Origin of the sequence: Haloarcula sp. R1-2, from assembly GCF_011627385.1 — an archaeon.
Taxonomy (GTDB): Archaea; Halobacteriota; Halobacteria; order Halobacteriales; family Haloarculaceae; genus Haloarcula; species Haloarcula marismortui.
On the sequence record NZ_JAANTG010000002.1, the window covers coordinates 441,979 to 553,639 of the forward strand.

Annotated in this window: 107 protein-coding genes, 8 tRNA genes and 2 pseudogenes (2 of these 117 running past the window's edge); 60 read left to right on the plus strand and 57 right to left on the minus strand. The window is 62.7% G+C overall.

Annotated elements, in window-relative coordinates:
• The 8 genes from G9C82_RS10385 to G9C82_RS10420 form a co-directional block, all read right to left on the minus strand.
• Positions 1-35, minus strand: partial view of a DMT family transporter gene (locus G9C82_RS10385; RefSeq protein ID WP_007189423.1) — the beginning only. 847 nt of this gene lie to the left of the window's left edge; 35 of the gene's 882 nt are visible here — the first part of the coding sequence; its start codon is at positions 33-35; its stop codon lies beyond the left edge, outside the window.
• A 40-nt stretch (positions 36-75) separates the two neighbouring features.
• Complete coding sequence (locus tag G9C82_RS10390; RefSeq protein ID WP_127014050.1) at positions 76-2,388, minus strand: CARDB domain-containing protein; 2,313 nt, start codon at positions 2,386-2,388, stop codon at positions 76-78.
• Positions 2,389-2,636: 248 nt separating this feature from the next.
• A complete protein-coding gene (yciH, locus tag G9C82_RS10395; RefSeq protein ID WP_004516073.1) occupies positions 2,637-2,930 on the minus strand; it encodes a stress response translation initiation inhibitor YciH in 294 nt (97 codons plus the stop codon).
• A gap of 44 nt (positions 2,931-2,974) precedes the next feature.
• Complete coding sequence (locus tag G9C82_RS10400) at positions 2,975-5,209, minus strand: DUF3488 and DUF4129 domain-containing transglutaminase family protein (protein ID WP_127014051.1); 2,235 nt, start codon at positions 5,207-5,209, stop codon at positions 2,975-2,977.
• Positions 5,206-6,180, minus strand: a complete 975-nt coding sequence (locus tag G9C82_RS10405; protein ID WP_127014052.1) for a DUF58 domain-containing protein — start codon at positions 6,178-6,180, stop codon at positions 5,206-5,208. The genes G9C82_RS10400 and G9C82_RS10405 overlap by 4 nt, the downstream gene beginning before the upstream one ends.
• On the minus strand, positions 6,177-7,136 hold the full coding sequence (locus tag G9C82_RS10410; RefSeq protein ID WP_004959140.1) for a MoxR family ATPase: 960 nt from the start codon (positions 7,134-7,136) through the stop codon (positions 6,177-6,179). Before G9C82_RS10410 ends, G9C82_RS10405 begins: the two co-directional genes overlap by 4 nt.
• A 193-nt stretch (positions 7,137-7,329) precedes the next feature.
• A complete protein-coding gene (locus G9C82_RS10415; protein ID WP_127014053.1) occupies positions 7,330-7,599 on the minus strand; it encodes a hypothetical protein in 270 nt (89 codons plus the stop codon).
• 83 nt (positions 7,600-7,682) lie between these two features.
• Positions 7,683-8,366 (minus strand): class I SAM-dependent methyltransferase, encoded by a 684-nt coding sequence (locus G9C82_RS10420; RefSeq protein WP_004959132.1) that lies wholly within the window; start codon positions 8,364-8,366, stop codon positions 7,683-7,685.
• Positions 8,367-8,528: 162 nt separating this feature from the next.
• On the opposite strand from G9C82_RS10420, the gene G9C82_RS10425 reads away from it, so the two are divergent.
• From G9C82_RS10425 to G9C82_RS10440, 4 genes and pseudogenes are all read left to right on the plus strand, one after another.
• A complete protein-coding gene (locus G9C82_RS10425) occupies positions 8,529-8,681 on the plus strand; it encodes a hypothetical protein (RefSeq protein WP_164734750.1) in 153 nt (50 codons plus the stop codon).
• A gap of 70 nt (positions 8,682-8,751) precedes the next feature.
• Positions 8,752-9,993 carry an RNA-guided endonuclease TnpB family protein gene (locus G9C82_RS10430; RefSeq protein ID WP_127014432.1) on the plus strand — a complete coding sequence of 414 codons (1,242 nt, stop codon included), beginning with the start codon at positions 8,752-8,754 and terminating at the stop codon, positions 9,991-9,993.
• 11 nt (positions 9,994-10,004) lie between these two features.
• Positions 10,005-11,231, plus strand: a pseudogene (locus G9C82_RS10435) (tryptophanase); the annotation flags it as partial.
• Positions 11,232-11,329: 98 nt separating this feature from the next.
• A complete protein-coding gene (locus G9C82_RS10440) occupies positions 11,330-11,548 on the plus strand; it encodes a hypothetical protein (RefSeq protein ID WP_004959128.1) in 219 nt (72 codons plus the stop codon).
• On the opposite strand, the gene G9C82_RS10445 is transcribed toward G9C82_RS10440, so the two are convergent.
• The 7 genes from G9C82_RS10445 to G9C82_RS10475 form a co-directional block, all read right to left on the minus strand.
• Complete coding sequence (locus tag G9C82_RS10445) at positions 11,505-12,482, minus strand: 5,10-methylenetetrahydromethanopterin reductase (RefSeq protein ID WP_127014054.1); 978 nt, start codon at positions 12,480-12,482, stop codon at positions 11,505-11,507. The two genes, G9C82_RS10440 and G9C82_RS10445, sit on opposite strands and share 44 nt — an antisense overlap.
• A complete protein-coding gene (locus G9C82_RS10450; protein ID WP_127014055.1) occupies positions 12,469-13,242 on the minus strand; it encodes a coenzyme F420-0:L-glutamate ligase in 774 nt (257 codons plus the stop codon). Before G9C82_RS10450 ends, G9C82_RS10445 begins: the two co-directional genes overlap by 14 nt.
• A 110-nt stretch (positions 13,243-13,352) precedes the next feature.
• Positions 13,353-13,841: a metallophosphoesterase family protein gene (locus tag G9C82_RS10455; protein ID WP_127014056.1), complete on the minus strand. Its 489-nt coding sequence runs from the start codon at positions 13,839-13,841 to the stop codon at positions 13,353-13,355.
• A gap of 68 nt (positions 13,842-13,909) precedes the next feature.
• Positions 13,910-14,206, minus strand: a complete 297-nt coding sequence (locus tag G9C82_RS10460) for a winged helix-turn-helix transcriptional regulator (RefSeq protein WP_004959120.1) — start codon at positions 14,204-14,206, stop codon at positions 13,910-13,912.
• Between the two features lie 121 nt (positions 14,207-14,327).
• Complete coding sequence (locus tag G9C82_RS10465) at positions 14,328-14,981, minus strand: hypothetical protein (protein WP_004959117.1); 654 nt, start codon at positions 14,979-14,981, stop codon at positions 14,328-14,330.
• A gap of 479 nt (positions 14,982-15,460) precedes the next feature.
• Positions 15,461-15,533, minus strand: a tRNA-Asp gene (locus tag G9C82_RS10470).
• A gap of 51 nt (positions 15,534-15,584) precedes the next feature.
• Positions 15,585-15,657, minus strand: a tRNA-Asp gene (locus G9C82_RS10475).
• Positions 15,658-15,933: 276 nt separating this feature from the next.
• Between G9C82_RS10475 and G9C82_RS10480 the strand changes: the two genes are divergently transcribed.
• Genes G9C82_RS10480 through G9C82_RS10505 form a run of 6 tightly spaced genes read left to right on the plus strand, consistent with a single transcriptional unit; the run spans position 15,934 to position 24,075 of the window.
• Positions 15,934-16,161, plus strand: a complete 228-nt coding sequence (locus G9C82_RS10480; RefSeq protein ID WP_004959115.1) for a DNA-directed RNA polymerase subunit H — start codon at positions 15,934-15,936, stop codon at positions 16,159-16,161.
• Entirely contained in the window at positions 16,161-17,726 is a 1,566-nt protein-coding gene (locus G9C82_RS10485; RefSeq protein WP_004959113.1) for a DNA-directed RNA polymerase subunit B'', read from the plus strand. The genes G9C82_RS10480 and G9C82_RS10485 overlap by 1 nt, the downstream gene beginning before the upstream one ends.
• A gap of 1 nt (position 17,727) precedes the next feature.
• On the plus strand, positions 17,728-19,554 hold the full coding sequence (gene rpoB / locus G9C82_RS10490) for a DNA-directed RNA polymerase subunit B (protein ID WP_121302309.1): 1,827 nt from the start codon (positions 17,728-17,730) through the stop codon (positions 19,552-19,554).
• Positions 19,551-22,460 carry a DNA-directed RNA polymerase subunit A' gene (locus G9C82_RS10495; RefSeq protein ID WP_004959109.1) on the plus strand — a complete coding sequence of 970 codons (2,910 nt, stop codon included), beginning with the start codon at positions 19,551-19,553 and terminating at the stop codon, positions 22,458-22,460. Before rpoB ends, G9C82_RS10495 begins: the two co-directional genes overlap by 4 nt.
• A 2-nt stretch (positions 22,461-22,462) precedes the next feature.
• The gene (gene rpoA2, locus G9C82_RS10500; RefSeq protein ID WP_005537132.1) at positions 22,463-23,650 is read left to right on the plus strand and encodes a DNA-directed RNA polymerase subunit A''; all 1,188 of its coding nucleotides are present in this window, start codon (positions 22,463-22,465) and stop codon (positions 23,648-23,650) included.
• Entirely contained in the window at positions 23,650-24,075 is a 426-nt protein-coding gene (locus G9C82_RS10505; protein WP_004959102.1) for a NusA-like transcription termination signal-binding factor, read from the plus strand. Before rpoA2 ends, G9C82_RS10505 begins: the two co-directional genes overlap by 1 nt.
• A gap of 57 nt (positions 24,076-24,132) precedes the next feature.
• Here the strand turns inward: G9C82_RS10505 and G9C82_RS10510 are convergent, their stop codons facing one another.
• Entirely contained in the window at positions 24,133-26,520 is a 2,388-nt protein-coding gene (locus G9C82_RS10510) for a methyl-accepting chemotaxis protein (RefSeq protein WP_127014057.1), read from the minus strand.
• Between the two features lie 471 nt (positions 26,521-26,991).
• On the opposite strand from G9C82_RS10510, the gene G9C82_RS10515 reads away from it, so the two are divergent.
• From G9C82_RS10515 to G9C82_RS10540, 6 genes are all read left to right on the plus strand, one after another.
• Complete coding sequence (locus tag G9C82_RS10515; RefSeq protein WP_004515440.1) at positions 26,992-27,420, plus strand: 30S ribosomal protein S12; 429 nt, start codon at positions 26,992-26,994, stop codon at positions 27,418-27,420.
• A 2-nt stretch (positions 27,421-27,422) separates the two neighbouring features.
• The gene (locus tag G9C82_RS10520) at positions 27,423-28,043 is read left to right on the plus strand and encodes a 30S ribosomal protein S7 (protein WP_004959098.1); all 621 of its coding nucleotides are present in this window, start codon (positions 27,423-27,425) and stop codon (positions 28,041-28,043) included.
• 49 nt (positions 28,044-28,092) lie between these two features.
• Positions 28,093-29,475 (plus strand): PQQ-dependent sugar dehydrogenase, encoded by a 1,383-nt coding sequence (locus G9C82_RS10525; RefSeq protein WP_127014058.1) that lies wholly within the window; start codon positions 28,093-28,095, stop codon positions 29,473-29,475.
• Positions 29,476-29,549: 74 nt separating this feature from the next.
• On the plus strand, positions 29,550-30,131 hold the full coding sequence (locus tag G9C82_RS10530) for a biotin transporter BioY (RefSeq protein ID WP_004959095.1): 582 nt from the start codon (positions 29,550-29,552) through the stop codon (positions 30,129-30,131).
• On the plus strand, positions 30,128-30,832 hold the full coding sequence (locus tag G9C82_RS10535; RefSeq protein ID WP_007189411.1) for an energy-coupling factor ABC transporter ATP-binding protein: 705 nt from the start codon (positions 30,128-30,130) through the stop codon (positions 30,830-30,832). Before G9C82_RS10530 ends, G9C82_RS10535 begins: the two co-directional genes overlap by 4 nt.
• Positions 30,826-31,536: an energy-coupling factor transporter transmembrane protein EcfT gene (locus tag G9C82_RS10540; RefSeq protein WP_011224219.1), complete on the plus strand. Its 711-nt coding sequence runs from the start codon at positions 30,826-30,828 to the stop codon at positions 31,534-31,536. The genes G9C82_RS10535 and G9C82_RS10540 overlap by 7 nt, the downstream gene beginning before the upstream one ends.
• 15 nt (positions 31,537-31,551) lie before the next feature.
• Here G9C82_RS10540 and G9C82_RS21025 read toward each other — a convergent pair.
• From G9C82_RS21025 to G9C82_RS10555, 3 genes and pseudogenes are all read right to left on the minus strand, one after another.
• A pseudogene (locus G9C82_RS21025) lies at positions 31,552-34,700 on the minus strand (PAS domain S-box protein).
• 153 nt (positions 34,701-34,853) lie between these two features.
• Entirely contained in the window at positions 34,854-35,648 is a 795-nt protein-coding gene (locus tag G9C82_RS10550) for a DUF5781 family protein (protein WP_004959085.1), read from the minus strand.
• Positions 35,649-35,714: 66 nt separating this feature from the next.
• Entirely contained in the window at positions 35,715-36,908 is a 1,194-nt protein-coding gene (locus tag G9C82_RS10555; RefSeq protein WP_127014059.1) for a PLP-dependent aspartate aminotransferase family protein, read from the minus strand.
• 203 nt (positions 36,909-37,111) lie between these two features.
• Between G9C82_RS10555 and G9C82_RS10560 the strand changes: the two genes are divergently transcribed.
• Positions 37,112-39,298 (plus strand): elongation factor EF-2, encoded by a 2,187-nt coding sequence (locus tag G9C82_RS10560; RefSeq protein WP_004959082.1) that lies wholly within the window; start codon positions 37,112-37,114, stop codon positions 39,296-39,298.
• A gap of 196 nt (positions 39,299-39,494) precedes the next feature.
• Here G9C82_RS10560 and G9C82_RS10565 read toward each other — a convergent pair whose 3' ends face one another.
• A complete protein-coding gene (locus tag G9C82_RS10565; protein ID WP_127014433.1) occupies positions 39,495-40,547 on the minus strand; it encodes a peptidase in 1,053 nt (350 codons plus the stop codon).
• A gap of 151 nt (positions 40,548-40,698) precedes the next feature.
• Between G9C82_RS10565 and G9C82_RS10570 the strand changes: the two genes are divergently transcribed.
• From G9C82_RS10570 to G9C82_RS10600, 7 genes are all read left to right on the plus strand, one after another.
• Positions 40,699-40,920, plus strand: coding sequence for a hypothetical protein (locus G9C82_RS10570; RefSeq protein WP_049939005.1), 222 nt, complete (start codon positions 40,699-40,701; stop codon positions 40,918-40,920).
• A 79-nt stretch (positions 40,921-40,999) separates the two neighbouring features.
• Positions 41,000-41,533: an amino acid-binding protein gene (locus G9C82_RS10575; RefSeq protein ID WP_004959075.1), complete on the plus strand. Its 534-nt coding sequence runs from the start codon at positions 41,000-41,002 to the stop codon at positions 41,531-41,533.
• Entirely contained in the window at positions 41,530-42,474 is a 945-nt protein-coding gene (locus tag G9C82_RS10580) for a homoserine dehydrogenase (protein ID WP_011224214.1), read from the plus strand. Before G9C82_RS10575 ends, G9C82_RS10580 begins: the two co-directional genes overlap by 4 nt.
• A 113-nt stretch (positions 42,475-42,587) precedes the next feature.
• Positions 42,588-42,977: a DUF4870 domain-containing protein gene (locus tag G9C82_RS10585; RefSeq protein ID WP_121302316.1), complete on the plus strand. Its 390-nt coding sequence runs from the start codon at positions 42,588-42,590 to the stop codon at positions 42,975-42,977.
• A gap of 256 nt (positions 42,978-43,233) precedes the next feature.
• Positions 43,234-44,499 carry a translation elongation factor EF-1 subunit alpha gene (tuf, locus tag G9C82_RS10590; RefSeq protein ID WP_007189404.1) on the plus strand — a complete coding sequence of 422 codons (1,266 nt, stop codon included), beginning with the start codon at positions 43,234-43,236 and terminating at the stop codon, positions 44,497-44,499.
• A 3-nt stretch (positions 44,500-44,502) separates the two neighbouring features.
• Positions 44,503-44,814 (plus strand): 30S ribosomal protein S10, encoded by a 312-nt coding sequence (gene rpsJ, locus G9C82_RS10595; protein ID WP_004590697.1) that lies wholly within the window; start codon positions 44,503-44,505, stop codon positions 44,812-44,814.
• Positions 44,815-44,952: 138 nt separating this feature from the next.
• Positions 44,953-45,024 (plus strand) — tRNA-Ala (locus G9C82_RS10600).
• A gap of 288 nt (positions 45,025-45,312) precedes the next feature.
• Here the strand turns inward: G9C82_RS10600 and G9C82_RS10605 are convergent.
• The 4 genes from G9C82_RS10605 to engB form a co-directional block, all read right to left on the minus strand.
• Positions 45,313-46,641, minus strand: a complete 1,329-nt coding sequence (locus tag G9C82_RS10605) for a cohesin domain-containing protein (protein ID WP_127014060.1) — start codon at positions 46,639-46,641, stop codon at positions 45,313-45,315.
• Entirely contained in the window at positions 46,638-48,485 is a 1,848-nt protein-coding gene (locus G9C82_RS10610; protein WP_127014061.1) for a DNRLRE domain-containing protein, read from the minus strand. Before G9C82_RS10610 ends, G9C82_RS10605 begins: the two co-directional genes overlap by 4 nt.
• Positions 48,486-48,818: 333 nt before the next feature.
• The gene (locus G9C82_RS10615; RefSeq protein ID WP_127014062.1) at positions 48,819-49,955 is read right to left on the minus strand and encodes a hypothetical protein; all 1,137 of its coding nucleotides are present in this window, start codon (positions 49,953-49,955) and stop codon (positions 48,819-48,821) included.
• A gap of 249 nt (positions 49,956-50,204) precedes the next feature.
• On the minus strand, positions 50,205-50,822 hold the full coding sequence (gene engB, locus G9C82_RS10620; protein WP_004959060.1) for a GTP-binding protein EngB: 618 nt from the start codon (positions 50,820-50,822) through the stop codon (positions 50,205-50,207).
• A gap of 147 nt (positions 50,823-50,969) precedes the next feature.
• On the opposite strand from engB, the gene G9C82_RS10625 reads away from it, so the two are divergent.
• Both G9C82_RS10625 and G9C82_RS10630 read left to right on the plus strand, forming a co-directional pair.
• The gene (locus G9C82_RS10625; protein ID WP_004959057.1) at positions 50,970-52,250 is read left to right on the plus strand and encodes a TIGR00341 family protein; all 1,281 of its coding nucleotides are present in this window, start codon (positions 50,970-50,972) and stop codon (positions 52,248-52,250) included.
• 61 nt (positions 52,251-52,311) lie between these two features.
• The gene (locus G9C82_RS10630) at positions 52,312-53,022 is read left to right on the plus strand and encodes an SIMPL domain-containing protein (RefSeq protein ID WP_007189400.1); all 711 of its coding nucleotides are present in this window, start codon (positions 52,312-52,314) and stop codon (positions 53,020-53,022) included.
• 178 nt (positions 53,023-53,200) lie between these two features.
• On the opposite strand, the gene G9C82_RS10635 is transcribed toward G9C82_RS10630, so the two are convergent.
• Positions 53,201-54,196: a GTPase gene (locus tag G9C82_RS10635; protein WP_127014063.1), complete on the minus strand. Its 996-nt coding sequence runs from the start codon at positions 54,194-54,196 to the stop codon at positions 53,201-53,203.
• A 94-nt stretch (positions 54,197-54,290) separates the two neighbouring features.
• On the opposite strand from G9C82_RS10635, the gene G9C82_RS10640 reads away from it, so the two are divergent.
• Entirely contained in the window at positions 54,291-54,608 is a 318-nt protein-coding gene (locus tag G9C82_RS10640; RefSeq protein WP_004959051.1) for an ASCH domain-containing protein, read from the plus strand.
• A gap of 20 nt (positions 54,609-54,628) precedes the next feature.
• Here G9C82_RS10640 and G9C82_RS10645 read toward each other — a convergent pair whose 3' ends face one another.
• From G9C82_RS10645 to pdxT, 3 genes are all read right to left on the minus strand, one after another.
• Entirely contained in the window at positions 54,629-56,566 is a 1,938-nt protein-coding gene (locus tag G9C82_RS10645) for a response regulator (RefSeq protein WP_127014064.1), read from the minus strand.
• Between the two features lie 63 nt (positions 56,567-56,629).
• Positions 56,630-56,926 carry a phosphoribosyl-ATP diphosphatase gene (hisE, locus tag G9C82_RS10650; protein ID WP_127014065.1) on the minus strand — a complete coding sequence of 99 codons (297 nt, stop codon included), beginning with the start codon at positions 56,924-56,926 and terminating at the stop codon, positions 56,630-56,632.
• 36 nt (positions 56,927-56,962) lie between these two features.
• Entirely contained in the window at positions 56,963-57,556 is a 594-nt protein-coding gene (gene pdxT / locus G9C82_RS10655; protein ID WP_127014066.1) for a pyridoxal 5'-phosphate synthase glutaminase subunit PdxT, read from the minus strand.
• Between the two features lie 165 nt (positions 57,557-57,721).
• Between pdxT and G9C82_RS10660 the strand changes: the two genes are divergently transcribed.
• On the plus strand, positions 57,722-58,756 hold the full coding sequence (locus G9C82_RS10660) for a PrsW family intramembrane metalloprotease (protein WP_127014067.1): 1,035 nt from the start codon (positions 57,722-57,724) through the stop codon (positions 58,754-58,756).
• Here the strand turns inward: G9C82_RS10660 and G9C82_RS10665 are convergent.
• A complete protein-coding gene (locus G9C82_RS10665) occupies positions 58,753-59,331 on the minus strand; it encodes a riboflavin synthase (protein WP_007189397.1) in 579 nt (192 codons plus the stop codon). The two genes, G9C82_RS10660 and G9C82_RS10665, sit on opposite strands and share 4 nt — an antisense overlap.
• Before the next feature lie 128 nt (positions 59,332-59,459).
• On the opposite strand from G9C82_RS10665, the gene G9C82_RS10670 reads away from it, so the two are divergent.
• Positions 59,460-59,606, plus strand: a complete 147-nt coding sequence (locus tag G9C82_RS10670) for a hypothetical protein (protein WP_004959040.1) — start codon at positions 59,460-59,462, stop codon at positions 59,604-59,606.
• Here G9C82_RS10670 and G9C82_RS10675 read toward each other — a convergent pair.
• Positions 59,603-60,805, minus strand: coding sequence for a phosphoglycerate kinase (locus G9C82_RS10675; RefSeq protein WP_127014068.1), 1,203 nt, complete (start codon positions 60,803-60,805; stop codon positions 59,603-59,605). The genes G9C82_RS10670 and G9C82_RS10675 overlap by 4 nt on opposite strands.
• A gap of 341 nt (positions 60,806-61,146) precedes the next feature.
• Positions 61,147-62,151: a type I glyceraldehyde-3-phosphate dehydrogenase gene (gene gap, locus G9C82_RS10680; RefSeq protein WP_127014069.1), complete on the minus strand. Its 1,005-nt coding sequence runs from the start codon at positions 62,149-62,151 to the stop codon at positions 61,147-61,149.
• Positions 62,152-62,352: 201 nt separating this feature from the next.
• On the opposite strand from gap, the gene G9C82_RS10685 reads away from it, so the two are divergent.
• Positions 62,353-62,739, plus strand: coding sequence for an Hsp20/alpha crystallin family protein (locus G9C82_RS10685; RefSeq protein WP_127014070.1), 387 nt, complete (start codon positions 62,353-62,355; stop codon positions 62,737-62,739).
• A 51-nt stretch (positions 62,740-62,790) separates the two neighbouring features.
• On the opposite strand, the gene G9C82_RS10690 is transcribed toward G9C82_RS10685, so the two are convergent.
• Positions 62,791-63,654 carry a RimK family alpha-L-glutamate ligase gene (locus G9C82_RS10690; RefSeq protein ID WP_127014071.1) on the minus strand — a complete coding sequence of 288 codons (864 nt, stop codon included), beginning with the start codon at positions 63,652-63,654 and terminating at the stop codon, positions 62,791-62,793.
• A gap of 176 nt (positions 63,655-63,830) precedes the next feature.
• Between G9C82_RS10690 and G9C82_RS10695 the strand changes: the two genes are divergently transcribed.
• Positions 63,831-64,262 (plus strand): universal stress protein, encoded by a 432-nt coding sequence (locus G9C82_RS10695; protein WP_127014072.1) that lies wholly within the window; start codon positions 63,831-63,833, stop codon positions 64,260-64,262.
• Between the two features lie 57 nt (positions 64,263-64,319).
• Here G9C82_RS10695 and G9C82_RS10700 read toward each other — a convergent pair whose 3' ends face one another.
• The gene (locus G9C82_RS10700; protein WP_004959030.1) at positions 64,320-64,517 is read right to left on the minus strand and encodes a hypothetical protein; all 198 of its coding nucleotides are present in this window, start codon (positions 64,515-64,517) and stop codon (positions 64,320-64,322) included.
• A gap of 237 nt (positions 64,518-64,754) precedes the next feature.
• On the minus strand, positions 64,755-65,288 hold the full coding sequence (locus G9C82_RS10705) for a 50S ribosomal protein L16 (RefSeq protein ID WP_007189393.1): 534 nt from the start codon (positions 65,286-65,288) through the stop codon (positions 64,755-64,757).
• Positions 65,289-65,505: 217 nt separating this feature from the next.
• Between G9C82_RS10705 and G9C82_RS10710 the strand changes: the two genes are divergently transcribed.
• Together G9C82_RS10710 and G9C82_RS10715 are read left to right on the plus strand one after the other, a co-directional pair.
• The gene (locus tag G9C82_RS10710; RefSeq protein WP_127014073.1) at positions 65,506-66,504 is read left to right on the plus strand and encodes a glutathione S-transferase family protein; all 999 of its coding nucleotides are present in this window, start codon (positions 65,506-65,508) and stop codon (positions 66,502-66,504) included.
• A gap of 108 nt (positions 66,505-66,612) precedes the next feature.
• Positions 66,613-67,086, plus strand: coding sequence for a type IV pilin (locus tag G9C82_RS10715; protein WP_127014434.1), 474 nt, complete (start codon positions 66,613-66,615; stop codon positions 67,084-67,086).
• Positions 67,087-67,117: 31 nt separating this feature from the next.
• On the opposite strand, the gene G9C82_RS10720 is transcribed toward G9C82_RS10715, so the two are convergent.
• Positions 67,118-68,170 carry a TrmB family transcriptional regulator gene (locus G9C82_RS10720; protein WP_004959024.1) on the minus strand — a complete coding sequence of 351 codons (1,053 nt, stop codon included), beginning with the start codon at positions 68,168-68,170 and terminating at the stop codon, positions 67,118-67,120.
• A gap of 173 nt (positions 68,171-68,343) precedes the next feature.
• Here G9C82_RS10720 and G9C82_RS10725 point away from each other — a divergent pair, with 173 nt between their 5' ends.
• Complete coding sequence (locus G9C82_RS10725) at positions 68,344-70,362, plus strand: glycoside hydrolase family 15 protein (protein ID WP_127014074.1); 2,019 nt, start codon at positions 68,344-68,346, stop codon at positions 70,360-70,362.
• Positions 70,363-70,465: 103 nt separating this feature from the next.
• Here the strand turns inward: G9C82_RS10725 and G9C82_RS10730 are convergent, their stop codons facing one another.
• Positions 70,466-71,632, minus strand: a complete 1,167-nt coding sequence (locus G9C82_RS10730) for an ABC transporter ATP-binding protein (RefSeq protein WP_127014075.1) — start codon at positions 71,630-71,632, stop codon at positions 70,466-70,468.
• A gap of 92 nt (positions 71,633-71,724) precedes the next feature.
• Positions 71,725-73,812, minus strand: coding sequence for an alpha-amylase family glycosyl hydrolase (locus G9C82_RS10735; protein ID WP_127014076.1), 2,088 nt, complete (start codon positions 73,810-73,812; stop codon positions 71,725-71,727).
• A 211-nt stretch (positions 73,813-74,023) separates the two neighbouring features.
• Between G9C82_RS10735 and G9C82_RS10740 the strand changes: the two genes are divergently transcribed.
• From G9C82_RS10740 to G9C82_RS10750, 3 genes are read left to right on the plus strand one after another with little or no spacing between them, the layout of a single operon-like run.
• Entirely contained in the window at positions 74,024-75,304 is a 1,281-nt protein-coding gene (locus tag G9C82_RS10740) for an extracellular solute-binding protein (protein ID WP_174789923.1), read from the plus strand.
• 9 nt (positions 75,305-75,313) lie between these two features.
• Positions 75,314-76,276 (plus strand): carbohydrate ABC transporter permease, encoded by a 963-nt coding sequence (locus tag G9C82_RS10745; RefSeq protein WP_011224170.1) that lies wholly within the window; start codon positions 75,314-75,316, stop codon positions 76,274-76,276.
• Positions 76,276-77,355, plus strand: a complete 1,080-nt coding sequence (locus G9C82_RS10750; RefSeq protein ID WP_127014078.1) for a sugar ABC transporter permease — start codon at positions 76,276-76,278, stop codon at positions 77,353-77,355. Before G9C82_RS10745 ends, G9C82_RS10750 begins: the two co-directional genes overlap by 1 nt.
• On the opposite strand, the gene G9C82_RS10755 is transcribed toward G9C82_RS10750, so the two are convergent.
• Both G9C82_RS10755 and G9C82_RS10760 read right to left on the minus strand, forming a co-directional pair.
• Complete coding sequence (locus G9C82_RS10755; protein WP_127014079.1) at positions 77,352-77,945, minus strand: DUF4864 domain-containing protein; 594 nt, start codon at positions 77,943-77,945, stop codon at positions 77,352-77,354. The genes G9C82_RS10750 and G9C82_RS10755 overlap by 4 nt on opposite strands.
• A gap of 79 nt (positions 77,946-78,024) precedes the next feature.
• Complete coding sequence (locus tag G9C82_RS10760) at positions 78,025-78,732, minus strand: nucleotidyltransferase family protein (protein ID WP_127014080.1); 708 nt, start codon at positions 78,730-78,732, stop codon at positions 78,025-78,027.
• A 74-nt stretch (positions 78,733-78,806) separates the two neighbouring features.
• Here G9C82_RS10760 and G9C82_RS10765 point away from each other — a divergent pair, with 74 nt between their 5' ends.
• From G9C82_RS10765 to G9C82_RS10775, 3 genes are all read left to right on the plus strand, one after another.
• The gene (locus G9C82_RS10765) at positions 78,807-78,965 is read left to right on the plus strand and encodes a hypothetical protein (protein WP_164734754.1); all 159 of its coding nucleotides are present in this window, start codon (positions 78,807-78,809) and stop codon (positions 78,963-78,965) included.
• A gap of 41 nt (positions 78,966-79,006) precedes the next feature.
• On the plus strand, positions 79,007-79,192 hold the full coding sequence (locus tag G9C82_RS10770; RefSeq protein ID WP_004959004.1) for a hypothetical protein: 186 nt from the start codon (positions 79,007-79,009) through the stop codon (positions 79,190-79,192).
• 107 nt (positions 79,193-79,299) lie between these two features.
• Positions 79,300-80,040: a DUF429 domain-containing protein gene (locus tag G9C82_RS10775; RefSeq protein ID WP_004959001.1), complete on the plus strand. Its 741-nt coding sequence runs from the start codon at positions 79,300-79,302 to the stop codon at positions 80,038-80,040.
• A 127-nt stretch (positions 80,041-80,167) separates the two neighbouring features.
• Here the strand turns inward: G9C82_RS10775 and G9C82_RS10780 are convergent, their stop codons facing one another.
• Together G9C82_RS10780 and G9C82_RS10785 are read right to left on the minus strand one after the other, a co-directional pair.
• Entirely contained in the window at positions 80,168-80,362 is a 195-nt protein-coding gene (locus tag G9C82_RS10780) for a cold-shock protein (RefSeq protein ID WP_004515391.1), read from the minus strand.
• A gap of 2 nt (positions 80,363-80,364) precedes the next feature.
• Positions 80,365-80,559, minus strand: coding sequence for a cold-shock protein (locus tag G9C82_RS10785; RefSeq protein WP_004515390.1), 195 nt, complete (start codon positions 80,557-80,559; stop codon positions 80,365-80,367).
• Positions 80,560-80,782: 223 nt separating this feature from the next.
• On the opposite strand from G9C82_RS10785, the gene G9C82_RS10790 reads away from it, so the two are divergent.
• Together G9C82_RS10790 and G9C82_RS10795 are read left to right on the plus strand one after the other, a co-directional pair.
• The gene (locus G9C82_RS10790) at positions 80,783-81,979 is read left to right on the plus strand and encodes an ATP-binding protein (protein ID WP_241244097.1); all 1,197 of its coding nucleotides are present in this window, start codon (positions 80,783-80,785) and stop codon (positions 81,977-81,979) included.
• A gap of 52 nt (positions 81,980-82,031) precedes the next feature.
• Positions 82,032-82,556, plus strand: coding sequence for a hypothetical protein (locus G9C82_RS10795; protein ID WP_007189380.1), 525 nt, complete (start codon positions 82,032-82,034; stop codon positions 82,554-82,556).
• Here the strand turns inward: G9C82_RS10795 and G9C82_RS10800 are convergent.
• On the minus strand, positions 82,548-85,613 hold the full coding sequence (locus G9C82_RS10800) for an FAD-binding and (Fe-S)-binding domain-containing protein (protein ID WP_127014082.1): 3,066 nt from the start codon (positions 85,611-85,613) through the stop codon (positions 82,548-82,550). The two genes, G9C82_RS10795 and G9C82_RS10800, sit on opposite strands and share 9 nt — an antisense overlap.
• A gap of 220 nt (positions 85,614-85,833) precedes the next feature.
• Between G9C82_RS10800 and G9C82_RS10805 the strand changes: the two genes are divergently transcribed.
• The gene (locus G9C82_RS10805; RefSeq protein ID WP_127014083.1) at positions 85,834-86,334 is read left to right on the plus strand and encodes an Hsp20/alpha crystallin family protein; all 501 of its coding nucleotides are present in this window, start codon (positions 85,834-85,836) and stop codon (positions 86,332-86,334) included.
• Between the two features lie 286 nt (positions 86,335-86,620).
• Here G9C82_RS10805 and G9C82_RS10810 read toward each other — a convergent pair whose 3' ends face one another.
• The 4 genes from G9C82_RS10810 to G9C82_RS10825 all read right to left on the minus strand — a co-directional run bounded on the left by G9C82_RS10810 (position 86,621) and on the right by G9C82_RS10825 (position 88,433).
• Positions 86,621-86,866 carry a hypothetical protein gene (locus G9C82_RS10810; protein WP_127014084.1) on the minus strand — a complete coding sequence of 82 codons (246 nt, stop codon included), beginning with the start codon at positions 86,864-86,866 and terminating at the stop codon, positions 86,621-86,623.
• A 104-nt stretch (positions 86,867-86,970) separates the two neighbouring features.
• A complete protein-coding gene (locus G9C82_RS10815) occupies positions 86,971-87,540 on the minus strand; it encodes a hypothetical protein (protein WP_127014085.1) in 570 nt (189 codons plus the stop codon).
• 133 nt (positions 87,541-87,673) lie between these two features.
• Positions 87,674-87,747: transfer RNA gene (locus G9C82_RS10820), tRNA-Phe, on the minus strand.
• Between the two features lie 612 nt (positions 87,748-88,359).
• A tRNA-Val gene (locus G9C82_RS10825) sits at positions 88,360-88,433 on the minus strand.
• Positions 88,434-88,530: 97 nt separating this feature from the next.
• Here G9C82_RS10825 and G9C82_RS10830 point away from each other — a divergent pair.
• Together G9C82_RS10830 and G9C82_RS10835 are read left to right on the plus strand one after the other, a co-directional pair.
• Positions 88,531-89,118 carry a DUF192 domain-containing protein gene (locus G9C82_RS10830; protein ID WP_127014086.1) on the plus strand — a complete coding sequence of 196 codons (588 nt, stop codon included), beginning with the start codon at positions 88,531-88,533 and terminating at the stop codon, positions 89,116-89,118.
• A 39-nt stretch (positions 89,119-89,157) separates the two neighbouring features.
• Positions 89,158-91,080 carry an ABC transporter ATP-binding protein gene (locus tag G9C82_RS10835; protein ID WP_127014087.1) on the plus strand — a complete coding sequence of 641 codons (1,923 nt, stop codon included), beginning with the start codon at positions 89,158-89,160 and terminating at the stop codon, positions 91,078-91,080.
• A 237-nt stretch (positions 91,081-91,317) separates the two neighbouring features.
• On the opposite strand, the gene G9C82_RS10840 is transcribed toward G9C82_RS10835, so the two are convergent.
• A complete protein-coding gene (locus G9C82_RS10840) occupies positions 91,318-91,716 on the minus strand; it encodes a hypothetical protein (protein ID WP_127014435.1) in 399 nt (132 codons plus the stop codon).
• A 177-nt stretch (positions 91,717-91,893) separates the two neighbouring features.
• Between G9C82_RS10840 and G9C82_RS10845 the strand changes: the two genes are divergently transcribed.
• Positions 91,894-92,337, plus strand: a complete 444-nt coding sequence (locus tag G9C82_RS10845; protein ID WP_127014088.1) for a hypothetical protein — start codon at positions 91,894-91,896, stop codon at positions 92,335-92,337.
• Positions 92,338-92,342: 5 nt separating this feature from the next.
• On the opposite strand, the gene G9C82_RS10850 is transcribed toward G9C82_RS10845, so the two are convergent.
• Genes G9C82_RS10850 through coxB form a run of 3 tightly spaced genes read right to left on the minus strand, consistent with a single transcriptional unit; the run spans position 92,343 to position 95,990 of the window.
• Positions 92,343-92,609 carry a cytochrome C oxidase subunit IV family protein gene (locus tag G9C82_RS10850; RefSeq protein ID WP_007189372.1) on the minus strand — a complete coding sequence of 89 codons (267 nt, stop codon included), beginning with the start codon at positions 92,607-92,609 and terminating at the stop codon, positions 92,343-92,345.
• A gap of 4 nt (positions 92,610-92,613) precedes the next feature.
• Positions 92,614-95,178, minus strand: coding sequence for a cbb3-type cytochrome c oxidase subunit I (locus G9C82_RS10855; RefSeq protein WP_127014089.1), 2,565 nt, complete (start codon positions 95,176-95,178; stop codon positions 92,614-92,616).
• Positions 95,175-95,990: a cytochrome c oxidase subunit II gene (gene coxB / locus G9C82_RS10860; RefSeq protein WP_127014090.1), complete on the minus strand. Its 816-nt coding sequence runs from the start codon at positions 95,988-95,990 to the stop codon at positions 95,175-95,177. Before coxB ends, G9C82_RS10855 begins: the two co-directional genes overlap by 4 nt.
• Before the next feature lie 117 nt (positions 95,991-96,107).
• Here coxB and G9C82_RS10865 point away from each other — a divergent pair, with 117 nt between their 5' ends.
• On the plus strand, positions 96,108-96,632 hold the full coding sequence (locus G9C82_RS10865; protein WP_004958973.1) for a DUF6789 family protein: 525 nt from the start codon (positions 96,108-96,110) through the stop codon (positions 96,630-96,632).
• A gap of 187 nt (positions 96,633-96,819) precedes the next feature.
• Here G9C82_RS10865 and G9C82_RS10870 read toward each other — a convergent pair whose 3' ends face one another.
• The 3 genes from G9C82_RS10870 to G9C82_RS10880 form a co-directional block, all read right to left on the minus strand.
• Complete coding sequence (locus G9C82_RS10870; RefSeq protein WP_127014091.1) at positions 96,820-97,266, minus strand: DUF5790 family protein; 447 nt, start codon at positions 97,264-97,266, stop codon at positions 96,820-96,822.
• Positions 97,267-97,371: 105 nt separating this feature from the next.
• Entirely contained in the window at positions 97,372-98,469 is a 1,098-nt protein-coding gene (locus tag G9C82_RS10875; RefSeq protein ID WP_127014092.1) for a hypothetical protein, read from the minus strand.
• 74 nt (positions 98,470-98,543) lie between these two features.
• Positions 98,544-98,891: a dihydroneopterin aldolase family protein gene (locus G9C82_RS10880; RefSeq protein ID WP_127014093.1), complete on the minus strand. Its 348-nt coding sequence runs from the start codon at positions 98,889-98,891 to the stop codon at positions 98,544-98,546.
• A 74-nt stretch (positions 98,892-98,965) separates the two neighbouring features.
• Here G9C82_RS10880 and azf point away from each other — a divergent pair, with 74 nt between their 5' ends.
• Positions 98,966-99,739: an NAD-dependent glucose-6-phosphate dehydrogenase Azf gene (gene azf / locus G9C82_RS10885; protein ID WP_004958965.1), complete on the plus strand. Its 774-nt coding sequence runs from the start codon at positions 98,966-98,968 to the stop codon at positions 99,737-99,739.
• 24 nt (positions 99,740-99,763) lie between these two features.
• On the opposite strand, the gene G9C82_RS10890 is transcribed toward azf, so the two are convergent.
• Positions 99,764-100,381 carry a DUF309 domain-containing protein gene (locus G9C82_RS10890; RefSeq protein ID WP_127014094.1) on the minus strand — a complete coding sequence of 206 codons (618 nt, stop codon included), beginning with the start codon at positions 100,379-100,381 and terminating at the stop codon, positions 99,764-99,766.
• Between the two features lie 343 nt (positions 100,382-100,724).
• A tRNA-Arg gene (locus G9C82_RS10895) sits at positions 100,725-100,797 on the minus strand.
• Between the two features lie 257 nt (positions 100,798-101,054).
• Between G9C82_RS10895 and G9C82_RS10900 the strand changes: the two genes are divergently transcribed.
• From G9C82_RS10900 to G9C82_RS10910, 3 genes are all read left to right on the plus strand, one after another.
• A complete protein-coding gene (locus G9C82_RS10900) occupies positions 101,055-101,402 on the plus strand; it encodes a hypothetical protein (RefSeq protein WP_007189366.1) in 348 nt (115 codons plus the stop codon).
• A 487-nt stretch (positions 101,403-101,889) separates the two neighbouring features.
• Entirely contained in the window at positions 101,890-102,282 is a 393-nt protein-coding gene (locus G9C82_RS10905; RefSeq protein WP_127014095.1) for a hypothetical protein, read from the plus strand.
• A gap of 1,152 nt (positions 102,283-103,434) precedes the next feature.
• Positions 103,435-103,596 (plus strand): hypothetical protein, encoded by a 162-nt coding sequence (locus G9C82_RS10910; RefSeq protein ID WP_164734755.1) that lies wholly within the window; start codon positions 103,435-103,437, stop codon positions 103,594-103,596.
• A gap of 6 nt (positions 103,597-103,602) precedes the next feature.
• Here G9C82_RS10910 and G9C82_RS10915 read toward each other — a convergent pair whose 3' ends face one another.
• Positions 103,603-104,910: a site-specific integrase gene (locus tag G9C82_RS10915; RefSeq protein ID WP_127014096.1), complete on the minus strand. Its 1,308-nt coding sequence runs from the start codon at positions 104,908-104,910 to the stop codon at positions 103,603-103,605.
• A 54-nt stretch (positions 104,911-104,964) separates the two neighbouring features.
• Between G9C82_RS10915 and G9C82_RS10920 the strand changes: the two genes are divergently transcribed.
• The 3 genes from G9C82_RS10920 to G9C82_RS10930 are packed head-to-tail and all read left to right on the plus strand — an operon-like array spanning position 104,965 to position 107,932.
• Positions 104,965-106,431, plus strand: coding sequence for a single-stranded DNA binding protein (locus G9C82_RS10920; protein ID WP_127014097.1), 1,467 nt, complete (start codon positions 104,965-104,967; stop codon positions 106,429-106,431).
• Between the two features lie 55 nt (positions 106,432-106,486).
• A complete protein-coding gene (locus G9C82_RS10925) occupies positions 106,487-106,924 on the plus strand; it encodes a histone (RefSeq protein WP_004958956.1) in 438 nt (145 codons plus the stop codon).
• Positions 106,925-107,932 carry a histone deacetylase gene (locus G9C82_RS10930; protein WP_007189364.1) on the plus strand — a complete coding sequence of 336 codons (1,008 nt, stop codon included), beginning with the start codon at positions 106,925-106,927 and terminating at the stop codon, positions 107,930-107,932.
• Here G9C82_RS10930 and cca read toward each other — a convergent pair.
• Positions 107,911-109,311, minus strand: a complete 1,401-nt coding sequence (gene cca, locus G9C82_RS10935) for a CCA tRNA nucleotidyltransferase (RefSeq protein WP_127014098.1) — start codon at positions 109,309-109,311, stop codon at positions 107,911-107,913. The genes G9C82_RS10930 and cca overlap by 22 nt on opposite strands.
• Positions 109,312-109,406: 95 nt before the next feature.
• On the opposite strand from cca, the gene G9C82_RS10940 reads away from it, so the two are divergent.
• The 6 genes from G9C82_RS10940 to G9C82_RS10965 all read left to right on the plus strand — a co-directional run.
• Positions 109,407-109,479 (plus strand) — tRNA-Asn (locus tag G9C82_RS10940).
• Positions 109,480-109,660: 181 nt separating this feature from the next.
• Positions 109,661-109,735, plus strand: a tRNA-Ile gene (locus tag G9C82_RS10945).
• Between the two features lie 172 nt (positions 109,736-109,907).
• Complete coding sequence (locus G9C82_RS10950) at positions 109,908-110,138, plus strand: hypothetical protein (protein ID WP_049938981.1); 231 nt, start codon at positions 109,908-109,910, stop codon at positions 110,136-110,138.
• Positions 110,135-110,332 (plus strand): sigma factor-like helix-turn-helix DNA-binding protein, encoded by a 198-nt coding sequence (locus G9C82_RS10955; protein ID WP_127014099.1) that lies wholly within the window; start codon positions 110,135-110,137, stop codon positions 110,330-110,332. Before G9C82_RS10950 ends, G9C82_RS10955 begins: the two co-directional genes overlap by 4 nt.
• Positions 110,329-110,472 carry a hypothetical protein gene (locus G9C82_RS10960; protein WP_164734756.1) on the plus strand — a complete coding sequence of 48 codons (144 nt, stop codon included), beginning with the start codon at positions 110,329-110,331 and terminating at the stop codon, positions 110,470-110,472. The genes G9C82_RS10955 and G9C82_RS10960 overlap by 4 nt, the downstream gene beginning before the upstream one ends.
• Before the next feature lie 2 nt (positions 110,473-110,474).
• On the plus strand, positions 110,475-111,661 hold the 5' portion of the coding sequence (locus G9C82_RS10965; RefSeq protein ID WP_241244099.1) for a MarR family transcriptional regulator. Its footprint extends 577 nt past the window's final position; 1,187 of the gene's 1,764 nt are visible here — the first part of the coding sequence; its start codon is at positions 110,475-110,477; its stop codon lies beyond the right edge, outside the window.

Consider the following 111,661-nt stretch of genomic DNA (forward strand, 5'->3'; position numbering starts at 1 on the left):
ACGGCGTACGCGATTCCGACGTTCACGGTTGACAACGGCCGGCCGACCTCAATAACTGTTCCCTTCGGGCTCGTGTCAGGAACTACGCTGACGGGCAATCAGCGCCGCAAGTAACATTGCGAGACCGGTCACGAGCGCGGTAAAGCCGTTGCCCTCTCCGGCTGTAGTCTGTGTCTCTGTGAGTATCTCCGTCGGAGTCGACGTTGGTTCCGACGTTTCCGTCGAGACGACTACGTCGACCGCCGTCGTGGTCTGTCCGTCACCCGCTGACAGCGACACCGTTCCGGGTTTATCGAGGGTGACCGTCCGCGTGACCGTTGTCGTCGTCTGTGGTGGGAGATACAGCCGCTGCTCGGCGAACACGACATCGCTACGGCGGAACTCGACCGTTATCGTCCCCGGAATACCGTTGTCGTTGGCGACAGTGGCGGTCACGTCGACCTCGTCTCCCTGTCTGACCTCTTTTGGACTCGCAGTGACGTTAGTCACACTGGCGGCTGCCGGCTCCGTCACCACGACAGTGACGGTGTCGCCGTCGACGCTGATGGCGTATCGGCCGGGGTCGGCAAACGTGTGTGTCACTTCGACCTCGGTCCGTTCCCCCGGTTCGATCTGGCCCTGTTTCGCGGCGACGACGGTCTCGTTGACTGCGAGCGTCACGTTGTACGCCCCCGCCTCACCACCGGCGTTCTCGACGACCGCATCGACCGCGAGCGTCTCGTTGGTCACCAGCCGGATCGGTTTGCTCCCGCCGACCGGTGCGTTCGGCCGGTAGAGACTATCTGCACGGTAGGCATCTGCCCGGTCGACCGGTGGCAGGCCGTAGCCGATACGGGCGGGAATCGCACCGAACAACTGTCGCTGTGTCGTCCCGTTCCACATCGTCACCGTTGCTGTCGTTTCAGTCTCCGTCGCGGTCGTGTTCCGGACGGTTTCCCCGCCAGCGGCCTCGACTTCGGTGAGGAACTGCGATTGCGTGACCGGGTCACGGTAGCCGTTCAGCGACTGAAACACGCTCTGGAGTGTCTGGTTGCGGCCAGTAGCCGAGCGGATATGGACGTCTGCCCGCCCGGCGACGAGCGCGCCCTTCCTGTAGTTCGCGTTGCTCGTCCAGCTTGCCCTGTCAGTCAATGTCACGTCGCTGTAGACCGGCCGTCCACCCACCGCGAGCTGTTCCCGGAACTCGTCAAACCCGATCCGGTTCTGTTCCAGCGTCAGGACAGCGGCGTAGTACGTCGCCCAGCCCTCGACCGTCCACCGCGTCTCCTGTGTCGTCTCGTAGGCCTGCCGGCTGTGGACGTACTCGTGAAGCCAGACGTTGTTGGCGGTGTCCAGCGTTTGCCGGGACTGGACCCACATATCAGCGTCACCGATCTGATACCCCTCGACGCCCCACTCTACGGCCCCAGACGGCGCGGCGACGACGAACACCTGCTCGTCACGGTCGCCGACCCGGAGAGCGTTCGATGCGTTCGCCATCGAGTCGAGAACCGAAATTGGCGAGGCCGTCATTGCCGACCGCTCTGGCACAGCCAGCGTGAACGTCTGGTCGTGCGCTGTCTCCTCGAACGTCGCCACTTCGCCGAGGTACACGATTTCCTCGCCAGCCGCACCCGGGCCTGCCGTCCGGAGCGTGCGGTTGTACCTGACGGGGTCCTGACCAGTGTAGCGCCAGCGCGTCGGCGTCAGTGACCGCGTGAGCAGCGCCCACTCGCCCGTATCGACGCTGAGATATCGGCCCTCGGACCCCTCCGGACCGCTCTTCTCGATGGTCTGGTTCGGGTTGATGCGGTAGCTGATCGTCGCCGTATCCGTCGTTTCTTCCCACTCATACACGGACTCGTTGACGCGCTCGAACCCGTCCGTTCCGGTCACCGTCGCCGTCGCCGGGACGTGCGTTTCGAGGTCAACGACCCGGTCCGGGACTTCGTAGGCCACGGTCACCGCGACTTCACCCGGCTCCTCAGGCACGCGCGCGTAGGTCTGTGTCTGCTGAATCACGTCACCGTCGCTGGTTTGTGTCGCACCCGACGTGGCCGTCCCTGTCTCCATGCTGGCCGCCGCTGGGGCTGCCGTTCCGGCTGTGTCCCCACCCTGTCCCCGCGGCTGGCGTCGATGCATGTCGGCGCTTCGTATCCGGATCAGCGAGCCATTCGACTCGGTCGTGGCTGTCGGCGGCTGTACTGTCTCAACTGCCGGCCCACGCTGACCCGACGCCGTCTCGGCTTTGTACGTGCAGTTCTCACCGACGCCAGCCGCCGCTCCGTCGCTAGCCCCGGTCACCGCCCCGTGGTCGGCGGTCGCCGCCACCGGGAGCGACGCGATTCCCCCACCAAGGAGAAGGACCACGAGTCCGACGGCCACCACCCGCCGGGGTACACCGAACATTGCAAACAGTTACCGCCCCGTGGTTGAAATACTTGACCGCCGATTATGCGTGCTGGTATCATGCAACAAATTCTGTCTCTACCGGTCGCTACCTGAATCTCCCACGACGGTAAAAAGCAGCCAGACCTGAACCACTCATAGCCGATCGCAGCGCACACTCGCACGCAGACCGAGCTGAAAAGCTGGCGAGCAGGTCACAGCAGCGGCTTGCCACGGCGCTCTCACGAGAACCGTTGGCAGTCAGGAGTTCAGGCGACGTTGAAACCTTTGTCGCGGAGGAAATCCTCGACGCGGCCCGTGTGATTGCCCTGGAGCTCTATCTGCCCGTCCTCAACAGTGCCACCGCAGGCGAACTTCGATTTGAGGTCTGAGGACAGCGAGTCCATGTCGACGTCTTTCGGGTCGAATCCCTCGATAATCGTTACCTCCTTCCCGTAACGGCGCTCGTCGATGCGGATGTTAATCTCCTGGGACTCCTTAGCGACGTCCTCACAGACGCAGAGCTCCTCAGGCAGCCCGCACGTCGAGCAGACTTCCGACATTACAATCGCGCCTACGAACACGACCTATTAAACACTGTCGGGGACTATCGCTCGGAGACGATCCCGTCGGCGATTTCGACGGCCTCGTCGGCCATTGCCTCGCTCACTTCGCCGCCGTACCGGAGCCGTTCTCGTAACGTCGCCAGCCGCCTGACCCGGTCGTCGGCCCCTATCGCGTCGAGATACGCCCGTACCGTCTCGCCGCTTTTGCGGCCCCGGTGTTCCGTCGCAAGGACGTACATGGCCCGCTGGAACGCCCGCTCGACGTCGGTCTCTGGGTCCACGCGGCGCTGGTAGCGCAGCCACACCGCCCGGTAGGCTCGCTCGCTGAGGCCGGACCGGCGCGCGCCCGCTGCGATGCCGAGCAACGCGACGACGCCCAGCGTCAACTCCTCGCGCGACGGGAGGTCCGGGATGCTCAGCTCCGTCCCCTCGTCTGTGTCCGACGCCTCTGTTGTGCCGGTGGGTGTGTCCGTTCCGGTGGCCGTTGGTGTCTCCGTCGGCTCGGTCTCGGTACCATTGGTCTCGGTCAGTGGGGCAGGCGTTGACGTGTCGGGTGGCGTGTACCGTTCTACCGGGTTGCCGTCGCCGACAGTGGGCGACGATCCGTCCGAACTCGCGTCTTCGATACGTTGCTGTCTGACTGCCTCTCGCGGCCCGGACGGCGTCGGGTCGAACTGTACCCAGCCCTGACCGGGGAAGTACACTTCGACCCAAGCATGGGAGTTGAGCCCGCGCACGACCCACTGGTCTTCGTCGATGCGCTGGCCGGAGGTGTACCCGACGGTCATGCGCGCCGGGATGCCCTGGGTCCGGAGCATCGTTACCATCGTCGTTGCGAAGTAGACGCAGTACCCTTCGTCCATCTCGAAGAGGAAGGCGTCGGCGACGTTGAAGTCGGGTCGGTCGACATCGAGTGAGTAGCCCTTGGTGTCCTGCAGCCAGCGCTCGACGACCAGCGCCGTCTCGTAGGGGTTCTCGGCGTTCGCGGTGAGAATAGCCGTCCGTTCCCCAACCCGGTCCGGCGTGCTGTCGGGAAGCTGCGTGTACAGCTCCGCAGTCGTATCGTCGTAGTCAGTGCCGGCCCCGCGCAGCCCGTCGGGAGTCGCCACGAGCAGTTCGCTCCTGACCTCGTAGGTGTCGCCAGTCGACAACGGGCCGTCTGGCTGGAACCCGCCCTCGCTTGAGACCGATACCGACGGCTCCCCAGAGTAGCGGACGGGCTTCCAGGCGGCCGGGACGGTCCCGATGGTCGACTCCGCCCGGAACTCTTGTCGAAGCGTCCGGGTTTCACCCGGTGGGCTGTCGAGGCGCTGGTCGTCGTACTGGCGTGGATTCCCCGTCCGCACCCACCCGTTGCCGGTGTAGCGGTCGTAGGAGGCGACCCGCCAGTAACGCGGTTCCTCGCTTTCGACCGTGTACCGGATCTCCGGCGTCAACGAGATGCTCCCGCGGACTGAAAGAGACTCTCCGGCGTCGAAGAGGCTCCCTTCGACGGTCTGGCCCTCCGACTCGTCGTCGTAGGACAGCAAACTGTCCCGGGTGATCGGCACCTGTGACAGCGCCGCCGGGACGACGATTATCGCCGCCAGCTGTTCGAGGACAGCGCGCCGCCCAGCGTCGATGCCGTCGCCGTCATCGTCCGCGCGCTCCGTCCCGTCACTGTCGGTCATCGCGTCCGGTCGCTTCGTCAGGTCCGCCGGCTCGTCTGTCGACAGCGTATCGAGCGTTCCGAAGCCGATCGTCGCTGCGATGCCGACCACACCCAGCAGTGTCGTCACCACACCGGCGTCAGTCGTCAGGGCGAAAAACGCGAGTGCCGTGCCAGCCGCCACCGTCGCCGTGACGTACCAGCGCCGCAGCGCGAAGTACCACGTCAGAAACACCGGTGCCGGCGCGAACGACAACACCCACAGCCTGACCTCGGCTATCTGGAGCAGCGACCGTCCGGTCAGCAGGGCAACGGTGTCGCTCAGAAGCTCCGTTATCGCCGGATTCGTCGAGAGGTTCAGGATGTACGCCCCGAGCCCGCCGGCGAACAGCACTGCGCCGACAGCAACCGCGAGGGGCGGTCTGAGCACGCGGGCCAGCAAGGTCGCACCCACGAACGAGAGGGCGGCCAGCGCCAGAAACAGGGTGGGGTCGCCGACCACGTCGCTGAGATAGTACATCGTCCGAAGCGGCGCGCCGATTGCCAGCGCCGTCGCAAGCAACGCCAGTATTCGTGACCCGCCCCAAGGGACCCGGTCGCGGACACGCTCTGTGACCGGGGCACTCATCCGTTCACCTCGCCTGCGATGGGGTTGTCCCGACTGGCGGTCACAGCAGCGAAGGACTGGCGGCGGCCGTCGACCGACACCGTGACCCCGTCGCCGTTGGCTGTGACAATCACGTCGGCGTCGTCTGTCCGGCCGGTCTGACCCGCGTCAGCCCGGGCCAGCAGTTCGAGCAGTCGCGTTCGGTGGGTGTCGCCGTACCCCTGTTCGACCGCGCCGTTCGGGACGGCGAGTTCGACAGCGAGACCACTCTCCAGCGCGGCCATCGTGATCGTCGCCGCCGCGGCGGCCATTTCGTCGGCGTGGCCCCGCTGGGCTTCCGCGGCAACGAGCAGGGTCCGGTCGCTCCGGTTGTCAGTGAACTCCTTGACTAACAGGTCCTCGCGCTTGGCGCTGGATTTCCAGTGGACGTCCCGCAGCGAGTCGCCGCTGACGTACTCCCGCAGCCGGTCGAACGACTGCCGGTCCTCGTGTTCCGGCGTGAACGTTCGCGCGAACGCCTCCTGGCCGCCCAGCCGGTAGACGGGCGGGTACACCAGCACGTCAGTCCTGCTTTCGACGGTGTAGCGCTCCGCGACGAGTCCCAGCGCGTCCGTCACCGTCGCCTCGACGGGACCGGCCCGTTGCTCACCCCGGGCCGTGTAGGTGACCCGGTAGGTCACCGTCGCCGGCAGGGACTTGGTTACCGTCGTCTCCCCCGCTAACCCCTCGGAGAGCCGGTCGGTGACCGTCGCGATGCCGCCCCCGTCGACGCGGAACTCCACGGGTTTCGTCTCGCCGGGGAAGCCTCGGCGGAGTCGGCTCCGTTCGACGGTCGGCGCGCCGCTCCAGCGAACCTGTACGGCGGCGGCGAACACGCCGACGAACAGCGGGCCGGCGACGGCGGTGAGCCCGGGCTGGCCGAATCTGGCGCTAATAAGAAGGCCGGCGACGGCGACAGCGAGGACGGCGAAGCCGCGTCGTGTCGGTCTCATTCGACGTAGACGGTATCGAGTGCCTCCGCGACGAGTGCCCGGGCGTCCTGCTCGCTGCTCTCAGTGCGGATACGGTGTGGGAGGACAACCGGCGCTTCCGTCTGTACGTCGTCGGGAATAACGTAATTGCGGCCGTCGAGGACGGCCCGAGCCTGTGCTGCCCGGAGCAGCGAGATGCTGCCCCGCGGGCTGACACCCAGCTGTGCGTTCTCCCGCGTGTACCGCGCCAGCCGGGTCGCGTACGAGCGGATAGGCTCCTCAACGGCCACGTCGGCCACCGTTTCCCGGGCCGCGGACAGCGCATCGAGGGTGGCGACCGACGTGAGATCCTCGATGGGATGGTGGCCCACCACGTCACCCAGCATCTCCGTCTCCGCCGCCTCGTTCGGATAGCCGAGATGCAGTTTCGTCATGAACCGGTCGAGTTCGGCCATCGGCAGGTCATAGGCCCGATTCTGCTCAACCGTGTTCTGCGTGGCGATGACGGTAAACGGCTGTGGAACGGGATGTGTGGTCCCGTCGACGGACACCTGCTGTTCCTCCATCGCCTCAAGCAGCGCCGACTGCGTCTTCGGCGGTGCACGGTTGATTTCGTCGCCGAGGACGACGTTGGCGAAAATCGGACCCGGCCGGAACTCGAACTCCTGTGTCTTCTGGTTGTAGATGTTGACGCCGGTCACGTCGGTCGGGAGGAGGTCCGGGGTGAACTGGACGCGCTTGAACTCGCCGTCGAAGGACGCGGCAACAGAGCGAGCAAGCATCGTCTTGCCGACGCCGGGGACGTCCTCAAGCAGGACGTGGCCGCGGCCGAGCAGCGCGATGACAATGTGTTCGATGGCGGCGTGTTGCCCGACGATGACCTGCTCGACGTTTTCGATCACCTGATTGGCGACGCGTGTGGCGTCGCGGAGGGGACTGTCCGACTGTTGACTGTGTGGGGTATCAGTGTCTGTCATAGTCGCGCTCTTGTGGGACGACGCCTCGGCACGGGGACTGGTGGGATATTCTGCCCTGTCGACCAGTAAGTGTCTTGTGTGGGTGCCACATCCTCCGGGCCGTTCAATTGTAGCTACGATTACGGCGTGAGCGTATGTAACTCTGTGGATGGGTGAGAACAACACACATCCGTTTGACGGCCGGTAGCGCCGTTCACCAGGACTTACAGGCCCCACAGACGAGGACGCCGTCCTGCGTCCACCGCCGCTCGACGACCTCCCCACACTCGGCACAGGTCGCTCCGTCGGGCGACCACGCGTAGGTCGTCACGGCCGGGTCGACCGCGTCGGTCGAAGCTTCAGAGCCGGAGGCTTCGCTTTCTGGCTCTGTAGTATCGTCTCCCGCAGACGCACCACTCTCTTCCTCGTCCTCGCTTTCGTCGCCGGCGTCAAGAAAGTCCTCCAGCGAGGTTTCTTCGGCCATACTCCTTGATATTGCCCGCGGCTACAAAATACCCTGTCGGTCGTTCCACTCGTAGTCCGCGTTTTGACACGCCGTCCGGGCCGTTATTCGGTGGCGACGCCGACGGTCAGCAGCGTCCCCAGTTCGCGGTAGCGCTCGACCATCGCCTCGCGCGTCTCGAACTCGTCCGTGGGGAACGTGTCTGCCGGCGGAATCTCCACCTCGCGGTCGGGGATCGTGTCCTGTGCAGCTACGGCCAGACCCGCTTCGCGGAACGCCTCGCGGTACTCGTCGGCGCTCCAGCGGGTCATCTCGATGTCGATGAACTCCTGCCACTCGTGGGAGTGGACGTTCTCCTCGTAGTAGTTCACCGCGATGTTGGCGGTCCCGCCGGGTCGCAGCACCCGCGCGATCTCTTCGAGGGTGTGTGGCGGGTCACTGGCGTAGTAGAACGCCTCCATTGAGAACACGTGGTCGATGCTGTCGGTCGCAAACGGCAGGGCGTCGAAGTCCCCGCGCAGGAACCCGATGCCGTCGTCGTCGGTGTACTCGCGGGCGTTCCGGAGCATCTCTGGCGACCCGTCGAGACCATAACAGGGACCGGCGTCGTTGGTGTCTCGGAGCGCACGGAGTGCGTAGCCCGAGCCCGTCCCGAGGTCGAGCACCGTGTCACCCGGTTCGACCGGCATCCGGGCGAGAACGTGCTTGGCGGTGTGCCAGTGTCGGTCCTCCATTCCTCTGTCCTTGCCTTCGGCCGCCCACGCGTCGAATTCCTCGCGAACGCTCATACGTCCCTTCAGCAGTTGCGGCCTCAAAATGCCCGCTATTTCGGCCTCATAGCAACACGTGTCCACCGATACCCGTACCCGTCTGGTGATGGACATCTCAGCCCACTTCCGTACACAAAATATCAGGCAGGAGATAAGTCGGTCGGCGTACTGCGACACAGCATGCGCTCGTACAAGGCCAAATCGGTAACCTCGATACAGCTTCCGCCCCGTGAGCGACGTGAGACCGCGCTCACCGAGGCCGGGCACAACGTTTTCAACCTCGCTGCGGATGACGTCTTTATCAGCGGACAAGGCGAATACCCCGAGGCTTGACCTCGGGGATGAAGCCGACACGCAGGGATACAAACCATTAAGTGAACACATCGGTAATCAAGACACAGCGATAGAATACAGTCACCGCTACCAAGCCTACCCGACACAAGAGGTAGCGGAGCGACTGGAACACCATCTCAACGTTCATCGCCAACTCTACAACCACGTCCGCTGGGACTACGAACAAGCCCCAGAAGACGACAAACCGTCCGAGTACGACCAGAACAACAAACTCCCCGAATGGAAGCAGAAGTGGCCGGTGTTCGGCGACCTGCACTCAAAGGCCGCCCAAGCCACCGTCGCTCGCTTCCATCGGAACCTCTCGAACCTTCGTAAAAAGAAAGAGAAGGGGTACAACGTCGGTCGGCTCAAACGGCAATCACCCACCGACTACCTAAGCGTGACGTACAACCAGTCTGGTTTCGACCTCGATGAAAAGAGGGGCCGTGATAGGTTCGCTTACGTTCGCTTCAGCAAAATCGGGTGGGTCAAAATCCGTTACTACCGTCCAATCCCCGACCGCGCTTCCATCAAGGAAGTCACGTTCAAGAAGGAGACGACCGGGGAGTGGTTCGTCTCCTTCGGCCTCGAAACCGACGACGCAGACCTTCCCGAGAAACCCAGCGTGGACACGCTCAACGCGAGCAACAGCGTTGGAATCGACCTCGGCATCCAGAACTACATTCACACCAGCGACGGCAAGACCGTTGACTGGCTCGACCTCGAAGACGAGTACGAACGACTTCGCCGTGAACAGCGCAAGTTGTCGCGGAAGGAGAGGGGGTCGAGTAACTACGAGAGGCAACGCAAGCAGGTCGCTAAGGTCAAGCGTCACATCAAGCGGAAGGTGTTGGACTACCAGCACAAGATTACGACGTGGCTCGTCAAAGAGTACGACGCCGTGTTCGTGGAAGATCTCGACGTTGCTGGGATGCTTCAGAGCGATGGAAACGCCCGGAACAAGCAGGATGCGGCGTGGCGACAGTTCATCACTCTCCTTGAATACAAAGCCGACCTGTACGGCTGTCACGTCAAGCAGGTCGAAGCCAGAGGAACGACGAAAGAGTGTGCATCGTGCGGTGTGGAGACAGCGAAACCCATCTGGGTGCGGGAACACTCCTGTCCGAGTTGTGGGTTCGAGACGGACAGAGACGCGAACGCGGCGATGAACGTCCTTCAACGCGGCTTTTCTGAACTAGGGCTGGGATGGCCCGAAGACACGCCCGTGGAGACTGTGACCGCTACGGACACGACTCACTTCGAGTCCGTGTCTGCAAGTCACGTCGTAGAAACGGGAAGCCTCGGGGCTTGACCCCGAGGCGATTCACCGACTTGCTAACCGATTCGGGGACTGGCGCGATGAGTGACGACCAGTGGGCGGCCGTGGTTCGAGGGGACGAGGCGTACGCCGGTTCGCGCTCGTTCAAACGCTTCCGTGAGACGGTCGCCGACGTGATGGGGTTCGACCGCGTGGTCCCGACACACCAGGGCCGCGGCGCGGAGAACGTCCTGTTCGGGGCGCTGCTGGACGACGGTGACGTCGTTCTCAACAACACGCATTTTGACACCACCTGCGCACACGTGACGAATCAGGGTGCAATCGCGGTTGACTGCCCGGCACAGACGGACCTGACCACTGATACCGTCGGGACGTTTGCCGGAAACTTCTCCACAGACCGGGGGTGGGACGCCGTCAAGGAGCACGGGCAGGACGCTGTTTCGGCCGTCGTTCTGACAATCACGAACAACTCCGCCGCCGGCCAGCCGGTGTCGATGGCGAACATCCGCGAGACAGCCGCCTTCGCCACGGAAATCGATGCAACGTTCGTCATCGACGCCTGTCGGTTCGCCGAAAACGCACAGTTCATCAAGCAACGGGACCCCGAATACGCCGATACGCCCCTCAGTGAGATTGCCCACGAGCAGTTACGTCCCGCGGACGCAATCACGATGAGTGGCAAAAAGGACGCACTGGCAAACATCGGCGGGTTCACGGCTGTCCGAGACGCTGCCCTGTTTGAACAGTGCAAACAGCGCGCGATCCTGTATGAAGGATTCCCGACCTACGGTGGCCTCGCAGGTCGTGATCTTGAAGCGATGGCGACCGGCCTGCGGGAAGCGGTTCAACCGCCGTACGTCGCCGAGCGAATCGAACAGGTCGCGACCCTCGGGGACCTCCTGCGTGATCGAGACATCCCGATAGTCACGCCGACCGGCGGTCACGCCGTCTACATTGATGCGGCCGCCCTGTTCCCGGATATTCCTGCCGACCAGTACCCCGGGCAGCGACTCGTCTGCGAACTCTACCGCGAGGGCGGCGTCCGGACAGTCGAACTCGGCTCGTTTGCCTTCCCCGGGACTAACCGTCCGGAACTCGTCCGTCTCGCCCTTCCTCGCCGGACGTACTGGCACGAACACCTCGAACACATCGCGGAGACCGCTGCACGAGTTCGTGACCGCCGCGACGAGTACTCCGGTCTGGAAATCGTCTGGGAGCCCCCAATGGAAGAACTCAGACACTTCTCAGCGGAACTTGAGCCTGTTGCGTAGGGCCATTCGCCCGTGGCGCTGCGCGACAGCAGCTCCCGGGAGTCCACGTGGTAGCCGGGAACGCAAACGCAAAGTAGGGCCACGCTAACGTTCAGGTAATGCAAGGACTGCTGTCGGAACTGCTCCAGAGCATCATCGACATGCCCGGCTGGTTCCTCGGCGTGGCACTGAACGACCCGCTGGCGGCACTCATGCTCGCTGTCGGGGCCGTCATTACGACCGTCTCGGTCGCCGCCTTCGGGTATCTGTCGCTGGGGGCCGCGCTCTCGCTGTTCAGCGGCTCCGGCGGTCGAGGACCGCCCCAAGCAAATCGATAGCCGTCTCGACATCCGGCCCAAGCGGCGACGCGAACACCACGCTGTCGGCGTGTTCTTCTAACGCCGCTGTCCGTTCGGCCACCGCTTCTGGCGTCCCGGCGATACAGAACGCGTCCAGCATCGCCTCGGTCACGCCATCGAAGGCGGCCGTGAACTCGCCGGCCGAAATCGCCTGCCCAATCTCCTCGGCGTCGTCGTGGTCGATGCCGTGGCGGTCGAGCACCGGCGGCGGTGACCCCGCGGCGACGAACGCGACCGGTGGGCGAGCGGCCTCCCGCGCTTCGGCCTCGTCTTCGGCGACCGAGACGCTGGCGTAGGCCGCGAGGTCGAACTCGCCGTACTCCTCGGGTCGCTCGTCGGCCATCTCTTCTACTTGCTCGCGTGCCCACGCGAGATCTTTTGGATGCGCGCCGTTGTACAGCGCCCCGTCGGCGTGTTTCGCCGCCATCCGGGTCATGTGCGGCCCCTGCGCGCCGACGTACACCGGAATCTCATCGACCTCGTAGTTTAGCCCGGCGTCGACGGCCTCGAACGTCCCGTCGTGGTTGACTCGCTCGCCGTCCCAGAGCTTCCGCGCGGTCGTGAACGTCTCCAGCACGCGGCGCAGTGCGTTGTCGTGGTCGAAGCCGAGGTTGCTGAGCGTCGATTTATCCCCCGGCCCGATGCCGAAGACGGCCCGCCCGTCGCTCAGTTCGTCGAGCGTTGCGACCCGCGAGGCCAGCGTCACCGGGTGCGTCTCATACGGGTTGGCGATGCCGGGGCCGAGCAGCACCTCATCGGTCCGCTCGGCCATCGCGGTCAGCGACATGAACTGGTCGCGGTTGTTGTAGTGATGGCTGACGTACACGGCATCAAGCGCGTTCGATTCGGCCTGTTCGGCAAACGAGGCGAGCTGTGCGACCGGGTGTTCCGGGGTGAGTTCAATCGCGTACATGGGACCACTCTCTGAGTGCTTGTCTGACTGCGTCCTTCTCCGGGTCGCGGAACAGCTGCTCGCTGCCCGCGTGGTCGCCGAAGTCGAAATCGCGGACGACTGCGGCGGGTGTTCCGCCGTCGCCTTCGCCGGTGACGAGGTTGGCTGCGGCGGCGAGTTCGTCGACGACGGCCTGGACGGTGGCTTCGAGTTCGCGGCCGTCGCGGTCGTGTTCGCCCCGCCAGTCCCGCGAGGCGGAGAGCCCGGCCCAGCCTAGCGCGACGCCGCGCTGGCCGAGGCGAAACGGCCGCCCCGACGTGTCGGTAACGATGACGCTGGGTTCGACTCCCGCGTGTTCGCGGATGCCGTCGCGGATCGCTTCGGCCTCTGCCGTCGGGTCCTCGGGGAGCAAGAGAAGGTCCGCGCCGGGCACGTTCGAGCGGTCGATGCCCGCGTTGACGGTGATGTGCCCGAACTTCGTCACGCCGAGGATGAAGGGGGCTTCGACCAGCACCTCCTCGCACTCGTCGAGAATCGCCTGTGCCATCCGCGGGTCTTTCTCCTCGTCGGCGATGTCTTCGATGGTTGCCGCAATGCGCTCAGCACGCCCGCCTGGCTCGTACGATGACAGCGACCGCCCGCGTCCGTTGGCCTTGGAAACGATGGTGCTGGCGACACAGACCACGTCGTCGTCCTGCAGGTCGGCCTGCTCGACGAGCAGTTCGGCCACGTCATCGCCAGGGCGGACCTCGGGCACCCCCTCGACCGCGAAGACTTCCATACCGCTCCTGCGGTCTCTGCCGGAAAAAGACCCGCGTTCGCTGCAAAGCCGGCCAACAGTGGCAACAGCTGCCGGTATATCCGGAGTAAAACAGCGCCCACCTAGCCGTGCTACAGTTGGTGCTGGGCCACGTCGAGCGAACCGTCCTCGACTGTCGCGGTCAGCATCGTCGGGCGGTCTGCCGGCGAGGCCCCTGTGACGCTGCCGGGGTTCAGGAGCCAGACGCCCTCGTAGACGATGTCTGTCTGTTCGTGGGTGTGGCCGGCGACGCCGATGGCGTTGCTGTCGGCCGCTTCGCGGACCGCAGTGGCGACACGGTCCGCCCAGCCTTGGTGTGGTCCAGTGCCGTGTGTCACGACAAACGTGACGCCGCCGAGTTCGACTGTCGCCCGCTCCGGCAGCCCTATCTGCGGGTCGATGTTGCCCGAAACGGCGGTCAGTTCCGTCGCCATATGGCGGATGTCAGCGAGCGCGCCTTTGCTGTTGAAATCACCGGCGTGGATGACGTGGTCGGCGACTTCGATGCGTTCCCGGAACGACGGGGGAATCTCATGTTCCCGGGACGGGATGTGCGAATCGCTGATGAGAGCGACATCCATACCGATGCATCACGTCGGCGTTCGAAAAGGGTTACTGCCACGGAAACGGGTGCCGACTGGTCGTCCGGCTATTCTGCGGACGCAAACACGTCTCGCAACCCGTCCAGCTGTTCGACCAGCCGGTCGATGCCGTTGTTGATCGTTGCGACTCGCTCGTCGATGTTGTCCACCGGAATCGCCCCCTGCGGTGTCGGCTCGATGAGTTCGTCGTCTTCCAGCATCCGTAGCGAGTACCGCACCTTGTGTTTTGGGACATCTGTCTCCTCGGCGAGCCGAACGATACCGATCGGCCCGTTCTCGATGACGGCTTCGAGGATCGACAGGTCCCGCCCCTCCTTCTCAACCTGATCTTCTAGTCGGTCCATTCCCATAGCAAATCGTACCTGTGCATTTACGGTCGTGACACATAAACGCCCCAGTTGCGGCACTGTGATTCGGGTTTGCTCTCTGTCCCGCTCTGTGCCTCTGGTTTCGAACCGTCAGTCCCTATTCGTCTGAAACCGGCGTCCGCCGAAGCTCGTCGAGCTGGTCCCGGAGCTTGCTCAGCTCTGTCTCTAGTTCTTCGCGGCGGTCAATAAGCGCGCTCAGCTCTTCCGTGTTGACCGAGTAGTCGTTGTCCATCGCCACATCCAGCGCGTCGGTCGTTGCGCTCGTGAGGTCGGACGCGACCCGCAACACCTCGCTTGGCGTCCCGCGGGACTCGTACAGCTCCTGTTCGCCCGATAACGGGCTGTATGTCACCATTGGCGACTCAATGCCGCGGTGGTAGCTCACCGCGTAGCTTGTGTCCGTCACCGGATTGAGCCGGTCGTCCGCTCGCTCCGTCCGAACGATATTGAACGGCTCGGCCAGTGCGGGAAACGTGTCGGCGAGGTCCCGGAGCCGGTCCGCAGCGGTCACGTCCAACTGTGCTTCCACGTCGCCGAAAAACTGCCGCGAGTTGGTGAGACTGAACGCCACGGTGTAAAACACCGACTCGTCGCTGTCTGCCAGATTGCGAACACGGTCGCGGACCTCCTCGTGGCGGCCCTCGATAGTGAGCTTCTCCAGTTCCTCAAGCAGCGCCCGAACGCCCTCCTCGCGTTCGAGGAACGCCTCGACAATCGCGCCAGGCATTTCCTCGCCATCCACGTCCTCCATGGCCCCTCTTTTGCGGGGCCTCGTAAACAGTTTGTCGCCCGCAGTCGCTTATCGGCACGTCTTACAAGCAACACAAAACATATGCCAGCCCCCGTGGAGTGATAGCACGTCCGACCCCGGTGGACGGACACTATGACAGGCCAAGGGGGCACTCCCCGGCCGTCTGCTGTTGCCCTGCTCTTGTGATATCAGTATGTGCTGTTTTCTCAGCAAGTATGCGGTGTTTACTGCCTACTGAATAGCTACTAACGCGTGTACTGGGTTGAGATGTAGAACGAAAGCGACGCGATGAAACGCATCGTTTGTCGAGTTAAAATCAGAGAAACGCCCGGAGCGGGATTTGAACCAGAGCAAGACGTGCTCGCTCACTACGTTCGCTGTGCGCGACTTCCAGGATTCAAATCCCTGTTGCGCGTGTCATCGCTCACGATAACGGGCACACGCTAAGCGGTGCTCGTCGGGATTGTTCACAATAGGAACGCCCGGAGCGGGATTTGAACCCGCGTCACGACCGTGACAGGGTCGTATGATGGGCCACTACACCATCCGGGCAGCCTGCGAGCACACACTGCATGGCGCTCGCCAGTTTGGTTGCAATAGGAACGCCCGGAGCGGGATTTGAACCCGCGTCACGACCGTGACAGGGTCGTATGATGGGCCACTACACCATCCGGGCCTTCGTTGCATTTCTTCGTACCTTGGTGTCGGTATTAAGACTTTCCAAAGAGACCCGCCCCGGGATGAGTGCACATGACGGGACCCAAAGTTCTATGTCCGGTCTGCTGCATGTGGGTGGTAGGAGCAACCACGCCCGCAGTCCGCGAGGGTGGGCGGGTCCGATAGCCACAGCAGAGCGACTTGGTAAGTGTTATATGCACCCCGACAGTACGGCCCTGTAGTATCTCGTGACAGCCACCTTCTCCAGCAGCAGGCCAAACGCACACGCACACACATGGTAGATGTAAGTCAACACGACCTCGTCCCAGACCACAGCGTCGTCGACGAGGATGACCTCGAAGCAGTACTCACTGAGTATGAAATCAAGAAGACGGACCTTCCGAAGATCAAGCGTACCGACAAGGCGCTGCCCGATGACGCCGAAGTCGGTGACGTGGTCCGGATCGTCCGCGACTCCAGAACGACGGATGAAGCCGTCGTGTATCGACTGGTGGTAGAATAATGGACACACAAGATCGCCGCGCTATATCGCGTGAATATTTCGCCAAGGAACGGCTCGCCGAACACCACTTCCGCTCGTTCAACGCATTCCTCGACCGGGGAATGCAGCAGGTCGTCGACGAGAAAGAGACCATCGAGACCGACATCGGTGACAAGGAAGGGCAGGAACCGGTATGGGTCGAACTCGGCGACGTCCGCGTCGTCACTCCACGGGTCCGCGAGGCTGACGGCAGCGAGGAACTGCTGTACCCGCAGGAAGCCCGACTCCGAAACATCACCTACTCCGCGCCGGTGTTCATGGAGATGGCCATCGTCCGCGGTGGCGAGGAAGAACCGGAGGAAGTCGTCGACCGGACAGAGACCAAGATCGGACGAATGCCCATCATGGTCGGGTCGAACAAGTGTAACATCGCGGGCTTCACCGACGAGGAACTCATCGACATCGGCGAGGACCCTGCAGACCCCGGTGGCTACTTCTGTGTCAACGGCTCCGAGCGGGTGCTGATGACCAGTGAGGACCTTGCCCCGAACAAGATTCTGGCCGAGTACGACACCAAGTACGGCGACGAGGTGCAGGTCGCCAAGACGTTCTCCCAGCGCCGTGGCTACCGCGCGCTGGTGCTGTGTGAACGGACCCGGGACGGGCTGCTGGAAGTCTCGTTCCCGTCCGTTTCGGGCAGTATCGACTTCGTCACGCTGGTCCGCGCGCTGGGGCTGGAGTCGGACGAGGAGATCGTCCACCGCGTCAGCGAGGACCCGGAAATCGTGAAGTTCATGCTGGAGAACTTGGAGGAGGCCGAAGTCCAGACGACCGAGGAAGCCATCGAGACGCTGGGCAAGCGTGTCGCCTCCGGGCAGGGCAAGAACTACCAGCTCAAGCGAGCTAACTACGTTATCGACCGCTATCTCCTCCCGCATCTACATGAGGAAGGCGTCGAGGAAGAAGAAGTCCGCATCAACAAGGCGTTTTACCTCTGCCGGATGGCCGAGGCGTGTTTCGAACTGGCACTGGGCCGCCGCGAATCTGACGACAAGGACCACTACGCCAACAAGCGGCTGAAGGTCAGCGGCGACCTGATGACCGACCTGTTCCGGACGGCGCTGAACAAGCTCGCCCGGGACGTGAAATACCAGCTTGAGCGGGCCAACATGCGAAACCGCCAGCTGTCCGTCTCGACGGTCGTTCGTTCTGACGTGCTGACTGAGCGACTCGAACACCCGATCGCGACGGGGAACTGGGTCGGCGGCCGTTCTGGCGTGAGCCAGCTGGTTGACCGGACAGACTTCATGGGGGTGCTGTCACACCTCCGGCGACTGCGCTCGCCGCTCAGTCGCTCCCAGCCACACTTCGAAGCACGGGACCTGCACGCGACCCAGTGGGGTCGCATCTGTCCCTCCGAGACGCCTGAAGGCCCCAACTGTGGGCTGGTGAAGAATTTCGCCCAGGCGATGGAGCTGTCACAGGACGTATCGGACCCACAGGGTCTCAAACAGGAGCTTGCCGAGATGGGGGTTCAGGGCATCCCCGGTATCGAGTCGATCGAACAGCAGCCCGCGGACGATTAATATGAGTCAGGGACGCGAAGCCAAAGTATACGTAAACGGTAGTCTGGTCGGCACACACCCCGACCCGGAACAGCTCGCAGAACAGGTACGACAGGCGCGACGACGGGGGGACGTCTCCCAGATGGTCAACGTCTCGGTCAAGAACCGGACCGGGGAAGTCATCATCAACGCCGACGCCGGCCGTGCCCGACGCCCGCTACTGGTCGTCGAGGACGGCGAACCGCTGATGACCGACGAGGAGGTCGAGCAGGTCAAAGAGGGCGAGCTCGAATTCGAAGAGCTCGTCGAACGCGGCCTCGTCGAGTTCATCGACGCTGAGGAGGAAGAGGACATCCTCGTCGGGGTCGACGAGGACGAACTCACGGAGAAGCATACGCACCTGGAAGTCGACCCGCAGCTGATGTTCGGTATCGGTGCCGGGATGATTCCGTACCCCGAACACAACGCCTCGCCCCGGATTACGATGGGGTCGGGGATGATCAAGCAGTCGCTTGGCCTGCCGTCGGCGAACTACCGCATTCGCCCGGACACGCGCCAGCACCTGCTGCACTACCCGCAGCTGTCGATGGTCAAGACCCAGACCACCGAACAGATCGGCTACGACGACCGCCCCGCGGCACAGAACTTCGTCGTTGCCGTCATGAGCTACGAGGGGTTCAACATCGAGGACGCACTCGTGATGAACCAGGGGTCGGTCGACCGCGCGCTCGCCCGTTCACACTTCTTCCGTACCTACGAGGGCGAGGAACGGCGCTACCCCGGCGGTCAGGAGGACCGCTTCGAGATTCCTGACGACGAGGTTCGTGGCGCACGCGGCGAGGAAGCGTACACGCACCTCGACGACGATGGCCTCGTCAACCCCGAAACGAAGGTCGGCGAGAACGCCGTCCTGCTCGGCAAGACCAGCCCGCCCCGGTTCCTCGAAGAGCCGGACGACATGGGCGGTCTCTCACCGCAGAAACGTCGGGAGACGAGCGTGACGATGCGCTCGGGCGAATCCGGCGTCGTGGACACGGTCACGCTAATGGAAGGCGAGGACGGCTCGAAACTTTCGAAGGTCTCTGTGCGTGACGAGCGCATCCCCGAACTCGGGGACAAGTTCGCGTCACGGCACGGCCAGAAGGGTGTCGTCGGCCACATCGCCCCGCAGGAGGACATGCCCTTCACCGAGGAGGGTGTCGTCCCGGACCTCATCATCAATCCGCACGCACTGCCGTCGCGGATGACCGTCGGCCACATCCTTGAGATGATTGGCGGAAAGGTCGGTGCGCTCGAAGGCCGCCGCGTCGACGGTACCGCCTTCACCGGCGAGGACGAGGATGAACTCCGTGGCTCGCTTGAAGAGCACGGCTTCGACTCTAGCGGCAAGGAGACGATGTACTCCGGTGTGACCGGTGAGAAGATCGATGCGGAGATCTTCGTCGGCGATATTTTCTACCAGAAGCTGTACCACATGGTCTCGAACAAACTGCACGCCCGTTCTCGCGGGCCGGTGCAGGTCCTCACCCGCCAGCCGACCGAGGGGCGCGCCCGCGAAGGTGGCCTGCGTGTGGGTGAGATGGAACGGGACGTGCTCATCGGGCACGGTGCGGCGATGGCGCTCAAGGAGCGCCTGCTCGATGAGTCCGACCGCGAGTGGATCAACGTCTGTGGACAGTGTGGGATGACCGCCGTCGAGAACGTCGAGCAACGGCGCATCTACTGTCCGAACTGCGAGGAGGAGACCGACATCCACGAGGTCGAGATGTCCTACGCGTTCAAGCTCCTGCTCGACGAGATGAAGGCGCTCGGAATCGCCCCGCGGATCGAACTGGAGGACGCAGTATGAGCTCACAACAGACACCCCAGGAAATCGGGCAGCTCAGCTTCGGGCTGATGGACCCAGAGGAGTACCGAGAGATGTCGGCTACCAAAGTGATTACGGCCGACACGTACGACGACGACGGCTTCCCCATCGACATGGGGCTGATGGACCCGCGACTCGGTGTCATCGACCCCGGTCTAGAGTGTAAGACCTGCGGGAAACACAGCGGGTCGTGTAACGGCCACTTCGGCCACATCGAACTCGCTGCGCCCGTCATCCACGTCGGGTTCGCGAAGCTCATCCGCCGACTCCTGCGCGGGACCTGCCGGGAGTGCTCCCGGCTCTGTCTCGACGAGCACGAGCGCGACGAGTTCGCTGACCGACTGACACGGACCCAGGACCTCGGTCGCGACCTCAACGACGTGACCAAGGCCGCCATCCGGCAGGCCCGCAAGAAGGACCGCTGTCCGTTCTGTGGCGAGAAGCAGTACGACATCAAACACGAGAAGCCGACCACCTACTACGAGGTGCAGGACGTGCTGGCCTCGGACTACCCCGAGCGGATCGCCGCCGCGATGGAGGAGTCCGAGGACCCGATCTCGCCGATCGACCTCTCCGAAGAAACCGGCATCGACAGCAGCCGTGTGCAGGAGATTCTCAGCGGCGAGTTCCGACCCCGGCAGGAGGACCGCCGCGCTCTGGAAAAGGCGTTGTCGGTTGACCTGACCGAGGAGGACATGAACAAGCTGATGCCCAGCGACATCCGGGACTGGTTCGAGGACATCCCGGACGAGGACATCGAAGTGCTGGGGATGAAGCCGGCCCGCTCCCGACCGGAGTGGATGATTCTGACGGTGCTGCCGGTGCCGCCGGTCACCGCTCGCCCCTCGATTACGCTGGACAACGGCCAGCGCTCCGAGGACGACCTCACCCACAAGCTTGTGGACATCATCCGCATCAACCAGCGGTTCATGGAGAACCGCGAGGCGGGTGCGCCACAGCTGATTATCGAGGACCTCTGGGAACTGCTGCAGTACCACGTCACCACGTTCATGGACAACGAGATTTCGGGCACGCCGCCGGCGCGACACCGCTCCGGCCGGCCGCTGAAGACCCTCTCCCAGCGCCTGAAAGGCAAGGAGGGCCGATTCCGTGGGTCGCTGTCCGGGAAACGCGTGAACTTCTCCGCTCGGACCGTCATCTCGCCGGACCCGACGCTCTCGCTGAACGAGGTCGGTGTGCCGGACCGGGTCGCCAAGGAGATGACCCAGACGATGAACGTCACCGAGCGCAACCTTGAGGAAGCGCGACGGTACGTCTCCAACGGGCCTGAAGCCCACCCCGGCGCGAACTACGTCAAGCGGCCGGACGGCCGCCGACTGAAGGTGACCGAGAAGAACTGCGAGGAACTCGCGGAGAAGGTCGAGCCGGAGTGGGAAGTGTCCCGCCATCTGGTCGACGGTGACATCATCATCTTCAACCGCCAGCCATCGCTGCACCGGATGTCCATCATGGCCCACGAGGTCGTCGTGATGCCGTACAAGACGTTCCGGCTGAACACGACGGTTTGTCCGCCGTACAACGCTGACTTCGACGGGGACGAGATGAACATGCACGCCCTGCAAAACGAGGAGGCCCGGGCCGAAGCCCGCGTCCTCATGCGCGTGCAGGAACAGATGCTCTCCCCGCGCTTCGGCGAGAACATCATCGGCGCGATTCAGGACCACATCAGCGGGACCTACCTGCTGACCCACACCAATCCGAAGTTCAACGAGACGCAGGCGCTTGACCTGCTCCGGGCGACCCGCATCGACGAGCTGCCCGAGGCCGACGGCGTCGACGAGGGCGGCGAGGAGTACTGGACCGGCCGCTCGCTGTTCTCGGAGCTGCTGCCGGACGACCTGAATCTGGAGTTCACGTCCTCTGCTGGCGACACTGTCGTCGTCGAGGACGGCCAGATGACTGGCGGCACCATCGACGAGGACGCCGTCGGGGCCTTCGGCGGCGAAATCGTCGACACCATCGCCAAGGACTACTCGCGGACCCGTGCCCGGATTCTCGTCAACGAGGTCTCGGCGCTGGCGATGCGGTCGATCATGCACTTCGGGTTCTCCATCAGCATCGACGACGAGTCTATCCCACGAGAAGCGGAAGAGCAGATCAACGACGCCATCGACAGCGCCTACGACCGCGTTGAGGAACTCATCGAGACCTACGACCGCGGCGAACTCGAATCGCTGCCCGGCCGGACCGTCGATGAGACGCTCGAAATGAAGATCATGCAGACGCTGGGCAAGGCGCGTGACTCCGCCGGTGACATCGCCGAGGACCACTTTGGCGAAGACAACCCGGCCGTCATCATGGCCGAATCCGGTGCGCGTGGGTCGATGCTGAACCTGACCCAGATGGCCGGCTGTGTCGGCCAGCAGGCAGTCCGTGGCGAGCGGATCAACCGTGGCTACGAGAACCGAACCCTCTCACACTTCGAGGAGAACGACCTGTCGGCCGACGCCCACGGCTTCGTGGAGGCCTCCTACCGCTCCGGGCTCGGCCCGAAGGAGTTCTTCTTCCACGCCATGGGTGGCCGCGAGGGGCTGGTCGATACGGCCGTCCGGACGTCGAAGTCCGGGTACCTGCAGCGCCGGCTCATCAACGCCCTGTCCGAACTCGAAACGCAGTACGACGGGACCGTCCGGGACACCTCGGACACCATCGTCCAGTTCGAGTTCGGCGAGGACGGCACGTCGCCGGTCGACGTGTCCTCGAATCAGGACGGGGACATCGTGGATGTCGAACAGATCGCCGACAGCGTCCTCGACGAGGAGTTCGAGAGCGAGAAGCAAAAAGAGAGCTTCCTCGGGACCCGCACCGAGCGGACCAACCTCTCGGAGCACGCGGACGACTGGTGGATGGCCGAGGGTGACGACTAACAATGACAGCACACGACGTATCAGCAGACATCGAAGCCGTCGTCGAGGACACTGAGCTGCCGCGACGGCTGAAAGACGAAGTGTACAGCACCATCGAGGAACGTGGTGTCGGCGTCGACGACGCCGACCGCATCGCCAAGGCCGTCGAGACCCGCTACCTCGACACGCGCGTCGACCCACTTGACCCGGTCGGGACCGTCTCGGCTCAGTCCATCGGCGAACCGGGAACGCAGATGACGATGAACACGTTCCACTACGCGGGGGTCGCCGAGATCGACGTGACACAGGGCCTGCCGCGGCTCATCGAGCTGGTGGACGCCCGGAAGACGCCGGACACGCCGATGATGACGGTCCACCTTGATGAGGAGTACGCGACGGACCGCGAGCGCGCCCACGAGGTCGTCTGGAAGATCGAGGCGACGCGCATCCTCGCGCTGGGTGACATCTCGACGAACGTCGCGGACATGCTCGTCGAGATCGACCTCAACGAGGACACGCTGCTGGAGCGGTGGCCGACGGTCAACGACACGGACGCCATCGCTGAGGAGATCGCCGAGACCATCGAATCGAATCTCGGCGTCTCGACCCGGCAGGCCGGCACGCTCATCGAGTTCGGCCCGGAGGAACCCAGCTACCGCGACCTCTTGCAGCTGGTCGAGGAGCTACGGGAGATCGTCTTCAAGGGGATCGAGGAGATCACCCGCGTCGTTATCCGCAAGGAGGAGACGGACAACGGCGAGGAGTTCGTCCTCTACACCGAGGGCTCGGACTTCGGCGAAGTGCTGGACATCGAGGGCGTCGACGCCTCCCGGACGACGTGTAACAACATCCACGAGATCTACCGGGAACTCGGCGTCGAAGCGGCCCGCGAGACGCTCATCAACGAGACGATGAACACGCTCGAAGAGCAGGGGCTTGACGACGTGAACGTCCGGCACCTGATGCTCGTGGCCGACATCATGACCAACGAGGGGACTATCGAGTCCATCGGCCGCCACGGCATCTCGGGGTCGAAAGACTCCGTGCTCGCCCGTGCAGCGTTCGAGGTGACGGTTAATCACCTGCTCGACGCCGCCATCCACGGCGAGGTCGACGAACTCGACGGCGTCACGGAGAACGTCATCGTCGGGAAGCCGATCAAACTCGGCACTGGTGACGTCAACCTCCGGATGGGTACGACTCAGGACTGATGCGGGTCGAACTCTCGGACGAAGCACGTCGACTGGTCGCCCTCTTCGAGGACGAGGCAGCCGTCACCGTCCGGGATTGCGTCGTCGATGAGGACCACGACCAGGTGGTGTATCTGGTCAAACGGGGGCAAATGGCCGACGCCATCGGGCCGGGCGGCCAGACGGTCGAGCGCGTCGAGGAACGCCTTGGCCGCGAGGTCAAACTCGTTGAAGCCGCCGAGACGGCCGAGGACTTCGTGGCCAACGCGCTCGCGCCGGCTGCGGTGTACAACGTCACCGTCTCGGAGAACGACGACACCGTTGCCTACGTCGAAGTGGCACAGGAGGACCGCGGGGCCGCGATCGGCCGTGAAGGGCGTAACATCGATGCCGCCCGGCAACTGGCCAAGCGGCACTTCGAAATCGACGGCATCGAACTGACCTGAGCAGGGCGGCCTGTTCAGTTCGCCTTTTTCAAAACCAGACTGGAGAGCGACCGCCGTTCAGTCGTCGCCCACTGAGACGTCCGACGCGTCGTGCTCGTACACGTCGGTATCGCTGTGTGTGGTTCCGCTATCGACATCGAACGTCTGCAGGAGTTCGCTGAGGTCGCCAGCCTGATCCGACAGGGATTCGATGCCGCTGGTGACCTCGTTGATGGTTGCGGTCTGTTCCTCCGCGGCGGCGGCGACGTTCTCGGCGCTGGACGCGGTTTCCTCGCTGATTGTTCCGACTTCGTCGGTCATCGCCACCACCTCCTCCGTCGTCGCGGCCTGTTCGTCGGTAGCGTCGCTGATGGACTGAATGCCGTCGTTGACTTCCTCGACCCGGTCGACAATGGCCTCAAGCGATTCGATTGCGTCGTCGACGGTATCGATGCCGTCCGTGACGGAGTCGCCCATCTGTCTGATGTCGGTCACGGCGTCACCGGTGGTGTCCTGCACATCTTCGATAACCGTCGAGACTTCCTCGGTGGCTTCGGTCGTCTCCTGTGCGAGGCCTTTGATCTCGTCGGCGACGACGGCAAACCCTTCACCCGCTTCACCGGCCCGCGCGGCCTCGATGGAGGCGTTCAGAGCGAGCATATTGGTCTGTTCAGCGATGTCGTCGATGAGGTCGACGATGTCGCCGATCTGCTCCATCTCCTCGTCGAGGGACTCGACGCGGTCGATTGTCTCGTCGGCTCGCGCCTCGATGTCGTTCATCACTTCGATAGCCTCTGATGCGCGCTCGCTGCCGGTTTCACCGATTTCGGCGGCTTCGTTCGACGTGGTCGCGACTTCGTCGGCCTGTGCCGCGACCTCCTCGACCGTCGCGGAGAGGCCGGACATCTCGTCGACCGTCTCCTCGATGTTCTCGTACTGCGTTTCCGCGCCGTCGGCGATCTCCTGGACGGATTCACTGACCTCCTCGCTGGCGCCACGGACCTCAGTAGCGCTCGCGGTTATCTGGTCGGCGGAGCCGTCGACGTCGTCGGCGAACTCCCGGATTCGCATGACCGTCTGGCCGAGCTGGGCGAGCATATCGTTGAACGCAGCGGCGATGTCGGCCATCGCGTCGTTGTCCGTGTCGGTGTCGAGTCGCTGGGTGAGGTCGCCGTCGGCTGCCTGCCGCATGACGGCCGAGAACTCCTCGGCCTGCTGTTCGAGCGTTCCTGCTATCTCTTCTGCCTCTGCTTTGGACTCTTCGGCCTCCTGCTGGGCCTGTTCGAGGTCGCTGATGAACGATTCAAGGTTCCCGTGCATACTCGATAGCGACGCGCCGAGTTGACCGGGCACGTCCTTGTCGAGCGCCGGGTCGTCGAACGCCTGTCTGGAGAGTGCGTCGGCCTGTGCGGCGACGGTGTCGAGATAGGTCTTCATCTCGTAGAAGGCGTTCTGGACGTCGCCGACCTCGTCGAGGCGGTCAGACTGTTTGATATCGGTGTCGAAGTTCCCCACTGCGAGGGCTTCCGCCTGCGTCGAGAGCCGTCTGAGCGACTGCATGATGCCACGACCGACGACCACGCCGATGACGGCGAACCCGGCCAGTGAAACACCGATGATGGCGATGAAACTCCCGATAATACTGTCACGCAGTGCGAAGGCGGTCGATTTCGGGGCCTGCTTGACGACGATCCACGGCGTGTCATCGACAGACTCCGCGGCGACCAGGTACGGCCCGCTCCGGGCCACGCCGCTGTCTCCCGTTGTAAGTGCGCTCAGGTTGGCGGAGACGTTGTACTGCGTGCCGATGGTCGAGGCGTCCTCGGCGAACTGGACCGTCCCGTCCTGTCGGACAATCCGCGTTTCACCGCCGTCGATGGAGTTGCGGAACTGGGCCGTCCGTGCGGTCACGTTGTGGACCACAACGACCAGTTTGTCGCTCCGGGCGACCGGGCTCGCGAAGGCGATGTATTTCGATCCGTCGTAGGTGTACACTGTCGACATATCGACCGAGTTCGACCCGGTGACCGAGAGGACCCCGCCCTCCCACTCGAAGTCGTCCGTCCGGAGCGATGTCTGGCGTCGGTCGCTCAGCGACGACTCCTTGATTTCTAGAGTCTCTTCATTGACGTAGTGGATGGCGTACACCGACTCCGGCTGGTAGAACGCTTGCCGCTGTAACGCGCCACGGATCATCGTCGGGCTTCCATCCTGGACGTCGGACAGCGTCGAGAGGGTTCGTGCGGCGTTTCGCTGGCTCCGAACCCAGTCTGCCGTTGTCGTGGCTGTCTGGACGGCCCCGGTCTGCAGTTCGTTCTCGCGCTGTTCTGTCAGTTCGTCTGCAACCGTCCGCTCCGCGGTGACGCTCACACCCGCAACAAGCAGGGCGATACAGAGAATGATAAGCGCCAACTTCCGGAGATACGTTTGCCGGACGACATCTGGGAGACGTTGTTCAAGTTTCATAGCTACTACGGCAGGTCTGTCTGAATAACTCAAGTGCCGCTACTAGAAACCATCTGCCCAGTTATCACACCTGATTCCGTGCACGCGCGCTATCGCCCTGTTAACGGGTTGTGGCACCGGGACCTGTGGCTTCTGAGACACAGACTGTCGGCTGTACGGCTGCGAAGGGGCTTGTCAATTCAGGCTGACACATCCATCGAACCAGTCACCGCCGATAGTGTCAGCCGACTCCGGCGTGCGGTCGAAGTCGTGGTGCGTGGGTTCCCGACGAACAGTGGAAGTGCCGCACTGCGCCTCACACCCGACTGAAACACCGTGCTGACCGCTTCTTTCCCGTTGTCGTGGCACTCCCCTCAGGTTATCTGCCGCACTTTTCACCTGTCTATGGCATAGAACGCCACACACACCGGCGCTACCGGCTGAGTCCGAAAGAGGAGTCTTAAGTACCTCCGAAAGGTACCAGTGCCTACTATGGCGAACGGCAAGTACGCCGCGCGCAAGCTCAAGAAGGACCGCCAGAAGCACCGGTGGTCCGACACTGACTACGCGCGTCGCGAACGCGGCCTGGGCAAGAAGTCCGACCCGCTCGAGGGTGCGCCCCAGGGACGAGGTATTGTACTGGAGAAAGTCGGAATCGAGGCCAAGCAGCCTAACTCCGCTATCCGGAAGTGTGTCCGCGTCCAGCTCATCAAGAACGGTAAGCAGGTCACCGCGTTCTGTCCCGGTGACGGCGCTATCTCTTTCATTGACGAGCACGACGAGGTCACGATCGCAGGTATCGGCGGGGCGAAGGGCCGCGCGATGGGCGACCTCTCCGGTGTCAACTACAAGGTCGAGAAGGTCAACGGTGTCTCTCTCATCGAACTCGTTCGCGGGAACGCGGAGAAACCGGTCCGATAACCATGAGTGCCGAAGACACACCCGAGGCTGACGCTGACGCGGCTGAGGAAAGCGAGCCGGAGACGGCCCGTGCGAAGCTGTTCGGCGAGTGGGAGATCACGGACATCGAGTACTCCGACCCCTCGACCGAGCGCTACATCACTGTCACGCCGATCGCCCACACGATGGGGCGCCACGCGGACAAGCAGTTCAAGAAAAGCGAGATCAGCATCGTCGAGCGACTGATCAACCGCCTGATGCAGACTGACGAAAACACGGGCAAGAAACAGCTTGCGACCTCCATCGTCACTGAGGCGTTCGAACTCGTTCACGAGCGCACCGACGAGAACCCGATTCAGGTGCTCGTCAGTGCTGTCGAGAACAGCGCCCCCCGAGAGGAGACCGTCCGCCTGAAATACGGTGGTATCTCGGTCCCGAAGGCCGTCGACGTCGCGCCACAGCGCCGCGTTGACCAGGCCCTGAAGTTCCTCGCTGAGGGCGTCTACGGTGGCTCGTTCAAGACCACCACGACCGCCGCCGAGGCGCTCGCACAGCAGCTCATCGGTGCTGCCAACGACGACGTCCAGACCTACGCGGTCAACCAGAAAGAAGAGAAAGAACGCGTCGCGGCTGCCGCTCGCTAACTCGGCTGTCTCCGACATCTTTATTCTTCCATACTCGGCAGAGAAATCTATGCGAAACCCCTGCCGTGACGCCCGCTCCCGCCGCCAGTATCTCGCCGCGCTTGGCGGTATCGGGGCGACCGCACTGGCCGGTTGTCGCGGTGAGTCCGGGACACAGACGGAGCCTCCGGATCCGACGCCAACAACCACAACGGCGGCAGGCCCGACTCGGGCGCTAGATCGCTACGACGTATCCCTTAGCCACGAGCGTAGCCAGTTATCCGACACCGACTGGACGGCCCCGACCACGTCGCCAACGGACACGCCGCTCGCCACCGAACCACTCATCGAGGATTTGGAGATCCCGTGGGACCTCTCATTTGCCGCTGACGGCACGCTATTTCTCACTGAGCGGGTCGGTCGCGTTCTCTCGTTTGTGGACGGCAGCGTCCGAACAGTCACCGAACCGGCGGCAGTCATCGACGCGGAGTCGAGCGACGACGGCTGGTGGGTCACCGGCGGTGAGGGCGGCACGCTCGGCGTTGCCGCACATCCAACGTATCCCGATCCGCCGGTGGTGTACGTCTACTACACGACGATGACTGACGACGACGAGCGGGTCAATCGGGTCGTCGCAATGGACGTGTCGGCCGAGGACCCGGCTGCCACGGAGTCCGTCCTCGTCGACAACATTCCCGGGAGCAAGATACACAACGGCGGGCGGCTCACGTTCGGCCCCGAGAACTACCTCTGGATTACGACGGGAGACGCGGGCGACGGCGAACTGTCTGCCGACACCGACTCGCTCGGCGGGAAGGTCCTCCGCGTGACGCCTGTGGGGGACCCCGCTCCCGGGAACCCGGAGCTCGGCGGAGACCCGCGGGTGTTCACCTACGGCCACCGGAACCCACAGGGACTGGCCTGGCTCCCCGACGGAACGCTCGTCGCCTCCGAGCACGGCCCGACCGGGCGGGACGAACTCAACCGCCTCGAAGCTGGGGGCTACTACGGCTGGCCCGACACTCGCAAGCACGCGGAGTACCTCGATGCTGACCCCGAGGTCCACCGGCCGCTCGCCAACACGGGCAACACTGGTGGGTGGGCACCCTCTGGCTCGCTGTTTTACACTGGCGATGCCGTGCCCTCGCTCCGGAACCGACTGCTCACCGGCGGCCTGAATGGGCAGACACTCCTCGTGACGACGCTAACACCGGCCGGTGCGGACCTGCCACCGGGTGCCGACGCCGAGGTGTATGACGCGGACTGGACCGACGACGCCTACACCGCGACGACCCACTCCCTGCTGGCCGACGAAATCGGTCGGATTCGCCACGTTGAGCAGGGGCCAGACGGCGGGCTGTATCTCGTTACGTCGAACCGCGACGGGCGGGCTGGCGACGGCTTCCCGCGGGAGCACGACGACGTGCTCGCCCGCGTCTCCCCGGCCGAGTGAGCGACGCGCGCGCCCAGCGGAAACGCGCTCCGTGAACCACTGGCTATATTTCGGTTGACGAGAGAGAGAGACCCATGGCAACAGAGCAATCCGTCGACCTTGTTGATGACGACACTGTGGGCTTGTTCACGAAGGCGGTGCTGCTCGCGGCGCTGACCGCGGCGCTCGCACAGATATCTATCCCGCTCCCGGGGACGCTGCCGCCGTTCTCGCTGCAGCCCTTCGGGATGTTCTTCGCCGGCCTGCTACTGGGGCCGCTGTGGGGCGGCGTTGCCCTGCTGTTGTACGTCCTTGTCGGTATCGCCGGCGCGCCGGTGTTCTCGAACGCGAACGCGGGCCTGGGCTACGTCATCGCCGGGCAGGGGACCGGTGGCTTCCTCGTCGGCTTCCTCGTCGGTGCGGTCGTCGCTGGCGCTATCGCACACCGGAGCCTAACGCCGAAACCGGTCGCTGACCTCTCTGTTCCGGTGCAGGTCGTCGCGTTCGCCGCAGCAATCGCCGTCGTGTACGCTATCGGCATCCCGTGGCTGGCAGTGGTCACCGGACTGCCGCTCGCTCGCGCCGCGGCCGTCATGGCTCCGTACATTCCGCTTGACCTCCTGAAGCTCGGTATCGCGATCGCCATCGTGCAGGGTGGGTATCTCGCCGGTCGATGATCGAGGTCAGCGACCTGCGCTATCGGTACGGCGATGTCGATGTTCTTGACGGGGTCACGCTGTCGATACCTGATGGCCAGTACTGTCTGCTCGTCGGCCCGAACGGGAGCGGCAAGACGACGCTCGTCCGGCATCTCAACGCCCTGCTGACCCCCGACGCCGGAACGGTCACCGTCGACGGGACGGACGTGACGGACGACCCCGTCGTCGCCCGGACACGTATCGGGATGGTGTTCCAGCACCCACGCGACCAGTTCGTTGCTGCGACCGTGGCGGCTGACGTGGCCTTCGGCCCGGAGAATCTTGGGCTCGACAGGGCAGAAATCGACCGCCGAGTCGAAACGGCGCTTGACGCTGTCGACCTCGGTGATGCCGCCGAGAGCCGTATTGACGCCCTCTCCGGCGGCGAGCAGGCCCGCGTCGCCATTGCCGGGGCACTCGCCATGGAGCCGGACTACCTCGTGCTCGATGAACCGCTTGTCGGGCTCGACTGGCCGGCACGGAAGTCAGTACTCGACCACCTCGATGCGCTGGTCGCTGATGGCACGGGCGTCATCGTCGTCACCCACGACCTCCGGGACCTCCACGAGCGGGCCGACCGTCTCGTCGCGCTGCACGCGGGGGAAGTCGTTCTCGACGCGTCGCCAGCCGAAGCGCTCGATGCCCTCCCGGACCTCGGCATCCGAGACCCGCGATGTTGAGCTACCGGCCTGGTTCGACGTTCGCGCATCGGCTGGACCCGCGGTCGAAGCTGCTGGTCCAGTTCGGGCTCGCTATTGCCGCGGTCGCGCACCCCACGCTCCTGTGGCTTATCGGGACGACCGCGTTTGCGCTGGGCACGCTCGCGGCGGCGCGACTCTCGCCGCTGGCCGTCCTGCGCTCCTATCGGGTTGTCCTTGCCGTGCTGGCGCTGGCCCCGTTCGTCGCCGGCGTAGCGCTTGGCCCACCGTGGTTTCGAGTCGACCCGGCGCTGCGCTCGGCGTTGCACGTCGGGCGCATCCTCCCGGTGTTGCTTGTCAGCGCTGCCTACCTCACGTCGACGCCGGTTCGGGACACGCGGGCGGCGGTCCAGCGTCTGATACCCGGAAAACCCGGCCAGATTCTCGGCATTGGGATGGCGCTCGTCGTCCGATTGTTTCCGCTGGTGCTCGCTGACGTTCGCGAGGTGCGCGACGCGATCCACGCCCGTGGTGGCGAGGCTCGCCCGCTACGGGACCGCGCTCGGCTGCTCGCCGTCCGGTCGCTAGAACGGACGCTCGACCGCTCGGACCGGCTCTCTGTCGCCCTGCGGGCTCGCTGTTTCGCGTGGAACCCGACACTTCCGCCGCTTGCCTTTGACCGACGCGACTACCCGGTGCTTGCCGTCGGCATCGCGCTGGCGGCGTCGCCGCTCATTCCGATGTAGCTGTTCGACACTCTCTCACTCGACGATATCGACACCGGTAATTTCGAACCGTGCGCCGCCCTCGCTACTCTCGTCGATGGTCACCGTCCAGTCGTGGGCGTCGGCGATCTCCGCGACGATCCAGAGCCCGAATCCAGTTCCGGCGTCCGACGTCGAGTATCCGGTCTCGAACGCGCGCGACCGGTCTTCCTCGTCGATACCCTCGCCGTTGTCCTCGACGTAGAAGCCGTCGTCAAGATCGCCGAGCGTGACGGTCACGTCGTTGCCGCCGTGTTCCACGCTGTCGTCGGCCCCAGGCCGACTGCTTGTGGAGCCATGCTCCACACTGTTGCTGAACAGGTTCTCGAGCAGTTGTTCTAATCGGCTCCTGTCGGCACGAACGATGGCGTCCGTCTCGACAGTGAGTTCGGCGTCGTTGGTTTCGACGTTGTGCCAGCACTGCTCGGCCGCATCCGAGAGCGCCACCACGCCGGTGTCAACCGCCGACTGCTCGTCGCGTGCAGCCGCGAGCAGGTCGTCGATGAGCGTCCGCATCCGCGCGAGTGCGTCGCTGGCGCTGTCGAGGTGCTCACTGTCGTATTCCTGCTGGGCCAGTTCGATGCGTCCCTCGGCGACAGATAGCGGGTTCCTGAGGTCGTGGCTGACGATGCTGGTGAACTCTTCGAGGCGCTCGTTGGTCTCCTCCAGTTCCTGTTCGCGGCGCTTGCGCTCGGTGATGTCACGGTCGATACCGAGTGCCCGAACCGGTGTCCCGTCGCTATCGGATTCGACGCGCCCTTTCGCCTCCATCCAGCGAACCTCGCCGTCACGGATGATCCGGAACTCGGCTTCGTACATTCCGGTCTCGGCCGCCGATTCGATGCGGGTCGCCACCTCCGCCTGATCCTCGGGATGGACCAGCGGTAAAAACTCGTCCAGCGACTCGATGTCAGTGCCATACAGCGTCTCGGACCCGGGGTAGTACGCCAGGTCGCCGGACTCGAACTCTCGGTCCCAGACGACCGTCTTGGTCGTCTCTAGCGCGATCTCCATTCGTTCGCGCGCGCCCTCAAGTTCGCGCTCCCGGAGCTTTCGGTCGGTGATGTCCTGGATAGAGCCCCGGAGTTTGACAACGTCGCCGTTCTCGGTGACCGGTTTACACAGCGCGCGAACCCATCGGCAGTGGTCGCCGTCGCCGATACGCACCTCCATGTCGTACCCCTCGGCCGTTTCTATCGCCCGATGGAACTCAGTCCTGACAGTTTCCCTGTCGTTGGGGTGGTACAGATCGATGATAGAGTCGATGCTCAGTTCGTCGTCCGGCGTCAGCCCGTGTATCCGGTAAAACTCGCTTGTTACCGTCATTTCGGGGGGGGGGGGTCGCTCGTCACGTCTACCTCCCAACCGCCGACGCTTGCGATTCGCTGAGCCTGGCCGAGAAGTTCCTTCGTCCGCGTAAGTTCCTGTTCGCGTGCCTGCCGTTCAGTGATGTCTCGGCCGATGCCGGCGAGCATCGGATTCCCGTCGGGGTCCTCGACACGGGTCGCCGTGAACTCGTGCGGGATCTGGTCTCCCGATTTCGTTATAAACGGCACTTCCACGCGGGTGGTCCCACCCTCAAACACCGATTCGATAGCGGCCGAAACGAGGTCTCGATACTCCTCTGGGAAGAACTCGGCACCGTGAGTCCCGGCTACTTCCGCGGCTGAGTAACCGGTCACGTTTAGCAGACTCTCGTTCCAGCGCCGGAAGCAGCCGTCGCTGTCGAGGACGTAGAACACGTCGTCGATGGCATCCAGCATCTCGTCGGTGTACTCCTTGTATCGTTCGAGGCGCTGCTCGCGCTGCTGGCGTTCGAGTTCGTAGCTCACCCACTGCGTTGCGAGATGGACGAACGTCTTCTCCTCCTCTGTGAATGGGCTCTTTCGGGGTGAGCGGTCGACGAAACAGAGCGTCCCTGAATGCGCGTTACAGACACGGACCTCGCTGCTGATGTACGTCTCGTATTCCCAGCGGTCGTATGCCGGGTCCGAGGCCCACCCCTCTTCGGATGCTTCCGAAGTTGCCATGACACTCCCTGTATCGATCATTTTCCGGCAGTACGACTCCGACAACGGCGTGACCGTTCCCGGCATGAGCCGGTCGTCGCTCCCCCTCGCATAGCGGATGGTGAACTCGTCGCGGTCAGTATCGTTCGAAGACAGGAACGCGTTAGCGGTTCCAAGACGCTCCCGGCCGAGGTCCAGAACCGCCCGGATCTTTTCATCGAACGAGGCGTCGGGGTCGGCGCTGATCTCGTAGAGTCTCCGGAGCGTTTGGTTGTGCTCCGCGAGCTGGTTCTTCGTGGCTTCGAGTTCGCGCTCGTGGTTCCGACGCTCGGTGATGTCACGAGCGAATCCGGCCACGCGAACTGTCTCGCCGGCATCGTTCGTGATCGGCTCGCCCTGTATCCAGACCCACCGTTGATACTCCTCTGTTGCGTTGACACGGCACTCGACGTCAGCCGACTCGCCGTCCATGAGGCTCTGCATCGTGTCTTTCATCAGTTCGCGGTCCTCGGGATGGATACCGTTCAGGAAGTCGTGGGGGTTCTCCCGGAGCTTGGCGACTGACCGTCCCCAGATGTCCTCGTAGGCGGAGTTGATGACAAGAACCTCGCTCAGGTCGGCTGTGAACTCCCAGAGGATATCGTTGGTCGCTTCCGTGAGTTCACGGACGCGGCGCTCTGACTTGGCGGCCTGTTGCTTCGCGCGATACTCGGAGACCGCGTTTTCGATGCGGTTCGCCAGCAGTTCGTACACCTCGACACCGAACGACTTCTGCAAATAGTCGGTTACGCCCACCGAGATGGCTTCGCTGGCTACCTCTTCGCTCCCTTTGCCGGTGAACAGAATGAACGGTAGATCCGGGTTTGTCTCCCGAATCGCATCGAGCAGTTCGACGCCGTTCATCTTGGGCATATCGTAGTCGGAGACGACAGCATCGAACCCGTTCTGGGCGAGCCGGTCGAGCCCGTCTCGTGCGCTAGTCGCGGTTTCAACGGAGATTCGGTCGTCCGCGGCCTCTAGAGAATCCGCTGCGACAGCCACGAAGTCGGGGTCGTCATCGATGTGTAGTACCCGAATTCGGTCGCCGACAACATCGGTACCCCCGCCGAGATGCCGACCACGAAGCGCCTCGGTCATAGTCAACTAGTTCACAAGTCCACGCAAAAACAGTTCTGCCCGCTACTCTACGTTTGCGCGTGAGCGAAGCCTGCAGTCAATGATGACGAGAGCGTCACCTGTGTGTGACAACAACGGACCGTCAGCGACCCGATAGGACAGGGATATTCGGCTTCAGTCTGCTGCGCGGCTGCCGCCGCCAGCGTATGCGCGAGTCACGTCGACGAGCGCCTTCCGGAACTCGGACTCATCTGGCTCGGGCGAGAGTGCTGCGAAGTGGCGCTTGAACTCCGTCAGATCGACTGATTCGGCGTCCTGGGCCGCGGCATGGGCGAGGTCGTACAGCCGGTGGTCTGTCTCGACCAGGTCGTGGCGTTCACACAGCGCAAGGGCGAACGCTGCGTTGACGGCCGTGATATCCGGGTCTGCAGCGGGCGTCAGCCGCGCGGCCGGTTCGCTTGGCTGTCGCACCCGGGTTGACGATGTCGAGCGGTCCCACGTCGGTGGGTCGCCGGGCCGGTCCGCGACGGCAGCCGCGAGGCTGGCTTCCAGAAACGGCACCAGTTTGTCGCCGGGCACCACTGGCATCCAGATATCGTCGGCGTAGACGTCTTTCATGTGGTTGGCGATCTGGTAACAGTGCGTGAGCTTTCGCTGTTCGACCGAACGCCCTGCCAGCGCGAGGTAGATGGCTTCTCGCGTCGATTGTGTGTGCGATGGATGCCCGCATTCGTGGTGGTGCATGTGTGCGTACTCGTGTAACGCCAGCTCGCGGGCCATCGCGCTCGTCGCGGCCTGACGGGAGATTGTCAGCCGGTGGGCGTCGTCGCTGTGGCTGACGCGGGTACGTTCATCAGGGTCCTCCCGGACCCGGACTGTCACTGGTCGTTTCAGGTCGTGTTCCGTCGAGAAGAGGTCCCTCGCTCCGAGAAACGGTTCGGCCGGCCCACCCTGCACGTGCACGTCCATGTGTCACTTTCTCATGGGCCACAGAGCTATTAATCCACGGGTGGGGGCAGCGTTCGCACGCAGCGCTCAGGACTCAAGCGCCGCGAAACCGCGCTCCAGATCCGCCCGGAGGTCCTCGACATCCTCGATACCGACTGAAAGGCGGATGAGCGTATCAGAGATGCCGAGTTCGTCCCGCGCCGCCGGTGAGAGCGGTTCGTGCGTCATCGCCGCCGGAAGCTCCGCCAGACTTTCGACGCCGCCAAGGCTGACTGCCAGCGTCACCGTCTCTAGAGCTTCGAGAAATTGTTTTGCGTCGGCCAAGTCTCCGGCCAGTTCGAACGAGAGCACGCCGCCAAAGCCCTGCATCTGCTCGCGAGCGAGGTCGTGCTGCGGGTGGCTCTCTAACCCTGGGTAGTGGACCGTTTCGACGTGCTCGTGGTCGTCGAGGTACTGCGCAAGGGCCATGGCGTTGTTCTCGTGGCGAGTCATCCGAACGCCCAGCGTTTTGATGCCCCGCGAGATGAAATAGCTGTCGAACGGGGCGAGCATATTCCCGAGGGCGATTTGCTGGCGGAACTCTACCCGCTCGGCGACCTCGGGGTCGTCGGTAATCAATGCGCCGCCAACAGCATCGCTGTGGCCGTTGAGGTACTTCGTTGTGCTGTGGACCACCAGGTCCGCACCGAGCGACAGCGGCTGTTGGAAGTACGGACTCGCGAAGGTGTTGTCGACCCCGACCGTCGCGTCGTAGTCGGCGGCGACGGCCGCAATCGCATCGATATCACACAGTTTGATGCGTGGGTTCGTTGGTGTCTCGACCCAGACTAGCTCTGTTGCCGGCGTCATCGCGGCCGCTACAGCGTCGGCATCAGTCGCATCGACGAACTCCACGTCGACACCAAGCTGGTCCCGGAACAGCGTTTCGAACATCCGGCGCGTGCCCGCGTACAGGTCATCAAACGCAACGACATGGTCGCCCGGCTCGACCAGTGAGAGCACCGCTGTTGCAACGGCTGCCGTCCCCGAACTGAACGCATAGGCCCGCTCGCCGCCTTCGAGCGCGGCTAACTCCTGTTCGAGGCCGTGTCGTGTCGGGTTCGACAGCCGCGAGTAGAGAAACTCCCCGTCCCCGGGGTTGATGTCTTCTAGAGACAGGTCCGTGTCGAGCCCGGCCAGTTCGTAGGTCGAGGAGAGGTGTATCGGGAGCGTGACATCCCCTGCTGCTGACGTCGTCTCAGTATCGACTGCGATTGTGTCGAGGTGTGGACGTCGAGTCATACGCTCCCGTCTGCTGGCTGGCGCTAATACCTTTGCAATCATTACTCATCTGCCTGCAAATAATTATAACCGCTGCGCATACCTCTCTGGCTACCGACGGGCCGGAATGCCAGACCATGCCACGCGAACGGCCGAATTTCGAGCGGTCACGGCCGTAGTGAAACACTATCCTTTTGACCCTGCTGTTGATAGAAAGCTGTATAATGGGCCGACGTAAGAAAATCGTCCAAGAATGTGAGACACTGATGGACGATCCGGAGCACATCCGGAACATCGCCATCGCTGCTCACGTCGATCACGGAAAGACGACACTGACAGACAATCTGCTGGCCGGTGCCGGCATGATTTCCGACGACACTGCCGGCGAACAGCTGGCGATGGACACCGAGGAAGACGAACAGGAACGTGGGATCACCATCGACGCGGCTAACGTTTCGATGACCCACGAGTACGAGGACCAGAACCACCTCATCAACCTTATCGACACCCCTGGCCACGTCGACTTCGGTGGCGACGTGACCCGCGCGATGCGTGCCGTCGACGGCGCGCTGGTGGTCGTCGACGCCGTCGAGGGCGCGATGCCCCAGACCGAGACGGTGCTCCGGCAGGCGCTCCGCGAGGGCGTCAAGCCGACGCTGTTCATCAACAAGGTCGACCGCCTCATCTCCGAACTTCAGGAAGGCCCTGAAGAGATGCAGAAACGCCTGCTCGCGGTCATCCAGGACGTCAACGACCTCATCCGCGGCATGACCGAGGAGATGGACGATATCGAAGACTGGACGGTCTCCGTCGAGGAAGGGACCGTCGGCTTCGGCTCCGCGCTGTACAAGTGGGGTGTCTCGATGCCGTCGATGCAGCGGACCGGCATGGACTTCGGCGAAATCATGGAGCTCGAACGTGCGGACAACCGCCAGGAACTCCACGAGCGCACGCCGCTGTCCGACGTGGTGCTCGACATGGTGTGTGAGCACTTCCCCAATCCTGTCGACGCCCAGCCGATGCGCGTTCCGCGTATCTGGCGTGGTGACGCCGAATCCCAGCTCGCCGACGACATGCGGCTGGTCAACGAGGACGGCGAAGTCGTCCTGATGGTTACTGACATCGGTGTCGACCCTCACGCCGGCGAAATCGCCGCCGGGCGTGTCTTCTCCGGCACGCTGGAGAAGGGGCAAGAGCTGTACGTCTCCGGGACTGCGGGCAAGAACCGCATCCAGAGCGTCGGCATCTACATGGGTGGCGAGCGCGAGGAAGTCGACCGCGTCCCCGCCGGAAATATCGCCGCCGTCACGGGCCTCAAGGACGCCATCGCTGGCTCCACCGTCTCAAGCGAAGAGATGACGCCGTTCGAGTCCATCGAGCACATCTCGGAGCCGGTCATCACGAAGTCCGTCGAGGCACAGAACATGGACGACCTGCCGAAGCTCATCGAGACGCTCCAGCAGGTCGCCAAGGAAGACCCGACTATTCAGGTCGAAATTAACGAGGACACCGGCGAGCACCTCATCTCCGGGCAGGGTGAACTCCACCTGGAAGTCATCGGTCAGCGTATCGAGCGCAATCAGGGCATCCCGATCAACACCGGTGAGCCGATTGTTGTCTACCGCGAGGCCCCGCAGGAAGACAGCCGCGAAGTCGAAGGTCGGTCGCCAAACAACCACAACCGCTTCTACATCAGCATCGAGCCGCTCGGCGAGGACATCGTCGAGACGATCAAGATGGGCGAGGCGTCGATGGACATGCCGGAACTGGAGCGCCGTGAAGCGCTGCAGGAGGCCGGTATGGACAAGGACGACTCCCAGAACATCGAGCACATCCACGGGACCAACATCCTGCTTGATGAGACGAAGGGTATCCAGCACCTCAACGAGACGATGGAGCTTGTCATCGAAGGTCTCGAAGAGGCCCTTGACGACGGTCCGCTCGCGTCCGAGCCGGTCCAGGGGTCGCTCATCCGTCTCCACGACGCCCGCCTCCACGAGGACGCCATCCACCGCGGTCCGGCCCAGGTTATCCCGGCCGTCCGCGAGGCTGTGCACAACTCCCTCATTGACGCCAGCATCAAGCTGCTGGAGCCGATTCAGCAGGTCCGCATCGACGTGCCCAACGACCACATGGGCGCTGCGAGCGGCGAGATTCAGGGTCGCCGTGGCCGCGTCGACGACATGTACCAGGAAGGCGACCTGATGGTCGTCGAAGGCGTCGCCCCGGTTGACGAGATGATCGGCTTCTCCTCCGACATCCGCTCCGCGACCGAGGGCCGTGCCTCCTGGAACACCGAGAACGCCGGCTTCCAGGTCCTTGCCGACAATCTCCAGCCCGACAAGATCAGCGAGATCCGCGAGCGCAAGGGGATGAAGCAGGAACTGAACCCGGCCATCGACTACTTCTAAGTACCTTTTTACTTCATCGGGTTTCCTCGCGCCGCCGACGGCGGCGCTGCGGGAACCACTCCTCGTAAAAATCTACGCTAAAAACGACCTCCGAGTCGCGCTCTGCGAGCGCGCTCGGAGTGAAACCGCGCGCCGCCGGCGCGCGGTATGCTGTCTGCCCGCTTTCTCTTGTCTCTCCCCCGCTACAGGACTGCTCTCATTCTCCCGCTTGTTCCCGTAACCGGTCGATTCGGTTCCCCAGCGGTGGCGATTTCGAGAACGGGTTCGCGAGTCGTCGTCGGGGCGGCTCCATGTCGTGGACGTCGGCGTACCGTTCGAGGGCGTCCGCGACGGTATCCGGGCCAACGCCCTCGGCCGCGTAGTCGTCGGCTGCCCGGACGCCGCGGCGAGTGACCCACAGGGTGACGACGAGCAGTCCGAGACTCGCGCCGACAAGGGGCCACAGCGGGCCGATGTCAGCCAGTGCCGCGAACACCGGGACCAGCGCGATGAGCAGGCCACCGATAAGTCGAGCACGCACGCGGGCCTCCTGACGGCCAGCCTGAACTGCGAGCAGGGCCGTTGCCATCTCGTCGTCAAACACGTCGAGGAACGTGTTCGTCACGAACAGGCGACGGTAGCCCGGGGCTCCGCGGACAATCACGTTCGCGGTTCCTTCCTGTTCGGTGTCAAGCACCCGAACGTCGCGGACGGTCAGTCCTGCGCGCTCCCGGAGTCGGTTCAGTGTTTCCGTCGTCTGGTCGTCCGGCGTATCTACCGACCGCACTAGTGGGATAAACCACGGGGCAATGACCTGTACGCCGATGCCGAAAGCGGCAAGAAGTGCCAACAGCGCGACTGACGACAGTCCGGCCTCAAGCGGTGCGACGACGACAGTCACCAGCACGGTGATTCCGAGGATGTACCGACCCATCCGGATGACCGCCTGACTGGTCGATAGTTTGATGTCCCGAACGCTGCGGATGCCCGGGACAGCTGGCGCGTAGGCGGCCAGCCCGACGAGACCAGCTGCGAGCAGTTCGGCGAACGTCGCTAGCACCGCTCCGACGACTCCGGTCTGTCCGCCGGCAATTAAGTGGCCGAGTCCAAGTAACAGAAAGACGACGTACGACAGCAGCGTGAACGGGAGAACGATACCGAGCAACAACTGCCGGTATCTGACGACGGGGTTCGAGAGGCGCTGTACGACCGTGCTTCCGATCCCGCCGATGCCTGCTCCGACGACAGCGAACAGTCCGAAGACGAGCAACGCTGCGCCTGTCGACACTGATGTAGCTTGGAGGGCGTACACATACAACTCCCTCTGCCCTGAGTCAAAAAAACGTAGCGTTCACCTGCCTGCATCCGGCACGAGCATGGTTTGCCCCACGTTTAGGTCCACCGGCGTTGAACAGAGCGGTATGAGCGACCGCCTGCATCAGATTGTGGACCTTCTCGTGGCTGCTATCATCGCCGGCACGTCGACGTTCATCTGGAGTTTCGTTCTGCCGACGGGGCTGGCGCTGACGCTTGCGGGGATGTTCGCGGCGATGTACTACTTCTCACGTAACCCCTGGGGGTCGCCTCGCGGCGAGGCGTACAACGAGTGGATCGATGACCTGTATGACCGGTTTCTGCCCTGAGACCAAACGAACGGTTTCTTATACGTGCCCCTGCTGAGTCATCCACAATGAGCCGAGATACTCAGGAGGTGAGCGGGCGATGAGCGACTCGACCGACGAGGTACGGTCCTACACAGTTCGGCTGGAACTGGTCGACGAACCGGGCGAACTGCTGCGGGCGCTCGAGCCCATCGCCACGAACGGCGGGAACCTCCTCTCTATCTTCCACGAGCGGGGGAACGTGACCCCGCGGGGGCACATCCCCGTGGAGGTCGACTTGGAGGCGACCCCCGAGCGGTTCGACGGGATCGTCGACGCACTCCGGGACGCAGGTATCAACGTCATTCAGGCCGGAGCCGAGCAGTACAGCGAGGCGCTGACGATCATCCTCACCGGCCACCTCGTCAACACTGACCTCTCCGATACACTCTCGCGAATTCACGAATCGACGGACGCGACCGTGACCGACCTCTCGCTGTCGGCCCCGGAGGGCACGGACGATGCCTCCAGCGCGCGCATTCGCCTGGCGACAGAGGAAGGGGCAGTCGACGAGACGATGTCCGCCATTCGTACCGTTGCTGACGAGAAGGGACTCCACGTCATCGAACCGCTTGCGGCGGGAGGTGAAGCATGAAACTCGCCGTCATCGGAGCCGGCGCCGTCGGCTCCTCCGTCGTCGAACTGGCGAGCGACCACGGCCATTCAGTTACTGCATTTGCTGACTCCAGTAGCGCCGTCATCGACAGCGCCGGTATCGACACCGCTGCGGTTCTCGACCGGAAACGAACCGACGGCGTCGTCGGGAGCGGTGCACCCGAAGACGCGCTTTCGGCTGAGTACGACGTGCTTGTCGAGGCAACGCCGACGACGCTCGGCGACGCCGAACCCGGCTTCGGACATATCCAGGCCGCGCTCGAACGGGACCGACACGCCGTGCTGGCGAACAAAGGCCCGGTCGCCGAGCGGTACGCAGACGTTCGCGCGCTGGAGCGCGAAAGCGAGGGGAATGTGCTGTTCGAGGCGACTGTCGGCGGTGCGATGCCGATTCTCTCGACCATCGACGACTTCGACCCGAGCCATATCACGGCCGTCCGTGGGGTACTCAACGGCACGGCGAACTTTATCCTCTCACGGATGGCGACTGAGGGCCTCGATTACGAGCATGTCCTCGCGGAAGCGCAGGACTTGGGCGTCGCCGAGGCCGACCCGACCTTCGACGTGGACGGCACCGACGCGGCGCTGAAAGGCGTCATCATCGCGAACGTCCTGTCCGATGACGAGACGGAGTACACGCTCGATGACGCTGAAGTGACAGGGATTCAGGAGATATCCGGTAGCGCGCTCGAACTCGCGCGGGCGGACGGTCGGACTGTCCGGCTCATCGCCGAGGTCGTTGAAGGCTCCGTCCGCGTCGGCCCGCGACTCGTGCCGGACAACGCGCCGCTCGCTGTCTCCGGCACCCGGAACATTGCGCAGCTAGAGACCGAACACGCCGGCCAGCTCAACATCTCCGGTCGTGGTGCCGGCGGCCCGGAGACGGCGAGCGCGGTGCTCGCCGATATCGGCCGACTGTAGCGCCGAGCCGAACAGTTCCGTTTTTAGCGGCGTTATCTACCAGAAACGCCTTTGAGTCAGCCTTATTTACGGGGATAGACGGTATTATTATACGCTCTATTATATTAAAATATATGACAAGTCAAGCGACGGTAACGAATGTGGGTGCGGAGGCCGACGATGTCGTGTTCGGTCTCTCGGCAAACATCGCTGCGGCAGTCGCCTACCTCCTGCCGTTCGGTATCATCTTTCTCCTCACCGAGGACGACAACGAGTTCGTCAGGTACAACGCAGCACAGAGTGTTGCCTACACCCTCGGACTGTACCTGTTCCGTTTTGCCCTCAACTTCGTCTTCGGCATGATGCCAGGGTTCGTGTCTCTGCTGGTCGCGCCGTTCATGATGGTATTTAACCTCGCCATCTTCGCCGGCCTCGTGTTCATGGCGTACAAAGCCTTCTCCGGTGACCTGTTCGAGGCTCCGGTCTTCGCCGACATGGCGCACTCGCTCGAAGAATCGATTTAAGCGGCCGCCGTCTCTTTTGCTACCGTCGAACGACTGGCTCACCAGTCCGATGTCTGTACCTGAGAGTCCCTGGAAACGGCTGACACTGGCGCTACCGGTCAGTTGTCGAAACACACGCTCCGGGTGCCACACTACCATGCCATGGCGTGCCGAATCGCAAGAAAGCGACGGCCTGACGCTTACACGCTTTCGAAATCGTTTTATGAACCACCAGCTAATAAACCCGATACAGCGCCTCTGCGCGTGAGAGATAACAATGAGCGACGAACAACACCAGAACCTGGCCATTATCGGCCACGTCGACCACGGGAAGAGCACGCTCGTCGGCCGACTCCTGTACGAGACAGGATCGGTACCGGAGCACGTCATCGAACAGCACAAGGAAGAAGCCGAGGAGAAGGGCAAGGGCGGCTTCGAGTTCGCCTACGTCATGGACAACCTCGCCGAAGAGCGTGAGCGTGGTGTCACCATCGACATCGCCCACCAGGAGTTCAGCACCGACACCTACGATTTCACCATCGTGGACTGTCCTGGTCACCGCGACTTCGTGAAGAACATGATTACCGGCGCGTCCCAGGCCGACAACGCCGTCCTGGTCGTCGCCGCCGACGACGGTGTCCAGCCGCAGACCCAGGAGCACGTGTTCCTGGCCCGCACTCTGGGCATCGGTGAACTCATCGTTGCCGTCAACAAGATGGACCTCGTCGACTACGGCGAGTCCGAGTACAAGCAGGTTGTCGAAGAGGTCAAGGACCTCCTCACTCAGGTCCGCTTCGACTCCGAGAACGCCAAGTTCATCCCGGTCTCCGCATTCGAAGGCGACAACATCGCCGAGGAGTCCGAGCACACGGGCTGGTACGACGGCGAAATCCTGCTGGAAGCGCTCAACGAGCTGCCGGCACCGGAGCCGCCGACGGACGCGCCGCTCCGACTGCCGATTCAGGACGTCTACACCATCTCCGGTATCGGTACGGTCCCGGTTGGCCGTGTCGAGACGGGTATCCTGAACACGGGCGACAACGTCAGCTTCCAGCCGTCTGACGTCTCCGGTGAAGTGAAGACTGTCGAGATGCACCACGAGGAAGTCCCGAAGGCCGAGCCCGGTGACAACGTCGGGTTCAACGTCCGCGGCGTCGGCAAGGACGACATCCGACGCGGTGACGTCTGTGGTCCGGCCGACGACCCGCCATCGGTCGCCGAGACCTTCCAGGCACAGATTGTCGTGATGCAGCACCCGTCCGTCATCACCGAGGGTTACACGCCGGTCTTCCACGCTCACACGGCACAGGTCGCCTGTACCGTCGAGTCCATCGACAAGAAGATCGACCCGTCCTCCGGCGAGGTCGCCGAGGAGAACCCTGACTTCATCCAGAACGGGGACGCTGCCGTCGTGACGGTCCGCCCACAGAAGCCACTCAGCATCGAGCCGTCCTCCGAGATTCCGGAGCTCGGCTCGTTTGCTATCCGCGACATGGGTCAGACCATCGCCGCCGGCAAAGTCCTCGGCGTCAACGAGCGATAACGTATGTCCCAGCAGGCACGCGTTCGGCTCGCGGGCACAAGCCCCGAGGACCTCGACGACATCTGCGCGGACGTGCGGGAGATCGCGAACAAGACCGGCGTCGAACTCTCCGGTCCGGTTCCGCTCCCAACCAAGACGCTGGAGGTTCCCAGCCGCAAGTCCCCTGACGGTGAGGGGACTGCGACGTGGGAACACTGGGAGATGCGCGTCCACAAGCGGCTCATCGATATCGACGCCGACGAACGGGCACTGCGCCAGCTGATGCGCATCCAGGTTCCCAACGACGTCTCCATCGAGATCGTCCTCGAGGACTGATCCCCGAGGGCTGTCGCTTCGCGACAGCGTCGGTGTGCCACCCGTCCGAACCGCTGGCCGGGACAGTGTGAATCGCTATCGAAGGCCGCTCTCACGCGCAGGGTTTTTATAACTCCGCGTTCGAGTGGCAGACCACGCGGGCTCGTAGATCAGTGGCAGATCGCTTCCTTCGCAAGGAAGAGGCCCCGGGTTCAAATCCCGGCGAGTCCATACCAGATTTTCGTCATGTAGAATGTGATGGAGGAGCGACAGCGTCACGCTTGCAGGACAATTCCGATGCTACCTTGGTGTATTGTAAACTTTGCACTGATTACGTACCGTTGCTGTTGCGGGTAGGGAGTCTGTTCGCCCTATCGGCACGGCCGTCTAGTATTTTCCCGTAGGAATGCTTGCCACAAGAACCGGCTATCGTAACACCCGCGTTCGGGGCGGAGGCTTCCGCTGGGCAGAATGAAGTGGAAACGACGGAGTATCTGTAGCCGCGACGACGGTCGCGACTCACTGCTCTCCTTCCCGTCGATAGCCGAGCCAGCCAAGCAACAGCGACAGCGAGACGACAACGGCGGCGAGACTGAAGCCGGGGCCGGAGCCGTCCGTTGTTGGCGTCTGCGTATCCGAGCTGGGTGTTGTCGTGCCGGTCTCAGCCTCCGAAGCTGTCGTCTGTCCAGCAGCCTGTGATGTGGTGGCCGTCTTGGTGTCGGTTACAGTGGCCGACGCCGTCGAATCCGGCGTGGATGGTACGGTCACGGTTGCTGTCCCAGTCGTCGTCTTGTTTCCGGTTGCGTTCGTCGTCCCATCCGTCGTACTGTTTGCCGCCCGAACGGTCACGTTACCCACACTGGTCGTGTTGAGTTTCACGGCGTGGACACCGGAAGAGTTGAACCGGACTGTGAGGTTCACCTGACGCTGTTCTCCGTTCGGGATTTCGACGCTCGCGTTCGTCCCGGTCACTGTTCCGTTATTATAGACACGCGCCTCAAACGTCCCGTCCCCGTCACCAGCATTCTCGATGGTTCCAGACACCATGACCGGCTGTCTGGGCGCGACCGATGTTCTGTTGAGCGACGTGTTTATGACCGAGAACGATGGTTCAGGTGGGGAGATAGCACCGCCTCCGCCCCCACCCCCACCGCTGTTGTCATCGTCATTATTGCTATCGTTGCTGTCGCTATTGTCACTGCTACCGCCGTCGTTGCTGCCGTCAGAACCGTCGGTATCGTTTCCATCTCCGCCGCCATTAGTGTCGGTCGCTGTTTCGGTAGCCGTTGCCGTGTCTGTTCCTGACGGTGTCGCGGTGTCTGTCGAGGTCGCTGAACCATTGTCGACGCGTAGCTCAATACTGTTGAAGGCTGCAGGTGCGACAGTCTCGCCGTCGCTGTTCGACAGTTTCGTGTCCGCTTCGATGAAGGCGAGTTGTGTGGACCCGGCCGCATCTGCTGGCACTGTGAGCGTGATTTCGGCGAGAACAGGGTCGCTCGTCTCTCTGGGCCGAAGCTGATTGAACGCCACCCATCCGGCCTCGTTGTTCACGTTCGTGACGGGGCTGTCGAAGTCGTTGCTGCCGGCAACGCTGTCGATTTCCGCGATGGTGGGGTCGAATGTAACGTTGGTCTGGTAGCCACGCACCGCTGTTGCGTTGGCCCAGACCTGCACGGTGACTGTTTCACCGGGAGCAACGGAGAGCGCGTCGCCGGATGCTCCCGGGACTGTGTCATCGAGCGAAATCGCGCTTGCAGACCCCGGTGCCAGTGCGGCGACCGCTATCGGGAGCGTTCCGACCACGACCGTGAGGGCAACGGCGACGACAAGCGTTCGGCTGGTTCTCACTGGTCGTCCCCCGCCAGATTCCGGGCGGAAACAGCATCGCCGATGTCGACGTCACCGTCGCCGTCGATGTCTGCCGCGTCCCGGTCAATATCACTGTCCTCGCCGGCAACCGACCGCTGGATCCGGTCTACGTCGTCAGTGTCGACGTCACCGTCGCCGTCGGCGTCGCCGGCCACGGTTTCTCCGGGGGTGTAGCTGACAGTCAGTGTCGGTGGTATGGCGTTGTCGGCGCTCTGGATATCCCAGCCGTCGCTCCCGAGCGGGCGAAACACCCATCCGGCGTTCTGTGCGCCGTTAACCCACGCGTCTACGCTCGCCGTTACATCAATCGAAATCTCACCTGTTTCTACCGCGCCGGTCCGTGCGACCGCATCGGCGACGGCCTGGGACCCATCCGCTTGGACGCCGCCGTCCAGCGACGCCCATGTCGAATCAGCGCTCCAGTCCGTTCGCAGTCGGTGGACCGCTGCGCCATCCCCTGCGTCCGACGTCTCAAGCGTTACAGTGGCCTGTTTCACGTCCGACCCGGGCGGTATCTGCCCGCTCTCTGTCCCGGTGATACTACCGAACCGGAGGAGTGCCTGCGCGCTACTGCCCGACCCCTCTGGGTCGCTGCCGTCGATAGACAGTGTTTCAGCGGTGCTGTAGCTCGTCTCCGGATCAGCGGCGCGTATCATCGTATCAGTTGTCCCGCTGTAGCCGTCCGTCCCCTGCTGGAACGTGGCCGTCGGTCCGTCTGGCGTTTTCGGCGTCTCCGTCGGCTCCGGCGTCTTGGACGACGACCCAAACCGGGCGTCGAAGTCGAGGTCGAACCCGAACTGCGAGTCGCTGTCGGTCTTTTCGGCTCCCGTACTCGGCGAGTACGTCCGAACCTGAATCCGGTCTGGCGCGTCTGCCCCATCTCCGGGACGGAACTTGATGCGGCGCATGAAGCCGTTCCCGCCGTTGGGTCGGAACTGGTAGTTCGCCAGTAGCTCGTACACTGATGCGCCGGCGTCGTTTGTTGACACCTGATGGGCCTCTCCGCCACTCTCGCCTGTGCCCTCGTGCCAGTGGCCACAGAGGACCATGAATATCTGGTCGTTTGGGGAGACGAGGTCTTCCCAGACGGTCTGACCCGTATTACCGATCTCGCTCGCTTCCTGCAACTTCCGGGTCCGTCGCTGTGGTTCGTCGCGGAGATACGAGTGCGTTGTGAGTATCGCCGCCCGGTCCGGATACTGGTCGAGGACGCTCTGGCCCCATCCAAGTGGAGTCGATGGGTCGTCTACGGTTCCCGGTGGCTCCCACTCTAAAGCGAGATGCAGGAAGTCGTAGCCGCCGGCCGAAAACAGCTGGTAGGTGTTGAGGTTATCCCGACCTTCGTCACCGTTGCTCGGGCCCGATCCGCCGAACCAGTCCCGTCCCTCGTACCGTGACGGGCCGAAGTACTCCCGGTACTTGGCAACAGAGGAATTCCGGTCCCATAGTGTCGCGTAGTCGTGATTGCCCGTCACGGTGGCGTAGGGGACCACCCCGTCGAGCGTGGACATGGCCTCATCCATGTATTGCCACTCCGCGTCGTCGTCGCCGTGGTCGACCACATCGCCTTCGTGGCTGACGAACGCGATGTTCTCTGCGGCCGCGTTGTCGGCGATCCACTGCGTCTGGTCCTTGGCGTAAGGTGTCCTCTCTTTGGCGTACACCTGCGTGTCCGGCAGTGCGACGACCGTCCAGTAGTCCGGCTGCTGGCCGGTACTGGCGGTGGTTCCCAGCGCGGTAAGGCCGACGCCAGCACCGGCGGCTTTGAGCACCCGTCGTCTGGTCGTCGTGGCCGACCGTTCGAACCTGTCGCTACTGTCCATACGCACACCCGGGACAGGTCCTGTGGTCAGTCAGGGCACAACCCGACCACTTCCCTGTGGTCCATCCGTTGTCTCGCCCGCCACGATGGCACCGTCGCATCTGCCATCTGCCGGCAGTTTCGGCATCCGATCGATACATTGCTAGGCTCTCGAACACAGACCCATCCGCCGGACGGCGATTAGTTATTGCTCGGTTACTGCGAGTATGCCGTTGTTTTTCCGCGCTATCGTTACAGGGACTCTTCGTCACAACTATCCACTGACTCATAGCCAGGGGGTTCACCGTCACTCTCGGTTTCACTCCGTTTTCACGACGCATATACGATACTCGGCTCAGTCCATCGCCTGTATCACACGCGGGGAGTCAAGCGATTCGACGGCCTCAACGATGGCGGTGTCGAGGTTGTGGTCGCCCCAGTCCCGTGTCCGGGGGATGTGTGCGCGGTAGGTCGCAACGTCGTCGAACAGTTCTCGGAACGTCGCTCGCTCCTGTTCGACGACCGCATCAAGAGCGGCAACCATCGAGCCGTCGTCGACGAGTGAATCGTAGGCGTGGAAGTATTCCCTGAGCCGTCCATCCCATTCGAAGTTACAGATCGACGATGTGGCCGACATCGCGGTGTCGGTCGAGATGCCTTCCACAGTGATTGTGTCGGCGTTCGGCGCGGCCTGGAGGAACACGACGTTGTCGACTGTCGATTGCTTGACGTATTCTGCGCGCGGATACAGGTCTGAGATATTCGTGAAATCCCGGCTATCGTCGCCGAGAAACGTCTCATTCAGGAAGTTGAGCGCTGTTTCCGGGAACGAACCGGTTCTGTCGACTCGCTCGTCGATAGCCCTGTGGAGTTCACTGCACAGTCGGTCCCGCTCTGTGTCGTGCTGTCGTTTTATTTCGGGGAACGACTCGATATTGAACGGCTGGAGGTTCACACCGAGCGGGTAGCCGACAGCCGTGCCGTCCGCGCCGACCCAGAGCCGGTCGTCGGAGAGAAAGTCCGCGCCCTCGCGCAACAGCGACAGCAGGGTGTTGGTCTTGCCGGCCCCGCGCCAGGCCGGGAACAGCGTCGTCTGGCTGTCGAGTCGCACGCCTGAGGCGTGTATCAGTGCCTGCTGTCGCGCAGCCCGCTGCTGTCGGATGCGGAATTCGACCGGATAGATGGAGTAAAACGGCTCAAAACCGCGTGTCACTCGGAAGTGTTGCCAGCCCGGCGTGACGGCGATAAAGTCTGCCCCGTTCCGGATGACGAACTCGTCGCCAGTCCATGCGTAATGGTCGCTGGGGTCACCGAGGACGATCTCCGCGTGGACTTCGTCCGTCGTTTCCTCGATGACGATGTCAGGGTCGTTCGCGGGCGTGTCAGTCTCGAACTGATCGTACATCTTCCGGTACTGCCGGCTCGTCCGCCCACCAGCCCCGAGAACCGTTACGACAACGTCGCCAAAGAAGTCGTACGAGCGTTGGTTCATAGCCACCTCGATAGATGCTGGCCCAGTATCGGACCGAGATAGACAATCATCTGACTCATCGTGCTCATCTGTACGCGAATACTGCATATTGTTATATATGCGACAATATGCCACGGCTCACTACTAACGACTGATTAGTGCTTGACAGCCACACATACGGTTCGGGACGAAGCGTGATACGAAACGCCGGAATCCTGGTGTTCCACGGTGGGTTTTCGGGTAAGGCTGGGTTATGAACGATTTAGCCGCTTAAAAAAACTGAAACAGGTCGTCCCGCTGGACCTCGTGGAGGTGGTGTCGGACGGCTTCGTTCAGTGGCTCGGTGGAGCCGCGCTTTGCGCTGATCGGTGCGATAGTTTCCTGCCACTGCTGCCACGGCGGGTGCAGTCCGAGGCGGTCACAGAGTTCATTCAGCCGCGCATCCTTGTCGTCGACCTTGTCCATCTTGTTGACGGCGACGACCGGCTCGACGCCGACCTCCCGGAGGAAGTGAAACATCTCCACGTCGTGTGGAATCTCGTCGGGACCGGAGTGACGGTCGATGATGTCGATGACCGACTTACCGTCCACGACGAGAATGCCGACAAGAATGTGCTCGGCGTTCCGCTCGACGTACTGGACCACGTCGGTCTTGATTTCCTCGCGGACGTCTTCCGGGACGCCCTTCATGAACCCGAAGCCGGGGAGGTCACTGATAACGAAGTCGGCGCTGGCCCAGTCGAAGTGGTTGGGCGAACGCGTGACGCCGGGCCGCTGGCCTGTGTCGAACGTGTGGCCCGTTATCTCGCGCATCAACGTCGATTTCCCGACGTTTGACCGACCGATGAGCACCACCTCGGCGTCCCGGTCTGGTCGTGATTCGAACATACCCCGTATACTCCGCCGGCGGGGAAAAGCGCGTCCGTTTTGCAGGGACCGACAGTTTCCCGATTCACGGTCGCGTTTCCCGCTCGCTCTGCACCCGCGACCCACCGACTAGCCGCCTTTTTATTGTCGGCGGTCCCACCCGGAGCCGTGCGGCTGGTACAGCTACTAATTCCGACCGGGAAGCGAGACGCCGTTCTGGGCGTGTTGACCGAGGAGGGCATCGACTACGTGCTTACCGACGAGACGAGCGGTCGGGAGTTCACTGCTGTCGTCACGTTCCCTGTCCCGACTAACGCGCTTGAACCAGTCCTCGAAGCGTTGCGGGATGTCGGTATCAACGATGACGGCTATACCGTCGTCGTGGACGCGAACACTGTCATCTCTAGCCAGTTCGAGGAGCTAGAGGAGACGTACGCCGAGGAGGAAGACGAGGACCGCATCGCCCGCGAAGAACTCACATCGAAAGCAAAGGACCTCGCCCCCTCGCTGTCGAACTACGCGCTCATGACCATCATCAGCGCGATTATCGCGACCGCGGGGCTCCTGCTCGATTCCCCGGCCGTCGTCGTCGGTTCGATGGTGATTGCGCCCCTTATCGGGCCGGCGATGACCGCCAACGTCGGGACCGTCGTTGACGACAACGAGATGTTCGCCCGTGGCGTCAAACTTCAGGCTGTCGGGCTCGGACTTGCTGTCGCAAGTGCGACTGCATTTGCCCTGCTCGTCCGGTACGCTAACGTTATTCCGCCGCTCGCCGACGTGACCGCGGTTGGCCAGATACGCGAGCGGGTCGCCCCTGACTTCCTCTCGCTGATCGTTGCGCTTGGCGCTGGCGCGGCCGGCGTTGTCAGCCTCACCAGCGGCGTCTCGACGGCACTCGTTGGCGTCATGATCGCCGTCGCGCTCATTCCGCCAGCGGCCACGGTCGGCATCGGCATCGCCTGGGGCCAGCCGCTCGTCAGTCTCGGGTCCGCCGTGCTTTTGCTGGTGAACGTTCTCTCAATCAACCTCGCAGTGCTCGTCGGGCTCTGGTACCAGGGCTACCGCCCGGAACACTGGTTTCAGGAGAGCAACGCACGGTCGGCGACTGTCAAACGCATCGGCGTCCTCGCCGTCTCGATACTCGTCCTGTCGGCGTTTCTGGGCGGCGTGACGCTGGACTCCTACCAGCGAGCGACGACGGAGTCGGACATCCGCGAGGGCATTGAGGAGAGCGTCGACCCGCCGGCGAGTGTCCTGTCGGTCGAAGTCGAGTCGACGAATACTGCGATTTTCCAGCGGCCGCGCCGCGTCGTTGTCACCGTCGGATTGCCGCCGGATGCGGAGCAACCACTACTTGCTGACCAGATCGATACCGTGGCCGACGACGCGGCCGGCCGAAACGTTGCGACGGAAGTCCACTACGTCACTGTTGAACAGAACGGCTGATGCTCAAAGCCGCGTTTGAGCGTTCGACGGCATAAATACCGCTGGGTGTGTCGGCGACAATATGGTATCACGACCACTCGCAATCGCTGGTGTGCTGACATTGCTCGTCGCCGGTGGCGTCGGGTTCGCACTCGCAGACACTGGAACTGTGGCACCGTCGACGAATTCCACTGTGAGCGTCAACGCCGACGCGACCGTCGAACGCGCGCCCGACCGTGCAACTGTCGCCGTTGCCGCCGTTGGCCGCGGTGAGACCGCCGAAGCGGCGCGCAACAATCTCAGCGGTGATGCCGACGCCATCACGTCGGCGCTGGAGGACGAGGGCGCAACCGTGACCTCCTCGCGGTTCCAGATCCGCCCCGAGTACGAGGAGAGCCGCGACGGTCGCGAACAGGTCGGCTACGTGGCGATTCACACCGTTGAAGCGGAAACGAGCAACGTTTCGACTGCCGGGACACTCATCGATGCTGCAGTCGACGCCGGCGCGGACCGCGTCGAGGGCGTCCGATACTCCCTGAGCGAGGAGACGCGACAGGACGCCCGTGAAGAAGCGCTGACGACTGCTATGGACAACGCCCGGACGGACGCCGAAGTCGTCGCCGCTGCGGAGGATCGGTCCGTCGGTGACGCAGTCACGGTCCAGACCAGTAACCACGGCCGCCCCGTCGTGTACGCGGAAGCGATGGTCGCCGATGCCGGCGGACGGACGAACATCCAGCCCGGCGAGGTCACTGTCGACGCCTCCGTTAGTGTCACGTACGAACTCGAGTAAGCCGCTCTGATTCGCTATACCGCTCCCTGTTCGTGTTTTCAAACGGCCGCTCGTTACTGACCACACGCGACGGCGACCGTAGTCTTCGCGACGGTGACAGCAGTCCTCGCGGGTCGCTGCGCTCCCCGCTCGGAGTTTTCGAGACGCCGACCAACGGGAGGCGTCTCGCTACCTCTCGCTACTCGTCAAACGGCAATTCGAGTTCATAATCCACTGCGTCGATAGCGGCCTGCAACACGCCGTCGACGTTGTCGTCTTCGGTGACGCTCATGTAGTGGTCAGCCTCGACGTCCGTCGAGAGGTCGCTCTTGTTCGCGATGGTCAGCACGGGCACGTCGAAACGCGCCTCGATGTCGTTTCGCAGTTCCAGCTGGTCCGCGAGCGGATAGCCACACTCGCCACTCGGGTCAATAAACACGAGGACCGCGTCGGCGAGGTGTTTGAGCGCGCTCACGGCCTGTGACTCGATCTCGTTGCGGTCTTCCGGCGGCCGGTCGAGCAGGCCGGGCGTGTCGACGAGCTGGTAGCGGATACGCTGGTCCTCGAAGTGGCCGACGCGGATCTGCGTCGTCGTGAAGGGATACGAGGCGATCTCGTTGTCGGCCCGCGTGACGCGGTTGACGAACGACGACTTACCGACGTTGGGGTAGCCGGCGACGACGATGGCTGGCTCGTTCGGGCGGATGTCGGGGATGTCTTTGAGGGCGTTGTGCGCGGTCGAGATAGCGGCGAGGTCGTCTTCGACTTCTTCGACGACGTCGGCGATACGGGCGAAGGCCTGCTTGCGGAGCTTCCGGGCGGTGTCGATGTCGCCGCGGGCGACGCGGCTCTCGTACTCCTGACGGATCTCGACGACCTTGTCGGCGGCCCACGAGATCTCCGAAAGGTGCTGTTTCAGCGCGTCGATACCGGGGTCGTCGTCCGCGGGGTAGGCCTCGCCGACGACGGCGTCGGCGAGTTCGACGTAGAAGGGGTCGAGGTCGTCAATCGTCGGCCACGCGGTCACCACGTTCTCCATGTTGTCGGAGGCGATGTTCGACGCTGTCATCAGCATCGACTGCTGGGCTTCGTTCCCGTCCTTGGCCCCGCCGGCGCGTGACGCCCGCGAGAAGGCTTTGTCCACGAGCTCCTCGGCAGTGGGCGTCGTCGGCAGACCCTCGAAGGGATGGCTCATAGGTCCCGTTGACGGCCGGAGCGTAAAAGCGCGTTCAATCGCGCCCCAAACTGTTGCGAGTCACGTTTTTGAGCGTCCCGGACACAGTTCCGGCATGGCACAGATCGACGCCGGCGAGATTCTGCCCAACGACCACGTCCAGCAGATGGCTGCTGAGGGGCGGGTCACTCAGATGCACCGCGGCCACCAGTACGCCGACGAGGGCGACACGTTCGAGATCGACGGCACCGAGTTCGAGGTGACAGACGTAACACACCGGACGCTGGGCGACATGACTGACGAGGACGCACAGCGAGAAGGGTCGGAAGACCTCGCTGCGTACAAGAACCGGATGAAGAAAGTCCACGGCAGCTTCGAGTGGGACGACGACAGCGAGGTCGTCCGCCATCGGTTCGCACCTGCCGACGAGTAGCGCCCCGACGACTGAACGCCCTATTCTTCCGACACCACGTCGACGCCAGTAAACTCGAAGCATGCGCCGCCGGCATCGCTTTCAGTGAGGGTGACTGTCCAGCCATGCGCAGCGGCGATCTGTGAGACTATCGAGAGTCCGAATCCGGTGCCGTCAGTCGCCGTTGAGTAGCCGCTTTCGAACACCGTCTCCCGGTCGGCGTCGGGGATTCCCGGGCCATCATCCGAGACAGCGAACCCACCCGGAATCTCACTAATCGTCACCGTCACGCCCGGACTCCCGTGCTTGTCGGTCTCGCTGGACTGCCTCCGACTGTCCGCAGCGCTGTGCTCTATGGCGTTTCGGAGCAGGTTCTCCAGCAGCTGTTTGAGCCGCGTCATGTCTGCCTGTACCTTGCGGTCAGTGTCGACCACCAGCGTCGCGTCGCCGGTCTCGACGACCTCCCAGCAGTCCCTGGCTGCTGTCGCCAGTGCCACCGTTTCCACCTCCGCGATGCTGTCGCCGGTCCGGGCCAGCAACAGGAGGTCGTCTATCAACGCCTGCATCCGGTCGAGTGCCTGTTCTATCGCAGCGATGTTGTCGTCGTCACACTCCTCTTTCAGCGCTCCCAGCCGGCCGATAGCGACGTTCAGAGGGTTGCGAAGGTCGTGACTGACGACTGTTGCGAACTGTTCCAGACGGTCGTTTTGCGTCGACAGTTCCTGCTCACGGTCACGGAGCTGTTTATCGCGCTCAACGGCGGCGAGGGCCGCCTCCATGTTTGCCGCGAGGACCCGTCCAGCGACAATGTCTGATTCGTTGAAAGCGTCGACAGTCGCCGATGCGGCGATGAGAAGGCCGTGTTCCCCCAGTGGCAGATATAGCTCGCTGCGTATCGGCGTCTCGGGGTTCTGCACATCCTCTTCCAGCCGCACGTCTGGAACTGCAGTCGCCTCGCCACGTTCGTACACCCGCCAGGCGATGCTGTTGCCCTGCTCGAACGTTGGGATATCACCGACCAACTCCCGAGCCGACGCGGTCGCGGCGACGGGTTCTAACTGCCCGTCATCGTTGATGAGGTGGACGGCGTTTGCGTCAAGTCCGATAATCTCTGCGGCAGCGTTGACACCGATACCGGCGACTTCGTTGTGGACTTCGGCGGCCATCAAGTGCCGGGTGGCCTCGTGTAGCGCTTCGAGTCGATGCTCGCGCTCGTCAGTATCGCTTCGGTCGCTGATGACCGACACTGTGCCGTCGTCGCCGTCCCAGGTCACGTCACACGCTGTGATGCTGGCTTGGACGCTGTTGCCGGCCAGCGTCCGTATCATCCGTCTGGCCTGGCCAGCCGTTTGGTCGTCCTCGACGACGCGTTCGACGGTCTCGACTCCGCCGTCAGCCGTCGGTTCAACGAGGTCAGTCAGCGGCCGGTCGCGGAGTTCGTCGCTGTCGGCGGCACTGAACAGATCAACTGCCGCCGGGTTCGCGTACACGACGGTGTCGGCGACGCTGACGAGGACCGCATCGCTCGTTGCGTCGAGAATCCGTTTCGTCCGTGCCTGTGTGGCGTCGGCCGTCGCTTTCGCTCTGACTCGCTCGACCGCGTTTCGGACTCGCTTCGCGAGGACGGCGTACTGCTGGGTCCCGTGCGATTTTTGAATGTAATCGGTGACACCGGCCGAGACTGCCTCGCTCGCAAGCGCCTCACTCCCCTGACTTGTAAACAGTAGAAACGGCATGTCCGGGTCTCTGGCGCGGACCGTTTCTAGAAACTCCAGTCCGTCGGTACCGGGCATATCGTAGTCACTGATGATGCAGTCCACGTTGTGCTCGTCCAGATACGACAGCCCGTCCGTAGCGCTCGTGACCCCGGTAGCGTCGATTAGCTCGTCGTTGCGTTCGAGATGTGTCGCAATGAGGTCGGCGTACGATGGTTCGTCATCGACACAGAGGACTGTAACGCCCGACACCACATGGCCCATACACCATGATATGCACCGTGTTAGTGTCAATCTGTCGTGCGGTGAACCTGACGAGAGGGGGTCCTATCGTCGCTTTGCCAGTTCCGCCCGCAAATCGTCGACATCCATCTCCTTCATCGACAGTAGGACGAGCAGATGATAGACGATATCGGCCGATTCGTGGGCGAGCTCTTCGGTATCGTCGTCTTTCGCCGCCAGAATCAGTTCCGTGGTCTCTTCGCCGAGCTTCTCCAGAACGGCGTTTTCGCCCTTCTCGTGGGTGAACAGCGACGCCGTGTAGGAGTCTTCGGGAAGGTTCGCCTTGCGGTCCTCGATGACAGCGAACAGTTCGTCGATAACGTCGCCGGTGTCGTCGCTCATAGCCGTCGTTCGGTCAGCGGGGCCTTCAGGCCGTCGCTACGACTCCACGGAGTCGAAAAAGGCCAGATCATGGATGCGCGGGTCCTCGGTCAGTTCGGGGTGGAACGACGTGCCGACGACCGGCCCGTCACGGACCGCGACCGGGCGGTCGTCCCACGTCGCCAGCACTTCGACATCCTCGCCCACGTAGTCGATGACTGGTGCGCGGATGAACACCGCCGGGAATGATTCGTTGAGCCCGGTCACGTCAAGCGGGGCTTCGAAGCTGTCCCGCTGTCGACCGAAGGCGTTGCGTTCGACGGAGACGTCGATGACATTCAGTGTGTCGACGCGGTCGTCCTGTGCGTCGGTCGCGCTGACGATGAGCCCGGCACACGTCGCCAGTACCGGCTTGCCCGCCTTGACGTGGGACTCGATTTCCTCTGCGATGCCTTCGCGGTGGATGAGCCGCGAAATCGTGGTGGATTCCCCGCCCGGTAGCAACAGGACATCGCAGTCCGGGACCAGTCCCGCCTCGCGTATCTCAACGACCTCCGCGGTCCGGTCGTGGGCCGCTGCTGCCCGCTCGATTGCGTCCCCGTGTTCAGAGACATCGCCCTGAACCGCGAGTACACCCGCGCGTAGCGTCATGTGTCCCTGTTGGTGGCCCCGTGCGAAAAGCCTCTCGTCTCCTGCAAGTGTCCGTTCCGGCAGGGGGTGTCCTGACTGAGCACCGTATCGTCGCTCCCGCCGCCCAGTGCTCCTTGGTTATACCCGAACCAAACGGTTAGGTGAGACGGGATGCAGACGTGAGACATGGGAAAGCGACGGCAGGACCCGGTCGAGGCAAACGCTGACGGGTCTGCTGATCTCTATGAGATATCGACTTGGGAGCCCCGGTCGACACTGGACCGGTTCGCCCACTGGCTCTACCATATCGGAATACGAACCCTGCGGTATCTGGTCATCGTTGCGGCCATTCTGATTCTCCTCTTGCAGGTGGCGTTCGGGAGCCTCGGCGCAGTCGGCGACCAGCCGTTGTTTGCTGGGATGGCGATTCTCTCCGCCGTGCCGGCGCTCGGACTCGCGGCCTACATCTACTACGCTGACGTGACCACGCCGGAGCCGCTGACGCTGCTCGTGGGGACATTCCTGCTGGGCGTGCTATTTGCCGGCTTTGCCGGCATCCTCAACGGTATTTTCGGCACCCCGGTGCAGGCAATCGGCTCCGGGTTCGGCCTAGTGCCGTTTCTCGGACAGGTGTTTTTCTTTTTCCTTATTGTCGGCCCCGTCGAAGAAACAGTGAAACAGCTCGCGGTGCGGCTGTACGCCTTCCGTGACGAGCGTTTTGATACTGTCGTCGACGGTGCCGTGTACGGTGCTGCCGCCGGTCTTGGCTTTGCGACTATTGAAAACGCGCTGTATATCACCCAAAATGCCGAGATGGCCGCCGGGACTGTTGAGTTACTCGCCGCCAGCAGCGACATCACTGCGGTCAGAGCGCTCGCGGGCCCGGGCCACGTCATCTACTCGGCCTTCGCCGGCTACTACCTCGGCCTGGCCAAGTTCAATCCGGACGACGCCGGCCCGATTGTCCTGAAAGGGCTGCTCATCGCCTCTGTCATCCACGCCGTCTACAACACGTTAGCTGGCCCAGTTACGGCCATTGCGGCGACCATATACAACGTTGACTTCCTCGTCGCGTTCTTCGGCTTCGTCATCGTGTACGACTCGATCTTCGGCCTCCTGTTGCTGAAAAAGGTTCGCGCCTATCGGCAGGCGTACACTCGTGCTCACGAGGACCCGGACGAGACCGAGCTTCGCCCGGAACAGACTGAGTTCGACCCTTAAGCAAGCTGTTCGACGTACTTTGCGACCACGTCGACCTCCAGATGTACCGGATCGCCGACCGACTTCTCCGACAGCGTCGTCTCGGCGTACGTCGTCGGGATGATCGCCACATCGAACTCTTCGGAGCGACGGTCGGCGACGGTGAGACTGATGCCGTCGACTGTTATCGACCCTTTTTGAACCAGATAGTTCCGATGGGCCTCGGGTAGGGAGAACGTGAACGTCCAGTCCTCGCCTTCCTGCTCGATACCGACGATTTCGGCCGTCGTATCGACATGGCCCTGCACGATGTGGCCGTCGAACCGGCCGTCGGCGGGCATCGCCCGCTCAAGATTCACCTGGTCACCACCGTCGAGATCATCGAAGAACGTCCGGGCGAGGGTTTCCTGGGCGAGAAACACCTCGAACCACTCCCCGTCAGCCGCCTTCTCGACGGTGAGACAGACGCCGCTGACGCTGATCGACTGGCCGTGGTCGAGTCCCTCGAACGGCGCGCCGATCCGCATCCGGCGCCCGCCTTCGTCGTCAATAACCGCCTGCACCTCGCCGGTCGTCTCGACGATTCCGGTGAACATACCCCAGATACGGCGCGGCTGGCGGAAAGCACTTCGCTTCCCGGAGACGTAACATAGACCCGGAATCGAGTAATTATTTACGCTAATTTTGCAGAAGGAATTTACACTCGCCGCTGGTAACGCGGTGTATGGCAGCCACGCCTAACGCTGACCACAACTGGACGACCCGTCACGCACGGACGGAGCCGACCGAAACCGGTCGGATCGTCGAGGTGCCCGACGAACTAACCGAGGACTGGGACCTGCGACACGCTGAGACGAAAGGCCGAAGTTAACGCTGCAGCACTTCGACGCCGACCAGTTCCGCGCCGGTCAGTGCCCGGATGTAGGCCCCGCCCGCGATAGAGACGTGGCCGAACTCGTCCTCTTCCATCCCGTACATCTCGATAGCTCGCGAAGTGTCGCCGCCGCCGACGACGGAGAAGCAGTCGGTGTCGGCAATGGCTTCGAGGACGCCGGCGGTGCCGACCGAGAACCGCTCGTCTTCGAACATCCCCAGTGCGCCCTTCACGAAGACGGCCTCGGAGTCGCGGATGATCGGTGAGTACTCCATGACCGTCTCGCTCCCAACGTCGAGGTAGGAAACGCTCTTCTCCTCGATGTCGTCGACGGCCTGCTCGGCGCGGTCACCGTCGTCTTCGTAGGCTAGATCGACCGCGAGCGTGATCTGGTCGCGGTGGTCTTCGAGCATGGACTCGATTTTCTCGCTGTTTGCCTCCCACTGCTCGTCGTAGAGATTCGCGTCGTCGATGTCGTAGCCGACCGGGTAGCCAGCGGCCCGCAGGAACAGCTCCCCGGCGATACCGCCGAGCAGGAAGTCGTCGACCTTCTCATCGAGGTGGGTCATCACGTCGATAACGTCCGTTGCCTTCGTTCCGCCGACGACCATCGTCACCTGCCCGTCGAACTCCTTCTCGGCGATGGCGGTATTGGCCTCGTACTCGGTTTCCATCACGCGGCCAGCGTAGGCGTCCATCACCAGCGGGAAGCCGACGAGTGAGGCGTGTGAGCGGTGGGCCGCAGAGTAGGCGTCGTTGATGTATGCGTCGAACTCGTCTTTCAACGTCTGGACGAACTCTGTCTGTGATTTGACTTCGGGGTTTTCCTCGGGCAGTTCATCGTCGCACATCCGCGTGTTCTCAAGCACGAGTACGTCGCCGCCGTCGAGGTCAGCGATGTCGTGAATCGCCTGTGGCCCGTAGGTCTCGTCGACGAAGTCAACGTCGTGGTCGATATGGTCGGCGAGGATCTCGGCGTGTTGCGCAAGCGAGACGAAGTCGTCGCGGCCCGGGCGGCCCTGATGGGCCAGCACCGCGACCTCGAACCCACGGTCGACGAGTTCGCTGACCGTCTCCGCGTGGCGGTCGAACCGTCGATTGTCCTGTACCGTGCCGTCCTCTACCGGTGAATTGAGGTCGAGGCGAACGAGGACGCGCTGTCCGTCGTCGAGGTCGTCGAGCGTCTGGAAGGTCATCACTCGGGAGGTAACCTGCCGTCCGCTTAACGGTTTCCGAGTCCGATAGCGGCCGGTTCGCCCGGCCGAGCGATACCGTCACTACACCTTCTGTCTCGGATACTGACTCGGAACGGGAGAGAAGGGATGGGGTGGGAGTGGGTGGGGATTCCGCGTCCGCTGTGCCCAACTGTGGGTCACGGGCTGCCGACTGCGGATACGGCTGACTTTGCCGACACACAGAGCCTGCCAGTTGTGTGGGACTGATTCACACTCTGTGTGTATCAAGATGGTTTGTGAACAATCGTGATAAACTTTTCTTCTATTTTGACCAGTTCCTGAATAAAACGGCCGGGTGACGACTACTCTGTGATGTACTCGGCCACGTCGAGCATCCGGTTCGAGAAGCCGTACTCGTTGTCGTACCAGGTGAGAATCTTCGTCATCCCGGAGACGACGTTCGTCGACTGCAGGTCGACCTGCGTGGAGTACGGGTCCCCGAGGATGTCGGAGGAAACGACGTCGTCACTCGTGACGCCCAGCACGCCTTCGAGTTCGCCGACGGCGGCCTCCTCGAAAGCAGCGTTGACGTCGCTCTCCGTCACGTCCTCGTCGAGGTCGACGACGAACTCGGTGATGGAGCCGTTCGGTACCGGGACGCGAATAGCCATCCCGTCGAGTTTGCCCTCAAGTTCCGGCAGGACCTCGGTGGTCGCCTGCGCGGCACCGGTGGAGGTCGGGATGATGTTCTCGGCAGCCGCGCGGCGACGACGGGGTTTGCCGTTCGGACCGTCCATCAGGTTCTGGGAGCCGGTGTAGGCGTGGACCGTCGTCAGCTGGCCGGCGTTGATACCGAACTCCTCGTCGAGGACCTTCGCGACCGGCGTGATGGAGTTGGTCGTACAGGAGGCGTTCGAGACGACATCCTCGCCGTCGTACTCGTCGTGGTTGACGCCGTAGACGAGCTGTTTGACCGGCTCGTCGCCCTTCGGCGGGGCGGAGATGAGGACCTTGTCGGCCCCGGCGTCGAGATGCTGGCTCGCGTCCTCCTTGGTGCGGAAGATGCCGGTCGCCTCGAAGGCCACGTCAACGTCAAGGTCCTCCCATGGGAGCTGTGTGGGATCGGTCTCGTGGAAGATGCCTGCCTCGAAGTCGGTGCCCTCGACTGTGAGGACGCCGTCGTCGACGCTGGCCCCTTCGAGTTCGCCCATGACGGTGTCGTACTGGGCGAAGTAATCGATCTCGGAATCGTCCATGACGTCGTTGATACCGACGATCTCGACGTCGTCGTTGTGTAACGATGCGCGGAATACGTTGCGGCCGATACGGCCGAAGCCGTTGAGGCCGACGCGGACTGGCTTACTCATTGGTGTCTAGAGAGGCAGTCGGTCAGTGTAAAATGTTTTCGGATTTGTTGTAAATTTGTGTTTGTTTATGCGTGTTCGGGCGCGAATGATTAATAGTGATGATGCTAGCCCGACTGAGAGTGTCCCCTCGACAGTGTCAGCTAACATGGACTAGGTTCGTCCGAAGGCTTTTGAAACGGACGGACGTACTGACCTATAGGAATGAGACGCGATGACAGTGACGACCCGTTCGACGAGTTCTTTCGGGAAATAGAGCGGATGATGGACGAGATGATGGGGGCCGAAGGTGACGTCCATATCGACCGGGACACCGGTGGCGGTGGGGCCGACCTCCACGTCGACGTTCACGAAACCGACGAGGAGATCCGGGTCGTCGCTGACGTTCCGGGTGTCAACAAGGACGCGATCGACCTCAAGTGCGACGGCACTGTCCTCACGATCAACGCCGAAAGTCCGGAGCGCGAGTACCACGAACGACTGACCCTACCGACCCGCGTCGACGAACACTCCGCCGCCGCGACGTACAACAACGGTATCCTCGAAGTCACCTTCGACCCCGAAGAGGACTCCGCGGACATCGAACTGTAGCGCGCACAGTACACCGTCTGTTTTTAAACTGAGAACAGCGCACTCGCTTCGCTACTGCTCCGCTGTTTGCCGTATCAACGCCGTCAGGTCGTCCCAGAAGCCGTCCTCGTACTTCGTTGCCGAGTCGATCGTCGGGCGGGCGTTCGTCTCGTTGACTACTGCACGGTTCTCGGTTACCAGCAGGTCGACGCCGAGGTACGGAATCGCCAGCTCGTCGGCCGCGTCTTCGGCTAGTTCCCGCAGCGCTGCTGGTAGTGCCTGCCCTTCAGCTTCGGCCCCGCGGTGGACGTTGTGCTTCCACCGGCCCTGCTCGCGGCTCGCTTCGGGGAGGCGGCGCTCGACCGCCCCGACGTACTCACCGTCGACGACCATCACGCGGTAGTCGGCAGCGTCGGCGATGTACTCCTGCACGAGAAACGACTGGTCGCCGACCGCGCGGTAGTCGTGGACCAGGTCGAGGTAGTCGACGATGCCGAGAAACGAATCCAGGTCGTGGGCCTTTGCGACGCCGACGCCGCGGGTCGTCGAGTTCGGCTTCACGACCACGGGCGGGTCGAACCGCTCGAACGCCGCGGTCAGCTCGGCCTCACTCGCCGGGTTCGACACCACGACGGTCTTGGGAACGGGTACGTCCGCACGGCCGAGGCGCGCCAGTACGTCGGCCTTGTTTCGTGAGCGGAGGATGGCCTCGCGGTCGTTGACCCACGGCACGTCCAGCATGGCGTCGGCGACCGCTCCCTCCATGATTCGGGAGGGATAGACGAAGCCTACGTCGTATTCGTCGAAGGGGCTCTCATCAAGCGGCAGCGTCCGCTCGGCCGTTTCGACGTGGCCCACCTCAATATCCCGGGCCGCCAGCGGGGCCTGCATCCGCTCGAAAGTCTCGGCGTTCGTGGCGACGGCCAGCCTGTGCATGGCTTTTCGTTGTCGTGGAGAGATAAAATACGCTCGCAGCCACACAGTCGAGGCCCTGTCGCGCGCCTCGTTCCGACCGCCACAATCCACAGAATAGCGGGTAGAGTGGATGAATATACAACTATCTTCAAAATTGTCAGACAAATACTAAGTATATTGGGGAGAATAGGCCACGCGTGTACGATGATATCCTCTTTCCGACAGATGGGAGTGACGGCGCAGACGAGGCGCTCGCACACGCGCTCGAACTGGCAGCGACGCACGACGCGACGATTCACGTGCTCTCTGTCGTCGATTCGACGTATCTCGGGAGCGCCGCGGCAGAAGCAACGACCATCGAATCGCTGCAGGAACAGACCGAGCAGGTCATCGACGAGACTATCGACGATATCGCCGCCCACGGCGCGGCCGTTGTTGCCGAGCACCGAATGGGCGACCCCTATGAGGAGATTATCGACTACGCCGAGACGGCGGGTGTCGATATAATCGTTATGGGAACCCACGGGCGGAGCGGTCTGGATCGGTTTCTGCTGGGGAGCGTCACCGAGAAAGTTGTTCGGACGGCGGACGCGCCGGTGTTGACGGTCCGACTGTCCGGCAATACGTAGCGGGCACCCGCTAGCAGCGCCGGTCACCCGTGTGGTGTGGCGGGCCGTTCTGCTGAGTCACTCGCCGCTACGACTTCGTCGGAGTACCCACAGCACGAGGAGCGCGCCCTCGACCCGGGCGGCGCTGTACACCCACGGGCGCAGGTCTATCTCGTCGCCGTTTGTCGTTGCAAGCCCCATCCAGAAGTCGACGACTTTCCGGGGCCGGAGCAGTTCGAGGACGCCAAGAACCAGGAGTGCGAGTCGGAACGCCATACGTGATGGTACGCTGGACGGGTCCAAGAGTATTGTGGGTGCTGGTAACATACAACAAGACCGCGGCTACGACTGCGTTATCCAGCGACTGGGATGGGACTCTTTGGAGCGACGCGGAAAAACGAGGCCGGGGCGGTTGTCCCGCCTGTGAAGGCAAGAAAACACCGCTGTCCGACTTACGCGGTACGCAGTTCTTCGCCACGTTCTGCGAACGGCGAGTGGCCGTTGCTGATTGACTTACGCAATCAGCAGCTCTTCGCCGCGCTCGACCTTGATGCGGCAAGAAGGAGTGATCTTGTTGTAGGCACGGCGGAACGCTTCCTTGACGTGCTCTGCGTCTTCGACGTTACAGTAGGCGGTGAACAGCTGTTCGCCGGCCTGAACGCGGGCGGCGGTGCCGACGATCTTCCCGAAGGCGGCACGCATCCCGTCGGAGACACGGTCGGCCCCGGCACCGGTCGCCTGCTTGTTCTCGCGCAGGACCTGGTGAGGGAACTTCCGCAGCGTCATCTTGTAGTCACCCTCTTCGCCGAGCTCCTTGATCAAGTGGCGGTTGGCCGACAGGCGGGAGGCCTCCAGCGAGCCGTGACGGAGCTGGACAGTCTCCTCGACGATGAGGCTGATCTGGACGGGGTAATCGTCGGCGTCCTTCTGTTTACGGCCCATCTTGTGCTGTGCGATCTTCGACCCGGGAATGCCTGTGATGTATTCGCGTCGGGTGTACGCGGGCTTGTCGATGTCCCGGTACATTGAGGCGGGTTTGTCCGACATAGGTACTCTTGGAGAATACGTCGCCGAGCGGCCCAATAAGGGCTTCGAACCCGCCCGGCGGCGTGCTGGTGTGTCCCACACAACCGTGAGCGGGCCCAAACTGGCCGTTGCTGTGATGGCTGTGTCGGCAGTTTGCTGTCCGTGTGGGTGTCAGTGTGTTCTGGTAACACCGCTGTCACCGCGTTCTTTTACGCTTTGCGCACATATCATAGATACCATGAATATGCTCGTTGACGGCGAGTGGCGGACTGACGCATACGAAACTACGAACGAGGACGGGGCCTTCGACCGGCAGGATACAACCTTCCGTGACCGGGTCGAGGACGACCCCGACGCGCGGTTCCAGCCCGAAGCCGGCCGGTACCACCTGTACGCTTGCCGCGCCTGTCCGTGGGCCCACCGGATTCTGGTCGCCCGGAAGCTGCTGGGACTCGAAGACGCCATCACCGTCGACTACGTCGACCCGTTCCGCGGCGAGGACGGCTGGCGGTTCACGCCCGAGAAGGCGGGCTGTACGCCGGATACGGTCAACGGGTCGGACTACCTCCGCGAGGTCTATGTCGAAGCCGACCCCGACGCGACCTGCCGCGTGACAGTGCCGGTGCTGTGGGACAAGCATGAAGAAACCATCGTCAACAACGAGTCCGAAGAGATCCTCCGAATGCTCGATACCGAGTTCGACGACGTGTCGGACAACGACGTTGACCTCTACCCCGAGGGCTATCAAGACGAGGTCGACCGCATCATCGACAACATCTACGAGCCGATCAACAACGGCGTCTATCGGTCTGGCTTCGCCGATAGCCAGTCGGCCTACGACGAGGCCGTCGAGGAACTGTTCGACGCGCTGGACCACTGGGACACTGTCCTCGAAGACCAGCGTTTCCTCGCCGGCGACCGCCTGACCGAGGCGGATATCTGTCTGTTCACGACGCTCGTTCGCTTCGACGAGGTGTATCACACCCACTTCATGTGCAACCACAAGCTCATTCGCGAGTACGACAACCTCTGGCCGTACCTCCGGGACCTCTACCAGCTCCCCGGTGTCGCCGAGACGGTGAACATGGACCACATCACGGAGCACTACTACACCACCCACCCCGACGTGAGCCCGAAGCGTATTGTCCCGATGGGTCCCGACCCTGACTTCGAGGCTGTCCACGACCGCGACGAACTACCGGGCGACCTCCCCGAGACGCTCTTTCCGACGGCGTAACCGGGCAGTATCGCTGTCAGATATCGAACGCTGAGTCGACGCTGTCCCTTTTATACACCCAGTTCTCACCTGTGTTCAATGAGTCGGGTAGATGAGCGAAGACGGGCTGTGAGCCCGGTCATTGGTGTTGTTATCCTTGTCGGCATTGTTGCAATTCTCGCCGCCACCGTCGGCGTGTTCGCGCTCGGCTTCAGCGAACAGCAGCCGACACAGGCCCCACAGGTCGCTATCGTGGCTGACTACAACGAGCGGACCACCGGCAACGGGGAGTATCTGAATCTCAGCTTCAGCAGCGGTGACACCGTCTACAGGAGCAATCTCTCTGTCGTCGTCTCCGGTGCCAAGAGTTCCGGCGGCACCGACGTGACGCTTGACACTAATCCAATACAGGCACAGGCCTCGACGCGGATTACGTCGGGGACAGAAATTACGATACATCAGGGGCAGTTCACCGGCATCCCGAGCGGGGACCATCTGGACCTGCGTGACGCGACGCTGCGACTCGTCTGGAACCCCGCTGACGAACCGGAGTCAGAAACGTACGTTATCTATCGCTGGCCGGACCCGAGCCAGCGCAACTGAGCCGCTTGGGTTTCAGGTGGGACGAAGTCCGTCACTCGGCCAGCGAGAGTGTGACTGCGTCGGTTTCGTAGTCCTCGAGGAACGACCCGGAGCCGCCCAGCGAGACAGTCCGGTCGCCGATATCGACGACCAGCGTGTGTTCGATGGGGTAGGAGTTTGTCTCCGGCTCGACGAGGCCCTGTTTCGTCTCAACGACGGTCCCCTCGATGGTGGTGGTGTCGTCGTCGGCCTGTACCGCCCGCACGTCTGCGGAGACGTGGATATCGTGGTCGGCGCGCAGGTGGAGCGTCGCCTGCAGAACGGCGTGACGGAAGTCGTGGTAGGTGGCCGGGAGCGGAGCCGGGTCGGTGACGGCCACCTCGGTGGCCATCAGCCAGTAGTTCCCGAGGAACGATCCCGACAGTACCGGGACGAGTTGTTGCTGGACGAAGGCGATAGCGCGCTGGTCGGAGTTGGTGCGTGTCACCATTTCGGCCGGCGAGACGAGGCCGAACTGGGCGTCGACGGTGAGCATTATTGGCATCGGCTGGTCCCAGGACCGGACCACGGAGGCCAGCCCACTCGCGTCGTCCGAGCGCAGGTCGTCGGCGCTGCTGACGACCAGCATCACGAGGACGCCACGGTCGACGGCCGCACCCAGTTCTTCCGAAATCTCCGGGAGGTACTGCTGGGGAACCGACAGCATGATCTCGCGCTCCGCGTTCCTGATGTACTCCGTGAGCCGTTTGATGACCGTCACCCGCGACTTGATGACGTCGAACTGCTGGGGTTCTCGCGCACTCGCAGAGTATCGGGAATCGAGTGCCCCGCTCATCTCTTCGAGCCGGTCGGTCAGGGCGTCGATGACCTCCTCGGGTGGCCGGGCGCGGATCGTCGTGGGCACGACGTGGTCGTTGACCTCGACGAACCCGCGGTCTTCGAGCGACTCACTGATGCTGTAGACGTACCGTTTGGAAACGCCGGTGTCGTCGGCGATTTCGCTGGCTGTGGCCTCGCCGCTGCTGAGAATCGACAGGTACGTGTCGACTTCCTTCTCCGACAGGCCCAGTTGTTCCAGCCTGTCCCTGAGAGTCGAATCGTCCATCTGTTCACATCTGGTAACGGCGGCGGATAACTGTGTTTCGGTGCTGTGTAACCCGGAAACGCCTTCGAAGCTGCCGGCACGGGTATCTGCCCTCGACTGCCCGACGCTGGATTTACAAGAATGAAAAACTATTACACCATATTTTATATCCCCTGCAGTGGTGTCTCTCTCTAATGACGCTCCGGACGGCACTCAACGACTTCAAGCGGACGCGGGACCGTCGCCACCAGTTCCCGGGTGAACTCCGCTCTACGACGGGCAGTTTCTCCGGACTCGACAGCCGCTTGGTGCATGTTGACAACGACGGCTCGCTGCGGGACTACTCCTATCCGCTGTGTGGGCTCACAGGAATCGACCGCTCGCGGTTCGGCATCGAAACGGGTTCGACGACGTGGTTCAGCGCCGACGCTGACCAGCGGTATCGCGGTGACGCCGGCGTCGTCGAGACGATCCACGACTGCGGCGACTGGGCCGTCGTCCAGACGGACTGCACCATCGAGCAGGCCCACGTCACCCGGTTCGAACTTCGCGGCGACGCGCCCGCCGACGTGTCGCTTCGGGCGTTCGTCGATTTCGCACCAGACGGACGGACCGGCCAGCAGAGCCTGCTGATGCACGGAAACTCCGTCGAGGCCTACCACCGGTCCGAACACGACTTCATTGGCGTCTCTACCGAACTCGACACTGTTGCGGGCCAGATTCCCGAGCGGTTCTCCGAACTCGTCGATGACGACCCGGTCTCGTTCCCTCGGGACACCGGGGAGCGACGGTACGAGGATACGACGCTCACCGGCGGTGTCCTGCTGTCCGCGCCGTTTGTCGACGGTGGCGTCACGCTGACGACGCTGCTGACGGACACGAACGAAACTGGGCGTGACGCGGCGCTGTCAACCATCAACCGGCTGGTGAGCGACCACTACACCGCTGAGACGCTGCTCGAAGCCGGCCAGGCGCAGCGGCGATGGCGCGTCCCCGCGGAGACGCCGAGCCGCGAAAGCGTCGTGGCCGACCTCAGGGTCCTCTCGCTGCTATCGGCCGCGAACGGGGCCAGAATCGCCGCGCCGGACTTCGACCCGTACTACGTCACCTCCGGCGGCTACGGCTACACGTGGTTCCGCGACGACGCCGAGATATCGGCCTTCCTGCTCGAAGCCGACGGGACGTTCGACCTTGGACTCGATTCGTGGCACCAGCGCTCCGCCGAATTCTACTGTCGCACGCAGCAACCGGACGGGAGCTGGCCCCACCGTGTCTGGCCCGGCGACGAGACGCTCGCGCCAGGCTGGGCGAACGCCCGGCTCGAAAGCGGTTCTGACGCCGACTACCAGGCCGACCAGACCGCGAGCGTCACCAGCTTCCTCGCGACGTATCTCCGGACCGGCGAGCCGGCCGACCCGGAGTGCATCGAAGCCACGCTCGGGCGCGCCGTTGAGAGCATCGACGACACGCTGGCCGACGACGGCCTCCCCATTGCCTGCCAGAACGCCTGGGAGAACATGCAGGGTCGGTTCACGCACACCGCTGCGACCTTCCTGCACGCCTACGCGGCCGTTGCCCGCGCGCCCGTCTGCGCCACGCTCCGAGACCACGCCCGGTCGCAGGCTAAAACAGTGCTGTCCTCGCTGGACGCGCTGTGGACCGGTGACCGCTACGCCCTTCGTGAACACGACGGGACCATCGACGACCGACTGGACTCCGCGACGCTGGCCCTCCCCGCTGCCTGTCGCGTCGCTGCCGAAGCTATCGACCTGCCAGCGGAGACCCGCGACCGGCTCTACACCCACGTCGAGACGACACTTGACGGGCTGGAACGGGACACCGGCGACATCCGCGGTCTCATCCGCTTCGAGGGCGACGACTGGCGGCGTGGCTCGCAAGACCGCGAGAAAATCTGGACCGTCTCGACGGCGTGGGGCGCAAACAGTGCCGCCCAGCTGGGTGCCCTCCTGCGTGACGCCGACGACAGCAGAGCGGCGGCGGCCTACACCCGGTCCCGGGACCTGCTGGGGGAGATTCTTCCCGGCGGCTCACTCGTCCAGTCCAGCGGCTACCTCCCCGAGCAACTGTTCGACGACGGTACGCCGGACTGTGGGACGCCGCTTGGCTGGCCCCACGCACTCCGGCTGGCCACTGTGGCCCACCTCGATGACGCCGGGGAACTCACTGCTGAGCCGCTGAGCGTCCGCGAATAACTCCTTCTACGCGGCCTGTTCACTTCGGAACATCGCGAAGGAATGGAAGAATGTCTGCCTGACCGAAAACAGTGACTGCGGTCGAGAGCAGACTACTGGTATCCTACTGCGGTGCTGCGACAGGCGCGTCCTCGCCGGCTGTGACTGCCTCGCCGGTCTCCGGGTCGAACAGATGGACGGCGGATTCGTCGAACGACACCTGCACACGGTCGCCGATGGCCGGCTCAACGTCGGTGCTGACCCTGGCGATGAAATCCGGCGCGCCATCGCCCTCGAATCCGGTCTTCGATTCGCCCAGGTCGAGATAGAGATAGTTGTCGCTGCCGATGGGTTCGAGCACGTCGACTGTCGCCGGGACGGCGTTCTGGTCGCCGCCGTCGCTGACCGAAACGTGTTCCGGTCGGATACCCAGCACGTACGACCCGCGCTGGATGTCGCCGAAGGCACTGGCGCGGCCGCCCGTGAGGTCATAGGAAAAGTCGTCGTGCACGCCGGTAAGCCGTACGCCGCTGCTGAGCGGCTCCGCGGTCACGTCGAGGAAATTCATCGAGGGCGAGCCGACGAAGCCGCCAACGAACTGGTTGGTCGGGTTCTCGTACACCGTCTTCGGCCGGCCGGCCTGCTGGAGCTTCCCGTCGTTGAGGATGACGATGCGGTCGCCCATGGTCATGGCTTCTTCTTGGTCGTGGGTGACGTAGACAGCCGTAATTCCGAGCTCCTCTTGCAGGCGCTGGATTTCCGTCCGCATCGTCGTCCGGAGCTTCGCGTCGAGGTTGCTGAGTGGCTCGTCGAAGAGGAACACGTCGGGCTCGCGGACGATGGCGCGCCCGAGCGCGACCCGCTGCTTCTGGCCGCCGGAGAGCTGGTCCGGCGTGTCATCAAGCAGGTCGCCGATACCCATCATCTCCGCCGTCTCGGTGACCCGCTCCTGCCGTTCCGCCTTCGAGAGGTCCGTGCTCATCCGGAGGCCAAACGCCATGTTCTGTCGGATGGACTTGTGCGGGTACAGCGCGTAGTTCTGGAACACCATCGCCACGTCGCGCTTGCGGGCGTGGACGTCTGTTACGTCCTCGTCGCCGATGCGGATACGGCCGCTCGTCGGCCGCTCAAGCCCGGCAATCATCCGCAGTGTCGTCGATTTCCCACACCCCGACGGGCCGACGACCGTTACGAACTCCCCATCGTCGATGGACAGGTCGATGTCGTCGACCGCCACGATGGAGCCACCGTCGAACTCCTTGCGGAGACCGTCTAGTTCGAGACTCGCCATTACACGGAGTCTCACACCCATCGCTAATAAGTTTGATGGGATTTTTCATAGAAGTTCTAGCGGAGTCGGTTCGGTTGTGGAACCGAGCGCTGTCAGCGCTCTCTCGTCGCCGGTACCACAACGATATCGCCGACCTCGACTGTCCCGTCGCCGCCGACCGGATTGCCGCTGAGAAGGTCGGTCTCTTCGTCGATGGTGTCGAGTGAGACCTTCGCTGTTCCGTCGCCGAAGTGCAGGACGACCACCAGCGTCTCATCGCCGTCGGTGCGCTCGTACGCGACGACTCTGTCAGCATCGCCTGTCTCGACGGTGTGGGCAACCGGGCACACCCCGGGCGCGCGCAGTGCCGCGTGGTCCGCTCGCAGCGCCACCAGTCGCCGGTGGAAGTCGGTTAAGTCGTTGTCGCCGTCGTGCCAGCGCATCGTCCCGCGTTGCTGTTCGACGCCCCGTTCCTGCCCGGCGTATATCATCGGCGTCCCGGGGAGGGTAAACGTGGCCCCGACAGCCGCCCGTAGTGACGCGGCCCCGTACTGGTCGAGGTAGCGGTCTTCGTCGTGGTTGTCGACATACCGCATGTGGCCGGCACGGTCGGGATAGCCGTGCTCGGCCGTCGCGTCGAGTGCTTCGAACAGCGCCGACGCCGGTTCCGCGCCCGTCCCGATGTCACGGAGCGTGTCGAACAGGTCCGTGTCGTAGTGGAGGTCGAACTCGTTCTCGGCGAAGGCGGCGTCACGCGGCACCGTCTCGTCGAGTAGCAGGAACTCCGGGTCGTCGGCTTTCACCCGCTCCCGGACCTCCTTCCAGAAGCCGTGTGGTACACCCCAGGCAACGTCACAGCGGAACCCGTCGACCACGTCGCGCCACTCTTCGACCACGTCAAGCATCCAGCGCCGAACGTCGAGCGAATCGTAGTTGAGGTTCGGAATCCGTGTCCAGTTGAAGTAGTAACCCGGCGCATCCGTTCCTGCCCAGTCGACGCCGGAGACATCCTGTGACGCCGGGATTCGCTCGTAATAGTCGGCGTACTCGTGGACGCCGGCCCGGTGAAGCTGGAACGCCGGGTGGTCCCGCGAGCTGTGGTTGATGACTAGGTCGAAGACAACCCGAATCCCGGCGTCGTGGAGTCGGTCGACCAGCGACTCGAACTCTTCGCGTGTTCCCAGGTCCTCGGCAGTGTCGAAGAAGTCAGTAATGTGGTAGCCGTGGCGGGTCGGACTTGCCTGAACAGGGGTGAGCCACACTACGTCGACGCCCAGCGACTCGATATAGGGGACCCGCCGCTCGATAGCCTCGAAGGTCGTGTCGACGGTTTCGCCGGCGAACGACCGGACGAATATCTCGTAGATGGTGGCGTCACTGACCCAGGCCGGCGGGTCGGCCGGCCGCGAGACGGACACTGTCTCGCCCGTGCCCGCGTCCTCGCTTTCCCTGCCACACTCCACGATTAGCGTGTCCGCGACACTGTGGCGCTCTGCGACAGCGACGGCGTGAATTCGGGCCATCTCCGGCAGGCTTTCGTGTGGCACCCGGAGTTCGTCGCCGTCGATGGTCACGGCCGACTCTTCCAGCGCGTCGCGGCCGTCAAGATAGAACTCGACTTCCGGTTCGCTCCCCGACGGGGCCGCGCGGGCGTCCGCCGAGACGACGACATCCTCGCCCTCTGCCGCACCGGTGAGTTCGACCCGGGGGCGACCGGGGCCTTCGACGGTGACTTCGTCGGTCGCGGTCGATTCGAAGGAGCCGTCGAAACTGAAAATGGCGTGGTGGGTTCCCGGTGGGAGTTCGGCCTCGATGACCCACTCGTCGCCGTCGCGCTCGGCCCAGTGGGTTCCCATCGTGAAGTCGTTGAACGTTCCGATGACGATGGCGCGGTCGGCGACGGTGAGCTCGTCGCCGTCGAAGTCGTCCGCTGTGACGCTGAATCGAGCCGTCTCGGTGACGCCCGGGAACGCTCGGATGACTTGCTCGTGCGTGCCGTCCGGCACGATTAGCTCGGCTCGATAGACGCCCGGTGTGTCTGGTTCGAGGTGACCGATTGGGCCGTCGCCAAGCGTTGCCGTACTCGCAGCTGGCCGCTTGACTAGCCGCCACTCGGCAGCCATGTCGGGGTCGGGCTGGCGCGGGGCCAGTTCCACCAATTCGCCGACGGTGGCGAACCGCGGCGGTCCTGGATGATGCATACGCCTACGGTGCGGGGTCGGTACTGTGAGTGTTACGCTTCTGGTTGGATTTTAGAAAAAATATTACCTCGTTTATTTTCCCACGCCATATTTGCTGAAACCGATACACGGCGAAGCGGTTTCGCACCGATTCTCGAAATCTATCATCATTGTATCCTTCTATTTCCGAATGATTTAAGTTATGAAGGACTATTTCATCCCATATCTATCCATGACAATGGAACGACGGACGGTGCTCAAACGGATCGGCGGTGTCGGGGCGGCTACAGCCCTTGCTGGCTGTAGTGTGCAAGAGCAGGGCAGTGGCGGCTCAGAGGGGGAAACGGCTTCCGGCGACGGATCGGGCGATGGGGCAAGCGGCGGGAGTCAGCAGTCCGGCGGGACCGCGACGGCGTGGTACCAGCTTCAGGACTCGGAGATACCCGCACGCGAGGCCGCGATGGAGTCGTTCGCGGGCGAGACGGAGTTCGGCGTCGACGGGTCGGACATCTCCAATATGGAAAAGAAGACCACGAGCGCGATTCCGGCCGGGCAGGGGCCGGAGGTTTTCGAGTGGGCACACGACTGGGTGGGCGACTACTACCAGCGCGAGTTCGTCGTCGACCAGTCCGACGAACTCTCCGTGAGCTTAGACCAGTTCACGGACGCCGCCGCCTCCGCCGTCCAGTTCGACGACGCCGTCGTCGGCCTCCCGCACTCGGCGGAGACGGTGACGCTCATCTACAACACGGACATCGTCGACGAAGCGCCCGAGACTATCGACGACATGGTGTCGGCCATGGAATCGTACCACGACCCGAGCAGCAGCCAGTACGGCCTCGCCGCGCCGTTTGACCCGTACTTCACGAGCGGGTGGATACAGGCCTTCGGTGGCTACTACTTCGACCCGGAGCAGGACCCGGCGCTCGGGCTGGATGCCGATGAAGCTATCGAGGGGCTCCAGTTCGCTCTCGACACCCTCCGTCCGTACATGCCCGACGACCCGAACTACGAACCGCAGGCTGCGACGTTCTCCGAGGGGAACGCCGCCTTCGCGGTCAACGGACCGTGGTATCTGGCGACGCTGAACCAGAGCGACGTGAACTACGAAGTGGCGACGTTCCCCGATATCAACGGCGGCGAGGTGACGCCGTACACCGGCATCTCGATGTGGTACTTCGCGGATGGGATGAGCGAGGGCGGGGCCGACGCCACGGCCGCCCGGAACTTCGTCGAGTGGTTCGCTACCAACGAGGACCACGCCACGCGACTCGCCGAGGAGCAGGGTTCGATTCCGGTGCTCGACAGCCTCGTCGGCAGCGACGAACTCCCCGACCACGTCCAGACGTACTCCCAGACCGTCAGCCAGGGGGTCCCGATGCCGACCGACCCGCGCATGAACAAGGTGTGGTCGCCGCTTGAGAACGCTCTTATCGAGGCGTTCAACGGCGATTCGAGCGCCGAGGATGCGCTGACAACCGCCGCCGAGGAAATCCGCAGCAACTGGGAGTAAGAAGCGCCCATGAGTACCGTTTCACGAGCGGCGGACCGCATCGAGTCGGTCCCGTTTCTGACGCGGGACGACGCGTCGTTACTGTTAGTGCTCCCGGGGCTGTTCGTCTTCTCGGCGTTCATGCTGTTCCCGGTCCTCTATCTGCTGGGGATCTCCTTTACCAACGCCCAGCCGGCGAATCTATTCGCCGGCGAGGGCGTCGTTGCCGTGCTCACGTTCGGTGACGCGCTGTTCGTCGGGCTGGAGAACTACGCTGACGTGCTGACTGACGGCCAGTTCTGGAACTCCTTCGGTGTCACCTGGCTGTTTGTCGCCACGAGCGTCACGCTCAAAATCGGAGCGAGTCTGGCTATCGCACTCGTCGTGACCAGCGAACTCGTCCGTGGCAAGCGTGTCCTGCGCTCGCTCATCATCTTCCCGATGGGGCTGCCGCCGATTTTCACTATCACCGTGTGGCGCGGCATCTTCAGTTCCGCCGAGTTCGGACTGATGAACCAGCTACTGACCGCGTTCGGGGCGAGTTCGGTCGCGTGGCTCTCGGGCCGCTGGACTGCCTTCGTCGCATACAACGTCACGGAGGCGTGGCTGGCGTACCCGTTCATGGTCATCATCACCGTCAGCGCACTCCAGGACGTGCCCGAAGAACTCCACGAGGCGGCCGTCGTCGACGGCGCGGGGTTCCTGGCACGCTTTGCCCACATCACCCTGCCGTCGATCAAGCGGCCCGTCCTGTTTGCGTCGATTCTGACATCTGCGGCGTCGTTCCAGCAGTTCCTCATTCCGTTCGTGTTCAACCAAGGCGGCCCGGCACGGGCGAACGAACTCATCGTCGTCTACGGCTATCGTGAGGCACTGTCGTTCCAGCAGTACGGTCGTGGTGCGGCCATCAGCATCATCGCGCTCGTATTCATCGGCGCGTTCATGTGGCTCAACGTCAAGAAAGGGAAACTCGCCGACGGGGTGAATGACTGATGCTACTCGGTGCAATCGCCCGGAAGCTCAGCGATGACATCAAGACATTCGCCACGATGCCCGCCCGAACCGTTCGAAAGTGGTCCTACACTGTGCAGGCGGTCCGTCGCGGCGAGCTACCCGCGTCGGAGGTTCTGAAGGTCATCCTCTCGACGATTGGCGCGACACTGGTGGTGCTGGCACTTCTCTTTCCCATCTACTGGATTCTGATGGCGGCTCTCTCCGGCTCCGGCAGCTCGCTGTACACCTCCGAGAGCTTCTCGTTGCTGCCCTCGAACCCGACGGTCAAACCGTTCATCTGGGTTATCGGCGACCTCATCGTCCCGTCGTATTCGATCTCCGCCGCCATTCCGTTCACCGACCTCGCTTTCGTGTTCCAGACGCCGGGGATCGAAATTCTGGACGCCTCTGACTACGGCGTTGACCGCCCGTCGGAGTTCAAGCACTTCCTCTGGAACAGCCTCATGGTGGCGATTCCAACAGTCCTGATTGCGATGTCGCTCATCATTCCGGCGGCCTATGCGCTCTCGCGCCGGGAGTTCATCCTCCGTCGGAAGGTGCTGTTCCTCTACGTGTTGATGACGCAGGTCGGAGGCGGTCTCGGCGTGGCCTTGCTCATCGGGATGTACGCGCTGTACGTCCAGTTCGGCATCAACGACAGCAAACTGGCGCTTGCGGTGTACTACGCGGCGACCGCCGTGCCGTTCAACACGTGGCTGCTGAAGACGTACATGGACGGCATCCCGGTCTCCTACGAGGAGGCCGCCGTCGTCGACGGCGCGCCGCCGTGGCGCGTGGTGACGGAGGTCATTATCCCGATGTCGACCGCTGGGCTGGCGACGGTGTTCATCTTCGTCTTCCTCACCGGCTGGACGGAGTTCGTCGTCGCCCAGACGCTGCTGGGGACGGAGAACTACACGCTACCGGTCGGCCTGTACGCGATGGTCGACGAGTACTCCATCCCGTGGGCGCGCTTCTCCGCGTTCGCGCTCACCTTCGCCTCGCCGATCATGCTGGCGTACCTGTTCGCCCAGCGCTACATCGAAGGCGGCCTCTCCTTCAGCGGGATGGAAGGTTAGGCCGGCGCGACGCCCGCCGTCATCCAGCAGCCCTCGTAGGGCGCTTCGGTCTGCTTTTCGACCGTCCACCGGTAGCTCGTCGTCGCTCCGGTCCCGTTGACGACCGTCACCGGCTGTGAGGTGGTGTCGCCGTCGCGGTCCAGCGGCCCGTACCGCACGCCCGTCGCGTTCAGGAGCGGTTCGAATCCGCTCTGGATTGTCCGGACGAAGTTCGCGTACGGTCCTGTCAGGTCCCGGTTCGACGGGGACGCGAACTGCCAGGTGGTGTTGATGCCCTCGTTCGTCGCTGGGTCGTTGTTCTGCAGCGCCAGCACCTGAATGTGGACGACAAGTCCCGGCGGCCGCTCGCAGTTCGGTCGTAGTTCGAGGACCCGCGGCTGTGTCACGGCCGACCTGTTGGCGTCGACGGAGACGTTGCCCCAGTACCCGCTCGTCGTCTCCGCCGCTTCCGGCTCATCCGTCGGCACGGCGGCGGGCGTTACCGTCGCCTCGGAGGGTGCCTCTCCGCCGCTGCCGAACAGCGCCCCGCAACCGGCCAGCGAAACGAGAACGGCGATCGCGACGAGCACGAGCGGCCGAACGGCTGTCATACCCCTGTATTGGGGTGGAACCCCTTCGGTGTTCTGTCACCGTGTCCGCGCGCTGTGTCGCCTGGCAGCGGCCGAGCTGTCACGCGAGCCGGTCCTCGACCGCGTCGATGTCGCCCGGTTCGTTGACGTTGTGACACCACCCGTCGAGTTCGACCGCCTCGACGCGGTGACCGGCACTCAGCAACAGGTCGATTGCGTCGGGGAGTTCGTACTCGCCGCGTTCGGAAGGTCGCGTCAGCACGCAGGCGTGGCCGATAGCCGGTTCGAAGACAAAGAAGCCCCGCGTGACCAGTGTCGACGGTGGGTCCGATGGCTTTTCGACGAGGCCGGTCACCCGGCCCTCGCTGTCTGTCGTGACGACACCGGTCGACCTGGCTTCCGCCCGCGACACGCTCTCGACGAGTAGCGTCGCGCTGGCGTCAGTCTCGCGGTGACGGGCAATCGCGTCGCTCAGGTTCGCCCGGCAGACGTTGTCGCCGTTCAGCACGACGAAGGTTCCGTCGACGGCGGATCTGGCCTGTTCGAGCGCATGGGCAAGCCCCAGTTGCTCGTCCTGCCGGACGTACGCTATCGGCGTGCCTCGGTACTGGTCGCCGTAGTGAGACAGGATGTCGTCGGCGCGGTAGCCGATAACGACGACCAGCCGGTCGACGCCGACTGACCGTAGCGTCTCGAAGCAGTGTGTCAGCAGCGGCTTTCCGGCCACCTCGACCAGTCCCTTCGGCTTGTCTGCAGTGAGCGGTCGCATCCGCGTCCCTTCGCCGGCAGCGAGCACGACGCCGTCCATATTTGGTCCCATGCTCGTGCCGGCTAAATGCCTGTGGACGAGCGGGTTCTGTCTGTGGCCCGCCAACAGTCCGTATGGCTGAGGAGTGTGATACCTGCGCCCGGTCGGTCACCGTTGAGGAAGCCATTCGCCGGGCGACGTTCGGTGACCTCGACACCGACCGCTGGCAGACGCTGTACTGTCCAGATTGTGGTGCGCGGCTCCGGACGTTATTCGTTGGGGCGCACTCCTGACGGGGAAAGAGACAGGTGGCAGTGGCGTGTGACTCTAACACATGGAAGACGAAGCGTGGCGCTCGGTCGACATCATCCGGGACAACGACGGCATACCGCACGTCCTCCAGCAGAAGATGCTGGTGTTCACCAGCGGCGTCTCCGAGGAGTCGGCTGGCTACACCAAGCCGGCGATGGAACACCGGCTCGTCCCGCTCAAGGACCTCACGAAATTCGGGCGGTCATGACCTTTCGTCGGGGCAGTCAGCGCTCCGACCGATAGCCCGAAGACCGACTGGTTGGCCAAAAAACACCTCGGGATACACTTTTGCGCCCGTCGGAACGAGTATTCATAATGGCGGAACCGCTGTACGTCGGCGTCGATCGAAGCGACGAGTCCTGGGTCGCTGTGGCGTTCACCGGCGACGGCTTCGACCACACGTCCGTGTTCGATAGTATCGGCGCGTGCTGGGCAGCTTACGAGGAGCGCGCCCGCCGGATTCTGGTCGGGGTGCCGATCGGACTTGTCGAATCCGGCGAGCCGGACCGCCGGTGTGATGAACTCGCTCGGTCAGTTCTTGGTGAGCGAAGCACGACGGTCCGCACGCCGCCAGTGCGAGAAGCGACCCGGAAACAGCGATACTCGACGGCCAATCGCGTCCACAAGCGCAAGACTGGACACGAACTCTCCGAGCGGGCGTTCGCACGGAGCGACAGTCTCGCCCGAGTCGACGAACTCCTGCAGGAACTGCCCGAGGCCGCCGCTGCCATTCGGGAGTCTCATCCGGAAGTCTGCTTCCGAGCACTTGGCGGCGAGCCGCTCACTCACCCGAAGCACACTGCCGGAGGGTACGCTGAGCGGATGCGGATTCTCGCGCATTACGACCGTGACGCAGCCCCGACAGTCCAGAAAGCCGCCGAAGCGACCGGTGGCACAGCGGTGGCCGTCGACGACGTGCTGGACGCCGTCGCTCTCGCGTACACAGCACAGCCGGGTGATGGAGAACTGTACACGCTCCCGCCCGAGCCGCCGCGAGATGCGACGGGGCTGCCGATGGAAATCGTCTATCGGGCAGCGTCGCCACTGATGACGTAGTGACGCGCCGGCGAGCGCTGTTGCTCGTCGTGAGTTATGTACGTGCCAGCGACACTGCCGTGTACGCTATGGTACACCGCGACCGCTGACAAGTGATTATAGTGCTAGACTGTAGACAGAAGCCGTCTTACAGTCGCGTGAGGTTGGTCGCACGCGGACCCTTGTCCGCCTGCTCGATGTCGAACTCGACTTCCTGCCCCTCTTCGAGGTCAGGGCCGCCGACGTCTTCCATGTGGAAGAAGACGTCTTCGTCCGCATCGTCGGTTTCGATGAAGCCGTAACCACCAGTGTCGTTGAAGAAGTCGACAGTGCCTTCCGCCATTGTTAGAGCCTCGTGACGTTGTTGGCGCGCGGACCCTTGTCCGCCTGCTCGATGTCAAATTCGAGCTCCTGTCCTTCCTCGAGGTCCGGGCCGCCGATGTCTTCCATGTGGAAGAAGACGTCCTCGTCCGCGTCCTCAGTGTCGATGAAACCGTAACCGCCAGTGTCGTTGAAGAAATCAACCGTTCCTTTCGCCATTGCAACCAAAGAGATGCCAGCACCACGGATAACAGTGTCGGTACGATGCTCTGGTGGGAAACAGAAAGATCCGACCGCTGTCTGGCGATTAGGGGGTGTGTAATACTGTCATGGCACATGCGCCGCCGGCTCTCCCGGCTGGCTATAGACGCCACGGCGTCGCGTTCGGTCTTACCGGATCACTAACCAAATGGAATTAGCCGTTCGAGCACAAGTCATAATTATGTACCGTGGTGGCCGGGCCCGCCTTGCGCCGTGGCTGCTTGCTGGCTTCGGACTCGCGTTCACAGGTGCGGCCATCGTCTGGCACCTCGGTATCGAGACACAGCGTATCGGACAGGTCGGCGGCCCTGCGCTCGCGTTGGCCCTCGACGGGCTACTGCCGCTGGTGCTAGTGTATGGCAGCTATCGCCTCGTCTCGTCGTCGACACCGGGTGCGCAGATCTGGACCGTCTTCGTCTGGAGCGTTATCGGCAGCCTTGCAGTCGGGGCTGTCATCGGTTTGAGCGTCTTTATCCGCATGATGGAGGGTCGAACAATCGCCGAACCGGTGTTCGTCACCCTGTTGGCGATGGAGACGGGCGCTGTCACGGGACTCATCGCGGGCACGCTTGCGGTTCGGGCCCGTCAGGATGCCAGTCGCGCGACCCGAACCGCGAACACGCTGTCGTTCGTCAACGACCTGTTTCGACACGATATCGCGAACGGACTCGTCGTTATTGATGGCCGCGCGACGATCATTCGACGGAACGCCGACTCGGACACGGTTCAAACGGCAGCGGACGCGATCCACGAGCAGGTAACCGAACTCGATAGCTTGGTCGACAACGCCGGGGCGGTCGTTGAGACCCTCAGTTCCGACCCGGCATTCGAACCGACCGACATCGTCGGGATTGCCGAGGCGGTGATACAGCGAATCGAGCAAACACATCCCATCACCATCGAACTTCAAGCCCCGGACAGCGCAATGGCATACACCAACGAGGCCGCTCGCCCGGTTCTCCGGAACCTCATCGAGAACGCTATCGAACACGGGACGCCGGCAGCAGAACTCTCCGCTGAGGGGACCGCGACGGACGGAGCAGCGCTGCCGAGCGAGGCACAGCGGGCGGAGACGACAGAGTTGACGGGAGACAGATATCATCAGCCATCGGTGTTCGTCGCAATCTGCGAGACCGACGATGTCATCGAGACCCACGTTGTCGACGACGGTCCGGGAATTCCCGACGACCAGCGTGACAGCGTTTTCGACCCGCGGGCGGGCGACACGCACGGCGGCGGACTCCATCTCGTCGAAACGCTCGTTACGAGTTTCGGCGGCGATATCTCCCTCGCTGACACCGCCAGCAAAACCGACGCGGCCTTCCCCGACACCGACCTTGACGGCGCGCACTTCGTCGTCGAACTCCCGCGAGCGTGACACCTGTCCGCACGACCGACGTTTCTTGATTGTGGGGGGCACAGTGAGGCGTATGTTCCCTCGCTTGCGTGCACAGGGTCCGACCGTCCTCATCCCGCTGGCGTGGCTGCTCGTGGGGCTGGCCCATCTCGATGTGGTCACTGACCGGACCGTGCTGATATTCCACGTCGTTGCCGCCGTCCTCATCGCTGCGTTCGCCGTCCTTTCGTGGGACGAGATGGTGACGGGCGTCCTCCGGATCTGGCGCGATATTCTGCTCGTTGGACTCCTGCTCACCGTCGGCGGCATCGTCGGTTTCCTCTACTCTCCGCTCCGGGTTCCGTTCCTGACGACGACACTACTGGGGTGGATGGCTGTTCCGGGCGTCGGCCTCTACTACACTGGGAAGCACGTTCCGGCAGGCCAGCGGGCGTACACGGCCGGCGCAGTGCTGAGTGTTCTCGGTGCGGCGGTGTACGCTGGCGCGCTGTTCCCGCCGGCGGAAACCGCGTTGCTCGCCGGCATCGGACTTGCGCTGGTCGGCCAGACGGTCGGCATCGTTCAGGCGGTTCGCCAGCCCGACGAACCGTCAGGCTAGGGCCGCATCGAGCTTCTCCACCGGATGCGGCGGTTCGCCGTCGCTTTCGTCCCAGTCGTCCAGTTGCGTGCGACAGGATGCGCCGGGCGCGACCACGGTGTCGCCGCGACTCTCGCCGATCTGATCGAACAGGATCGAGCCGATGGCCTTGCTCATCGAGAAGTGCTCGGCCTCGTAGCCGAAAGAGCCGGCCATGCCACAACAGCCCGAATCCAGCGGGTCCACGTCGTAGCCGGCCCGTCGGAGGACGCCGACAGCGTGGTGGTCCTTCTTCGTCGCCTTCTGGTGACAGTGGCCGTGGTAGGTCAGCGTCTCGGCCGGCACGTCCCAGTCGGCCCCTTCGTCCAGCCGGAAGGTGTCGAGGTACTCACAGATGCCGTAGGCGTTGGCGGCCAGCGTCTCCACGTCCTCGCCCGACAGCAGGTCCAGATAGTCCGACTGGAACATCACGGCGTCGCTTGGTTCGACCAGCACCACGTCCCAGCCCTCCTTGACCGCGGGCACGAGCGCCTCAACGTTGTCCTTCGCGGTCGCCCGGGACTGGTCGAGAAAGCCCTTTGAGTGGGCCGGCCGTCCGCTGTCGGTCCGGTCGGCCAGTTGGACGTGGACGCCCGCGGCTTCGAGGACGCGAACGGCGGCTTTCCCGACCTCGGGATGGCTGTAGTTTGTGTACGTGTCGGGAAACAGCAGGGCTTGCCGCTCGGCTTCGTCCGCCGGGATTTGCGGGCCGCGTTCGTCGAACCAGTCCTGCAGCGTCGTGCGCTGGAAGCTCGGCAGCGTGCGGTCGGGGGCGATACCGACCGCCTTCTCCAGCACCGTTCGAGCGCCCGGCACCTTCGTCGCGAGGTTCGACAGTGGCGCGAAGGAACTGCCTAGCCCGGCCAGCGCGTCGACGTTGGCGAACACCTTGTCCCGCAGGCTGGACCCGTGTTCCTGATGGTAGGCGTGTGTCACCTCGGCTTTGAGTTTCGCCATGTCGACCTCGCTCGGGCAGTCCTTCGCACACCCCTTGCAGCCGATACAGAGGTCGAGCACCTCGTGCATGAACTCCTCGTCCGTAGGGTCGTCCGGCAGGTCGCCGCTCATCGCTTGCCGGAGCATATTCGCCCGCCCCCGCGTCGTCGTCATCTCCTCCTCGGACGCGCGATAGGTCGGGCACATCACGCCACCGGTCGTCTCCTGCGGGCCGCGACAGCCGCCACAGCCGTGACAGAGTTCGACCATCCCCTGCATCCCGTTGTCGTTGTCCCACTCCAGTGCGGGGTCGAAGCCGGTGTCGAACTCGTATTCCGGGTCGAAACGGAGGTTCTCGGTCATGTCGACAGTGCGCGCCCGCTCGGGCATCGCGCCGGACTCGACAGCGGCGGCGTCGACGCCGACGACCTGCCCGGGGTTGAGCAGCCAGTCGGGGTCGAACACCGACTTGAGTTCCTGGAAGGTCTCCCAGAGGTCCGCGCCGTAGAGCTTCTCGTTCCACTGCGTGCGGGCGCGGCCGTCGCCGTGTTCGCCCGAGACGCTCCCACCGTATTTCACGACGAGGTCGGTCACCGCGTCGGCGATGGATTCCATGGTTTCGACGCCTTCGACCGACTTCGTGTTGATGAGCGGGCGGATGTGGAGCACGCCGGGGCCGGCGTGGGCGTAGAAGGAGGCGAAGGTGTCGTGCTCCTCCAGAATCTCCTGAAAGTCGGCGACGTACTCCGGGAGGTTCGCCGGCGGGATGGCGGTGTCCTCGATGAACGAGCCGTGTTTCTCGTCAGTCGTCCGCGAGAGTAGTATCGGGAGGCCGGATTTGCGCATCTTCCAGAATTTCTCGCGTTTCGCCTCGTCGTGGGCCTCCATAGCGTCGAACGCCCGTATCGGCGTGTCAACGACGGTCCGGTCCGCGGTCGGGTCGGCGGCGGGGTCGACGCCGTTCGTTCGGTCCACAAGCAGGTCGGCGACTTTCTGTCGCCCGCTCTCCTCGTCGTCGGCGTAGAACTCTACGATGAGGACCGCCCGAGTCCCCTCGGGCAACATCCCAACCACGTCTTCGAACTCGGCGGTGTCTTGGGCCAGGTCGATGAGTACGTCGTCGAGCACCTCGACGGCAGCCGGATCGTGTTCGAGAATGTCCGCCACGTCTTCCATAGCCTCGATGAGCCCCTCGTAGGCGAGCAGGCCCATCGACTTGGTTTCTGGAATCGGCTCCAGAGACACCTCGGCCTCGGTGACAATTGCGAGGGTCCCTTCGCTGCCGGCCAGCAGCGAGGCGACGTTGATGGTCCCGTCCTGTGCGTCGTCGAGCACCCAGTCGAGGTTATACCCAGAGACGTTGCGCTTCAGGTCCGGGTAGTGGCTCTCAATCTCCTCGCCCTCCTCGGCGAGTATTCGCTCGATTTCGGCGTAAATCCGGGCTTCGAGGTCACCGTCGGGGTCCGCTCGGTCGCGCAGTTCCTCGCGGGTGACCTCGCCGAACGTGGTGACGGTGCCGTCCGCGAGGACGACCTCGCACTCTTCGATGTAGGCGTCGGTCTTGCCGTACTGCAGGGAGTGTGCGCCGGTGGAGTTGTTACCGATAGCGCCGCCAAGGACGCTCTTGTCGCCCCACGCCGGGTCCGGCGCGAACTTCAGCCCGTGGTCGGCCAGCTCCCCGTTCAGGTCGCCGAGCTTGATGCCCGGCTGGGCTCGCGCTCGCCGGTCGTCGGGCCGGGCCCCGACGAGGTCGTTCATGTACCGTGAGAAATCCAGCACGACGGCTTCGTTGACGGTCTGGCCGGCGAGGCTCGTCCCGCCGCCCCGCGGTAGAACCGGAATCTCACGCTGGGCGCAGTAGGACATGACCGCGGCCACGTCCTCGGTTGACTGTGGATAGACGACGCCAATGGGCAGCACCTCATAGAGGCTGGCGTCGGTCGCATACAACTGCCGCGAGTACTCGTCGAACCGGACCTCGCCGTCGACGCGCGCCTGCAGGTCGTCGACGAGGCCAGACCGAGCGACAGTCTCATTCTGGTAGTCGTAGTTCGATACCTCGTCAGCCGAAGGGTCTATCCGGGTGCCGGAATCGGTTGCCATGGTGTGTTTCGTGTCCAGTCGCCCGGCCACCGACGGACCGGGTACTCGGCGGTTATCTGTGGCTGTTCTAGCTGTACGCCTGACAAAACAGTTCCGCTACGGTATGTCATCACGCATTTTCCAGCCGGCCGAACGCAGCCTGCGGACGGCACTTCCGTCTCCCCGTGATAGCACGTGTTACGCAATTGTTAATATCAATACGAGCTTATATAAGGTGATTATGACACACAGCAACGACCCCTTCGAGACAATGTTCCGACTCTTCGCACAGACGCAACGAGAGATGATGGACGACAATCTGGGCCGGCGGATGGATGACGATTCGAGACGCCGAATGGCTAACAGTCCCGGATACCGTGCCGACCGACCAGCCGCTAGCACGCGCTCGGTCGACCACCGCCAGCACGGCATCGACACGAACCTTCATGTCGACGAGACCGACGACGGGTACGCCGTGATGGTCGACCTCCCGGGCTTTGAGCGCGACGACCTCGCCGTTCGCTTCGAGGATGGTGTCCTCAGTATCCAAGGCGAATCGACTGTCGCTGCGGAAACGAGCGATGGCGCTCGCCGACACAGCCGACGAGTCACCGAACGTGTCACCGTTCCCGAGCCGGTAATGGACGATGACATCACGGCCACCTACCACAACGGCGTGCTCGAAATAACGCTCCCGCGCGCGGACGACACCAGTGACTCGAACCGAATCGAAATTGAGTAGCCCTCTTTTTTCGACTGTTGCTTGCCGATGTTAGACGGCTTCCCCAGCAAAAGCGCTTTTAGTACCCTGCTATCCCACTATTCCTCAGCTACTGTGATATCTTATCCCCTCTATGGTCGCGTGCGCCCGCTGTCGACTCGGTAAAAACAGATGCTCGGGTCGCAACTGATGCTCGGAGCATCTCCGAGCCGACTGCGCCGGTGCGGCTTCCCGACCTGTATGAACGCACGGAGCGCGTCAAGTGGTGGAGGTTCGTGTGGGCGAGTGTCCCGAGTCTGTCGCGTGACTACAGGTCGACAGTCACACGCAGTTCGCTGTCAGTTATCGTTCCGATGGCGTCGGCGGCGACCTCAATGTCGTCCTCGTCGGCGTCACCGAACCCGAGCCCCTGCACCCAGGCCTCGGTGAGGTCCGGGTCCGGTTCGACGCACGCAATCTGCCCCTCCGGGTCAACCTCGGTCACGATGCCGATCTGTTCTCCCTGTGCGTCCATGAGGAATTTCCCCTCGTCTTCTGTCGATAGTACTGCCATTTCGTCTGACACCACAGACTGGACCAAGTAATAAACGTCGGTCACGCCGACTCCGTCCCTGTGCCCTTTCCCGCCTGCCGTCGGCTGGCATCCGCCCTTGTTCGCTAATATCGCGAGAAGTTCTCGTCGGGGTAGACCCCTTCGTCAGTGATATCCACCACGTCCAGCGTCGCCAGCCGGCTGAGGCGGTCTACCGCGTCTTCTTCGTCGACACCCAGTTCCACCGCCCGCGCTAGCACGCGGTCGCGGCTGGGCACGGACTCGATGAAGCCATCCCTGTCTGTCTCCGTTTCCTCTGCGATGATCGCCTTCAGGATGGCCCCGTGTTCCCGCTTCGAGGGTGTGGTACTGTCGCCGGTCCAGTCCACGCTCAGCGTCCCATCCTCGTTGACGTGGGAGACGACGAATCCGTCCGGCAGCGCTTCCGTCACCGCCGCCACCAGCGCCGCTCGATCAAGCCGCGCCTCGAATCGAAACCGCTTACCGTCTTTGGACTGCCCGAGACTCCCGACGTTCGTCCCCGCTTTTGCTATGGCCTCCGAAACCGCGTCGGCAAGCCGGTCCTGTACTGACGCCGCAACGGCATCCCGCTCCGCATCGAGGTCTGCGAGTTCGTCGGTCAGGGTCGCATGGCGCTCCATCTGCTCGTGTGCTGGCTCCTCTGTCATACCCATGCTACTCGTCGCCACGGACGTACCTGTTCCGGCGACTGTGCCGAGTCAACGGGGCAACCAGTGGTCGCTACTTACTCACCTCGTTCAAATCCGCTCGAGAGCGTTTTCACTGTTCACTTTGTTCGTAGGAAAATGCCGCCTCCCGGATTTGAACCGGGGACAGCTCGATCTTCAGTCGAGTGCTCTCCCAGTCTGAGCTAAGGCGGCGCGCACTCCAATCGATGACGAGGGTAGAAAAAAGCATTTCGAAAGCGGGCGGAGGTTTTGTGGCATCCGCCGGGAGGGTCGACCGCTGATTACGGGAGAAATAGGTCCGCGCTGTCGAACGTCTCGCCACAGTCGTCGCATTCGTACTCAGTGCCATTAGTCGTCGAGACGTCCCCGCTGCAGGCCGGACACGTCGAGCCATCTATCATGTCATGCACTACCACCACTCCGGATATATGGATTACGGGCGACTATCAATCGAGATAGAGGGCCCCGTTTCTGCTGACTGTGGGTGTTTGCCCCGCTGTAGTTCAAAACGAGGCCGAAAGCGGTGAGGTTCAGTTGGCTCTCCCATAGACTGAGCTTGGAATTGAATGTCCCGAGAAGCCCAACTGGTCCAAGCGCCACAGGCTGGGTCTGAGCGGATTCGAACCGCCCGGGCCGCATCACACACGCGGCGCTCGTCAGTGAGCGCCGCGAGAAGTTCCGTGGGTCCGGGCGGATTCGAACCGAAGGAAGACTCACTGCGTTCGCCTTCCAGGGTTCGAATCACTATCCCCCACACAGACACCGCTGGCTCCTCGTTACACTCGTCGCAGTCGGTGTCAGAAGTGGGTCCGGGCGGATTCGAACCACCGGCCTCGGCCTTGTAAAGGCCACGTCATAACCAACTAGACCACGGACCCGTACTCCACCGTTTTCCATCGGCAGGAATAACGCTTTCTCTCTCGGTCGACAGTGGGCACCGACAGTATTACCCACGACCTACCCCTCACACGGAGTATGCAGCGCCCTGCCGTGGTTGTCCTCGGACTGGTTGGCCTGCTCGTTGCCGCCGCCGTGGTCCTTCAGACCGGCCTCTGGGTCGAGGTGCTTGGCACCGGCGAGTACGAGGAGGGCACAGTAACGGTCCGTGAGGGGTCAGACGCGGTGACAACAACCGCAACACAGCCTTCTACGGATGCTTCGACGCCAGGGACGACCGTCGCGGTGCGTGAAAAAAATGCTGGGGAACCGCTGGGGACGGTCGAGGTTCGCATCGCACAGACGTTCGATCAGCGGTACGTCGGCCTGAGCAACACCGAGTCGCTTGGGCCAAACGAAGGAATGCTGTTCGTCCACGACGAGGCAGGCCAGCACACCTACGTCATGCGGAACATGTCGTTCCCGCTTGACATCATCTTCATCGACGCCAACGGCACTATCACGACTATCCACCACGCGGCGCTCCCGCCGGAGGGGACCTCCGAGAGCGGCCTGACAGGCTACGCGGGGCGGGGCAAGTACGTCCTCGAAGTGAACCGCGGGTGGACAAACCGGACCGGCGTTGCGGTCGGCGATCGGGTCGAACTGCCGCCCGAAGCCACGTAGCCCGACGGCCTTTTGCGGGTTCAGCCCCTGAATTCGATAATGGATTTCGACGCGGGTTCGGACGACGACGTGTTCGAAGACGCCAGGGAACGCGTCGACCGGCCGATGCTTCGACTGTTCACCGGTTACGGACAGGGCCACTGGGGAGCGTTCGTCGTCGGCCTCTGCAGTTCTATTGTCGCTCGGATGCTGGACCTACTGCCACCGATCCTCTTGGCGCTGGCTATCGACGCTATCTTTCTACAGGAGGCCGAATACGGCCTCTTCCTGATACCCGACGCCTGGATTCCCAACGGGCAGGGGCCACAGCTGTGGCTCACTGCCGGCATCATCGCCGCCTCGTTCGGCCTCGGGGCCGTCTTCCACTGGAGTCGGAACTGGGGCTGGAACAAGTTCGCCCAGCACGTTCAACACGCCGTCCGCACCGACACCTACGAGACGATGCAGCGGCTGAACATGGACTTCTTCGCCGATAAGCAGACCGGCGAGATGATGTCGGTGCTGTCGAACGACGTGAACCGGCTGGAGAAGTTCCTCAACGACGGCCTCAACTCCGCTTCGCGGATGATAATCATGGTCGTCGGTATCGCCACGTACCTGTTCTACATGAACTGGCAACTGGCGCTGGTCGCGCTGTTGCCCGTCCCGATTATCGCCGTGTTTACAAAGCGGTTCATCGACGTTATCCAGCCCAAATACGCCGAGGTCCGGTCGACGGTCGGCAAGCTCAACTCCAGACTGGAAAACAACCTCAGCGGCATCCAGATAATCAAGACCGCCAACACCGAGCCGTACGAGGCCGACCGAGTCGAGGACACCTCTGAGGACTACCTCGACGCCAACTGGGACGCCATCGAGACGCGTATCACCTTCTTCCCTGGTCTCCGGCTCGTCTCGGGCATCGGCTTCGTCGTCACGTTCATCGTCGGCGGACTGATGGTCACCGGGCAGGCACCCGGGCCGCTGACGGCGAGCCTCTCCCGCGGGCAGTTTGTCGCCTTCATCATCTACACGCAGCGGTTCGTCTGGCCGATGGCGCAGTTCGGGCAGATCATCAATATGTACCAGCGGGCCTACGCCTCCGCCGAGCGCGTGTTCGGGTTGATGGACACGCCCGGTCGCCTCGAAGAGGCCGAGGACGCGCCGCCGCTTGCCGTGACCGACGGTCGCGTCGCGTACGAGGACGTGGCCTTTAGCTACGATGGCGACGACGAGCCGGTGCTTTCGGACATCTCATTCGAGGCCGACGGCGGCGAGACAATCGCCCTCGTTGGCCCGACCGGCGCGGGGAAATCAACCGTGCTGAAGCTCCTGCTCCGGATGTACGACGTTGACTCCGGCACGGTTCGCATCGACGGCCAGAACGTGCAGGACGTACAGATACAGAGCATCCGTCGCGCCATCGGCTACGTCAGTCAGGAGACGTTCCTGTTCTACGGCACCGTCCGCGAGAACATCGCTTACGGAACCTTCGACGCGACCGATGAGGAAATCGTCGCCGCCGCGGAAGCCGCCGAAGCCGACCAGTTCGTCCGTAACCTTCCGGACGGCTACGACACGATGGTTGGCGAACGCGGCGTCAAGCTCTCGGGCGGCCAGCGCCAGCGCATCGCCATCGCCCGGGCGATTCTGAAAGACCCCGAAATCCTCATTCTCGACGAGGCGACAAGCGACGTGGACACGGAGACGGAAATGCTCATCCAGCGCTCGCTTGACGACCTGACCGCCGACCGGACCACGTTCGCCATCGCGCACCGTCTCTCGACGGTGAAAGACGCCGACACGATTCTCGTCGTCGAGGACGGCCGTATCGTCGAACGCGGGAGTCACGCCGAGCTGCTCGCCGCCGACGGCCTCTATGCCAACCTCTGGGCAGTTCAGGCCGGCGAAATCGACGAGCTCCCCGAGGAGTTCGTCGAGAGAGCGATTCAGCGACGGGCGCGGACGGATGCCGACGATTGAAGCGGTGAGAACGCAATGTTCGAACCGTCAGTTATCAGGAGTTGCCGACGATTGAAGCGGTGAGGGTGCCATGTCTGAGCCGTTTGGCTCTGTTAACAGCCGCTTCTCCAGACCTAAAATGGGCTGAAACAGCCGGTCGCTGAAGGGTGTATCCTCCCAGACTCAACTTCTATCCTGTCACTTTAGCTTGACAGTGCCAGCTGGGCCATACGATGGGCTACAGCACACTCTCACAGCTTAGGCAGCAGTTCCGCCGCTATCGCCGACCGACCCTCGCGTGACAAACAGATACGAAACGACGAACGAGACCACAAACAGCGGCGGGAGTGCCAGAACTTGCATCATCGGGTCTGGCGGTGTGACGAACGCGCCGACCACGAACGCAAGAAGGACGGCCAGCGAGTAGGCAGTGACCACCCGTTCACGCCGGTCGGCTGGCTCCGAACGCGACTCCCAGTCGTTTCGGACATAGCGGACCCAGAGGTAGTAGACCAATCCAAAGCCCGTAGAGAGCAGCAGGAACGTCCCAAGCACTGACCCGTTGCGTGCTCTGGCCTCCGCACGGGCCCAGTAGCCCAGTGCGATGAGATTCCCAATATAGATGCCGACGGCAAGCGCCAGAGCAGCACTCATCATAGGCTGTTCAGCGGCGAACGAGGCGAATTGCACAGGCCTCAGTCGGCTTTAGATATGTATATGCTTTCCGTGAAAAGAGAGATGCCCCGCTGGTTCAACAGAGCAATACCCCGAGACGCCGATTTCTATCCGGCCGGGCACAAACGATTATTACGCATTGTGTTGTAATGCTATCACATGTTAACCACGTACCTCGCTAGCATGGCACTGATGGGTGCGTTAGTGGTGGCGGTGGTCACATGGATGGTCCGCGGGCGAGGGTGGTATCACTACAGCCCGGGGTCGTCAACGAGCGGCCGGTCTCCAACCAGTGACCGCGAGAGTCGCTTCGAGACGTATGCCGACCAGCCGATGGTCTGGGTCGGCGCGTTCGCGGTGCTGGTCGTCGGCCTCCTCGTCGGCGTCGTCGCGTCTATCTCCGGCCCCGTCGAGACCCAGTCGATAGCGGGGCTTGCGGTCGCCGTGGTCGGTGGGGCGGGCCTCTGTGGCTACCTGCTGTTTGGGGTGTATCTCTCGGCGACGCGACGAGGACATCCCCGCTCGCTAGCGGTCGCCGAGTCCGCGACTGTCGCGGGCGTTCTCTTTCTCATCGCGGTCGGTTTCCAGCTTGTCGGGGCCTGAGACCCTCACAGTATCGAGTACGCGGCGGCCCCGGTCAGCGCGAGCGCAGCAACAGTCCCGCCTAGCACGAGGTACGTGACGGCCCGTGGTTCCCAGCGGAGGTGCTGGTAGTACGCGGCGACGCCGACGGCCTTGACGACCGACAGCACCATGATGAGCGCGAAGGCGGGCCAGTAGGCGCTGTCGACGAGGCCGGTGAACTCGACGACGGCCTGCGCGGTCGCGAAGGCGAACAGTACGACGTATATGACGGTGTAGCCTTTCCAGTCCATTGTTCTAGAGGATGTAAAACAGCGGGAACAGGAACAGCCAGACGATGTCGACGAAGTGCCAGTACAGTCCGAAGTACTCGATGGCCCTGTCGTCGCCCTGGTAGGCCCCGTTCCAGGCCCTGACAGTCATGTACGCACAGATGATGAGCCCGATGGTGACGTGCGCGCCGTGGAGCCCCGTCGTCAGGTAGAACGTCGACGACGCGATGTTCGTCGAGAGGTTCCACCCGTTCGGGAACGCCTCTGTGCTGATGTGGAACAGGTGCTGCCACTCCAGTCCCTTGTTGATCAGGAAGCCGACCCCGAGCGCGAAGGTCCCGGCCAGCGCAGCGACGGTCCCGCGCTTGCTCTCGCGTTCGGCGGCGACCATCGCCAGCACGACGAGGAAACTCGACGTGAGCAACAGATACGTGTTGATGAGGCCGGGCATGGTCACGTGCTCGGCAGGGATGAGGTCGTGGTGCCAAGCCGTCCAGCCGTAGGCGACCCGAACGAAGGCATACGAGCCGATGAAGGCCCCGAACAGGACGATGTCGCTGGCGAGGAACGTCCACATCCCGAGTTTCATCTTCTCGACGCGCTCGAAGGGCCACCGTTCGGCGATGGCCATCTCGGGCGCGTGGAACGGCTCGCGGGTCATCCCGACGAGCGACCCGAGCGTCGCCACCCCACCGACGGCCGCCATGGTCAGGTAGAACACGCTCCCCGTCCGCACGCCCGAGAGCCCGAGAAAGGCGATGAACCCGCCGAGGCTGACGAGGAACGGCCAGAAGCTGGCGTGGCTGGCGTGTTCCTCGCCGCCGACCTCGTGGGCCGGCTCCACCGAAGTGGCCGTCGCCGCGGCCCTCGCTGTCACCGCGCCGCCGTCCGTCGCGGTCCCGCCGTCGGTCGCCGCGTGGCCGTGGGCCGCGGCTCCGGGCGCGCTCTCGGTCCGCTCGGCGACCGTCTCCTCGTCGAGGAACTCCAGTTTCCCGGTGCCGTAGCTCGGTACACCGGGGAAGTTTTCGAGCGGCGGCGGTGAGGCGGCGGCCCACTCAGCGGAGGTGGCGTACTCCCAGGGGTTGGGGCCAACGTCCTCGCCGCGCCAGAGGCTCACAAAGAGGTTGTAGAACATGAGCAGGAAGCTCGCGCCGAGGATGAACCCGCCGACGGTGGCCATCGAGTGCCAGATCTGCAGGCCATCGGGGTAGACGAACACGCGACGGGGCGTCTCCCAGGCGATGAACATCGGGAAGTACAGCAGATTGAACCCGAGGAAGTAGACGCCGAACTGTATCTTCCCCAGCGTCTCGTTGTACATCTTCCCCGTTATCTTGGGATACCAGTAGTAGAGGCCGCCGAACAGCGCCGTCGCGCCCGCGACCATCACGTAGTGGAAATGCGCGACGACCCAGTACGTCCCGCGGAACTGGTAGTCCAGCACGATTGCGCCGAGGAAGACGCCGGTGATGCCGCCGATGATGAACAGGATGAGCGCGCCCAGCGAGAATAGGAACGGCGTTGTGAACCGGACCCGCCCCTTCGCCATCGTGTAGATGAGCGAGAACACCATCAGGTCGAATGGCAGGGAGATGCCGATGGTCGTCGCCATGAAGATGGTCTTGATTGGGAGGTTGATGCCGGTCAGGAACATGTGATGCATCCAGACGACGAAGCTCTGGAGCGCCACCAGCACCATCGAGATGATGAACCACTTGCGGCCGACCAGCCGCCGCCCGGTAAAGGTCTGGAAGCACTCGGCCATCACGCCCAGCGCCGGGAAGAAGACGATGTACACCTCCGGATGGCCGAAGAACCAGAACAGGTGCGCCCACAGCAGCGACGCACCCGGATTGTCCGCGTCGGTCGCCATCGTCGTCCCGTCGATGGAGTACTGGAAGTAGGTCGTCCCGAGAATGTGGTCCGAAGCGAGTATCATCAGCGCCGCAAGCAACGCCGCGAAGGCAAAGAGCATCATCCAGACGGTGAGGTTGATCGATAGCGAGAAGATGGGGATGTCCCGCATCCGGAGCCCCTCGGCGCGCATCCGGTACATCGTCGTCAGGAAGTTCACCGACCCCAGCGTCACCGCGGCGGTGAACATGATGAGTGCCAGCACGACCGAGGTCGCCCCCAGTCCCTCGCCGGGGATGTACGCCGGCGTGTTCAGCGGGGCGTACATCGTCCACCCGCCCGCGAAGGTGGTCCCCTGGAAGAAGGAGACGCCCATCAGGATGCCAGAGAACAGGTACAGCCAGTACGACAGCGCGTTCAGCCGCGGGAAGGCGAGGTCGTCCGCGCCGATCTGTAGCGGGACGAGGTAGTTCGCAAAGCCGAAGGCAAACGGCGAAATGAACCAGAACACCATCAGGAGGCCGTGGGTCGACACTGCCTGATTGTACCCCATCGACCCCAGCAAGTCAGCGCCTGAGGAAATCAGTTCGAGGCGGAATAGCAGGGCGAGAACGCCCCCAAAGACCAGAAAGAACAGCGCGGTGATGAGATACAGCACGCCGATGTCCTTGTGGTTGGTGGTGAGGAACCATCGGCTGACCGACGACTTCGGCGGGAGGCCGTGGTCGTGGCTCATGCTGGGGCACCTCCGGTGGTCGCTACGTCGCCTGCGGTCGGTGTCCCGAGGCTGGTCGATTCGGTTGCGGTCCCGTTCGCGGCCGGTTGGTCTCCGCTTCCGGCCGAACCTTCAGTCCCGTTGTACCACTCCTCGTACTCGTCCTGTGGCATCACAACCACGTCTGTCGTCATCAGCGAGTGGCCGCTGCCACACAGTTCGTAGCACTTGGCGGCGTAGATTCCCGTCTCGTTGGCCGTGAACCAGGCCGACGTGTACTGGCCCGGGACGGCGTCGGTCTTGACTCGCAACTCCGGGATCCCGAAGTTGTGGAACACGTCCGTCGAGGTCACCTGTAACCTGACCACCCGGTCCTGTGGCACGTAGAGCGTGTTGGTCGTGTGCCCGTTCGGATACACGAAGTCCCAGCCGAAGCGGTACCCTTCCACATCGATTTCAAGGGCCTCCTCCTGGGCCGGGTCGGGGCCCTGTTCGATGTACAGCAGTTGCGAGTACGTCCAGGCGATGAGCGAGACGACGATGATGGCGCTGATACTGAACGAGTAGAACACCTTCCGCCCCCCCGTGCCGCCGGTTGGCAACTCCCCCATCTCGGGCCGCTCGACCTTGTCGGCGTACGGGTCCGTTCCGCTCCCGTCGTCGCGGTACTTGAGCGCGTGGTACATGGTGTAGGCCACGACGACCACCCCGACAGCTGTCCCCAGCAGCAGGAACACCTCGAATATTTGCTCAAACACCGCACTGGGTGCCCTGACGTCGCCACCGTGCAAGGGGAACACAACCGTGGCGTATGTTATCAAGGATGTCGCCATTTCTTCATGATTCTTCCCACCCTGTAATAGGTATTGCGGACAGAAATCTGACACATATCCTTTGGTGGCCTAACGTGTGCGGGAACCTTTTTGTCCACTGCCATGTTACAACACACCATGGAAGATACGTCATCCGGCGTCGAGGACCCGCCCGTCAACGACGACGGTCTCACCGAGGCCGAGGAGTTCGATAGTCTCGCCGGGATTCTCGCTGACGGCGTCGTCGGCGCCGCCGGTGGACTGGTCGGGACAGCGATGATGACGGTCGTCTTCCTCATCGCCCAGTCACTGGGCGCGTTCAACCTCGAGGACTTCGCCATCCTCACCGAACTCGTGGGTCTGACTGGCTACGTACCGGAGGTCCTGTTCGGCTTCTTCATCTTCCTCGGCGGCGGGATGTTCCCGTGGCCGCTGCTGTTCGCCTCGCTGAAGGCGTACCTCCCGGGCCAGTCCGACCCCGTCAGTGGCGTGTTTTTCGGCGCGGCCATGTGGACTGGATTCGTACTCGCCTTCTATACCGGTCAGTCCGGACTCATGTTGGTGCTGTACGCAGTGCTGACACTCGTTGCTCACATCGTCTACGGCATCGGCCTCGGCGCAGTGTTCAACTACTTCTCGACGCGCCCGGATTCTATCGTCTGAGCCGGACCGCCGGCATACTTGAGCGATTAAAGGGTGTCGCAACGACCACCTGAACAGCAGTCAGGCTTGGCTATAGAGCCGAGCACGGTGGTATATCGGTCCGAAAAAACGCTGGACGACGCGAGCGACGCGCTAGCTACCGGCGGAGCACGCGGCGGGCATTCGCCGGAACGTGGCTGTCCCGAACTCAGGCTTCCGCTTCCGCGTCGGCGTCGCCGTCCGCCTCCGCGTCCGCCCCGTCTTCACCCTCGAATTCTTCGAGCGTGCTGCGAAGCTGTGGAATCGTCGCTGTGAGGTCGCCGACCTGCTCGCGGGCATCGTCGACATCGTCGATGAGGTCCGCGATGGTCTCGATTTCTTCAGCGAGGTCATCAGCGTCCTCGAAGGCGTCCGCGCGTTCGCCCATCGTGTACCACTTCTTCGCGTCGCGGAGGTGATCCTCGGCGTCGCCCACGTCGAGCGCCGTCTTGAGTGCGTTCAGAACGCCGAGCGTGTTGTCGGCTTCCACGTCCCAGACCGAATCTGCCTCGGGGAGCGCGTCGCGGGCCTTCGCGAGCGACTCCTCGACGTCCGTTCGCATCTCGTTTGCGGCCTCGCCGAACAGTTCGTCGTCGTCCAGACTTGACTGACTCATACGGCCTGGTTGGTGCGGTGAGGGATTAAAAGCCCGCCTGAAAGTGAAAGTGAAACCGCAGGACGTGGCGGGCTGGGAATTCCTGAAATCGAAAAGCCATTGTGGTTACTCGGCCCGGATGTCCGAGCGCACCTCGGGAATCGGGTCCATGTCGGCGTCGATGTCTCCCAGCACGAGCATCGCGTAATACCGCAGGAACGTCGTCAGCGGGACCTGGATCAGCGCGCTGATGACGAGCAGGACCAGCAGCCCCAGCAGACCGACAACCCCGGCCGCGACGATGCCGGCCGTATTCTGGAGGGCGAGATACAGCGCAAACGCACCGAGCCCGAACGGAATCATAACGACCAGCAGTGCGACGATGCCGAGAATCGCGCTGATGATGCCGACTCCGATCTGGAGGACGATGGAGAAAAACAGGTAGGCGAGGTACTGTTTCGGCGCACTCTTCATCGAGCCCCAGAGCCGCGACCAGCCGGAGAGGATGCCGTCATCGTCCGCCGTCATCAGCGGGACGACGAACACCGTGGTAAAGCCGAAGACGATACCGTAGCTTATCGCGAGTACCGCGAACACGGCGATGAACAGTCCCGACAGCGCGAGAACGCTCGACGCTCCGACGTTCGCTGCTTCGCCACCAAGCGCGAGGAAGAACACGGCTGCACCGATTACGAGCACGACCCCGAGCCAGATGACCCCGAGGGCAAGTCGGAACAGGAACAGCCGGATTCCGTTCCCGACGTGCTCGTTGAAATACTGCCGGACGTGAATCTCGCGGTCGATGAGCGCCTGGGTCAGCACGAACTCCATGAAGTTGCTCAGGATGCCGTACGCGAGCGCCAACAGGATGAATAGGCCGATAACGGCGAACACGAGGAGCCCGGCCCCGGCGAGCAGTTCGTCCGGCGCGCCGGACGGGACGCCGGGCTCGGAGACTTGCAAGGCGAGGTTGCCGGGCAGGGACATCACAGTTTCAAGCGGTGCGGCCAGCTGAAAGTCGCTTCCCGGGCCGCTGGGGCCGCTCGGTCCGCCGTTCCCGCCAAAATTACCCAGCGTCTGGACGTTGTTCAGTCCGACACCACCGCCACCGATGAAGAACACGACAAACGCCATTCGGAGCCACGTCCCCTTCTCGATCGGAAACAGGAACGACTTCGTCGCGTCGATAGCATCGTCTATGTCGTCGACTGCGTGGAGGGCCATGTCGGAAGTCTCACAGCCCGCTCTGGTAAAATTTTCGGGGCTGTGCCAGGGATTCAGGCCGCTCTCTGGCTATTTTACTCCTGCACTGCGTCGACCTGCATCAGCGGGTACCCGTCCTCCATCGCCATGCTCGTCTCGACCGTGACCCCCTCGTATTCGATTTGCATCTCGACGTCGATGAACCGCCCGGTCAGTTCCGTGTAGTCCGCCCCGCCCTCGGCGATAGCGCTTTCCAGCGCCTCCATGCGGACGCTGACGGTGACCGTCTCACAGAACGGCTGGTTCTCGATGGCCTCTTCCATTGCAGCTGCGAGCGAGTCGGCGCTATCCGGGCTGATTGGTGTCCCCGCGAACTGGTGATACAGCGAGCCGAACTTGACGCCCGCTTCGAAACACGCCTCCTGCGGAGCTGTGGGTTCCATACAATCGGTCCGGCTGGGCGACACAAAAGCGAACCGCAAGCTACCTATTGCGTGCGACGTATCGTCTCATACGAATGGACGACCCGGTTCTGCTCACCGGCGCTGGCGGCGCTGTCGGGGCGGCCATCCTCGAAGGACTCGAGGACGCCTACGAGTGGAAACTCATGTTCCACAGCCCACCCGCCGAGGAGCCCGACCACGAGTACCTCGTCGGGGACGTGTCCAGCGAGGGCGACGTGGCCGCGGCGATGGACGGCGTCGGCGCTGTCATCCATCTGGCCGGCGACCCCCGGCCGGAAGCCCCCTGGGACTCCGTCCTCGAAAACAACATCGACGGCACCCAGAAGATGTACGAGGCCGCTGTCGACGAGGGCGTCGAGAAGTTCGTCTTCGCGTCCTCGAACCATGCCGTCGGCTCCTTTGAAACGGACGAGCGCACGCCCGAGATGTATCGCCCGGACGACCAGTACCGCCTTGACGGGACCGAGCTCCCCCGCCCCGGCAACCTCTACGGCGTCTCGAAAGCCACCGGCGAGGTGCTGGGCCGCTACTACCACGACGAGCACGGCCTCTCCGTCTGTAACATCCGCATCGGCAACCTCACGCGGGGCCACCCGCCGATAGACTACGAGCGCGGGCAGGCGATGTGGCTCTCTTACCGGGACTGCGCCCACATCCACGACTGCGCGCTGCAGGCCGACTACGAGTATGAAATCGTCTACGGCATCTCCGACAACGACCGCAAGTACTACTCCATCGAGCGCGCCAAGGACGTGCTTGGGTACGACCCACAGGACAACTCCGCGCACTTTGACGGCGAAGAACGCGTCGCCGAACCGGAACCGTAGCCGTCTCCTACTTACCGTCGCCCGCTATCCCGAGCCGTCGAACAGCCCACGGACGTCGTCGTCTTTCTGCTGCTCTAGTTCGACGTGGTCTCGAAGCCGCTGGTAAACGACGGGCCGCTGGTCGCGCTCGCGCACGAACGAGAACAGCATCCCGACGAACTGCGAGTTGCCGTTGCCTCCAAGTTCACTCCGGGCGCGGGCAACAGCGTCGGCGATGACCGCCCTGTCGTACCGGCCAGCCTCCGCCAGCACCTCGGCGGTGATGACCGTGGCGTCGAAATCCAGCGCGCCGTAGCCGACGGCTTCGCCGTCATGTGTCAGCGTCGGCGGGTCCGTCGCTGCGTGGTGGGGGTCAGCCGCTGTTGCCGCGAGGAACGACCGGACCTCGTCTAGCGCCACGCCGTGATACGGGTCGGGCAGGCCGTCGAGGTACTCCGCCGCGCTCTCGGCCAGTCCCTGCGCGCCCGACCAGTTCTCCTCGCTGGCGTGGTAGACGACCGCAGTGAACTGGATGAGGCCGTGCAGGAATCGTTCATCGTCGCCCGGATCGAGCTCCAGCCAGTACTCTTCCCACGCGTCATGTGCGGCGTGGTAGCGACCTTCGTTGTACACTGCGATGCCGGCACGGAGATGGTCGCGCACACAGCGAGTTGGATTCGCGGTCGGAAAACCGCATCGGCGTTTCGAACAGAGTTGTTGCTGTGGATTCTTCTCTTGTATCGGTCGGAGTGATCCACAGCACTGACCGCTCGCTACGCTCGCGGTGTTGTGCTGTAGAGAAACGTCCGGACGGAGTTCCACGCGAGCACCGCGAGCGTGGAGCACGTCCGGTCGTAAACGAAGTGAATGTCCGGACGGAGATTTGAACAGGTGACAGACGGTCCTTCCCTCCAGTTACGCTGCGACTATCGTGTTCAAGTCTCCGCACAGAGCTTCGCCAACGCAGTCGCCCTGGCTGTCGCTCGGCGGTTTGTGTCGGCAGAAACGTCCGGACGGAGATTTGAACTCCGGTCCCTGGCTCCGCAAGCCAAGAGGATAGTCCACTACCCTATCCGGACTCATATCGAGAGAGGGTGGTGCACCTAAAAAGGGTGACGATTCGCGTACCGTCACGCGACTGGTAGGCACACTTCGCTACAACGCTGGCTTGAACAACCGGGAGTCCCATTCAACGACCATATATTAGGGCGAATATGAAGTGCCACCAACTCCTGCAATACGGTGGTCTCGGTTGTTCGATAGCGCTTGTTGGCTGCTTCGGCGGTGCGTCCGGTAGCGGGGAAACATCCACGGAGGGTGCGTGTGAATCCCAAGTGTGAACGAGACGACATTCAGTATTATCAGGCGACAGTCCGGCGCACAGACAAGTTCGGCGACGGTGGCTTTCGACGGGGATCAGGTCGTCGTTGACGGGACTATCTGGGGGTCTAACGGGTGCAAAACGGCCGACCTGACAGACATCTCGTATGATACGAGTGCCGATGAACTGAGCCTCAGCGTTGGGACGAGAGAGATGCCAGATGCCGGCGATATGTGTACGCAAGCCATTATGGAAATCAACTACCGGGCTACGGTGACGTTCGAGAACGGGCTCCCTGGTACGGTGTCTGTCTCCCACGACAGTGGCGACGGCCTGAACCCTGTGACAACAGCGACACCCTAACGGCTACCTGCGCCGCTCTCACCGTGGTGGAATGTGAGTGTCTGCTGTCGAGCCAGCGGACGAGAGTTTATATCCCATCCCGTGACCACTTTCGAGTCATGGACGAGACACGACCGAAATCGACCGACAACGGCCGCTCGCTCGCCCAACGACAACGCTTAAGCGCGCCCCAGCCCAGCGTCCCATAGATAGATGGGTGCGGTTTAATAGTTTCGCGTCTATCAATTCTATATCCCATTCCCATTTCTGTGCCCGATATATAAGAAATCTAACTGTGGTTCAGAGTATTGACGGTGAAACAAAATCGTTTGGAATATCATACCACTGCTGTCATGCGATTAGAGAATTAAATTTGTATTATTAGAATAAGACAAATCCCTTGAACGGCAGTATACTAACCAACAACCTTGGTCTAAATCGGGTAATGTTGGTTAACACTCCAAATCCAGTGTGAAATCCTAACAAGGTGGAGTGTCAATGATGCTATATGCCAACTCGGGAGACGGCTGTTTCCAAGACAGTCGAATACGAAACAGAGCCATGTGTTCACTGTAACACTGAAGTTGTCATCGATGACATTGATGTAGAGACAGAAGACAGTGAAGGGAGTGTAATGTTAATGGGTGATGCAGTTGAAGTTGATGAAATGGCGGGTCGTGGTGTTGTCAAGGGCAATGAATTAGGGATTAGAGTGGTCTGCGATGAGTGTTCACGAGCAGAATATGATTGGCCCACAGACACCTACGTTGCCGTCTACAACACGAGATACGACGTTGGTGCAGTACATCGCTGGCCACTTAGAACATTCCTTGTTGTGCTGACAGTCGTGTGGTTCAGTGCGGTGATTGTCATGTCCATTGCAATGCTAACAGCCTTTTAGATACTGGTAAATTATTAATAATACCTTTCTACCTCCCATCCCATCGTAATCTTACATATATTGAGGAAGCATGAGTTGGTGGGGAGGAGTTCACACTGTCGCGATTAGAAGGACATTCTATCAGTCAATCTCAACAAGCGTCGCATTGTGAAACGTCAATTGCCGTAACTTTGAGAAATAATATGACTGTATGTCAGTCCCAGTTGCTGCTCGGGTTGAAGAAGCGACGGTGAAGAAACTGGATATTCTTGTAAAAGCCCCGTCAACTCCCTATGAGAACCGCAATCAAGCACTTGCAGACATCTTAGAGGAAGCGTTAGTTGCCGAATAGCAGGGCGACAATCAATGCGATCAAGACGGTTGCCACTGGCAATCTATCAGTCGCCGTGATCACGTCAACGGCTATCGCCGCGACAATATTTGACATGGGAACCACTCTCTCCTTCCTTCATCCCTTTGTCCCTTCTATAATCTCGTCTTATCTCGCTCTCATCCCCTTGCTTATTTCCTTTCAAGAAAGTACATTCAACTATCCTTTGTAACATTCCTCTGACTCTCACTCTTGACTCTACTCTTGTGTGACTTCCCTGTAATCCCACACTTCCATCCTCTCTCTTGAAGGTAACTGCAATTGCGATAGTAGTTACATTGCCATTGCCGTTTGAATGGGGCCGACGACAGCAATCACCCTCGTTGAACGACGTTCTGTGTCAAGAAGGTCGATAGAAAGCCACGACTGTGAACCAATCAAAAGCAATCATCACCTACAATCGTTTGTATGTATTTTTGAGCGGATTGCGGTAACAAGACGGTGGATACCCCTCATAACTGAGATAAACTAATACAAACGGCACTCACACCCTTACAGTAGAATTTGAGCGGAGAGGAAAGCAGGAAGGTTAGCAACGGGGGTGTTGAACGGCATGATATGAAGGGGAAAGTAGGACTTTCTTCGGATACGTGGCAGTCTGCTACATGAGAGATGATTAGGAGATTGCTAAAGGGATTTAGGACCGTAAATTTCCTGAAACTGTCGTTCACTTTCATCGTGGTGGTGATATCCTTTTGTATTTCACCCACCAACTGGCAGATGTCAATGAGCACTCATCTCGGGAAGTTGCCTGCTAAAGGTGGCTCGACCGTGATCTACAAATGCCTATCCGCATCGATGGAACTGAATACGATATCGAACGGCATGAACTACAAACGCTCATCGACCGAGACAACCCGTTGACCGACGTTGCACAAGCGATGATGAGATTGGACGAACAACCCTCGGGTTCGAGTGGAGAGAACCCCGTTGCAGCCGATTGATAACCGTTAGTCCATTTCGTCAAGCAACTTGGCGGCCAACTCGGGATTGTCTTCGAGAACATCAGTGAGCTTGTCGATGGCGTCCTTCTCCGCTTCATCATCGGGATCGGCTTCCATCGCACCTTCCTGCGTCTTCTCGCTCATCTTTGCTTGAGCGGCCCTTGCATCGGGAGTGAACACCGTGCCACACCGTGAGCAAGCCTTTGCATCATCAGAAAGAGGTTCGTCACACGCTGGACAGAAATCGGGTGATAGTGGGCTTTCCTTATCGGGTTCTCGAATCCCCGTTGCCTCTTGTGCGGCACGAACATGGTCGTCGTCTTTCAGATGCGAATAGACTTCTTCCATGACACGGGATTCCAGTCTATGCCCGATGAGCCCCTTTATTGTAGAGTCATCCATCGAATACTGCCGCTTTGCGATTGTAACAAACGAATGACGGAAGTTATGTGGATTTGACGGCTTCTCGATTCCAGCATTATCGGCGATTCTATCGAGTATCCGTCTGATTGATTTCTGTGTCAGTGGTTCACTTCCATCCGCATCAGCACGGTAATCTGGCCGCTGTGCGATGACATAGGCGTCTGGTTCGGGATTAGGATGATACCCTTGCCATTCACGAACACTCGCCTCAGCGCCAAGCAACGGTCGTTTTCCACCAGCGCCTTTCAGTCCACCTGCATCGTTATTGAGGTAAAAAGTTCCGTCGTCCAAGTCGATATCCTTCCAACGGAGTGTTTGAACCGCACGTAATCGCTGTCCTGTATAGACAAGAAGGTCGAATAGACAGCGGTCCCTTGGGTGATCAATGCTCTTTCGCATTGCATCAATTTCATCACCTGTGTAGATGTCCCGTTCATCCACAGTGTTCTTTTCTGGTGCGATAACGGACAACTGCTCTACATCAACGTCGAAATCGTCATGGTATTCGTAGAATACTCTTACTGTTGATTGCTGTCCAGTAACAGTATTGGCCGATAATCCACTGTCCTTCACATCGGGATGTTCGCCGCTTAGAATGTCGTCCCACAACTGGTTGATATCATCTTCTGTGGCTTCAGTCAAATCCACTTCTAGCCGCTCCGCTACCAATCTGAGCCGATTGCACCACGCTTTGAGAGTAGTCCCACTCCGATGTGATTCACCCTCTGGTTTCGGGACTGAGGGACTGTTCTCATCATATGCGTTGACTATTTCAGTTATGACGCCAAATTCATCTTCACTAATGCGACCCTCATCAGCAGCAGTTTCGAGACTCGCTCTCGCCTGCCGTAGCAGGTTTTCTGGCGAGTCGCGGTCTGGTAAGTCGGACATGGGTTTGGTTGATAGTCAGTCGGTTGTAGAATTGACTGACATGGACAAATAACAATGGGTGCGATAGAGGACATTTACGAGGACCTAGAGACGGACGTCCCCGAGGAGGAGTTCCGCGAGGCCGTCGAGGAGAAGGTCGAGCAGATGGGAGGGCTCGCCGACGAGGAGACGGCCGCGATGCTGTTGGCCCACGAACTCAACGAGAATGAGGTCAACGCCATCGCCGATATCGAACCTGGGATGGACGAGGTCAAATTCCTCGCCAAGGTGATGGCCATCGGCGACCTGAAAACCTTCGAACGCGACGACGAGGACGAGGACGGCCGGGTCATCAACGTCGAGGCCGCCGACGAGAGCGGCAGCCTCAGGCTCGCTTTCTGGGACGGACAGGCCGTCGACATCGACGAGGGGCAACTGGAGGTCGGCGACGTGCTCCGGGTCAAGGGCCGACCGAAGGACGGCTACAACGGGCTTGAGGTGTCTGTCGACAAGGCAGAGCCGGACGAGGACGCCACAATCGACGTGGAGCCGGGCGCTGGCTCGTCCATCGACGCGCTGACGATGGGACAGTCCGACGTGACGCTGCGCGGGCTCGTGCTTGATACCGATTCGATTCGGACGTTTGACCGCGACGACGGTAGCGAGGGCCGCGTCTCGAACCTCACACTTGGCGACGAGACGGGGCGCATCCGGGTGACGCTGTGGGACGACCGGGCTGACCGTGCCGAGGAACTCGATGCGGGGGCAGCCGTCGAGATCATCGACGGCTACGTTCGCGAGCGGGACGGCTCGCTTGAACTCCACGTCGGCGACCAGGGGGCCGTCGACGAAGTGGAAGACGACGTGGCCTTTGAGCCCGACGCCGACCCAATCGCAGAGGTCGAACTCGAAGAGACGGCCGATATTGCTGGCGTCGTGCGCTCGGCCGACCCCAAGCGGACGTTCGACCGCGACGACGGCAGCGAGGGGCAAGTCCGGAACGTCCGCATTCAGGACGCCACCGGCGACATCCGCGTGGCGCTGTGGGGCGACAAGGCGGACAAGGACATTGCACCGGGGGACGAGGTGCTCGCGGCCGATGTCGAAATTCAGGACGGCTGGCAGGACGACAAGGAGGCCTCGGCGAGCTGGAACTCCACGATTGTCGTGCTTGATGACGGTGCGGATCTGGCGACTGGTGGCGCAGGCGGGGGAGCCAGCGCCGAGACGACCGATGCCGAACACGCTGGCCTGTCCTCCTTCGGCGACGAAGGGGACGACACTGACGCTGATAGCAGCGGCAACGAGGCGGCCGCTGTCAGCGCCGGCACCGGCGACACGTCACCGGACGGTGGCGCACAGAGTGCCGGCCAGCAGGTTGAGTTCACCGGCACCGTCGTCCAGACTGGCGACCCCGTCGTTCTCGACGACGGTGAGCAGACGATGAGCGTCGAAACCGGCGAGCGCGTGCAGTTAGGGCAGGAAATAACTGTCCGTGGGGAACTCCGTGACGACCGGCTTCACGCTGAGGACGTGTTCTGAGTCGCCGAGCGACGCTACGGAAACTCTTAAGACCGCAACACTCCCGGGTTTGGGTATGAGTGTCGAGCTACCGTTCGCACCGGTGGATGCGGTCATTCGGCGGAACGCGGGCGGGCTCCGGGTGAGTGCCGACGCTGCGGAGGAACTGGCTCGTCGAATACAGGACCATGGCGCGTCGCTTGCCGTCACGGCAGCCACGGAGGCCACCACGGACGGGCGAAAGACGCTGATGCCGGCCGACTTCGGCATCGAGCAGGTCCCCGAAAAGGACGGCCTCGAACTCCCCGTCGCGCCGGTCGACCGCATCGCACGGCTCGACATCGACGACGACTACCGCGTCGCCATGGATGCTCGCGTCGCGCTCGCGTCTCTCCTCGAAACGTACGCCGACGAAACGGCCGCCGCGGCCGCCGCGTTGGCTCGTCACGCTGACCGCCGGACGATCAAGGCAGCTGACGTTGAAACGTACTTCGAACTCGAACAGTACTACTGAATGAACTTCGGCTACCGCGAGGTCTGTCTGGACCACGACACCGGGCCGCGACATCCGGAGAGTCCCGACAGACTTCGAGCGATACGGCGCGCGCTCAAGGAAAATCACGGTGTCGAGTACGTCGCCGCTGACGACGCAGACCTCGACCTCGTCCGTGCGGTCCATGACACCGACTACATCGCGGAGTTCCGCGAGTTCTGTGACGACGGCGGCGGAAACTGGGATGCCGACACCGTCGCGGTCGAGGAGACGTGGGACGCCGCACTCGCGTCAGCTGGCCTCGCTGTCTGGGCAGCAGAAGCCGCGCTTGACGGCAATACCGGCCGTGACACGCCGTTCTCCTTGGGCCGACCACCCGGTCATCACGCAGTGGGCGACGACGCGATGGGGTTCTGTTTCATCAACAACGCGGCCGTCGCGGCACAGGCGGCCCTCGAAGCCGACGCCGACCGCGTCGCCATCTTCGACTGGGACGTCCACCACGGGAACGGCACACAGGACATCTTCTACGACCGCTCGGACGTGTTCTACGCCTCGATACACGAAGACGGGCTCTACCCCGGTACCGGTGATATCTCGGAGACTGGCACGGGCGACGCCGACGGCACGAATCTCAACGTGAAGTACAAGCCCGGTGCTGATACTGCCGACTACCTCGCCGCAATCGACGAGTGCATCGCGCCGGCGATCAGGGACTACGATCCCGACCTGCTGCTCATCAGCGCCGGCTTCGACGCGCACGAACACGACCCGATTTCACGGATGCGCGTCTCTACGGAGGGGTACGGCGCAATGACTGACCGGATGCGCTCGCTCACAGACGCCTGTGACGCTGCACTGGGAATCATCCTCGAAGGCGGATACGGACTTGACACGCTCTCGGATTCGGTTACAACCGTTCACGAGGTCTTCGACGGCTACCAGCCGATGGAGCCCGACGACGATGTCAGCGACGACGCCCGCGATGTTCTTGATGACCTCGCCGATCAGGGCTTCGGATCGAAGTAGCTCGCCAGATCGACACCGAAGCCGTCGGCAAGCGCTGCGATATCTGTACCGACCAGTACCTCGTACCCGTTCTCCAGCGCCGACTCGATCCGCTGTCCCAGCCCAACGTCGTAGACGGCAGCACTCGACAGGAACCCAGTCGCTGTTGTAAACGCTCGCTGCCGTTCGACAACGTATCGGTCGCCGTCGATGAAGGGGCCGGCCACCTCGGAGTTGTCGTCGTACTTCTGGAAGAACCCGCTCGCGTGCTCGCGGACGTGCACTGGTGGCCCCTCGTGACGCTCAACAGCCGGCTGCTCGGCGACAGCGAACTCAAGCAGCAGGACGGCGTCTCGTCCCCGGGTTTCGGTGTCCAGCGTTTCCGGCTCACCGCTGTCGTCCTCAACGAATGCGGCCGACCGCAGGACTTCAAACCCGCGTCGGTCGAGTTCGCTGCAGAGCCCGTCGAGGGACTTCCGGAGCTGTGGCCAGAGCTGGTCATCGACGACATCCGGGGCCGCGAAGCGAAGCGCGACCGGCGTGGTGCCCCGCTGTGATACCGCGGCTTCAACGTCCGCTGCTTCGAACGGGCACGGGTCGTCTTCGGTGAACAGCGACACCCGCGGCTCGGCGAGGAGGTCCCGGGCGTAGTGCTGGAGTGTGGCGACGTTCGTTTCGGACAACACTGCCGCGACGTTGCGCTCCGGGTCCGTCGGGTCGATGACGACCAGCGGGTCGTCGAACGTCTCGCTCCCGTGGTCGTCCGGGTCCAGTCGAACTGGCGGGTGCCAGTCCGCGACCGCTTCGAGGAACGCTCGGAAGCCACCGAACTCAAGCACCAGTAATTCCGTTAGATAGCCTGAGAACCCGCGTGTCCGGAGGTCGCTCCCGTAGACGCCGATCCCCTTCAGGAACTGCTTTGCCACCCGCACCTCTGCCGCGCTGTTGTCGTCCAGTCGCTCCTGCAAGTATCTGGTGTGAAACGGCGTCCGGTCCACCGCGGACTGGATTTCTGTGGCGTCCTCGACCGCATAACAGGGCACCAGATCCACGGCGTACCCCTCGCGCTCGCCGACGACGTAGGGGTGTTCGGCGTACTCCTCACGCCCATCGGGCAGGACATCGTGCCCGACAGCCAGTCCGTACTCCTCCAGCGTTTCGCGGTCGATAGACGGCGGAAAACAGACGAACACGTCCACGTCTCGGTCACCGGCGGTCCACGTCCCTCGCGCCGTCGAGCCGACCTGCACCACTTCCGCCTCAACTGGAAGGTCAGCGATAGCTGCTTCGGCGTCAGCCATCACCGCGTCGGCGACCCGCTGTAACTGCGCTCGTTCGTCGTCGGTCGGCGAGGCCCGTGCTCGCACCTTCCCGACGACGGCGTCGAACTCATCGCTCATACCGCCGCTTGCGCACAAGTGCGTGAAAGCGTGTCGATGCCGACTGGAAACGAAAGCCCTAATTACCAACTCTGGCAATGATTGAATGCGTTCGCGCCGCCGTAGCTCAGTTGGTAGAGCACCTGGTTGTTACCCAGGTTGTCCCAGGTTCGAGCCCTGGCGGTGGCGTCGTTCTTTCACTCACAAACCGACGAGCGCTGCGACTCCGTCACTGCGGCTTTCAGGGCCGCTGGACGGTGAGATATGCAGCCGATGCACGAAACTCTCTGTATCGACCCACCTGTCTCTCCGAACCCTACCACTCCAACCCGACAGGCTAAAGATGCGGACTCATCAACACCATTCTGAAGGGCCCTTAGCTTAGTCTGGTTAAAGCGATCGGCTCATAACCGATTGAGCGCTGGTTCAAATCCGGCAGGGCCCATCCAGTTTCTGCCTGAATCGTATCCGATACGAACCGGCAGCGATAGGTGTGCGAACGGGCGGAGAACGGCGGAATAGGGGTGCGAAGGAATCCCCGCTAAATTCTGAGTTCAACAAGCATCTTGTTGGGGGTAGCCGCCGTCTGGCGATTTTGCGATCCGGAGGTGCGGGCGATGAGTAAGGCGTCAGCGCCCACTACACTACCTGAGAAGGGCGTGCGGAACCGTTCGCAGTACGCGGACACGCTACACCGCCTCGATCCGGACGCTGCTGAGCCAACACCCGCCTGTCCCGAAGCCGATTACCGAAGTGACGCGGACTTCACGGAGGTTCCCATTGCCGCGTATCGGCCCCACTACAAACTCTGTGGGAACCCGGAATGTTTCGGAGGTGACTGGCGGTGAGCCCCCAGTCCTCTCTTTTCGATTACGAACCGGACCTGTCCCAGCTCACTGACGCCGAACGAGAAGTGTACGAGGCTGTGGGCATGGGCCAGTATGGGCCCCGCGAGTACGCCCGCCAGACTGGCCGCTCGCCCGGTACTGTCGGGAATCTACTCTGTCGAGCCCGCGAGAAAGTGGAGGTGACTTCGGCATGACGGGGTTCGTCCGAGCATCCCGGCTGTACGATGTAGAAGCGGGTGAACCCCTTCAGTTCGACTGGACAAATCACCAACCTCTCGCACAGAGTCAGGCTGAAGTCGAGCAGGCCGTCGCGGAGATTGAGGCCTGGAGGTAGGGATGTCGCGGCATCTCAAATGCGCCCCTCATGAGGGCGACGTGCGCTTTACGATTGGTGTGCATCCCGATCCCGGCGTCCCGGACTACGGGCTGAAACCCTACTACGCGATGGATTCGCTCATCAAGGAGTGGGGAGACCGCTGGGAGACCGAAGGCAAACCCACACGGGACGTGGAACTCGCAGGTGAGACCTGGGCCACCTGTTTCGACTACTCCGAGAGCGGGCTGGACGCTTGGGACAATCCGGAGTTCCAGATCCAGAACGTCCGCGAGTTCCAGTTCTACTTCGTCGCGAAGGATTCGCCCACCTACGAGGGGAAGCGGGCAGATCGGGACAAGCGCGTGAAGGGTGGGACGATAACCGTCCGCCCACGGTGGCCGAATCTCACAGCTGATGGGGAACCTGTCTCTGTGCCCCAGTACGGTGAGCCCTACATCGACGTGCAGGTACAGGCCTCCAACATCCCCCACGAGCGGTATCTGTCACTCGTGAAGCGCGTGATGGACGCCTACGGGATTGCCGCGCGGTACTTCGACCAGCCACACCCGGACAGCCACATCAACGATCTGGCCTACTACGTCCGGTTACACCGCGAAGACAGCGGTCCGCTGTACGCGCCGGACGGACCGATAGCGCGCTGCCACACACTCATTCAGGGCGACCGCTCGGGGTATCGCAAGCACGTCGAAGACAACACGAAACTGCCCGGCTACTACGTCACGGCCACGGTCGAAGACGAGAAAGCCGATCAGCTGGTCCGTGGGCATGGGCTGGGGAAGGAACTCAAGCACTACTATCCGAACCACCCGGACAACTACGAACCGGACCAGGCCCCGTACCATCCGAAATTCGAGGTGTCCTACCAGACCAGCCGAACCGAGCAGACCGTTCGGTGGGACGACCTCGACGACGCCCGGCGTGAGCTCGAAGAGACGATTTTGAACTGTCTGGATTGGTGTGGGCTGGCGACGAGTGCCGAGAGCAGTGTGTTCGTCGATTTTGATCCGTTCTGGAACACCCGGGATACGACGGAAGCCCGGAAGTTCGTTCAGTGTCCGCTTCCGAAGATCGAAGACGATCAGGAACACCGCGTGATGCAGCTGTGGGGCGACATGACCACTGCCGACCGCGACGTGACGGAACTACTACTCACCGACGGTGGGAAGGTCTCGCCGCAGAAGGCAGC

What these genes read in the sequence shown, in the direction of transcription:
- G9C82_RS10390 (WP_127014050.1), bottom strand. Translation starts at nt 2,388, where the DNA reads ATGTTCGGTGTACCCCGGCGGGTGGTGGCCGTCGGACTCGTGGTCCTT.
- yciH (WP_004516073.1), bottom strand. Translation starts at nt 2,930, where the DNA reads ATGTCGGAAGTCTGCTCGACGTGCGGGCTGCCTGAGGAGCTCTGCGTC.
- G9C82_RS10400 (WP_127014051.1), bottom strand. Translation starts at nt 5,209, where the DNA reads ATGAGTGCCCCGGTCACAGAGCGTGTCCGCGACCGGGTCCCTTGGGGC.
- G9C82_RS10405 (WP_127014052.1), bottom strand. Translation starts at nt 6,180, where the DNA reads ATGAGACCGACACGACGCGGCTTCGCCGTCCTCGCTGTCGCCGTCGCC.
- G9C82_RS10410 (WP_004959140.1), bottom strand. Translation starts at nt 7,136, where the DNA reads ATGACAGACACTGATACCCCACACAGTCAACAGTCGGACAGTCCCCTC.
- G9C82_RS10415 (WP_127014053.1), bottom strand. Translation starts at nt 7,599, where the DNA reads ATGGCCGAAGAAACCTCGCTGGAGGACTTTCTTGACGCCGGCGACGAA.
- G9C82_RS10420 (WP_004959132.1), bottom strand. Translation starts at nt 8,366, where the DNA reads ATGAGCGTTCGCGAGGAATTCGACGCGTGGGCGGCCGAAGGCAAGGAC.
- G9C82_RS10425 (WP_164734750.1), top strand. Translation starts at nt 8,529, where the DNA reads ATGCGCTCGTACAAGGCCAAATCGGTAACCTCGATACAGCTTCCGCCC.
- G9C82_RS10440 (WP_004959128.1), top strand. Translation starts at nt 11,330, where the DNA reads ATGCAAGGACTGCTGTCGGAACTGCTCCAGAGCATCATCGACATGCCC.
- G9C82_RS10445 (WP_127014054.1), bottom strand. Translation starts at nt 12,482, where the DNA reads ATGTACGCGATTGAACTCACCCCGGAACACCCGGTCGCACAGCTCGCC.
- G9C82_RS10450 (WP_127014055.1), bottom strand. Translation starts at nt 13,242, where the DNA reads ATGGAAGTCTTCGCGGTCGAGGGGGTGCCCGAGGTCCGCCCTGGCGAT.
- G9C82_RS10455 (WP_127014056.1), bottom strand. Translation starts at nt 13,841, where the DNA reads ATGGATGTCGCTCTCATCAGCGATTCGCACATCCCGTCCCGGGAACAT.
- G9C82_RS10460 (WP_004959120.1), bottom strand. Translation starts at nt 14,206, where the DNA reads ATGGACCGACTAGAAGATCAGGTTGAGAAGGAGGGGCGGGACCTGTCG.
- G9C82_RS10465 (WP_004959117.1), bottom strand. Translation starts at nt 14,981, where the DNA reads ATGGAGGACGTGGATGGCGAGGAAATGCCTGGCGCGATTGTCGAGGCG.
- G9C82_RS10480 (WP_004959115.1), top strand. Translation starts at nt 15,934, where the DNA reads ATGGTAGATGTAAGTCAACACGACCTCGTCCCAGACCACAGCGTCGTC.
- G9C82_RS10485 (WP_004959113.1), top strand. Translation starts at nt 16,161, where the DNA reads ATGGACACACAAGATCGCCGCGCTATATCGCGTGAATATTTCGCCAAG.
- rpoB (WP_121302309.1), top strand. Translation starts at nt 17,728, where the DNA reads ATGAGTCAGGGACGCGAAGCCAAAGTATACGTAAACGGTAGTCTGGTC.
- G9C82_RS10495 (WP_004959109.1), top strand. Translation starts at nt 19,551, where the DNA reads ATGAGCTCACAACAGACACCCCAGGAAATCGGGCAGCTCAGCTTCGGG.
- rpoA2 (WP_005537132.1), top strand. Translation starts at nt 22,463, where the DNA reads ATGACAGCACACGACGTATCAGCAGACATCGAAGCCGTCGTCGAGGAC.
- G9C82_RS10505 (WP_004959102.1), top strand. Translation starts at nt 23,650, where the DNA reads ATGCGGGTCGAACTCTCGGACGAAGCACGTCGACTGGTCGCCCTCTTC.
- G9C82_RS10510 (WP_127014057.1), bottom strand. Translation starts at nt 26,520, where the DNA reads ATGAAACTTGAACAACGTCTCCCAGATGTCGTCCGGCAAACGTATCTC.
- G9C82_RS10515 (WP_004515440.1), top strand. Translation starts at nt 26,992, where the DNA reads ATGGCGAACGGCAAGTACGCCGCGCGCAAGCTCAAGAAGGACCGCCAG.
- G9C82_RS10520 (WP_004959098.1), top strand. Translation starts at nt 27,423, where the DNA reads ATGAGTGCCGAAGACACACCCGAGGCTGACGCTGACGCGGCTGAGGAA.
- G9C82_RS10525 (WP_127014058.1), top strand. Translation starts at nt 28,093, where the DNA reads ATGCGAAACCCCTGCCGTGACGCCCGCTCCCGCCGCCAGTATCTCGCC.
- G9C82_RS10530 (WP_004959095.1), top strand. Translation starts at nt 29,550, where the DNA reads ATGGCAACAGAGCAATCCGTCGACCTTGTTGATGACGACACTGTGGGC.
- G9C82_RS10535 (WP_007189411.1), top strand. Translation starts at nt 30,128, where the DNA reads ATGATCGAGGTCAGCGACCTGCGCTATCGGTACGGCGATGTCGATGTT.
- G9C82_RS10540 (WP_011224219.1), top strand. Translation starts at nt 30,826, where the DNA reads ATGTTGAGCTACCGGCCTGGTTCGACGTTCGCGCATCGGCTGGACCCG.
- G9C82_RS10550 (WP_004959085.1), bottom strand. Translation starts at nt 35,648, where the DNA reads ATGGACGTGCACGTGCAGGGTGGGCCGGCCGAACCGTTTCTCGGAGCG.
- G9C82_RS10555 (WP_127014059.1), bottom strand. Translation starts at nt 36,908, where the DNA reads ATGACTCGACGTCCACACCTCGACACAATCGCAGTCGATACTGAGACG.
- G9C82_RS10560 (WP_004959082.1), top strand. Translation starts at nt 37,112, where the DNA reads ATGGGCCGACGTAAGAAAATCGTCCAAGAATGTGAGACACTGATGGAC.
- G9C82_RS10570 (WP_049939005.1), top strand. Translation starts at nt 40,699, where the DNA reads ATGAGCGACCGCCTGCATCAGATTGTGGACCTTCTCGTGGCTGCTATC.
- G9C82_RS10575 (WP_004959075.1), top strand. Translation starts at nt 41,000, where the DNA reads ATGAGCGACTCGACCGACGAGGTACGGTCCTACACAGTTCGGCTGGAA.
- G9C82_RS10580 (WP_011224214.1), top strand. Translation starts at nt 41,530, where the DNA reads ATGAAACTCGCCGTCATCGGAGCCGGCGCCGTCGGCTCCTCCGTCGTC.
- G9C82_RS10585 (WP_121302316.1), top strand. Translation starts at nt 42,588, where the DNA reads ATGACAAGTCAAGCGACGGTAACGAATGTGGGTGCGGAGGCCGACGAT.
- tuf (WP_007189404.1), top strand. Translation starts at nt 43,234, where the DNA reads ATGAGCGACGAACAACACCAGAACCTGGCCATTATCGGCCACGTCGAC.
- rpsJ (WP_004590697.1), top strand. Translation starts at nt 44,503, where the DNA reads ATGTCCCAGCAGGCACGCGTTCGGCTCGCGGGCACAAGCCCCGAGGAC.
- G9C82_RS10610 (WP_127014061.1), bottom strand. Translation starts at nt 48,485, where the DNA reads ATGGACAGTAGCGACAGGTTCGAACGGTCGGCCACGACGACCAGACGA.
- G9C82_RS10615 (WP_127014062.1), bottom strand. Translation starts at nt 49,955, where the DNA reads ATGAACCAACGCTCGTACGACTTCTTTGGCGACGTTGTCGTAACGGTT.
- engB (WP_004959060.1), bottom strand. Translation starts at nt 50,822, where the DNA reads ATGTTCGAATCACGACCAGACCGGGACGCCGAGGTGGTGCTCATCGGT.
- G9C82_RS10630 (WP_007189400.1), top strand. Translation starts at nt 52,312, where the DNA reads ATGGTATCACGACCACTCGCAATCGCTGGTGTGCTGACATTGCTCGTC.
- G9C82_RS10635 (WP_127014063.1), bottom strand. Translation starts at nt 54,196, where the DNA reads ATGAGCCATCCCTTCGAGGGTCTGCCGACGACGCCCACTGCCGAGGAG.
- G9C82_RS10640 (WP_004959051.1), top strand. Translation starts at nt 54,291, where the DNA reads ATGGCACAGATCGACGCCGGCGAGATTCTGCCCAACGACCACGTCCAG.
- G9C82_RS10645 (WP_127014064.1), bottom strand. Translation starts at nt 56,566, where the DNA reads ATGGGCCATGTGGTGTCGGGCGTTACAGTCCTCTGTGTCGATGACGAA.
- hisE (WP_127014065.1), bottom strand. Translation starts at nt 56,926, where the DNA reads ATGAGCGACGACACCGGCGACGTTATCGACGAACTGTTCGCTGTCATC.
- pdxT (WP_127014066.1), bottom strand. Translation starts at nt 57,556, where the DNA reads ATGACGCTACGCGCGGGTGTACTCGCGGTTCAGGGCGATGTCTCTGAA.
- G9C82_RS10660 (WP_127014067.1), top strand. Translation starts at nt 57,722, where the DNA reads ATGGGAAAGCGACGGCAGGACCCGGTCGAGGCAAACGCTGACGGGTCT.
- G9C82_RS10665 (WP_007189397.1), bottom strand. Translation starts at nt 59,331, where the DNA reads ATGTTCACCGGAATCGTCGAGACGACCGGCGAGGTGCAGGCGGTTATT.
- G9C82_RS10670 (WP_004959040.1), top strand. Translation starts at nt 59,460, where the DNA reads ATGGCAGCCACGCCTAACGCTGACCACAACTGGACGACCCGTCACGCA.
- G9C82_RS10675 (WP_127014068.1), bottom strand. Translation starts at nt 60,805, where the DNA reads ATGACCTTCCAGACGCTCGACGACCTCGACGACGGACAGCGCGTCCTC.
- gap (WP_127014069.1), bottom strand. Translation starts at nt 62,151, where the DNA reads ATGAGTAAGCCAGTCCGCGTCGGCCTCAACGGCTTCGGCCGTATCGGC.
- G9C82_RS10685 (WP_127014070.1), top strand. Translation starts at nt 62,353, where the DNA reads ATGAGACGCGATGACAGTGACGACCCGTTCGACGAGTTCTTTCGGGAA.
- G9C82_RS10690 (WP_127014071.1), bottom strand. Translation starts at nt 63,654, where the DNA reads ATGCACAGGCTGGCCGTCGCCACGAACGCCGAGACTTTCGAGCGGATG.
- G9C82_RS10700 (WP_004959030.1), bottom strand. Translation starts at nt 64,517, where the DNA reads ATGGCGTTCCGACTCGCACTCCTGGTTCTTGGCGTCCTCGAACTGCTC.
- G9C82_RS10705 (WP_007189393.1), bottom strand. Translation starts at nt 65,288, where the DNA reads ATGTCGGACAAACCCGCCTCAATGTACCGGGACATCGACAAGCCCGCG.
- G9C82_RS10710 (WP_127014073.1), top strand. Translation starts at nt 65,506, where the DNA reads ATGAATATGCTCGTTGACGGCGAGTGGCGGACTGACGCATACGAAACT.
- G9C82_RS10720 (WP_004959024.1), bottom strand. Translation starts at nt 68,170, where the DNA reads ATGGACGATTCGACTCTCAGGGACAGGCTGGAACAACTGGGCCTGTCG.
- G9C82_RS10725 (WP_127014074.1), top strand. Translation starts at nt 68,344, where the DNA reads ATGACGCTCCGGACGGCACTCAACGACTTCAAGCGGACGCGGGACCGT.
- G9C82_RS10730 (WP_127014075.1), bottom strand. Translation starts at nt 71,632, where the DNA reads ATGGCGAGTCTCGAACTAGACGGTCTCCGCAAGGAGTTCGACGGTGGC.
- G9C82_RS10735 (WP_127014076.1), bottom strand. Translation starts at nt 73,812, where the DNA reads ATGCATCATCCAGGACCGCCGCGGTTCGCCACCGTCGGCGAATTGGTG.
- G9C82_RS10740 (WP_174789923.1), top strand. Translation starts at nt 74,024, where the DNA reads ATGACAATGGAACGACGGACGGTGCTCAAACGGATCGGCGGTGTCGGG.
- G9C82_RS10745 (WP_011224170.1), top strand. Translation starts at nt 75,314, where the DNA reads ATGAGTACCGTTTCACGAGCGGCGGACCGCATCGAGTCGGTCCCGTTT.
- G9C82_RS10750 (WP_127014078.1), top strand. Translation starts at nt 76,276, where the DNA reads ATGCTACTCGGTGCAATCGCCCGGAAGCTCAGCGATGACATCAAGACA.
- G9C82_RS10755 (WP_127014079.1), bottom strand. Translation starts at nt 77,945, where the DNA reads ATGACAGCCGTTCGGCCGCTCGTGCTCGTCGCGATCGCCGTTCTCGTT.
- G9C82_RS10760 (WP_127014080.1), bottom strand. Translation starts at nt 78,732, where the DNA reads ATGGACGGCGTCGTGCTCGCTGCCGGCGAAGGGACGCGGATGCGACCG.
- G9C82_RS10765 (WP_164734754.1), top strand. Translation starts at nt 78,807, where the DNA reads ATGGCTGAGGAGTGTGATACCTGCGCCCGGTCGGTCACCGTTGAGGAA.
- G9C82_RS10770 (WP_004959004.1), top strand. Translation starts at nt 79,007, where the DNA reads ATGGAAGACGAAGCGTGGCGCTCGGTCGACATCATCCGGGACAACGAC.
- G9C82_RS10775 (WP_004959001.1), top strand. Translation starts at nt 79,300, where the DNA reads ATGGCGGAACCGCTGTACGTCGGCGTCGATCGAAGCGACGAGTCCTGG.
- G9C82_RS10780 (WP_004515391.1), bottom strand. Translation starts at nt 80,362, where the DNA reads ATGGCGGAAGGCACTGTCGACTTCTTCAACGACACTGGTGGTTACGGC.
- G9C82_RS10785 (WP_004515390.1), bottom strand. Translation starts at nt 80,559, where the DNA reads ATGGCGAAAGGAACGGTTGATTTCTTCAACGACACTGGCGGTTACGGT.
- G9C82_RS10790 (WP_241244097.1), top strand. Translation starts at nt 80,783, where the DNA reads ATGTACCGTGGTGGCCGGGCCCGCCTTGCGCCGTGGCTGCTTGCTGGC.
- G9C82_RS10795 (WP_007189380.1), top strand. Translation starts at nt 82,032, where the DNA reads ATGTTCCCTCGCTTGCGTGCACAGGGTCCGACCGTCCTCATCCCGCTG.
- G9C82_RS10800 (WP_127014082.1), bottom strand. Translation starts at nt 85,613, where the DNA reads ATGGCAACCGATTCCGGCACCCGGATAGACCCTTCGGCTGACGAGGTA.
- G9C82_RS10805 (WP_127014083.1), top strand. Translation starts at nt 85,834, where the DNA reads ATGACACACAGCAACGACCCCTTCGAGACAATGTTCCGACTCTTCGCA.
- G9C82_RS10810 (WP_127014084.1), bottom strand. Translation starts at nt 86,866, where the DNA reads ATGGCAGTACTATCGACAGAAGACGAGGGGAAATTCCTCATGGACGCA.
- G9C82_RS10815 (WP_127014085.1), bottom strand. Translation starts at nt 87,540, where the DNA reads ATGGGTATGACAGAGGAGCCAGCACACGAGCAGATGGAGCGCCATGCG.
- G9C82_RS10830 (WP_127014086.1), top strand. Translation starts at nt 88,531, where the DNA reads ATGCAGCGCCCTGCCGTGGTTGTCCTCGGACTGGTTGGCCTGCTCGTT.
- G9C82_RS10835 (WP_127014087.1), top strand. Translation starts at nt 89,158, where the DNA reads ATGGATTTCGACGCGGGTTCGGACGACGACGTGTTCGAAGACGCCAGG.
- G9C82_RS10840 (WP_127014435.1), bottom strand. Translation starts at nt 91,716, where the DNA reads ATGATGAGTGCTGCTCTGGCGCTTGCCGTCGGCATCTATATTGGGAAT.
- G9C82_RS10845 (WP_127014088.1), top strand. Translation starts at nt 91,894, where the DNA reads ATGTTAACCACGTACCTCGCTAGCATGGCACTGATGGGTGCGTTAGTG.
- G9C82_RS10850 (WP_007189372.1), bottom strand. Translation starts at nt 92,609, where the DNA reads ATGGACTGGAAAGGCTACACCGTCATATACGTCGTACTGTTCGCCTTC.
- G9C82_RS10855 (WP_127014089.1), bottom strand. Translation starts at nt 95,178, where the DNA reads ATGAGCCACGACCACGGCCTCCCGCCGAAGTCGTCGGTCAGCCGATGG.
- coxB (WP_127014090.1), bottom strand. Translation starts at nt 95,990, where the DNA reads ATGGCGACATCCTTGATAACATACGCCACGGTTGTGTTCCCCTTGCAC.
- G9C82_RS10865 (WP_004958973.1), top strand. Translation starts at nt 96,108, where the DNA reads ATGGAAGATACGTCATCCGGCGTCGAGGACCCGCCCGTCAACGACGAC.
- G9C82_RS10870 (WP_127014091.1), bottom strand. Translation starts at nt 97,266, where the DNA reads ATGAGTCAGTCAAGTCTGGACGACGACGAACTGTTCGGCGAGGCCGCA.
- G9C82_RS10875 (WP_127014092.1), bottom strand. Translation starts at nt 98,469, where the DNA reads ATGGCCCTCCACGCAGTCGACGACATAGACGATGCTATCGACGCGACG.
- G9C82_RS10880 (WP_127014093.1), bottom strand. Translation starts at nt 98,891, where the DNA reads ATGGAACCCACAGCTCCGCAGGAGGCGTGTTTCGAAGCGGGCGTCAAG.
- azf (WP_004958965.1), top strand. Translation starts at nt 98,966, where the DNA reads ATGGACGACCCGGTTCTGCTCACCGGCGCTGGCGGCGCTGTCGGGGCG.
- G9C82_RS10905 (WP_127014095.1), top strand. Translation starts at nt 101,890, where the DNA reads ATGCCAACTCGGGAGACGGCTGTTTCCAAGACAGTCGAATACGAAACA.
- G9C82_RS10910 (WP_164734755.1), top strand. Translation starts at nt 103,435, where the DNA reads ATGCCTATCCGCATCGATGGAACTGAATACGATATCGAACGGCATGAA.
- G9C82_RS10915 (WP_127014096.1), bottom strand. Translation starts at nt 104,910, where the DNA reads ATGTCCGACTTACCAGACCGCGACTCGCCAGAAAACCTGCTACGGCAG.
- G9C82_RS10920 (WP_127014097.1), top strand. Translation starts at nt 104,965, where the DNA reads ATGGGTGCGATAGAGGACATTTACGAGGACCTAGAGACGGACGTCCCC.
- G9C82_RS10925 (WP_004958956.1), top strand. Translation starts at nt 106,487, where the DNA reads ATGAGTGTCGAGCTACCGTTCGCACCGGTGGATGCGGTCATTCGGCGG.
- G9C82_RS10930 (WP_007189364.1), top strand. Translation starts at nt 106,925, where the DNA reads ATGAACTTCGGCTACCGCGAGGTCTGTCTGGACCACGACACCGGGCCG.
- cca (WP_127014098.1), bottom strand. Translation starts at nt 109,311, where the DNA reads ATGAGCGATGAGTTCGACGCCGTCGTCGGGAAGGTGCGAGCACGGGCC.
- G9C82_RS10950 (WP_049938981.1), top strand. Translation starts at nt 109,908, where the DNA reads ATGAGTAAGGCGTCAGCGCCCACTACACTACCTGAGAAGGGCGTGCGG.
- G9C82_RS10960 (WP_164734756.1), top strand. Translation starts at nt 110,329, where the DNA reads ATGACGGGGTTCGTCCGAGCATCCCGGCTGTACGATGTAGAAGCGGGT.